A 112,835-nucleotide genomic window follows, 5' to 3' on the forward strand; every position below is an offset into this window, starting at 1 on the left:
ATGCCCTGCGCGACGTCAGGGCGATCGACTTGAAATTGGAAGCGCCGTCGGGAGGTTAACATGAGATTGATCGGGATCGCCATCGCTGCTGTCGCGGCGATGCTGGCAGCGCCCGCATCGGCCCAGCAATGGCCGGCGCGCAGCGTCAAGCTGATTGTGCCCTATCCCGCCGGCGGCAATGTCGACAGCGCCGCGCGCATCGTCGCCGACAAGCTGCAGGAAAAGCTCGGTCAGCCCTTCATCATCGAGAACAAGGCCGGCGCCGGCGGCATGATCGCGGGCGAGGCGTTCGCGAAATCCGCGCCTGACGGCTACACGCTGTTCGTCGGCGCCAACGGCCCCGTGCTGTTCGCGACCGAGATCAACAAGCGCGACGCCTATAATTGGAAGAAGGATTTCCTGCCGATCTCGACGATCTCGATGACGCCGCTGGTGCTCGAGGTCCACCCGTCGGTGCAGGCCACGACTTTCAAGGAGTTCATCGACCTTGCCAAGCGCGAGCCCGGCAAGCTGACAATGGCTTCGCCCGGCCCCGGCACCACCAACCATCTGCTCAGCGAGCTGATGCAGTCGAGCCTCGATCTGCAGTGGGTCACCGCGCATTACCGCGGCAACGCGCCGGCGATCAACGATCTGCTGGGCGGGCAGGTGCAGTTCGCATTCGACCAGCTCACGGTCAGCCTCCAGCACATCAAGGCCGGCCTGTTCCGTGCGCTCGCGGTCACCAGCCCGCATCGGCTGAAGTCGCTGCCTGACGTGCCGACCTTCACTGAGCTTGGCTACAAGGACTTCGACGGCCAGACTTTCACCGGCCTGTTCGCGCCGGCGGGCACGCCTGCTCCGATCGTGGACAAGCTGCACGAGACGCTGGTGGCGATCCTGAAGGATCCCGGCGTGGTCGACAAGTTCGACAAGCTCGGCGGTGAAGCCGTTGCGATGACGCCGGACGAATTCAAGGCCTATCTCGAGCGCGAGGACGCCAAATGGATCCCGATCGTGCGTAAGGCCAATATCAAGGCTGACTGAGCGATGCGGATCGACCCCAGCGAGCTCGGCGCGGAGCGCATCTACCGGCTCATGACCGGCATCGTGGTGCCGCGCCCGATCGCCTGGGTGACGAGCCTGTCGCGCGGTGGCGTGCTCAACCTCGCGCCGTTCAGCGCCTTCACCTTCGTCTCGCAGAAGCCACCGATGCTTGCCATCAGCGTCGGCCGCAAGGGCGCCGACTACAAGGACACCGCGCACAACATCCTCGACACCGCGGAATATGTCATCCACATCGCCGACACGCCGCTGATGTCGGCGGTGCACGACAGCTCCGTCGAGCATCCGCCTGAGATCAGCGAGGTCGAGCATCTCGGGCTGGAAACGTCGCCTTGCGAGCGCATCAAGGTGCGCAGGCTCGCCGCCGCGCCGGTCGCGATGGAATGTGTGTTCCGGCAATGCCTCGAGTTTGGCGAGGCGCGCAGCCGGTTGATCGTCGGCGAAGTCGTGATGTTCCACATCCGCGACGGTCTCGTCAGTGACGGCAAGGTCGAAACCAGAGCGCTCGACCCGATCGCCCGCATCGGCGGTCCGCGTTATGCCCGCCTGGGCGAGATTGTGACGCTGAACACCGTGTTCCAGACTCCCAAATCGAAGGATTGAGCGTGCGGACGCCTTGCGTCTGCCGCCTGAAGACCATTGGAGAACGACGATGCGACTGGTGAGCTATCTGGTGGACGGAGAGCCGCGCTATGGCGCGGCCGTTGATGGCGGTGTCGTCGATCTGACCAGGCGGATCGGCCGCGAGTTCGCCGACCTCAAAGCGCTGATCGCAGCCAATGCACTGGCGAATGCGCAGGAGGCGGTGACTGGCCAGACGCCCGACTACGCGCTCGAGAAGCTCACGCTGTTGCCGCCGGTGCTGGCGCCCGAAAAGCTCTGGTGCATCGGCGTCAACTACGCCGAGCGCAACGCCGAATACAAGGACAATTCGGACCTGCCCAAATATCCGAGCCTGTTCGTGCGCAGCATGTCGTCGATGACGGGCTCCGGCCAGCCGCTCGAGAAGCCCAAGGTGTCGGAGCAGCTCGACTATGAAGGCGAGCTCGTCATCGTGATCGGCCAGGGTGGCCGTCATATCAAGCGGGAAGAGGCCTGGTCGCACATTTTCGGCATGACGCTGTGCAACGAGGGCACCATCCGCGACTGGCTGCGCCACGGCAAGTTCAACGTCACGCAGGGCAAGAACTTTGACCGCTCCGGCAGCATCGGCCCGTGGATCGTCACGGCAGACGAGCTCGACCCGCGCGGGCCGCACGACATCGTCACGCGCGTCAACGGCGAGGTACGCCAGCAGGACACCACCGAGCGGTTGATGTTTCCGTTCGATTTTCTGATCTCCTATCTCTCGACCTTTGCGACGCTCAAGCCCGGCGACATGATCGTGACGGGCACGCCGACAGGGGCGGGCGCGCGCTTCGATCCGCCGCGCTGGCTGAAGGTCGGCGACGTCGTCGAGGTCGAGTCCAGCCGCATCGGCGTACTGCGCAACACCGTCGCGGCGGAGCAATAAATCATGCTCGACACCGCCACGATCGAGCGCCTTGCTGCGCGCCTGGATGAAGCCGAGCGCACCAAGGCGCTGATCCCGATGTTCTCGAAGGATTACCCGGATTTCAGCATCGCGGATGCCTATGCCGTCCAGCGCGCCTGGACCAAGCTCCAGCTTGGCCGCGGCCGGGTCATCAAGGGCCACAAGATCGGCCTGACCTCGAAGGCGATGCAGAACGCGGTCGGTATCTCCGAGCCCGATTACGGCGTGCTGTTCGCCGATATGTTCTATGCCGACGCGACGCCGATTCCGTTCGACCGCTTTCATGCGCCGCGGATCGAGGTCGAGCTCGCCTTCGTGCTGAAGGCGCCGTTGCGCGGGCCGGATTGCACCATCTTCGACGTGCTCAACGCCACCGACTACGTCACGCCCGCGCTGGAGATCTTGGAGACGCGGATGCATCGGGTCGATCCCGAGACCGGCAAGGCGCGGAAGGTCGTCGACACGATCTCGGACAACGCCGCCAATGCCGCACTGGTGCTCGGTGGCCGGCCGTTCCGCCCGCTGGATGCCGATTTGCGCTGGATCGGCGCGCTGCTGTTTCGCAATGGCGAGGTCGAGGAGACCGGGCTTGCCGCCGGCGTGCTCAACCATCCCGCCAACGGCATCGCCTGGCTCGCCAACCGGCTGGCGCCGCATGACGAGCATCTCGCCGCCGGCGAGGTCGTGCTGGCGGGCTCGTTCACGCGTCCGGTCGATATCCGCCGCGGCGACACGTTTCATGCCGACTATGGCGCCTTCGGCTCGGTGTCGTGTCAGTTCGTCTGAACCAACAATAAGAGGAAACGCATCATGACAGGCCCAATGCGGCGCAAGAGCATCCATATCGGCAGCTTCAAGCACGCCAATCCGATTCCGAACGCCTGCCGTATCGGCAATCTCGTGATGTCCGGCGTCATCCTCGGCCGCGACGCGGCCGGCGTGATGCCCGAGAGCCTCGACGCGCAATGCGCCAACATGTTCGCGCATATGAAGGCGACGGTGGAAGCTGCCGGCGGCACCACGGACGACATCATCAAGATGACGGTGTGGCTGAAGGACCGCTCGCAGCGCGCACCCGTCAATGTCGAATGGCTGAAAATGTTTCCGGATGAGCATTCGCGCCCGGCGCGTCACGCGCTGCCGATGGACAATATGGACGGAGGCGCGCTGGTGCAGTGCGACTTCTCCGCTGTGATCGACTGAGGGAGTCTTGCGCATGCCGACCTATCTGCCGTTCGATCCGAACCCGCGCCGCCCCGTCAAGGCGCCGCCGCCGAAGACCGTCGACAGCCAGTTTCACGTGCTCGGTCCCATCGACAAATATCCGGAGCGCCCGGGCGCCGCTTATCGGATGCCGACCGCGACCTGGGAAGCGGCGCTGCGCGTGCACAAGACGCTCGGCATCGAGCGCGGCATCATCGTGCAGACCACGACATACGGCGCGGACCATTCGGTCGTGCTCGACGGCCTTGCAGCCATGGGCCCGAACTATCGCGGCTGTGCCAACGCGCTGGTGTTCGCGGAGGCGAACGATGCCTATCTCTCGAAGCTGCATGATGCGGGCGTCCGCGGCGCGCGCTTCAGTTTCCGGCAGGAGCTCGGCGCGGTGCTGTCGGATGCCGATTTCGCCCGCGCGATTGCGCGCATCCGCGAGCTCGGCTGGTACGTCAAAATCCAGCCGGAGAAGGACGGCATCGTCTCCAGCGTGGCCAAATACGAAAATCTCGACGTGCCCGTGCTGATCGACCACATGGCGCGGCCGGTGCCCTCGAATGGCAAGGACGATCCGAACCTGCGCAAGATGCTGGAGCTGCTCGCGAAGGGCAATTTCTGGGTCATGCTCTCGCTCGGCGAGAAGACCTCGCAAGCCGGTCCTCCCTACGATGACGTGATCCCGATCGCGCGCACCTATATCGAAGCCGCCATCGACCGCTGCGTCTGGGCCAGCGATTGGCCGCATCCGGTCTCGGTGAAGCAACCGCCGAACGATGCCGATCTGCTCGAACTGATGTATCGCTACGCGCCGGACCAGGCCGAGCTGGAGAAGATCCTCGTGCACAATCCGGCGAAGCTGTTCGGGTTTCCGGATTAGTACCTCCGTCATTGCGAGGAGCGAAGCGACGAAGCAATCCAGACTGTCTCCACGGAGGCACTCTGGATTGCTTCGCTGCGCTCGCAATGACGGCTGTGGCCGCGTTAACGCTTCGGTAACACCCAAGACGCTCCGTGGCGCCTTCGTGGCGTAACTGAGTTCTTAACGAATTGCCTCTAATTTGCGCATTCCCACCTCGTGATGGCCTGCCGCCTGATTCTCGATGGCGCCGTGCCCAGCAACATCGAAGAGGCAGAATGCCGGCTCTCAAGGACCTGTTTTCGCTGCGCTCGATCGGCGCCAAGCTCGCCCTCATGACCGTGGTCGGTGCGATCTGCATGGCGCTTGTCGCCTCCACCGTGCTGTGGATCGCGCGCAACCAGCTCGTCACCGAGCGCATCGAAAAGGCGCATGCCGCCGTCGACATCGTCTGGAATTTGGCCGACGGCTATTACAAGGCCTACAAGGCCGGCCAGATGACCGAGGAGGAGGCCAAGAAGCGCTTCCTCGAAGCCAACAATTACGTCTGGTACGAAGACCACAGCAACTACGCCTACATCTACGACTACGAGACCGGGTTGTGCGTCTCCAACCCCGGCATCCCGCAATTCGTCGGCAAGGACATGCGTCCGAACAAGGACGCCAACGGCATGCTGTTCGCGGTCGCGCTGATGGACATCGCGAAGAAGGGCCAGGGCTCCTTGCGCTATTCGTTCCGCCGCAGCGGCAGCGATCCCACCCCGCTCGACAAGGTCGCTTTCACGCGCGGTTTCGCGCCGTGGAACCTGATGATCGGCTCGGCCGAATACATGTCGGAGGTCGACAATTCGTTCTGGTCGATGGTGCAGACGGCCTCGATGGTCATCGCCGTCCTGATGCTGATCTCGATCATGATCGCCTGGGCCGTTGGCCGCAGCGTGGTGAAGCCGTTGACCAGCCTGAAGGAACGCATGGCCTCGCTCAGTCAGGGCCAGCTCGACGCGCCGGTCGCGCATGCCGATCGCCGCGACGAGATCGGCGAGATGGCCCGCACCGTGCAGGTGTTCCGTGACGCCATGATCGAGACCAACCGCATGCGCGAAGAGCAGGTGGTGGCCGAGAAGCGCCAGGTCGAGACCCGCAAGGTCGACATGAACAAGCTCGCCGATCAGTTCGAGCGCGAGGTCGGCGAGATCATCGAGCTGGTCTCGGTCGCCGCCGGCCAGCTCGAGACGTCGTCGACGACGCTGTCCAAGACCGCCGACACCGTTTCGCAAGTCTCGAACCGCGCCTCCACGGCGTCGGGCGAGGCGTCGGCCAACGTGCATTCGGTCGCTGCCGCGAGCGAGGAGCTTGCCTCCTCCATCGGCGAAATCTCCCGCCAGGTCGAGACCTCGGCCAGGATTGCGGGCGAAGCCGTCAGCCAGGCGCAGAAGACCGATAGCCGCATCAGCGAGCTGTCGCAGGCTGCGAGCCGGATCGGCGACGTCGTCGATCTGATCCAGACCATCGCCGGCCAGACCAATCTGCTGGCGCTGAACGCGACCATCGAGGCCGCGCGTGCGGGCGAAGCCGGCCGCGGTTTTGCCGTGGTCGCCTCCGAGGTGAAATCGCTCGCCGAGCAGACCGCGAAGGCAACCGACGAGATCAGCCAGCAGATCAACGACATCCAATCGGCGACGCGGGATTCGGTCGCGGCGATCAAGGAGATTGGCGCGACCATCGGCAAGATCTCGGAGATTTCAGCCGCGATCACGACCTCGGTCGAACAGCAGGGGGCGGCGACGCAGGAGATTTCCCGCAACGTGCAGCGCGCCGCCGCGGGCACCTCGCAGGTCGAGACCAGCATCGCCGACGTCCAGCGCGGCGCCTCCGAGACCGGCGGTGCCTCCGCCCAGGTGCAGTCGGCTGCGCAATCGCTCGCCAATGAAAGCACCCGCCTCAAGCGCGGCGTCGCCAGCTTCATGAATTCGATCAGGGCGGCGTAAGCGGCGCTCTCTTGCGGCCATCCTTCGAGACGCCCGCTTGCGCGGGCTCCTCAGGATGAGGTCCTGTATTGCTGTTAGACCCTCATGGTGAGGAGCCCGCCAACGGCGGGCGTCTCGAGCCATGCAGGCCGAGCTGCGTCACACCGCCCTGCGCCCCGCCAGCCGATCCCGCACCTCGGCCGCGATCTCGAACGAGCGCAGCCGCGCGGTGTGATCGTAGATCTGGCCCGTGGTCATCAGCTCGTCGGCCGCGGTGTCGGCGATCAGCGCCTTCAGCTTCTCTTCGACCATCGCCGGCGTGCCGACCGCGGAGATCGCCAGCGACTGCGCGACGCCGGCCTTCTCGGCCGGCGACCACAGCGCGTCCATGTCGTCGACCGGCGGCGGCAGCTGGCCGGGCGTGCCGCGGCGCAGATTGATGAACTGCTGCTGCAGCGAGGTGAACATGCGTTGCGCCTCGCCGTCGCTGTCGGCGGCGAACACATTGACGCCGACCATTGCATAGGGTTTTTCCAACTGCGCCGAAGGCTCGAACCGCGCGCGGTACTCGCGCAGTGCCGGCATCATCATCTGTGGCGCGAAGTGCGAGGCGAAGGCGAAGGGCAGCCCGAGCATGGCCGCAAGCTGTGCGCCGAACATGCTGGAGCCGAGGATCCACAGCGGCACCTTCGTCCCCATGCCGGGCACGGCGCGGATCGCCTGGTTCGGCTGCACGTCGCCGAGCAGCGCCTGCAATTCCAGCACGTCATGCGGAAAATTCTCGGCCGCCGTCGCAAGATCGCGCCGCATCGCCCGCGCCGTGAACTGGTCGGTGCCAGGCGCGCGCCCGAGGCCGAGATCGATCCGTCCCGGATAGAGCGACTCCAGCGTGCCGAACTGCTCGGCGATCACCAGCGGCGAATGGTTCGGCAGCATCACGCCGCCCGATCCGACGCGGATCGTCCTGGTTCCGCCCGCGACATGCCCGATCACCACGGATGTTGCCGCACTCGCGATCCCCGTCATGTTGTGGTGCTCGGCCAGCCAGAACCGCTTGAAGCCCCATTTCTCCGCATGCTGGGCGAGATCGAGCGAATTGCGAAAGGCTTGCGTGGCGTCGGAACCCTGCTTGATGGGAGCGAGGTCGAGCACGGAGAAGGGAATCATGGGGAAGGTACCGGGGGTGGAAGGCTGCGATGACATGTAATGTCACCGCGTAGGATGGGTAGAGCGCAGCGAAACCATCATGTACCGTCGGGCAAGGTCTCGATGGGTTTCGCTTCGCTCTACCCATCCTACGAAGCTGGCCCGCACCCCGTTCACAACCCTGTTATTGCGACCCATGGCGCCCTTCGTCGCAACTGGGCGTTTCGCGCCTGTTGTTGTACCCTCCATGCAACGCCACCGTCGCCAGGAGGACCTGACATGACCATCGTCGTACTCAGCCGCCGCAACCTCCTCGCGGCCGGCGGTTCCGTCCTCGCAACCGGCGTTTTGACAGCCGGAGTTTCCGGCCTCCTGTTGCCTGCCCGTGCGGACGGCCTCGCACCCACCGAATCGATGACGGGCGGGGCGAACAATTACCGCAAGGGCGCGGCGATCGTGGATCGGATCGGCAAAGGCGGCTTCTGGATGAGCGGCACCGTGCGCCGTGCCGGCGACGGTGCGCCGCTGGCCGGTCAGCGCATCCAGATCTGGGCGCACACGGTCGAAGGCCAGGAGCACGAGCCGCAGAGTCACGGCGCCACGCTCACCGACAAGGATGGCGCGTTCCGGCTCGAGATGCCGCAGATCATTCCGATCTTCGGCCAGCCGCACGGCCACCTCGCCTATGACAGCGGTGAGTTCAAGACCGTCTTTCTGCGGCCGATCATGCGGAGCGCCAAGGACACCAGCCTCGAGGCGCATTTCGTGCTTCAGCCGGCCTGATCGCGTTGCAGATGAAGGGGTGGAGATCGGCCCGGGTGCCACTGATCTGGGCCGCCCTTGCCGTGGCCATCGGCGTGCCGATCGCGCTCGCAGCGACAAGCGAACAGCTCGCATGGCGCGGCCCGGTCTACATCCTCGCTGGATTCGCAGGCATCGTTGCCCTCGCTCTGGTGCTGGTTCAGCCGCTGCTGATCGGCGGATATCTGCCGGGCCTGTCGGCCTATCGCGGACGGCGTGCGCATCACTGGATCGGCGGCGCACTTGCTCTGGCGGTGGTGATCCATGTCGCCGGCCTCTGGATCACCAGCCCGCCCGACATGATCGACGCGCTCACCTTCTCGTCGCCGACGCCGTTCTCCCCCTTCGGCGTGGTCGCGATGTGGGCCATCTTCGCCGTCGCGTTGTTGGCATCATTGCGTCGGCGGTTGGGATTGCGGCTGCGCACCTGGCGCATCCTCCATCTGCCACTCGCGATCGTCATCGTGATCGCAGGCATCGTCCATTGCCTGCTGATCGAGGGGACGATGGAGACCATCTCGAAGGCGGCGTTGTGTGCACTTGTGCTCGCGGCAACCGTGAAAGTCATGGCTGATCTCTGGCGGAAGCGGACGCTGCGTGGCGAGAGCGCCGTGCGGCAGTGAAGGATCGCGCCGATTCCGGGCTGCGCCGCTGCCACGGATCGTCCGATCGGACGATGCGCAACCCGTCCGCTGCTCTGCTTGCCGCGAATTCCGGTGAGGCATATCTTCGCGCGATGACCGTCAGTGCTCCCGATCTGAAAGCATTCCTGCTCGCGACGCCGTTCTTCGGCGGTCTGTCGGACGCGAGCCTCGACCTCCTGATCTCGATGCTGGTCGAATGCCGCTTTGATGCCGGCGCAACCGTCGTGGCGGAAGGCGAGCCGGGACGCTCGATGTTCATCGTCAAATCCGGCCGCCTGGCGGTGACCAAGCGGACGAACTCAGGGCACGTCGTCCCGATTTCCGCTCTGGAGCCCGGCGACTTCTTCGGTGAAATGACGCTGATCGAAATGCAAAACCGCTCCGCCACGGTGGTCGCGGAGTCGCCGACGGTGCTCTACGAGCTGACGGCTCCAAAACTCTACGCCTGCTACAAGGCCGACATCCACGCCTACGTGATCGTCCTGCAGAACATCAATCGCGAGCTGTGCCGCCGGCTACGCCGCTCGGATGATCGGTTCGCGGGGCATCAAATGGGCGAAGACAATTGATCCCTGCGTAGGATCGGCACGCCGGTCCGGCTACAGCAGCGCCAATGAGTGCAGCGAGTTTCGATGAAAACCGAAGGCAATCAAGCCGGAGAGAAGCAGCGCAGTCCCAGTCACGATCAGGCAACACGCAATCACTATTGGAGCCTCTGGTTCGTCGTCGATGACCAAGACGATAATAGATAAAATTTTACCGACAATGGAAAGGAAGAATTAACCTTACCTGCGCGGCCCGGCAGGCAGTGCGTAGGATGGGTAGAGCGGCTCGTCCGCCGTAGCTCGAAGAGCGAAGGCGGAAGCGAAATCCATCATCTCTCATCACGGAGCGAGCCATCGATGGGCTTCCCTTCACCCTCTCCAAGGGCATTTATTGGTTCAGTTCGGTCGCAAGGAAGTCGTGCATGTCCTGGACTGAGCGCGACGCAGCGTTGGCATCGTATTTGAGCCAGTGGCCGAACAGCCGCATTCCCTCGTTGAGGTCGGGGGCATCGAAGGCGTGATAGGCTCCGGGATAGATCACCAGCTTGACGCGCGCTCCCTGGCCCGCGCGCCGTTCCATCCAGAGTTCACAATCCCTGGTCGGGCTCCAGTCGTCGAGGTCGCCGATCAGGATTGCTGCTGGAATCGTCAACCGGTCGGCGGCCAGGGCGCATAGGGGGTAGTAGGCCACGGCGGCCCTGAACTTCAGCCCATCCGGAACGGCAAAATAATCGACCGAGCGGGGCGAGGCCAATTGCAGCGCGACGATGCCGCCCTGCGATGATCCAACGACAACAATCCGCTTCGGATCGACGTAAGGAAGCTTCGCAAGATAGCTCAGTGCGCCCAGCGCGTCCCTTTGTCGGGCAAGCAACACGCCTTGCCGGACAACCGTCTGCGCATCACAAGCGTGTTCGATGCCGCGGGTCGTAAAGCTGTCAACGCTGAGCGAGACGTAGCTCCAGCCTGTGAAGAGCTCGGCCATCCGCGTGCGGGTCTTTTCCAGCAGTCCGGCGCAGCCGTGGAGATAGACGACCGCAGGGAAGGGGCCGGGTCCCTCAGGTCTGGAGAGGTAGCCTTCGATCGCATCGGAAGTGTTGGCCGGCGTTTCGCCGCGCTCGCGCGCCCGCTGCTGCTGGATTTGCCCCATGATGACGGGCGCATTGTCGAACTTCACCAGATCGCCGGCCGAAGCGACGGTTTGAATCTCGAACGTCGCGAGAATCGTCAGGATGAGACGTGTGATAATCCCACTACGCACGTTTTGGCTCCCGTGGCACGCCGGCGCGCTGAGCCCGCGTAGGATGGGTAGAGCGTAGCGAAACCTATCGCGGTCTTGAAGGGGCATCGATGCCTGTCGCGGCGCTCAACGAATCGTGCAGATGGCGACAGATATCCCGTCGGGCAAAACACCAGCCTCCCGCCAAACTCCCGTCAATCCCTTTCCCTAAAAATATTCCACTTTACCGAAATTCGGAATTGCGTCATTCTCTCTGCATCCCGGCCCGAGGAGAGGGGCGATCGTACGTCGTCACGAACGTGGGTTGGGGAAGCGGTGGACGCGGCAGCGCCGGCGCGGATGTGAGGGCAGGGCGGGCGGAGGATTGAGCCGACCCCCGTGAGCCCGTCGCAAGCCGTGTCGTACGAACGGCGCCTGTATCCGAAGACGCTCTGGGCCGAAGCCGGGCTTGTCCGGCGAAGCCCGCAGGGCGGAAACGGAATCGCTGCGTACGGCCAAACCGTGTGGTCTCGGCTGTCGTTGCTACAGCCAAGCTTTCGCGAGGATGCTTCGCCCCAACCGGGCGCGCTGCGTCACCTCTCGCGAAGTGACGGTGACAACTCAGAACTCGTCGCCGGGGAGAGCGCGGCATACGCCGTCAAACCACTGCGCAGGGAAGGCCGAGTGTTCGGCGTCACCTGTATGCTGCTGTGCGGTCTCCTTGCGCTACACTTTCGCGCAGCGGACCGCGGGTGCCCGTCGGCACCCGGTCTTCCCTGCGCCCTCTTCAGAAGAGGAGGGCAACGGAAACGAGCAAAACTCGGGCGCTGGATGCCGCGAGAATGTTGATTCATGCGCATTTCGAGAGATGGAATGGTGCTGCCAGACAGGATTGAACTGTCGACCTCTCCATTACCAATGGAGTGCTCTACCACTGAGCTACGGCAGCATGTGCTGGGATAAGAATCGGCCGCCCGAGGGGCCTACCAAGCGGGCCGATATCTGCCACAGGCCTCCCCGCTGTGCAAGCTTGCAAGGACGGCCAAAACGAGAAAATCGGGGCGATATCGGGGGTAATACGGCTGTTTTGGCCGGAAACGACCGACTTTCCGCCGATTTTGGTTCCATGTGCCCCGGCCAACTGGCCAGTTGGCCCGTGCGGCAGATTCGACCCATTTTGAGTTTCGCACGATCGGGACCGCGCGGGCCTCTTGAGCTGCCGCATTCTCTGGGCATGTTATCGCCAACCGCTGTATGGACCCGTGATGGCTGACGAGAACGACAGAAGCGCGAACCAGGCGAGGACCTCGCGGGACGACCGGCTGAAATCGGCGCTGCGGGAGAATCTCAAGCGGCGGAAGGTGCAGGCGCGCGAACGCGCCGCAAGTTCCGACCCCTCGCAAGTCGACGATGGTTCCCTAGATGAGGGGACCGCCGGGAAGACTTGAGATTCGAATCCCGCAGCTGGAATTTTTTGGAGTGCATGCAGTGACCATGGGGCACGACGATCTACATCAAGCCGATCGCGACGCGATGATGTCGCGGTTCACCCGCCCCGAGCAGACGTTTCCCGCGCTGTCGTCCGCCGAGATCGAGCGCATGCGGCATTTCGGCGAGGTCCGCACCTACCAGGACGGCGAGCTACTGTTCGAGACCGGCAAGCCCGGTCCGGGCATGTTCGTCGTGCTGAAGGGCCACGTCGCCATCACCCAGCGCGACGGGCTCGGTCATGTCGCGCCGCTGATCAACCAGGGGCCGGGGCAATTTCTGGCCGAGCTCAGCCAGCTCTCCGGCCGTCCGGCGCTGGTCGACGGCCGCGCCGAAGGCGATGTCGAGACACTGCTGCTGCCGCCGGAGCGCCTGCGCGCGCTGCTGGTGGCCGAAGCCGAGCTCGGCGAACGCATCATGCGTGCGCTGATCCTGCGCCGGGTCAATCTGCTCCAGGCCGGCGTCGGCGGCATCGTGCTGATCGGTCCGTCGCATTCGGTCGGCGTGGTCCGCCTGCAGGGCTTTCTCACCCGCAACGGCCAGCCGCATCATCTGCTCGATCCCGAGCGCGACCGCGACGCCGCGGAGGTGATCGCGCGCTATTCGCCAAAGCCCGAGGACTGGCCGCTGGTCGTCACGTCCGACGGCGCAGTGCTGCGCAATCCCGGTGAGACCGAGCTTGCGCGCGCGATCGGCATGATCGGCGGCCCGCGCAATGACCGCATCTACGACGTCGCGATCGTCGGCTGCGGACCGGCGGGGCTCGCGACCGCCGTGTATGCGGCCTCCGAAGGCTTGTCGGTCGCCGTGCTCGACACCCGCGCGTTTGGCGGCCAGGCCGGCGCCAGCGCGCGCATCGAAAACTACCTGGGCTTTCCGACCGGCATTTCCGGGCAGGCGCTGACCGCGCGCGCGTTCAACCAGGCGCAGAAGTTCGGCGCCGACATCATGATTCCCGTCACGGTGCAGTCGCTCGACTGTACGCGCAGGGATGGCGCGTTTGCGGTCGCGCTCGACGGCAGCGATCCCCTGCGCTCGCGCGCGGTGGTGGTCGCGAGCGGTGCGCGCTATCGCCGGCCTGATATCGCAAACCTCGACAAGTTCGAGGGCCGCGGCGTCTGGTACTGGGCCTCTCCGGTCGAGGCAAAGCTGTGTGCCGGCGAAGAGGTCGCCCTGGTCGGCGCCGGCAATTCGGCGGGGCAGGCAGCGGTGTTCCTGTCAGGACACGCCAAGAAGGTGCTTATGATTATTCGTGGCGGCGGCCTGGGCGCCAGCATGTCGCGCTATCTCATCGAGCGCATCGAGGCGACGCCGAACATCGAGCTGCTGTTCAACACCGAGATCACGGCGCTCGAAGGCGACGAGGCCTCGCTGCTGCGGCGCATCCGCTGGAAGAGCCGGCTGTCTGATGATGAGGAAACCGCCGACATCAAGAATCTCTTTCTGTTCGTCGGCGCCGATCCCGCCACCGGCTGGCTCGACGGCTGCGGCGTGACGCTCGATCGCGGCGGCTTCGTCGTCACGGGCGCGCAGTCCGAGCTGAACCAGGGCAAGCTGGTGGCGCCGCTGGAGACCTCCGTGCCCGGCGTCTACGCCGTCGGCGACGTCCGCTCCGGCTCGGTCAAGCGCGTCGGCGGCGCCATCGGCGAAGGCGCGCAGGTCGTAGCCTCCCTGCACGGCTATCTCGGCGACGCCGCAAAACCGGCGCTTTAGTCAAGCAGAAGACAAGCAGACGGTAAGTCGAATCCGGCTTGCCATCTTGCCGTGCGATGCCCGACTATCCCCTCGTCGCGAGGCCAATCGCGCGTGGAAACAAAGATTCAACGGGAGGACTAAATGGCCGAACTCGTCGTGCTCTACAAGACGCCCAAGGACGCTGCCGCCTTCGACAAGCATTATGCCGAGACCCACATTCCGCTCGCCAAGAAACTTCCCGGCCTGAAGAAATACGCCGTGAGCACGGGTGCGGTCGGCTCGCCCGCCGGACCGTCAGGCGTTCACCTCGTCGCCATTCTCAGCTTCGACAGCGTGGGCGATATCCAGAAGGCATTCGGCAGCGAAGCGGGCAAGGCGGCCGCAGGCGACGTGCCGAAATTCGCCAGTGGCGGTGCCGACCTCCTGATCTTCGACACCAAGGAAGTGTGATCGCGACGATCGATTCAACTTTCGTCGAAAGCTGCTGTCGTTTGTGACAGCCCTGCAAAAAATTCAGCCATGCGTTTGTCGATTCGCACGATGACGCATGGCTGCACGCACATGTGTGATCGTGCCGCATGTGGCAATCCAATGAGGACCGTAATACTAATCTTCTGACCTCAATGCTGAGCGTAGGAGAGAGATGCCATGGTTCTCGGGATGAGCCTGCAAGCCTTCACACTGGTCCATGTCATCATCAGCCTGATCGCCATCGCGGTCGGCCTGATCGTGATGTTCGGGCTGCTTGGCTCGAATCCGATGCCGGCCCTCACAGCGATCTTTCTTCTCTTCACCATCCTCACCAACGTCACCGGCCTGCTGTTTCCGTTCAAGGAGCTGCTGCCCTCGTACATCATCGCCGGCATCTCGCTGGTGCTGCTCGCGATCGCCTGCTTCGCGCTGTACGGCATGAAGCTCAGAGGCGCCTGGCGCCCGGTCTACATCGTGACCGCGATGATCTCGCTCTATTTCAACGTCTTCGTGCTGGTGATCCAGTCGTTTCTCAAGGTGCCGGCCCTGGCCGCGCTCGCACCGGCAGTGCCGCCGAATCCACCGGGTGGCCCGGTGTTCGCCGCGGTGCAGGGCATCGTGCTGGTGTTCTTCGTGATTGTCACCATCGGCGCTTGGCGTCGCTACAGGCCGGTGGCGTTCGCCTGATCGCATCTCGCTAAAGGAGTCCCGCAAATGCCCACCATCACCACCAAGGACGGCGTCGAGATCTTTTTCAAGGATTGGGGCTCGGGCCAGCCGATCGTGTTCAGCCATGGCTGGCCGCTGTCAGCCGACGACTGGGACGCGCAGATGATGTTCTTCGTCACCCGCGGCTATCGCGTCGTCGCCCATGACCGCCGCGGGCACGGCCGCTCGGCCCAGGTCGCCGACGGTCACGACATGGATCATTATGCCGACGATCTCGCGGCGGTGACCGCGCATCTCGACCTCAAGAACGCCATCCATGTCGGCCATTCCACCGGCGGCGGCGAGGTCGTGCACTACATCGCGCGCCACGGCGAGTCTCGCGTGGCGAAGGCCGCGATCCTCTCCGCAGTGCCACCGCTGATGGTGAAGACGGAAGCCAATCCCGGCGGTCTGCCCAAGGACGTGTTCGACGGCTTTCAGGCGGCACTCGCTGCCGGTCGCTCGGCGTTCTACCGCGACGTCGCTGCCGGACCCTTCTATGGCTACAACCGTCCCGGTGCAAAACCGTCGGAGGCGGTGATCCAGAACTGGTGGCGCCAGGGCATGATGGGCGGCGCGAAGGCGCATTACGACGGCATCGTCGCGTTCTCGCAGACCGATTTCACCGAGGATCTGAAGAAGATCAACGTGCCGGTGCTGGTGATGCACGGCGACGACGACCAGATCGTGCCTTACGCCGATTCCGCCCCGCTGTCGGCCAAGCTGCTCAAGAACGGCACGCTGAAAACCTACAAGGGCTTTCCGCACGGCATGCCGACCACGCACGCCGAAACCATCAACGCGGACCTGCTGGCGTTCTTCAAGGGCTGAGCGGGTCGCTCACGCCAGGATCGTTCTGATCGCATCGAAGGTCCGCTTGACGAAAGCCTCCGGCTTGTCGCGCGGGCCTTCGCTGAGCCAGCTCTCGCCGCCGACGCGCATCGCGCCGGTGGCGATCATGGCGACGAGACGGGCCTTCAACCGGTCCGACTTGCGGCCCGAGCGTTGCGCAAGCCCCTCCGCCAGCGCGCGCTCGAGTTTTTCGTATTTGAGCTGATCGCGGGCCTGCAGCGCGGGATTGTCGCGCTTGAGCCGCGACATCGCCGCCGCCTCGGTGGGATCGATCCGCTTCATCGCCGCAGCGATCGCATTCTCCGCCGCCGTCAGCATGGATTCGTCCGCCGGCCGCGCCAGGATTTCGGCGACAAGCGCCGCTGCCGCATCCTCCTGCCAGGCGGCGACCACGTCCTCCTTCGACGCGAAATAATGAAAAAAGCTCCGCCGCGACATGTCGGCCGCATCGGCGATGTCGTCGATCGTGGTGGCCTCGAAGCCGCGCTCCAGGAACAGGGCCATCGCCGCGCGCTTCAGCCGTTCGCGGGTTTCCTGCTGCTTGCGCTGGCGCAGGCCGGCGGCCGGCGGAGATTTCTCTCCGGCGTTCAGCGGCTTGGGGCGGTTCGCGGCGGGCTTCGAAGCCTTCAAATTATTTCACCTCTTGCAAACTTGCACTCAGTGCACATTTAGACCCGTCGCGGGCCTCGTTCCAGCCCTGAACGGAGATATGGCATGACCGACTGGACCACGGCAGACATCCCCTCGCTCAGCGGCAAGACCGTCGTCGTCACCGGGGCCACCGGCGGCCTCGGCTATGAGACGGCGCTGGCGCTGGCGGGCGCCGGAGCCATCGTCATACTGACAGGGCGCAACGACGCAAAGGGGCTGCGGGCGATCGAAGGCATTTGCGCGCAGTTTCCCAACGCCCTGATCGCCTATGAGCATCTCGACCTCGCCAGCCTGGCGTCGGTCGCCGATTTCGCCCGGCGTTTTGCCGCCAGCAACGACCAGCTCGACCTCCTCGTCAACAATGCCGGCGTGATGGCGCTGCCGAAACGGCTTGAGACCGAGGATGGTTTCGAGATGCAGCTCGGCACCAATTATCTCGGCCATTACGCCCTGACGGCCCGCCTGCTGCCGCAGCTCCGCCGCGCCAAGGGGCCGCGGATCGTCAACCTCTCCAGCCTCGCGCATCGCACCGGCGCGATCCATTTCGATGATCTGCAGAGCCAGCGGTCCTATCGTCCCTGGCGCGCCTACTGCCAGTCCAAGCTCGCAATGCTGATGTTCTCGCTCGAATTGCAGCGGCGCAGCGATGCGGCCGGCTGGGGCCTGCGGAGTGTTGCCGCGCATCCCGGCTACGCGCGCACCGATCTCATTCCGAACGGTCCGGGCACCAACAGCTTCCAGTCGCGCGTGAGCCGGTGGCTCCAGCCCTTCATCAGCCAGTCCGCGGCGGAAGGCGCGCTGCCGACCCTGTTCGCGGCGACCTCGCCGGCCGCGGAGCCCGGCGGCTATTACGGCCCCAACTGGTTCTACGAATTGAAGGGGCCGCCGGTCGAGGCGCGGATCATGCCGCGGGCGAAGGATTTCGCGTCGGCGGCCAAGCTGTGGGATGTCTCGGCGACGCTGACCGGTGTATCCTTCGACGCGATCGCGGCCGCCGCATGAGCCGTGATCCCGGCGGGGACGTTCCGATGCGTGTCATCATTTTCGGCGCGACCGGCATGGTCGGGCAGGGTGTGTTGCGTGAATGTCTGGTCGATGCCGGTGTCGCGCATGTGCTCGTGGTCGGACGCAGTCCAATCGGCGTGCGCAATTCCAAGCTGACCGAGATCATCCACGACGATTTCACCGACTATTCGAAGATCGAGGCGCAACTCGCAGGCTATGATGCCTGCTTCTTCTGCCTCGGCGTTTCCTCGATCGGCATGAGCGAGGACCACTACCGCCATCTCACCTACGACATCACGCTCGCGGCGGCGGCGACGCTGGCGCGGCTCAATCCGCAGATGACCTTCACCTATGTCACCGGCGCCGGCACCGATTCCACTGAGAAGGGTTCGCGGATGTGGGCGCGCGTCAAGGGCAAGACCGAGAACGATCTGCTCAAGCTGCCGTTCAAGGCCGCCTACATGTTCCGGCCCGGCGCGATCCAGCCCCTGCACGGAATCCGCTCGAAGACGGCCTGGGTGCAAGCGGTCTACGACGTGACCTGGCCGCTGTGGTCGGTGCTGCGCCGGATCTCGCCCGGGCTCGTCACCTCGACCGAGCAGATGGGGCGCGCCATGATCCATGTGGCCAGGGTTGGCTATCCCAGGAGAGTGCTAGAGATGAACGATATCAATAGCCTCTAGTCGGTCGTCCACGCGGCCGCTAGTTTGCGCGGAAATTTCGGCAGCCCCGCGCGTTGAGCCGTATCAGCCCTCGAGGAGAAGTGTCGGTGATGTCTCCCCAGCTCAAACTGATCGCGCTCGATGCGGACGATCTCGCGGTGATCTCCACCCATGTGCAGGATGCCCGGGTGCAGCCTTCCGACATCATCTGGCGGCAGGGCGAGAAGCGCCTGGTGGTCGGGATGAGCCGGCTGGACTGGGAGCAGACGCTGGCGGGCGAGGCCGAGCCGCGTCGGCTGGTGTCAGCGCTTCGCTTCGACCGCGTGCTCGCCTGCAAGTCGCGCAACATCGATCTCGCGACGCCTGAGGCGGTCCTGGACCTCGTTGGTATCGAGTTTCATCCCCAGGACGGTCGCGATGAGGAGCCTGGCGGCAGCGCGCTCTTGCTGTTCGCCCAGGGCGGCGCCATCCGCCTCGACGTCGAATGCCTGGAATGCGAGCTGACCGATTTGGGCGCGGACGAACTGGGAACGGGGCTGGCGATCGAGGGAGAGGGGTGAGGTTGCCTGTATACCAGCCGAGCCGGCGCGGGCCCTCGCCGGAACGGCAGCTTCCAAAGGGGCTGCCAAGGGTTGACGCAGCTTTCCCGCCGCGCCATTGAGCAGGGGGGCCGGTAAGCCGGACCGCGCCCCCTAAAACCAGCAGAAGCCAAGCCCAAAATGCCCGTTCGTCTCGACCGCAGCAGCGCCGATTTTGACCAGCGATTCGCGGCCTTCCTCGCCGCCAAGCGCGAGGTCTCGGCCGATGTCGAGGCGGCCGCGCGCGCCATCGTCGACGACGTCGCCAAGCGGGGCGATGCCGCGCTGCTCGAGGCGACCGCAAAGTTCGATCGGCTGAGGCTGGACGCCTCCGGCCTGCGCATCTCGGCGGCCGAGATCGAAGCTGCGACAAAGGCCTGCGATGCGGCGACGCTGGATGCGCTGAAACTCGCGCGTGACCGGATCGAGACTTACCATCGTCGCCAGCTCCCGAAGGACGAGCGCTTCACCGACCCGCTCGGGGTCGAGCTCGGCTGGCGTTACTCAGCAATCGAATCGGCCGGCCTCTACGTGCCCGGCGGCACTGCGGCCTATCCGTCGTCGGTGCTGATGAACGCGGTGCCTGCAAAAGTCGCCGGCGTCTCGCGCCTCGTGATGGTGGTGCCGTCGCCCGACGGCAAGCTCAATCCGCTGGTGCTGGCGGCAGCCCATCTCGGCGGCGTCAGCGAGATCTACCGCGTCGGCGGCGCGCAGGCCGTGGCCGCGCTCGCTTATGGGACCGCGACGATTGCGCCGGTCGCCAAGATCGTCGGTCCCGGCAATGCCTATGTCGCCGCCGCAAAGCGGTTGGTCTTCGGCAAGGTTGGCATCGACATGATCGCCGGCCCCTCCGAGGTGCTGGTGATTGCCGACGACACCGGCAATGCCGACTGGATCGCCGCCGATCTGCTGGCGCAAGCCGAGCATGACGCCAGCGCGCAATCGATCCTGATCACTGACTCGGCGCGCCTTGCCGCCGATGTCGAGAAGGCGGTCGAAGCGCAGCTCAAGACGCTGCCGCGCGCCGGGATTGCCGGCAAGTCCTGGGCCGATTTCGGCGCCATCATCATGGTGAAGTCTCTCGCTGACGCCATTCCGCTCGCCGATGCAATCGCCGCCGAGCATCTCGAGATCATGACCGGCGATCCCGATGCGCTTGCTGCAAAGATCCGTAACGCCGGTGCTGTCTTCCTCGGCGCGCATACGCCGGAGGCGATCGGCGATTATGTCGGCGGCTCCAACCACGTGCTGCCGACGGCGCGCTCGGCGCGATTCTCCTCAGGACTCGGGGTCGCCGATTTCATGAAGCGCACCTCGATCCTGAAATGCGGCCCGGACCAGCTGCGTGCGCTGGGACCTGCCGCAATGACGCTCGGACAAGCGGAGGGGTTGGATGCCCATTCGCGCTCGATTGGATTGCGCCTCAATCTGTCATGACCCAGCCGCCCGAACAGGACGACTCGACCAATCGCATCGTCGCGGTCACCCTCGACGAAGACTCGATCGGCCGTTCCGGGCCCGACATCGAGCATGAGCGCGCGATCGCGATCTACGATCTGATCGAGCAGAACCTGTTCGCGCCAGATGGTTCGGACGGCAAGGGGCCGTTCACGCTGCACATCGGCATCACCGGCAGCCGGCTGATGTTCGACATCCGCCGCGAGGACGGCACGCCCGTGGTCGCGCATCTGTTGTCGCTGACGCCGTTCCGACGGATCGTGAAGGATTATTTCATGATCTGCGACAGCTACTACCAGGCGATCCGCACCGCGACCCCGGACAAGATCGAGGCGATCGACATGGGCCGCCGCGGCATCCATGACGAGGGCTCGCGTACGCTGCAGGAGCGGCTGAAGGGCAAGGTACGGGTCGATTTCGAGACCTCGCGCCGGCTGTTCACGCTCATCACCGTTCTGCACTGGAAGGGCTAAGTGCGATGGCGGGTCCGCCACGCACACGCGATCCGCAATCGGTGCTGTTTGCCTGCGCCATGAACAGCGTGCGCTCTCCGATGGCCGAGAGCCTGTTGCGGCACATGTTCCCGCAGGGCCTCTACGTGAAATCGGCCGGCGCCAGAAAAGGCGAGCTCGATCCGTTCGCGGTGGCCGTGATGGCCGAGCTCGGCCAGGACATCTCCATCCACAAGCCGCAGACCTTCGAGGAGCTGGAGGACTGGGAGGGGTTGAATTTCGACCTCATCATCACGCTCTCGCCGGAAGCGCACCACAAGGCGCTGGAGCTGACCCGCACGCTCGCCGCCGACGTCGAATACTGGCCGACGCATGACCCCACCACCATGGAGGGCAGCCGCGACCAGAAGCTCGCGGCCTATCGCGAGGTCTGCGACCAGCTGCTGATGCGGATCCGCCGGCGTTTCGCCAAGGTCGGCGCGGCGAGCGGGTAGTATGGGGCCGACGTAACACCCGCGTCACAGACTAAGGGCACACGCATGTCGGACACCTCGAATCACCAAAGTCCGGGTTCCCGGGTTGTGAAATCAGCCCTCGTCCGATAGGTTCCGCGCGCAATTCACCTCCTGCCTCGACCCCCAAAATCACCTGATGCTCGGCCGCCCCAAATTCGTTCTTGCCTCCGGTTCGCCGCGACGCCTGTCGCTGCTCAACCAGGCCGGCATCGACCCGGACGCGCTCCGGCCGGCCGATGTCGACGAGACGCCGAAGCGGGGCGAGCTGCCGCGCGCCTGCGCCAACCGTCTGGCGCGGGCCAAGGCCGATGCGGCGCTGAAATCGGTGCAACTGGACGACGAGCTGCGCGGCGCCTTCATCCTGTCGGCCGATACGGTCGTGGCGGTCGGCCGCCGCATCCTGCCCAAGGCCAATCTGGTGGACGAGGCCGCGCAGTGCCTGCGGCTGCTGTCGGGCCGCAACCACCGCGTCTACACCGCGATCACCCTGGTGACGCCGCGCGAGGCGTTCCGCCAGCGCCTGGTCGAGACCCGCGTCCGCTTCAAGCGCCTGTCGGAAGACGACATCCAGGCCTATATCGGCTCCGGCGAATGGCGCGGCAAAGCCGGCGGCTACGCCGTGCAGGGCATCGCGGGCTCATTCGTGGTGAAGATGGTGGGCTCCTACACCAACGTCGTCGGCCTGCCGCTCTACGAGACCACGACGCTGCTCGGCGGCGAAGGCTTTCCGATCCGCTTCGGCTGGCTCAACGCCACCGCCGTCTGACAAAAAACGCGAAAACAACCCCATGCACAGTAGAAGCGGGTGGGGACGCGCTTGCGCCCCCGTCGCAGGAACCCGTTTGCCGAAGGGCACTTGAACCTCGTCACCGCGTGTACAGCTATCCCGACCATGGACGACCACGTCAAAAAGCCCGCCTCGCCCCTCAAAACCTGCCCGATCTGCGGCAAGCCGCAGGTGGAGGCCACCCGTCCGTTCTGCTCGTCGCGCTGCCGCGACGTCGACCTGAACCGCTGGCTGAAAGGTTCCTACGTCATCCCCGGCCGGGATGATGAGGTGGACGATATCGAATAACTCAGTAATATCAATCGGTTGAAGAGGAATTGAGTGCGGAGCCCGCCCGCCGCGACAAGCCCGCCCCACCTTGTGCACAGTTGGGCCGCGCCCCATCAAGCCGAGGGTGAAGCGTGGGTAGACAGGCCGCTGTGAGCCCACTATAAACCGCCCGCTCGATGGGCTTTGGCCCCTCTCGTGGAGCACGCCCAGGTAGCTCAGTTGGTAGAGCATGCGACTGAAAATCGCAGTGTCGGTGGTTCGATTCCGCCCCTGGGCACCATTCCCACGCTGAAGCGTGAACTTCTCAAATTTCTTCGACCTGGAGAAAGTCGCTTCGCGCGACAAGGTCTTTCCATGTCCAGCGCCCTCAAGCTCTGTCCAGAATGGCTTGAGGAGCTTAGGCTGCGCCGGCGGTGCGTATGCCGCCCAAATCTATTCGGGACATCTTACGAGAGGTGACGACCATGGATGCCGACAAGGCCATTGCATTGATCTCTGCGGCCGGCATGGAACTCACCGACCGGCGCCGCAACGGTGCGGATAATGGGTGGACGCTCAGTTTCTCCAACGGCGCCACCCTCGAAGTCGGGGACAAGGGGGAGGTGTCCGCTTCCGGCAAGGGAGCCGACGCGGTCGCAAACCTTCTCGGTCTCGGCAGCAAAACCTGAGCTGCGAGCTGAAGAACGGCGACGAACGGGCTCTTCTGAGCTTCTCACTTCGTTGGCTCATATCCGTCGGTCAGCGCACCAAGGAAGGCGACGACATCGTCGATGTCAGTCGCGTTCAAGGCCGGCGCATCGCCGGCCTTGCGGTCAAACGGCGGCTCCATGTTGACATTGGCCTTGGGCCTGTCGGGCAGGTCGTCATATTTGTCGATGCTGCCGTCGGCTTTGCGCGGATACCAAAGTTCGGGCCGGGTTTCCCGCTCGACGTAGAACCGCACCGCGTCCCGTAACGAATGTACGGCGCCGTTGTGAAAGAAGGTCCGGCGGAGCGCGACATTGCGGAGCGTCGACGTACGGAAGAGACCGCAATAATCCTCGCGCTTCAGGAAGTCGGTGCGCAGGGGGCCACACAAACCGAGATCGAAATAGCCCGGGTCCTTGTTGGCGGGAATGTCGCGATTGCGCGGGACGCCGAGTGCAATCAGTCCGTAGTCCGTGAACTGCGGCGGGGTGCCATCATTGCCTCGTTTGCTGATGTGGCAGGACGCGCAATTGCCCTTGTCCGGCGCATTGAACAATTCGAGCCCGCGCGCTTCCTGAGCGGTGAGCTCAGCCTTTCCAGCCAGCACCGCGTCATATTTGCTCGAATAGGGATAAAAGGTTCGGTGGTCCTGCTGGTAGACCTCGAGCGCCTTGAGGGCCGTCTTGTAAACCGCGGCTGGATTGGCAACGGCTTTGGCCCCGGCAATGGCAGCGATAGCCTTGCCGTGCCCCGCAGCGAGCACCCGGCGAGCCACCTCAGTTTCATCCCGATTGCCCATCTCGAAATCCGAGAGCAGGGGAATCCTGGCCTGATCGGCACCACGGTCGACCCGTCCATCCCAGGTGAGGCCTCCTGTCGGGCCATTGTCGATGCTTTCGTCGGCCTCGTCCTCGGAATCATGGAAATGCTCGGTGAAGGACGGCACCACCTGCAGGTATTTCAGGGAGGGAACCGCTCGCGCGCCAGGTTGCTGCATGTCGCCACCGCCCAACTGGACCGCGCGGTCGTTGGCAGGGCCGAAAGCGTGCGCGGGATCGTGGCAGGATGAACAGGAGAGTTTCCCCGATCCCGAGAGCGACGGATCGAAAAACAGGGCCTGACCCAAAGCCCCGAGTCGCTCGGCCTGCCGACGCGCCTGGCTACGTGACATCTCAGCACTGGTCCGGGCCGGACCAACGGTCGAAGCCGCGAGGACGATCACAGCTGCGAAAACCCAATGCTCAATCCGCATATTGCAAACCGGGTTGATCCTTGGACATCTTCATGGCGATCCGAACGTGCCTTCGGCGAGCGTCTGCGCTATGACGAACGGAACGATAGCAACAATCAGGCTGAAGCAGGGGGCTTGGATGCTGGCGAAATCAGCGGTTTTCCTTTGTGCGTCGAGTGTCGTCATCGGTGCGTTCGGTCCGGCGCTGGCAGCGGGTAACGGACCGGGCCCCCAGAAGAATGCCGCCGACGATCTGACATTGATCGACACGGTGGTGGTGATTTACGCCGAGAACCGCAGCTTCGACAATCTCTATGGCAGTTTCCCGGGCGCGAACGGCGTGGCGAAGGCGCCCGCCTGGACGCGGACGCAGCGCGATCGTGATGGCAAACCGTTCCGTGAATTGCCGCCGATCTGGGACGGCCTGACTGCAAAGGGCGTGACGCCACCGGTCACCCAGGCCCAGACCGAACATCTGCCCAATCGTCCCTACTATCTGGACGATCCGAAGGGCTTCAATCTCAGCTACGGCACCATTACGCACGACCTCTGGCATCGCTTCTATCAGAACCAGATGCAGATCAATGGCGGGCGTAACGACAGATTCGTCGCTCATGCCGACTCGGGCGCGCTCGTGATGAGCCTCTGGGACGGATCGAAGATGGCGATGTGGAAGGTTGCCCAGAAATACGTGCTGGCCGACAATTTCTTCATGGGCGCGTTCGGCGGCTCCTTCCTCAACCACCAATGGCTGGTCTGCGCCTGCATCCCGACCTATCCCAAGGCCGACACCAGTCCCGCCAAGCCGTCGATCTCCGTGGTCGAGGCTGATGGCGTGACCTTGAAGGAAGCCGCCAACTCGCCGAAGTCGGCGATGGACGGCATTCCGAAATATGTCAGCGACGGCAATCTCACGCCCGACTTCTACGCCGTGAACACCATGCAGCCACCCTATCAGCCGAGCGGCAACGAACCGGCGAAGGACGGCGACAAGGCTTATGCGGATCCCATGAAGCCGACGACGCTGCCGCCGCAGACCGAACCGACGATCGGGGACATGCTCAGCCTCAAGCGTGTCAGCTGGGCCTGGTATGGCGGCGCTTGGCAGGACGTGCTGGATCACGGCAACAAGTCGCCGGTCCCGTTCTTTCAGTATCACCATCAGGCTTTCAACTATTATGCCAGCTTCGCCCCCGGCACTGCGGCGCGTGCCGAGCATCTGCGCGACGGCGGCCTGGCGGGCACCGAATTCATCAAGGCGATCGACGACGGCAAGCTGCCGCAGGTCACTTTCTACAAGCCGCAGGGCGATCTCAATGAGCATTCGGGCTATGCCGATATCCAGGCCGGCGACGCCCATATCGCCGACGTGGTCGCGCATCTCGAAAAGAGCCCGCAATGGTCGCATATGCTGGTCATCGTGACCTATGACGAGAATGGCGGCCTGTGGGATCACGTACCGCCGCCGAAGGGCGACCGCTGGGGTCCGGGCTCCCGCATTCCCGCCATCATCATTTCTCCCTATGCGCGCCGCGGCTATGTCGACCACACGCCGATGGACACGACCTCGATCCTGCGCTTCATCACGCGCCGCTTCGAGTTGCCGACCCTGCACGGCATCACCGTGCGTGACACCGCAATCGCCGCTCGCAAGCAGACGCCGCTCGGCGACCTGACCAGCGCACTCGTGCTCAAGGAGAAGTGAGGCGAAGTGGCCTCCTGGCCGACCGCAACCGTTGCCCCGTGCCTTAGCCGGACGACGGACTAGGTGTGATCCGAAGAAATGCGAGCGGCTTTCCGAAGAGATTATGCGCAAGTAACAACCTGATGGTTGCGTGTGACTTCTTCCCGGGGCACGATGGCTCTTCTGAAAGCCCGATCTTCAAGAGCGGTCAGGCATCAAAAGCTGATCCGCTGCTCAGCCTTTTCCGTTGGTTCAAGTATCGTAGCGCGAGCTCGTGCGCGCAGAAACGAAACCGGCGGGCTCTTAATAAGAGCCCGCCGGTTTGTTTAGGTGCTAAAATCAGTCCTTGCGTTGAAGTCCTGTAATCTTCCAGCCAAGCGCGTCAATTGCAGCAAGGTGGTAGTCGAGCGTCTGCTTCTCGTCAGAAGCGGGCGAGTGCGTCGTTGAGCCATTCTGAGGCTGGGGCTTGTTCAGTCCCAGCTTCTTCGCGTGCTTCACTTCGGCTTCCTCGATCGCGCGGACAATGCGCTGAATATGCTTACTGTCCACACGCGCGGGGTTCTTCTCGTTGAGAAGCTGACTGACGAACGGTCCACTAAAGTCGAGCGTGTCGCCAATCTCGGCCAGCGTGAAGAGGCTGCGGAAGCGCCTGAGGCGATCACGAAGATCCTTTTTAAGAGGACCATTCTTCTCGTCCTGATACTTGGGGTCGAAGTCCATTCAATATCCTTTCGTTCTGAAATGCCCCGGCCAGTCCGGAGCGTGACGTACATATACGCTTACAAATTCAACAAATCAACCAAAATCGAATACTTTGTTGTAAATATTTTCAAGATGATCGTCGGGCCAATTGGCGGGTACGAATCTTTTCGCCCGAGGCAGCCTGAGCTCGTTCGGTTAGGAAGCTGGGTACGGCGCTATTCTGCGGTATCAAGAAGATCGACGGTGCAACGGATTACTGACACGGTACAGTCAAGCTTTTGGGCACCAAGGCTCGTTCGATACGTGATCTTCAGTCGCAAATTCGACGGCTCATTCGCTACCCCACCCTTTTCCTCTGGCTCAGATACCTCAGCGCGAGCTTGATGAAATTGTGCACCACCATCGAGGTCTCGTCCGCTCGGTACACCAGGAACACGTCGGCTGCAGGCGGTGAGGGCCTGATGGGGCGGAACGCGATATCGGCGGTCGTGAAGCGCGCGATCGACTGCGGCACCAGCGCGACGCCGAAGCCGGCTGCGATCAGGCTCGGGATCGACTGCGCGTCGACGACCTGCTGGGACACTTTCGGCAGGAAGCCGGCATCGACACAGCAGGTCTGAATATAGCGCGCGAAGTCGGAGCTGTTGGGATCGAGGACGACGTGATCCTCCGACGCCAGATCGCCGAGCGCGACGCGCTTGCGCTTCGCCAAGGGGTGGGTGCGAGGCACGGCGAGAACGACCTCTTCGCGCCACGCCAGCTTGCTGGTCAGGTCGCGCTCGGTGGGAACGCCGCGAATGAGCGAGATGTTGGTGGTCCGGTTGAGCAGGGCCGCGATCTGTCGCGCCGGCGCCTGCTCATGCACCGTCATCCTCACCAATGGCGCAACCTCACGGTAGGCCGCGAGCAGCTCGGCAAGTCGGCCGCGCAGGATGGAGCCGGTTGCGCCGAGATCCAGCGTTCCGACCAGGCCGGCGCCGATCGAGCGTACTTCGTCTTCCGCCGACTTGACCTGTTGCAGGATCGCGCGCCCGCGCGACAGCATTGCTTCACCGGCCTGCGTCAGCTCGACCTTGCGGCTCGTCCTGTAGAGCAAGGGGGTGCCGAGCTCGGCCTCGAGCGCCTGGATGTGCTGGCTCAGCGGCGGCTGCGAGAGGTTCAGCCGCCGGGCGGCGAGGGTGAAGCTGCGCTCTTCGGCCACCGCGATGAAGTACCTGACCTGGCGAAGATCCATAGTGAAAACCTATCAATCGTGTCGTTCTATATATTGGACTTGATGTCGCACCTGGTCAACGAATGACCGATGGCGCCTTCGTCCGCGTGCAAGGGGCGAATGGCTCCGTACGCAGCGGCGTGACGCCGCTGCCAAATGACAAGAATGGCGAAAGGCTCAAGCCGACCAAGCCAGACAGACAAAAGCCCAGCGAGCGAGGAAAGCCATGCCCAACATCTTCAAGTCACTCTTCTTCCAGGTTGTCGTCGCACTCGCGCTCGGCATTGCGCTCGGCATGGCCTATCCTGATACGGCCCTGCAGATGAAGCCGCTCGGCGACGGCTTCATCAAGCTGATCAAGATGCTGGTGCCCGTCATCGTGTTCTGCGTTGTGGTGCAGGGAATTTCCGCGGCCGGAGACCTTTCGAAGGTCGGCAGGGTCGGCATCCGCGCGCTGCTCTATTTCGAGATCGTCACCACAATCGCCTTGGTGTTCGGCATTGCGCTCGCCTATTACTTCCAGCCCGGCGCCGGAATGAACATCGATCCATCGACGCTGGATGCCAAAGCGCTCAGCGGATTCAGTCAGACCGCGGCTCAGGTTGCCGGCGGCGGCGTCTCCGAATTCCTGATGAAGCTGATCCCCTCCACGATCGTCGGCGCGTTCAGCTCCGGTGATGTCCTGCAAGTCCTGATCGTCTCGATCATGTTCGGTTGCGCAGTGTCATTGTGCGGCGAGCGCGCACGGCCGGTCGTCGATTTCATCGAGCGCGTGAACGAGATCATCTTCAAGATGATGAACTTCGTCGTCCGGCTTGCCCCGATCGGTGTGTTCGGAGCGATCGCCTTCACCGTCGGCAAGTACGGCATCGGTTCGCTCAAGCAGCTCGGTGGCCTCGTCGGCTTGTTCTATCTGGCCGTGGTCCTCTTCGTGGTGATCGTCCTCGGAACGATCATGCGGCTGTCCGGCTTCAGCCTGTTCAAGCTGCTCGGCTATTTGCGCGAGGAGCTGATGATCGTGCTCGGCACGGCCGCCGGCGACAGCGTGCTGCCGCAGACCATGCGCAAGCTCGAGCAGCTCGGAATCAAGCGGTCGACCGTCGGTCTCGTCATCCCGACCGGCTATTCGTTCAACCTGGATGCGTTCTCGATCTACCTGACCCTGGCGGCGGTCTTCATTGCGCAGGCGACCAACACGCCGCTCGCCCTGGGCGACCTTCTGGCGATCCTCGGCGTCGCATTGCTCACCTCCAAGGGTGCCCACGGCGTCCCGGGCTCGGCCATCGTCGTCCTCGCCGCGACGCTGTCGGCGATCCCGGCCATTCCGGCAATCGGACTGGTGCTGATCTTGTCGGTGGACTGGTTTATCGGTATCGCTCGCGCGCTCGGCAATTATGTCGGAAACTGCGTCGCGACGGTCGTTGTCGCCGCATGGGAAGGCGATCTCGATCGCGCCAAGGCGCATCGCATCCTGAATGGCGAGATCGTTCCCCAGGGCGAGACCTCGCAGGCCGAGCCCGATGGTGCGGATGCTCCCGTCGCGGGTCTGCAACCGCTTTGAGCGCGGAAACTTTTGAGGTTGACGATGGCTTCACTTTCGATTGAACCGCTGACGAAGCAGGCGTTCGCGCCGTTCGGCGAGGTGATCGAAACGGACGGGGCGGTCCCCCTGTCGATCAACCAGGGCTTTGCGAAGCGTTTCAACGACCTCGCAAGCATCGACGTCACCGCGGAAGGCGGACAGACCAACATCAGCTGGTTTGCCGCCTCGCTGCGTCCCGCGCCGATTGCGATCCGCCTGATGGAGCGTCATCCGCTCGGGAGCCAGCTGTTCATGCCGCTTAACGGCGCGGAGTGGCTGGTCGTCGTTTGCACCGACCCACGCAATGCCGCGAGCTATCGGGCGTTCACAGCGACCGGGCACCAGGGCGTGAACTATGCGCGCAACTGCTGGCACCACCCGCTCCTGGTGCTCAAGGAGGCAAGCCCTTTCCTTGTCGTCGACCGCAAGGGCGGTGGCAACAATCTCGAAGAATATTGGCTGGACGAGACCATGCAGCTCGATCTGATGCCCGAACGACACGAGGCCTGACGATGTCATCGCGAACCTATCATGTCCCGCAGGGCGGTCTGCCGCCGCAGACGGATCTTCTCAGCGGCCGCGCGGTCTTTACGACCGCCTACGCCGTCATTCCCAACAGCGTGCAGCGCGATATCGTCGTCAGTCATCTGCCGCACTGGGACAACACCCGTGTCTGGGTTTTGGCGCGGCCGCTCTCGGGCTTCGCCGAGACGTTCTCGCATTACCTGATGGACATCGCTCCGAATGGCGGTAGCGAAATCCCTGAGCCCGAGAAGGACGCCGAAGGTGCGCTGTTCGTCGCGGGCGGGCAAGTCACGCTCAAGTTGGCAGGCAAGGACAGAGAGCTGAAAGCCGGCGGCTTCGCCTATGTGCCGCCCGGGTGCGGATGGAGCCTGCGCAATCGCGGCCCAGGCCCGGCCAAGCTGCACTGGATCCGCAAGCTGTATCAACGCGTTCCGGGATTGGCCGAGCCCGAGGCGATCGTGACCAACGAAGACTCGATTGCGCCGGTGCCGATGCCTGATACGGAGGGACGATGGGCCACCACGCGCTTCATCGATCCTTCGGACATGCGCTATGACATGCACATCAACATCGTGACATTCGAGCCGGGGGCGACCATCCCCTTCACCGAGACGCACGTCATGGAGCACGGGCTGTACGTGCTCGAAGGCAAGGCGGTCTACCGCCTCAATCGCGATTGGGTGGAGGTCGAGGCCGGCGACTATATGTGGCTGCGCGCGTTCTGCCCGCAGGCCTGCTACGCAGGCGGCCCCGGCCGGTTCCGCTATCTGCTCTACAAGGACGTCAACCGCCACATGAATCTGCGGCAGGGTGCGCCGCTGATTTAGTCTTGCGTACATTGGCCGCCCGCTCGATGGGCCCTGGCCTTCTCTTTGGGGGGCTTCCCTCAGCACGCCCAGGTCGTTCAGTTGGGAGAGCATGCGACTAAAATTCGCAGTGTCGCTGCTTTTCTCAAACGTTGTCGCATCAATGAGGCCAAGGCAAACCGGCCTGACGCCGACTGAATTGTGCCGCGACGCACTCAGCCGGTCGGCCGCAACGGCATCGGACACCGACGAGAATTTCAGAATCGGCCGATCCGGCCAGGAATCGGCTAGCCGAATTCTGCATCGGGCGAGAACGAACCTGCCGCGCGCGATAGATCTTCTTTGCTCGAAGGGATGTCGGAGTTGAGCCGATGCAGTCAAACGCCGACTCACCGAAGCGAGACCACCTAATAGTTGCGGCAGAAGATTGCTCATGCCAAGGATGTGTTGCATAATATCGACTGTCCTACTCGGGGGCCTGTGGTCGGATGGATGACAGGACGCGATCGTTACGCTCGCTCGTCATCGAACGGTCCCCACCGGCCGGGCCTTCGTTGCGGCGGAAAAAAAGTTGGCTGCTGCCAGCCTTCGGGATTTTGGTCTCAGTGCTTGTGCTGGGAGGCGGCACGGTGCTTTGGCTCGGCGGTTTGTCGCCGTCCGCGCAGGCGCCGGCTGCCGAGGTCCCATCCACCCAGGTCGCACAACAGGAGCGTCCAGCCCAATCGGTCGCGACCGGTGCGGGCGGCCTGATCGCGTCGGGCTACGTGGTGGCACGCCGCAAGGCCACGGTCGCGGCCGAGGTCACGGGCAAGGTCGTCGAACTCCTGGTCGACGAGGGCATGGTGGTGGAGGCCGGCCAGGTTCTCGCCAGGCTCGACGATGTCCTGGCCGACAAGGACTACGCGCTGGCGCAGGCGCGCGCCGAGGCCTCCGAAGCGGCCATGGCCGCGATTGCCGCCGATCTGGCCGACGCCGAGCGAATCCTCAATCGAACCCAGACGCTGTCGGGAAAGAATTATGCCACCGAAGCCGACCTGACCAAGTCGCAGGCTCGAGCCGGCGTGCTGCGGGCCCAGCTCCGCCAGGCGGAGGCCCAGCTTGCGGCGGCCCGGCTCGAGGCCCAGCGCTTTGGCGAGGTGCTCGGCAAGCACCGGATCCGCGCTCCGTTCGCCGGTATCGTGGTCGACCGCAGCGCGCAACCCGGCGAGATGATCTCGCCGCTGTCGGCCGGCGGCGGCTTCACCCGCACCGGCATCTGCACCATCGTCGACATGGACTCGATCGAGATCGAGGTTGACGTCAACGAAGCCTCGATCGGCCGCTTGCATGCCGGCACCCGCGTCGAAGCCGTGCTCGATGCCTATCCGGACTGGCGCATCCCTGGCGCCGTCATCGCCATCGTGCCAACCGCCAATCGCGAGAAGGCGACCGTGAAGGTCCGTGTCGGCATGGATGTGAAGGACAGGCGCGTTCTGCCGGACATGGCGATCAAGGTGACATTCGTGGAAGACGGCGCGCCCGCCACGGCGCGCTCCGATCCTCCTTAAGCGCGCGGGAGCAAGACCCATGTTATCGCCAACCGATCCGATGATTGGCATCGTCGATTTGTCCAAGCGGTTCACCAAGGGGAAGGAGACGATCACCATCTTCGATGGTCTCAACCTTGCCATTCCGCGCGGAGATTTCGTCGCCGTGATGGGACCGTCGGGGTCCGGCAAGACCACCCTGCTCAATCTGCTCGGTGGCATTGATCGGTCCGACGCAGGCGGGATCGAAGTCGCCGGTGAACGCCTTGACCGCCTGTCCGAGAGCGAACTCTCGCGCTGGCGGGCATCGCATATCGGCTTCATCTTCCAGTTCTACAATCTGATGCCGATGCTGACCGCGGCGCAGAATGTCGAATTGCCGCTGCTGCTGACGCGGCTCGGCCGCAAGGAGCGGCGCCAGCGGGTCGAGACCGCGCTCGGCGTGGTCGGGCTCGCCGACCGGGTCAAGCACTATCCCAAGGAAATGTCGGGTGGGCAGCAGCAGCGCGTCGCCATTGCGCGCGCCATCGTCTCCGATCCGGCGCTGCTGTTGTGTGACGAGCCGACCGGAGATCTCGATCGCGCCACCGCCGACGAGGTCCTGTCGATCCTGCAAGTGCTCAACCGCGATCTCGGCAAGACCATCGTGATGGTGACCCACGACCCGGCGGCGGCGCAATACGCCAAGCGATCGCTGCATCTCGACAAGGGCCACTTCATCGAGAAGGAACTCGCGGCGTGAACGACCTGGTCCTGATCCGCAAGAATCTGTTCCGCCGGAAATTGCGGGCCATCCTGATGATGGTCTCGATCCTGATCGCCTTTGCGATCTTCGGTGTGCTGGCGAGCTTCGAGCGCGCCTTCAACGCCGGCCAGGACCGCGCCACGCCCGACCGCCTGGTGGTCCTCAACAAGATCAACTTCACCCAGCCCTTGCCGATTTCCTATTACAATCGCGTCGCCGCCATCGACGGCGTCGCCCAGATCACCCACTTCAGCTGGTTCGGGGGCTATTACCAGGAGCCAAGGAACTTTATCGCGGCCTTTGCGGTCGACCCGCAGAACTGGATGAAGCTTCGCGACAGCGACTTCGTGTTTTCTCCCGAGGCGCGCGCGGCCTTCATCCGCGAGCGCACCGGCGTTCTGGTCGGGGCGCGCATGATGGAGAAGTGGGGCTGGAAGGTCGGTGATCATATTCCGATCTCGAGCAGCGTCTGGTCCCAGAAGAACGGCTCGCACGCCTGGGACTTCATCATCGTTGGCAGCTTCACCGCCCGCATTCCGCAGGCTGACACCAACGTCATGCTGATGGGCTACGACTATTTCAACGAGACCCGCTCGTTCGGCAAGGACCTGATCAACTGGCTGGCGCTGCGCACCACGTCTGTGGCCGCGAACGAGCGCGTGACCAATGCCATCGACGCGATGTTTGCCAACTCTCCCTATGAGACGACGACCGACAGCGAAAAGGCCTTCAACAAGGCATTCGCCGCCCAACTCGGCAACATCGCGCTGATCGTCGAGCTGGTGGTCGGGGCGGCCTTCGTGACGATCCTGATGATCGTCGGCAACACCATGGTGATGACGGTGCGCGAGCGCACGCGCGAGATCGGCGTGCTGAAGACGCTAGGTTTTTCCGGTGGTCGCATCCTGCGCATGGTGCTCGGCGAATCGATCCTGCTGGCGCTGCTCGGCGGGCTGCCCGGATTAGGCGTTGCGCTTCTTCTGATCACGCGAGTGCGGGACAGCCTGATGAGCTTCGTTCCGACGTTGTCGCTATACCCCGATATCGCCGCGGCGGCAGTCGGGCTGATGGTCGTATTCGGTATCATCACAGGCCTGGTGCCGGCGCTCAACGCCATGCGCCTCAACATCGTCACCGCGCTGGGACGGAGCTGACCCGATGCGCTCGATCTTCCTGCAGATCCTGGCGGTCACCACCATCAATCTCAAGAGTCTGCCGCAGCGCCTGTGGCTGTCGCTGGCGACGGTGATCGCGGTCGGCCTCGTCGTCACGGTACTCTTGGCGTTTCTTTCCATGGCCAACGGATTCCGCCGCACCATCGCGGATTCCGGCGCGGAGGATGTCGCCGTTGTGTTGCGCAGCGGCGCGGTTTCGGAGATCAACAGTGTCGTCCTGCGCGACCAGGTCCGGCTGATCGAGGACGGTCCCGGCATTGCCAGGGGATCCGACGGCAAGCCGCAGACGTCCGCCGAGCTCTATCTGACGGTCAATGGGATCAAGCGCAGCACCGGGACCAAGGCGAGCCTGCCGCTGCGCGGCCTCGGCCCGCAGGGCCCCGCGCTGCGTCGTGGCGTCGTCATGACCGCCGGCCGGATGTTCAATCCGGGCAGCAACGAGATCATCGTCGGCAGGGCGCTGGGCAAGGAATTCGAGGGTTTCGAGCTCGACCAGACGGTGACCTTCAACAATACGCGGTGGACGGTGGTCGGAATCTTCGGCGCCGACGGCAGCGTGTTCGAATCGGAGATCTGGGCCGATCTGCCGGTGCTGCAGAGCCTGTTCAAGCGCGCCGGCTCGGTCCAGACCGTCCGCGCGCGGCTGACCAGCCCGGCCGCGACCGAGACGTTGCGCGCATACAGCGACAACGATCCGCGCCTCAAGCTCGACGTGATGTCGGAGGCCGCCTATTTCGCCCAGCAGGCGTCGAATACGTCGGACCTGATCCAGAAGCTCGGCTGGCCCCTGGCGATCGCGATGGCATTTGGCTCGCTCGCTGGCGCGCTCAACACCATGTATTCCTCGGTCGCGGCACGGGCGACCGAGATCGCGACCCTGCGCGCCATCGGGTTCGGCGGCTTCTCGACATTCATCGGCACGATGGTCGAGTCGCTGATCCTGGCCGCGGTCGGCGGCGTGATCGGGGCCGCAGCCACCTATCTCGTCTTTGACGGCTTCACGGCCTCGACGATGGGTGCAAGCTTCAGCCAGGTGGTGTTCAACTTCCAGCTCAGTCCGCGGCTGATCGGTCAGGGCCTGCTGCTCGCGCTCGTGGTCGGCCTGATCGGCGGACTGTTTCCCGCTCTCCGCGCCGCCCGCATGCCGATCGTCACCGGGCTCTATGGCTGATTGCTCTCCGCGCCTTTCGGCTTAAGCGTCAGATCTTGATCAAGCCGGTTCCGCCGACACGAGGGCATTGCGAAGCGCTTGGTTAATTCCGGAACCGGATTCCGCTCGCCCCTTGCTGGCACTCCGCTTGCTCAGTTGGCACCAAAGCCAGGCCTCAGCAGGGAGGCCGTGTCAGGTTGAGGCAAGTTATGCAGGAAGTGTCCCGTTCTGGTGCTGATGGAGAAATTCGGCTCGACGCGTTGATCGCCGATTTGTGGTGGCGCGTCCGGCTGCTTAACACCGACCTCCTCGAGGAGGAGGCAAGGGCCGGGGTGTTCGACGCGCAGCAGCCGTCCTATCCGGCGCTCGCGGCGAACCTTCGCGCACGACGCGACAATCTGGTCTCGACGATCGGCGTGCTCGAGCAGCGTGCAAGATCAGCGTCGGAAGCGGCCTGAGAACGTCTCCGCCTCACGCCGGATACCGACGGCACGCCGGGCGAACCCGAGGTGACGGCACTCCCAATGCATGCCCGAACCGCGGGCGGTCGAGCTCGCGTGCAAAATCACTGAGTTGAGAGCGCCGTCACCGCAGCTTGTTGGGTCTCGTTACATCGGGGGGACGATGCCGTTGGCGCCGACGATGACGAAGCCCGCGGTAAGCGTGCCGTCAGTGCCGCGTTCGGTGGGTACGAACACGGTGGTGCCTGGCTTCAGGTCCGCCGCAGTCGCGGGCGCCAGGGTGACGACGACCGTGCCGTCCGCAACGGAAATCTTCTTGTCCTTTCCGTTGACCTTCACCGTGACCTCATGCCCATCGACTTCCTTCACGGCATTCGAGACGGTGGCATTGGTCATCGTGCTCTGGGGCTTCAGATCCCAGGGATAGCTGCCCTCGCCGGTGCCTTTCATGGCCGCCGGGAAAATGAGAACTTCAACGGCGCCGTCGCCACCCTTTGATTTGGGCAATGAAGCGATGCCCACGAAATCGCCGGGCTTGATGTCTTCGACGGACGCCTTCGCGACGGCCATGACCTTGACGGCGGCGGCCAATGCGATCGCTGTCGATGCGCCCTCGCGGGTCTTGACGGTCATTTTCGATCCGTCCGTCGCCTCGATCACGCCGCGAACGCGCACGGCGTCTGCCGCGATGGCCGCACCATTGAAGCCATTGAGGATCACGATCCCGAAGCCCAGCGCTGCGGCAGTCAATTTCCAATTCATAATTCTTCCCTCTGATGATGGATCATCATGGGCAGCTACGTTCTGCTTGCCGGAATGTTACGGATCGGAATTTTCTATGCGGTCACGAAGGGTTGATGGATGTCGGGGCTTCCGCCGCTCACACCGGAAATGTCAGCGACTTCGCCAGCCTGACCAGATCGACCTGGCGGCGGCGTCCCGTCTTCTCGAACACATGAAGCAAATGGCTCTTCACGGTGGCGACGGAGACGCCGAGCAGTCCCGAGATCGCGTCGCGCGTGTGGCCCTCGCAAATCAGCTCGAAGATGCGGATCTCGGCCGGCGTCAGATCGTAGAGCTGGTTGAGGGCGACGTGGGACATCTGCGGCGGGCCGGAGGCTGTCGCCACGAACAGGGCGGCGGCCGCGCGCTGGATCAGCCCGGCGCGCATGTGGCCGCGCCGCAGCGGCAGCACGTGGATGACGAGCGGGTCGCCGCTGTCGCGAAGGATCGGGATGCCGATGCCTTTCTGGCCGAGCGCCGCCTCGTCCTTCGCCGCCTGTGCGATCGCCTGATGCAATGAGCTGGTCGCGGTCGCGGACGGAGCCGCAATCCGGCCCTGTCGGACCATGATCGGGTCTTCGGCCGCGAGCATTGCGGTGGCCGTGGCGTTGCTGTGGACGATCTTCGCATCCTGGTCGACAAGCACGACGCCGACCGTCAGCGCTTCCACCGTCGCGGAGAATGTCGCGGCCTCCACGCTCTTCATGTCGAACAGATTGCTGATGGTGACGGCACGGCGGATGTGCGGCGTCAGCAGCCGCAACCCTCCGAGCTGCGCATCCTCGATGGGACCGGCCGATTGATGCTGGCTGAAGATCGCGTTGCCGACCATCGCCCGGTCGCGAACGAGGCCGACAGCGACGGCGTCGAACAGGCCCTTGGGGAGGGCCCATTCGCGATAATAGCGATTGGCAGCGATGATGTCCTGCCGGACGGCCTGGGATTGAACGATCGGCTCTCCGAGCGGGTATTGCTGAATGCGCGCGGCGCCGCCCCAGAGCTCGATGATCTCAGGCCCATAGCCGATCGCATTTTGGGCCATCTCAGCCAGGTTGGATCCGGAGACTGCGTTGACCGCGGCCTTCATGTTGGTGAGGCTGGCGACCGAGAGTGCGCCGGTGGCGAAGCCGAGCTTGGCGCAAATCACCTCCAGAACGTCGGTCCAGTGTTCGGGGGCGATGACACAATCGTAGATATCGCCGATGATATCCGAGAATTCTTCGACCGAAACCTGCTGCATTCCCAACCACTCACTTCAAAAATCACCTCATCCGCCGATGGCGGACGTCTCATGGCCGAGCCGCGCTTCACACCGGGAATGTCAGCGACTTGGCGAGCCTGACCAGGTCGACCTGGCGGCGGCAGCCTGTCTTCTCGAACACATGAAGCAGATGGCTCTTCACGGTGGCGACGGACACGCCGAGCAAACCCGAGATCGCGTCGCGTGTGTGTCCTTCGCAGATCAGCTCGAAGATGCGGATCTCGGCCGGCGTCAGGTCATAGAGCTGGTTGAGCGCGACATGAGACATCTGCGGCGGTCCGGAGGCTGAGGCCACGAACACGGCGGCTGCGGCGCGCTGGGCGAGGCGGGCCCGCACGGGGCCGCGTCGCAGCGGCATGACGTGGATGACGAGAGGATCACCGCTTGGTCGAAGGATCGGGATGCCGATGCCCTTCTGGCCGAGGGCCGCCTCATCCTTCGCGGCCTGTGCGATGGCCGATTGCAATGAGGTGGTCGTCGCCGTGGACTGAACCGCGATCCGGCCATGTCGCGTCAAAATCGGATCGCCGGCCGCGAGCATCGCGGTGGCGACTGCGTTGCTGTGAACGATCTTCGAATCCTCGTCCACCAGGACGACACCTGCTGTCAGGGCCTCCACGGTCGCGGAGAATGTCGCGGCTTCCACGGTCTTCATGTCGAACAGATTGCTGATCGTCACGGCGCGGCGGATGTGAGGTGCGAGAACGCGCAATCCGTGGACCTGCGCATCCTCGATGGGGCCGGCCGATTGATGCTGAGCTAATGTCGCATTACCGATCATCGTTTTGTCGCGAACAAGGGCGACGCCGACGGCGTCGGACAAACCCTTGGGCTTGGCCCATTCCCGATGATAGCGATTGCCGAGAATCATTTCCTCCGGAACCGCCTGGGATCGAATGATCGGTTCTCCAAGCGGATATTGCCGAATGCGCTCGACGCCGCCCCAGAGTTCGACGATATCAGCCGCATACTCGATGCTGTACTGGGCTAACGTCTGGACAGGGGCGGTTCCAGCGGCCGCATTTACTCCGATCGTCCGGTTTGTCAGGCTGCATGCCGAGAGTATCGCGGTCGCGAACCCGAACTCCGTGCGAATCTCGTTCAGAACCCTCGTCCACTGTTCGGGGGCAATTACGCAATCGTAGATCGCGCCGATGAGGTCAGAGAATTTCTCGACCGAGGCCTGCTGCATTCCGAACCACTCACTTGAAAAATGTCGCTCAAAAGTCACTTCGGGAACCGCATCATCCCCCGGTGGCTGAAGTCGCGGTCCGTGAGGCAAGTCTCACGTGTCAAATTATTACCACTGCGACTCCGCGACGCAATGGGAGTGCCGAGCACAAACATTTGGATGGCTGCGAGGATTTTACGCGGATCGCATGCGCGTGCCCGTACGGCCGGAAGCCGGTGCTGTATCGGTGCGAGGTCTGACTAAAACTGCGGCACAAGCGATGCCGTGCATGCACGACCGCTCTTCGCCCTACCGCCCGGCCTTTGCGAGATTAGCCAGGCTCGCCGCCAGCTCGTCGCTCCGGAACGGTTTTGTCAGCCGCGACAGGTCCGGCGTGATGCCTTCGTTGTTGGCGTAGCCTGAAACGACGAGGACCTGGATCTCGGGATATTGGTTGCGCAGCGCGAGGCCGAGGTCCGTGCCGCTCATGCCGGGCATCAGATGATCGGTGACCAGCAGGTTCGGCCGCAGGCCGTCCCTGACGCGGCGAAGCGCGTCCTCGGCGGAGCTGGCTTCGACGACCCTGTAGCCGAGCTCGCTCAGCATCTCGGCGGTGCTCATGCGCACCAGCGGCTCGTCGTCCACCAGCAGTGCCGTGCCGGCGGGAAGTGGTCGCAGTCTGGGCTGCGTGACGGCGTCGATCGCGCCGGCGGCCGCGTGGCTGACCGGCAGCCACAGCTCGACCGTGGTGCCTGCCCCCACGGCGCTCTTGATCGTCAGCGCGCCGCCGAGCTGCGAAGCAAGACCGTGGACCATCGAGAGGCCAAGGCCTGTGCCTTGTCCGATGCCCTTGGTCGAGAAGAACGGCTCGACGGCATGGGCCAGCGTCTCGTCATCCATGCCGATGCCATTGTCTGCAACGGAGATGCAGACATAGGTGCCGGGCGCCAGGTCCGAGCCGTGTGCGCGCTCGATCGTCCGGGCCTTGGCGGAGATGCGCAAGCTTCCGCCGTCGGGCATGGCGTCACGCGCGTTCACGCTGAGGTTCAGGATCGCCATCTCGATCTGGTTGGGATCGGCCATGGCTTCGGGAAGTCCTTCCGGCGTATCCACCGTCACCTGGATCTGCGGCCCGGTGGTGCTGGAGATCAGCTCGCCCATGTCGGTGACGAGCCGGCTGATGTTGACTGGCACGGCCTGCAGCGGTTGCCGGCGGGCGAAGGCCAGCAGGCGCTGCACCAGCGTCTTGGCGCGGTCGGCGGCCTGGATGGCGCCGGCGATCAGGCGATGCTCGCGCTCGTCGCCAATGCCCCGGCGCTGAAACCGGTCGAGCAGACCGACAATCGGCGTCAGCAGATTATTGAAATCGTGCGCGACGCCGCCGGTGAGCTGGCCCATGGCCTCCATCTTCTGGGCCTGGCGCAGTGCTTCCTCGGCCTGAGCGAGCCGCGCCTGCTCCTCCAGACGATCGGTCACGTCGACGCCGGTCAGGAACGCGCCGATCCGCGTGCCGTCGGCGGCGCGGAGCGCCTCGAATTTCATTTCAAAGACGCGGCGGTCGAACTTGGGATCGCCGAACTCCTCGATGTTGGTAAAGGCTTCGCCGGCGAGCGCCCGGCCCCAGATCGCCGTCGCCGCCGCAAGATGCTCGGGCCGGTCGGCCAGGAATTCGTGCATGGAATCGCCGACCTTCGGCCGCTTGCCGTAGATGCGCTGATAGGCATCGGCGCAAGACGTGTTGATGGCGAGCCAGTGGTAGTCGAGATCGAGCGCCTGGATCTGCCCGTCGGTGGTTTCCACGATGGTGGCGAGCAGATGACGCTCGGCGGTGCGTTCGGCAACGCGTTGCTCCAGCGTGGCATTGAGCTCCCTGTAGCGTGCTTCGCTCGCCCGCAACTGCGCCTCGCCGAGCACGCGTTCGGTCGTCTCGGAGACGAGGCACAGTACGCCGCCGACCGAACCATCGTCATCGAGTACGGCCGAGTAGGAGACGTCCCAATAGCTGGTCTCGCCGTAGCCATGACGCTCGACGTAAAAGGGACGGTCCTTCGCCGCGAATGTCTTTCGCGTATTGCGGACGCCGGCCAGCAGCGGTTCGAGATCGTCCCACAGCTCGCCCCAGTTCTCGATCGCGGGCCGACCGAGGGCGCGGGGATGATTGGCGCCGATGCCCGGTGCGTAGGCGTCATTGTAGAGCGCGACGAAATCGGGGCCCCAGAACAGGACAATCTGGGCTTGCGCGGCCAGCATCATGCCGACTGTCGTCTTCAGGGCCTGGGACCATCGGCGGGGCGCGCCGAGCGGCGAGCCCGACCAATCGAGGGTGCGCATCATCGCACCCAGCTCGCCTCCGTCGGAGGGGAAGCCCACATCGATTGACTGCCGAGCAGCTTTCTCCGACAGCACCGGACCCCCTCGCGACGCGTGACATGGGCGTCCTTGCCCATTCGAGCCCGACGATCGAGGACTCGTACTCAAGGTCTCATAACGCGTATGCAGCCGCGGGGTTCCATTCCCCTCGATTCGCGCCGCCCTTGTGCTATTGCTGCCCTGCGCAACGATGCGAGGTCGCCATGCTCCCCATTCCCGCCGACATCTTCACCGAACAAGAGGACGTTTCGCCCGACAGTCTTGCCAATCTCGGGCCGCTCCGCCGGCTCGCCGGCACCTGGCAGGCGGACAAGGGCATCGACATCAATCCGAAAGCGGAAGGGCCGGAGCGGCGGACCTTCATCGAGCACATCCGGATGGACCCGATCGACCCGCAGGCCAACGGGCCGCAGCTGTTCTATGGCTTGCGCTATCACATCCACATCAACACGCCCGAGGAAGACATCACCTTCCACGACCAGGTCGGCTACTGGCTGTGGGAGGCGGCGACCGGGCTGGTCATGCAGACGCTGGCGATCCCGCGCGGGCAGGTGCTGCTGGCCTCCGGACAGGCCAAGCCGGACGACAAGACAATCTCCGTCACCGCAAAGCGCGGCGACACCGCTTACGGGATCTGTTCGACCGACTTCCTGGAACAAGCGTTCCGCACCGACAGTTACCGTTGCGACATCACCTTCAACGACGACGGCAGCTGGAGCTACGAGATCCAGACCGAGTTGTTCGTCCGCGGGGCGCCGTTCAATCATCATGACAGCAACACGCTCAAGCTGGTTGCGCCGCCGAAACTCAATCCGCTCGCGGTGATCGTGAACGATCGCGAGAAAGGCAATAAGCCGGCCTGAGAAGCCGGCGCGGAGAATTGGCATGAAGCCCTACATCATCTGCCTGATGCATTCGAGCCTCGATGGTCGCACGCATCCCAGCCGCTGGCGCCCGAAAGGCGCGCACAGCGACTGGTTCGAGAAGATCCATGACGAGCTCGGCGGCGATGCCTGGGTGATCGGCCGCGTCACCGGCTCGGAGTTCGCCAAGGGCAAGCCCTATCCCGAGACGAGTAGCGAAAAACTGCCGCGCGAAAACTGGTTCGCGCGGCGCGATGCGAAGACCTTTGGCGTGGTGCTCGATGCGCAGGGCAAGATCGGCTGGGGCCGCTCGGATATCGGCGGCGATCCGATCGTCGTGGTGCTCACCGAGAGCGTGCCGGATTCGCATCTCGCCGGCCTGCGCGGCGAGGGCGTGTCCTATATCTTCGCGGGCCAATCCGAGATCGACCTGGCATTGGCGGTCGAGATCCTCAATCGCGAGCTTGGCGTCAAGCGCCTGCTGGTGGAGGGTGGCGGTGTCGCCAATGGCGCGTTCCTGCGCGCCGGCCTGATCGACGAATTCAACCTGATCCTCAGCCCCGCGATCGACGGTGCCAAGGGCGCTCCCTTCGTGTTCGATTCGACGGACGCCGACAGCGACAAGCGCGCACCGCTCACCGCGATGACGCTGGAGAGCACGCGGCAGCTCGGCGGCGGCGTGCTGTTGCTGCGCTACCTGATCCAGAACGACGCCGCCGGCCGATAAGCAACGGCAATGTCGGACACGCCGGAGCATATCGTCATCGTCGGCGCAGGCGCGGCCGGCCTGATGGCGGCCCGCGAGCTTGCGCGTGCCGGCAAGCGGGTCACGATCCTGGAGGCGCGCGACCGCTGTGGCGGACGCATCCATCCGCTGCCGGCATCGGAGTTCGGCTATGCCGCCGACGGCGGCGCCGAGTTCGTTCATGGCGAGGCGCCGGTCACGCGCGGCCTCGTGCGCGAAGCCGGGTTGACGGTGCGGACGATCGGCGGCGCGCAATGGAGCTTTAACGGCAAGAATTTCTCGCGGGAGAGCCCGCGCGATCCCTATGACGAGAGGCTTCATGCCGCCGTGAAGGATCTGACGGACGACCTCACCGTCGCCGATTTCCTGCGCCGGCATTTCGCCGCACCTGAGTACGCAAGCCTGCGGCATGCCGTCGAACGCATGGTCGAGGGCTACGATGCCGCCGACCCCGAGCGCGCCTCGATACTGGCGCTGCGCGACGAATGGATGAATGACGGACACGCGACGCAGGCGCGTCTCGACGGCGGCTATGGCGGCCTGATCGACTTTCTGGAAGCCGGGTGCCGCAAGTCCGGCGTCGCCATTCAGCTCAGTGCCGTGGTCACTGCGATCGAGGAGAGCGATGGCAGGCTCGCTCTCCGCTGCGCGGGCGGCGCGGCGCAACTCTGCGATCGCGTGATCGTCACCGTGCCGCTGCCGTTGCTGCGCGAGATCGCGCTGCCACCAGCCGCACGCGCGAAGGCCGCAGCCGCCGACGACATCGGCTTCGGCAGCGTCATCAAGATCCTGCTGCGATTTGAGCGGCCATGGTGGCGCGAGCGGCGCGAAGAGCTCGCGGATATGCTGTTCCTGCTGTCGGACGAGACGATTCCGGTGTGGTGGACGCAGCGGCCAGATCAGCATCACGTGCTCACAGGATGGTTCGGCGGTCCGCGAACGGCGGAGCTGTCGCATCTCGATTCGCCGGGGCTGATCGATGCGGCGATCTCGTCGCTCGCCGCAATCTTCGGCATTCCGCGCGAGGACATTGCGCGAGAGGTCGTGGCGGCGTCGGCCACCAATTGGGCGCATGATCGCTTTGCTCGCGGCGCCTATTCCTGGGCGACGCCGCGGACGCGCGCGGCGCAGGAGAGTCTCGCGCGCGCCGATGGCCCCGTGCTGTTCTCCGGCGAGGCGCTCTATCGCGGCCGCGACATGGGCACGGTCGAGGCTGCGCTGGCGAGCGGGCTGGAGACGGCTGGCTTCATCCTGCAGCGCTGAGAAAGAAGGCCCGCATCTCTGCGGGCCCCTTGTCTCACCAGCGATTGGCGCCGAAGCCGAACGTCACGCTCGGGCCGCCGCCACCATAATAACCGTACGGTCCGCCGCCGTAATAGCCTTGGTGCCGTGGATAATAGCCGTAGCTGCGATAGTGCGGCCGATAGTAGCCGTGATGATGAGGGTGCCAGCGATGATGGCGATGGCCGTAATGGCGGTGCCTGTGCTGCGCGCTGATGTCGGTCGACTGGCCGATTTGCGCGTTCGCTCCGGCCTTGCCGCCGCCAGCCGCGTTGGCCGCGGATGCGGAGAGCGCAGCCGCACCGATGGCCATCGCGACAAAGAGATACTTCATGTCATCACTCCAGTTGAGATATCGAGTGACAACAGATGGGCGTTGGCAGCGTTCCGGCGAGGGCGGGCGTCGAAACGACGCAGATGATCAACGCGCATTCGCGCTGAGATTTATTGTCGCACGTCTGCGAGCGAGGAGACGACGTCGTTCGTGGTCACGATGCGGGCAAATTCGCCATTGAGATTCGACAGCGTCATCGCGTGAATGGATTCGGCCGAATGCGTGTCGCCATCGGGACCGACGCGGTCGAACGTCCAGGTCGCATCACGCACGAGGGCCGCGTCGAAGCCGAGATTGCCGGCCATCCGCGTCGTCGTCTCCACGCAATGATTGGTGGTGGCGCCGCAGATCACGACCGTGGCGATGTCGCTTGCGCGCAGGCGCGTCTCGAGATCGGTGCCGATGAAGGCGCTGTTGACGCGCTTCACGATCACGGGCTCGCCGGGCTGTTCGCGCGCTTCGTCCTTGACGGCGTAACCGCTGCGCGAGGGCAGGAACGTCGAGTTCGGCTTGGTGCCTTCGTGGCGGATGTGGAAGATCGGCGCGCCGCTCGCCCTGAACGCCGCGAGCAGGTCAACGATGCGCGCCACCGCATCCGGATTGTTGCGGCGCTTACCCGCCGCCTCCCATTCGTCGAATGCACGCTGGACGTCGACGACGATGAGGGCGGGAAGGGGATGGGGCATGGCGAGAGATTCCGGGGTTTTGTGCAGTATGTTGGGCGATTGCGCGACTGGGCAATGCCGATTTTCCCTCGTTTAGGGACGGCTCGTGTCCCGGACGGCACTGTCCCCTACGGATGCGGTTCAGGAAAGCCGTGGCGCTCGGACAGCGCGGCAAGGATGGCGTCCTTGTCGGCGATGAAGGCGCGCCCGTGATGGCTGCCGGTCTGATGCGGCGATGTGGTGCCGTCCGCGAGCACGAGCAACGGCAGCCACTGATTCTCCTCACCGACCAGCGCGATCACATCCTGTCGCGGCTTCGGCCAGGCGATGCGCTCGACGTCGAACCTGTCGGCCAGCGCCGGAAACGAGGTGAGCAGACCTTCGACCAGCGCGCAGTGCCAGCAGAAGAAGCGGCGGCCGGGATAGGCCGGGTCTTCGAAACCCTGGCGCAGCAGAAACAGCCGATCACGCGTCATGGACGTCTCCGAAACTGCCGCTTCTCACCGCAACAATGAGACGAAATGCTGGCGCACCATATGTAGCAGAGCCTGTGCGGTGCGCGACAGGGGTCTGTCGCGCCGGGTGATGACGCCGAGGCTGCGGTGAATGCTGGGGTTGCGCAGCGGCACGGCAGCGAGGCCGGCGACGCCCGGCAGGCTGCCGGCGATCTTGGGCACGATGGCGATGCCGACATGCGACAGCACCATCCCGACCGCGGTCTGGAGGTGCTGGACCTCGTAGCGCCAGTTCAGCTTCTCGCGGCGGTGCCCGAGCGCATCGTCGATCAGCACGCGGTTGCCCGCCTGCGGACTGATCCGGATCAGCGGCGCATTGCCGAGCTGCGACCAGTTGATGAAGCGGCGCTTGGCCAGCGGGTCGTCCTTGGCGCACAGCAGCACGAACGGCTCCTTGGCCAACACCTTGACCTCGACGTCGGCGACGTTCGGCGACACGATGGTCAGGCCGAACTCGGCGGTGCCGGATTGCACGAGCTGCGCGATCTCGCGCGCCGAATTGTCGTAGATCTTCACCGATACGTTCGGATAGGCCGCGCTGAAGTCGCGCAGCACCCGCGGCAGCTGGTAGGCCGCGATCGTCGGCAGGCACCCGATGGTGACGCGCTCGACCTTCTTGGTGCCTTGCCCGCGCACGCCTTCGAGCGTGTCGGACAATTCGTCGAGCAGCGCGCAGGCTTTCGGCAGCAATTCGAGACCGGCCGGGGTGAGCGAGACCTGCCGCGTCGTGCGCACGAACAGCGCGACGCCGAGGTCCTCCTCGAACTTCTTCATCCGGTGGCTCAGCGCCGTCTGCGACAGATTGAGATGGGCGGCGGCGCGCAGAAAGCTGCCGCGCTCGGCTACGCTGACGAAGGCCTGCAGGCCCAGAAAGTCGATCCGCATTCCCGTCCCCGGCACCGTCTGTCACCGGACTTGCTGGGCCGGCGTTTGCGTCGGCCACACTGCACGCCGCGGGCCCAACATTCAACTCGCGCGGGAGCACGGCGCGAAGGCCGGGCACGCTGCAACTAATGCGATCCGGCTTCGCCTTGCCGCAGGATCGAGGTCCAGTCGAACGCGGCGACGGGCGTGGGGGCAGGCATCCTCGGCCGCGCCATTGCCGGCTCCGCGGCGGGTTGAGGGGCCGGCGCGGGGAGAGCCGGGGCCGCGGGCGGCGTGCTGTCTCGTGGCGCCAGCGTCAGCGTCACGCGTGTCCCGCTTTTTTCCATCACCACGCGGCCGCGCTGCACCCGACGGAGCGCCCAGCCATCATGCTGCTCGCCGGTCTTGAGGCGCATCGCGCGTTTGGCGATATCGTCGATGAAGATGCCGATCCCTCCGGCTCCATCGGCGTCCGTCACCGTTCCGAGCAGCGAGAGAGCCGGCCTGTCCGGCGTCGCCTGTGCCTGCCGCGGCGTGGATGCTGCCGGCGCTTCGCTCGCCACGGGTCGGGAAGGGCGGCGCGCGGGCGTGAAGATCGGGCGTTCGCCGGTTGCGCTGAGCTCGGTGAGCGGTACCGTCGACAGAGGATTGCCGCCGCGTCGTGCCTGCACGGGCGCCTGCTCAAGGCCGGTCTCGCTGCCGGGCGATGCGCAGACCCGACTTGCCTCGCCAATCAGGAACAGGCCCGTCAGCACGAGCACCGGAAAACGCATCGTCACTGTCCGTGCCCTGTCAAAGTGCGAAAGACCCTGCGCGCCAGCCCCGCCCGGGCATGGCGCGCAGCTTGGTGGCGTCACCTCTGGGCTTCGTCGTGGCGCCCGTCGTCGCCATGCCCGTCATCGTGACGCTTGTCGTTGGTGCAGACGAGCGTGGTCCCCTCGGCATGACACTTCGCCTGCGGGTAGTCGGGCGAGAACAGATAGTTGCCGACGAACTCACTGACCGGCGGCTCCTTCTTCGGCGTGTAGGCGACGAAGTTGGCGGCGACCTTCGGGTCGAGACCGGGGGCTTTCAGCCGCGCCACCGCCGGATAGGGATAGACCGGGCGCGAGGTCGCGGTCGAAGTGTTGGTGGCGACGATCGCGTTCGGCGCCGAGTTGGTCTCGACCCAGGACATCAACGGCGTGACGATGTCGAAGGTGTTCGGGCCGAGCCCGCTGCCGCAATGCGCCATGCCGGGGAACAGGTAGAATTTGGCGAACCGGCCGACCTGATCGTCGCCCAGCAAATCGTTCACCGCATGCCAGTACTTGATGGTGCCGCGCGGCGGGATGTGCTGATCCGCCCAGCCGTGCCACAGCAGCAGCTTGCCGCCATGACGCGCGAACCGCCCGAGATCCGGATTGTTCGCGGCATAGACGGTCGAGCTTGCCACCGTGTTGTTGAAGCCAGGCACGGTGAGCTGGAGGTCGTTCAGCGTCCAGCTCGCATTGTAGGTGTTGAGGAAGGTCTTGTAGGCGGCCCACGAATTCACGAAGTTCTCGCTGCCGACGGAGGCACCTTGGGCTGCCGGCACGAACAGGCTCCAGTCGAGCTCGCCGCCCCATTCGGAATTGGCGGTGGGCTCGAGCCGCTGGCCGTCGGCCGTCACGGCGCCATCGTGGATGCGGCGGACGACGTCGGCTTCCGCCTGCGTCAGGCAGCCGGTCTCGTTGCCGTTGTTGCTGCACACCAGCGTCTTGGTGTCGAAATTGCACGCCCGGGGATCGTCGATCACGCCGTCGACGACGCCGTCGATCGCATCACAGGCGGCCACCGACTTGGCGTGGACATAGGCGAGCTTGGAAGCCAGCAGGATATAGGTGTTCCTGGCCGGAATCGGTATCGTGCCGGGCGTGGTCTGGTTGGTGAGAACGCGCCAGCCGTGGTGATAGGTGTTTTGCACGTCCATGTCGCTCGCCGGAGCGCCGGCGGCGATGCCGTCGAAATCGTGCGGATAACGCTGCGCCGCCATCAGCGCCTCGCGGCCACCGTCCGAGCAGCCGCTGAAATAGGAGTAGGCCGGCTTCTTGCCGTAGAACTTCGCGATGACGGCCTTGGCGACTTCCGAAGCGACGTGCACGCCGCGATAGGCGAAGTCGATCTGCGCCTGCGGATTGTTGACCGACCAGGTCGGCCCTTGCGCTCCGGTGTGGCCCATATTGGTCGTGGCGCTCGCGATCGTGCCGTTGGTGATCGGCACGCAGCCGGTCGATTGCGTGTAGCTGATATTGTCGTTGCCGCACTCGCCGCCGCAGCCGGTCTGGAGATAGCGCTGCGTCCAGGCGTTGGTGGGCAGGCGCATCACGATGGAGTTGGTCCCGGGCCCGATATTGCCGCGCACGCCGCAATAGTCGGCGGGATTCGTCGCCGAGGCCGGCACGATTGCGGCCGAGGTGATGGTGACGGTGCCGCCGACCTTCTTGCCGACGTCGCTCAGATCGACGCCGACCAGCGAACTGCACGTCATCACCGGGGCGATCGACGGCAGATCCTTCAGGCCCGCTGCGCTGGCGCGCGTACCGGGCGCAAGCAGCATCGCGGCCGCCGCAAGAGCGAGCGCGATCCCTGTGGTGGATCTCGATTGAATACTGGCACGCTTGACTGTCATGAACGGTCCCCTCTTCTGGTTCAGTACTTCGGACGACAGATGGTGCACGCGCACTCCGCCATGACGCGTCGATCCGGCAAATCGCATTGCCGGACTGTCAGTGTCGGACGTTTGATCGGAGAGCGAGATCGATGAAATGATGCGCGGGTGAGTTGGGCGCAGCATCCCCCCGGATTGTGTCGTGTTATTTCATACGAAAGTCGGATTTGGCGGCCGACAAAGCAAATGAATTGTTTGGCGGGATTTATGAGCGCCGTGCATCTTTCGCGACAGCGCGTGCGCGATCACGCCTGTCGCGTGACGACCAGTGGCAGGCTGATGTGAAACACGGCGCCGCCTGACGGCGCGTTCTCGGCCCAGATGCGGCCACCATGGGCCTCGACGATGGTGCGTGCGATCGAGAGGCCGATACCCATGCCCTGCGTCTTGGTCGTAAAGAACGGCTTGAAGATCTCGGTCACCTTTCCCGCAAGGATGCCGTCGCCCAGATCGGCGATGGAGACCAGCGCCAGATTGCCCTCGGTGAGACTGGTACGACCGACGACGCGGCGCCGATCGGCTGGAAGATGGGCCACCGCGTCCATGCCGTTGACGACGAGGTTCAGGATCACCTGCTGGAGCTGCACCCTGTCGGCCTTGACGCGAATGGTCGCAGGCGATGGCTCCGTCGAGAGTCCGACATCGTAGGTCAGGGCCTGCACGGAGAGGAAGCGAAACACCTCGTCGACGGTCGCATTGAGGTCGATGTCGCGCCGTTCGGTCGGGTCTCTCTTGAGGAACGAGCGCAGCCGGCCGATGACTTCGCTTGCGCGCTGATCGTCGCGGCGAATGTGCTCCAGCATGTCCCTGACTTCACCGAGGTCGGGCGCCGGGCTCTGCAGCACGTGCCCGGCGGTCTCGGCATTGAGCAGGATCGCGGCGAGCGGCTGGCTCAGCTCGTGAGCGATCGAGGCGGACATCTCTCCCGCGGTCGCGCGGCGATTCATGTGGGCGAGTTCCGACATGCGCTGGCGTGCCTCGACCTCGGCCAGGAAGCGCAGCCTGCGCTCGCGCAGCAAAATGGCGATCATCAGCGCCTGCGTCAGCACCACGGCGGCAACGAGCATGGTGTGCCAATAGTACTGCTCCCAGAAGCCCAGCTCGCGGAAGCGCACCTCGCTGCCCGGAGGCAGATTGGCTTCGTCGACGTTCCAGCGTTTCAGTTGCCGCCAGTCGAAGATCGGCTTGACGTTGTCGCCGTCGAAGGCTGCGATGCTCGACGGCGCTTCGCCGGCGAGAATCCGTGTCGCGACGCCGCCGGCCTCCCGTCCGATGACATCCGGCAGCAGCAGGAAGCCGCCCACGCCCGATCGCCCGAGGAACGTATCGGACGTGATGATGACGGGGCGGTTTGCGCTCTCGGCGACGCGTGCGAGCGCCGAGGCCGGCGAATAATAGGTGCCTTCGCCGTCGGAATACATCGCCGAGGTCAGGATCGCGGAGCCGGCGGGCAGGGTCGCGACTTGATTGCGGACCTCGCGCAGCGTGGCGTCGGAGAGATCGGTGACCTCGAGACCGGGCATCGCGGCCGCGAAGTCCTGCTTCCAGTGTCCATAGACCAGCGGATTCCTCCAGGCACCGCCGACGAGGACGACACGGGTCAGGTCGGGAACGATCGCGCGCGCGGCCGTCAGGAGATGTGTCGGCCTCACCCTTGCGAAGATGGCGGTCGTGTCCGGCAGAAACAGCGCACGCACCTCGGGCAGATCGGGCACGAAGGCGTACACGACAGGCGCGGCGGGCCAGATGTCCTGCTTGTGCTTCTGGAGGAATTTCGCCGCTGCGACGCCGATCGAAATGATGACGTCGATGGACCGGTCGGCAAATTTGGTCTTGAGGTGGCCGACGAGGCTGTCTTCGTAGTCCGGTCCGGGGAACCGCGCGAGATCGAGGCTCTCGCCGTAGATCACGGTGTGAGCATGGCCGTTCTGCTTCGCGGCGGCGCGGATGCCGTCAAAGATCTCCGAATAAAACGGCGAGCGAAAATCGGCTTCTTCCAGCACCAGGATGGAGCGCTGCCGCGGACCGTCGGCCGCACTGCATTCACGCGACAGGCAAGCGAACAGGAGGACGATCAGGATGCGCCCGAGCCCGGTGATGATACGCATTGCTGGACTCTCGGCCCCGCCTTCGGTTGCTATCGGGCTTCCTCATGAGGACGCGCGAAAGAGCATACCCGGCCAACCCGGAGTTTCAACGGAAGGATGCTGTGTCAGGCAGGGTGAGGCGACGGGCCGCTACTTGAACGGATCCTGGACTGAGGGCTGCGACTGCCTGATGCGGCGCACGCTCACCGGCGTACCGTCGGAGACGAACAGCAGTTCATACTTGCGGCCTTCGGTGTCGGTCGCAGAGCAGGTGACGTCGTTGACCTTCCTGGCCGAGAAATTACCGGTCTGGCGGCAGCTACCGGTGGAGGTCTGCGCAGCCGGGACCGGCAGGCCGTCGACCTTCGGCCGGGTCTTGGAGTTGAGCAGCATGCGGTCGACCGGCAACTCGTAGGAATTGTCGTCGGCCCGCTTGCCGTTCTCGCCGGAGAACGACACGACGTGGTTCTCGTCGTTGGGATCGTCGACGGCGACCGCGAAATTGACCCGGCCCTTGTCATCATGGGCAAAGGCCACGGTCTTGCAGGCGAAGGGGCGACCCGCGACCTTCAGCGTCTTGCAGTGGCCCGACATCAGCGCCAGCATGTCGACGAGGGAATTTTGTTGCGCCGGCGGATTGTTGACCGCAATCGCCGTGGAAGACTCGGCAAAACAAGGACTTGCGAGAGCAACGAAGGGGGCAACCAGGACCAGTCGGCGGAGGCGCATCGTCAGGCTCATGTGCCAGGGGGCCAAGGAGGGGGCCACGGAGCGGCAGAGGTTCCGCCCAATAACCATCGAATCGCAAATTGGTTGCGATACCGTTTGCTCCGCCAATCCCGACTGGAATACCACCGCGCCACCCATCGGCGATTCACCTCGATCGCTTCAGCCCGTCCCGGGAGGCACATGCCGCCAGACCGATGTTTTTTTCGTGGCAGACCGCCTCACGCCGCCTGTTTCATGGTCCGCGCAAAGGCCGGATAAGTCTCGGCCAGCTCCGTGAAAACCCGCCCGCGCAGCAGCGACAGCGTTGCGGCATCCGGCCGCGGCGTTTCGCGCACCACCTCCGGCTCCTGATAGGCGAAGCCGGTGCTCTCGCGGATGTCGGCCGGGGTGAAGGACGGATGCACGGAGCGAAGCGCGAAGCCGCCTGCCTCACGATCGAAGTCGAACAACGCCATGTTGGTCAGCAGCGCATGCGGCCCGCCGCGACGCGGCACCTCCGGCGTGATGGCGCGCGCGCTGACGAAATCGACCTTGGGCACGAACACGCGCGGCGAATGCTCCTCGCGAAACAGGATCACGCGAGGAATGAGATGATAGAGATAGGCCGAGCCGAACGAGCCCGGCCAGCGCACGTGGCTGGTGGGATAATCGCCGGTGCCGACCAGGTTGATGTTGCCCTGGCCGTCGATCTGGCCGCCGCCGAGAAAGAAGGCGTCGACCCTGCCTTGTGCAGCGCAGTCGAACAGCTCGATGCCGCCATTGGTGAAGAAATTGTGCGCCTGCGATCCCAGGATCGAGATGCGTACCGGCGGTTTGCCGTCGCGTTCGTTGCGGGCCCGCAGCAGCATGGCGCCGGCCGCGGGGATCGGCGACGACGCGCCGACCGCGACGTGACGGATGCCGTCGAGCAGATCGGCAATGGTGGCGATCAGGATCTCGCGCCGCTCGCGCTCGGTCGACATCAGGCCACCTCCTTGCGATGCGTCAGGAATGCCGACAGATAGGCGCGAAAGCCGTCCTCGCTGCGCGCCATCGCCGCGTAGCGCGCGATCTCGGCCTCGTCGGCCGGATATTCGTCCCACAGCGCCAGCGGCCAGGCGCCGCGTGCGGCGACCGCGACGGCATCGACATAGAGCGAGGGCAGCACGCCTGCGGCGGAATCCTCGCTGTCCAGCAAATTACGCTCGACGATGCGCTCCACGGTGACCAGCGTGCGCCTGGAGGCGTAAGCGAGATCGGCAAGCTCGCGATGCCGGCCGATGCGGACATTGCCGGCGCGGTCGGCCTCGGGCGCGTGAAACAGCGCGACGTCAGGCAAGATCGCGGGCACCACGACGACTTTGCGTGCCTCGCCCACGGGACTGTCGATCACCTGCCAGTCCGGCCGCACCTCGAGGAGATCGCTGCCGATGATGCCGGCGATCGGCATGAACGGCACGCCCTTTTGGCTCGCGAGCAGGCCGGCATAGATCGCGGGGCAGGTCGAATCGCGCATCGTGAAGGCGCCGCTCTTGATGCCAGCGGTGAAACGCGGTGCAGCGCCGGCTTCGCCGAGCGACACGGCGCTGGTTTCCAGCGAAGCGATCGCGCCGGCGCCGATCAGGAGATCGGCCTGCATGCCGGAGATCGGCACGCAGATCAGCCTGAGGTCACGGATGCCGGACTCCAGCAGCGCTGCGGTCGCCGCCATCGCCACGCCAGAACCGTCGACCGGGATCGCCAGCGACTGCCCGGATGTAACGCGCGCAGCCAGCGCCTCCAGCGCAACGATCTCGGTCATGGGCGTCCTCCGGCCGTGTTTTCTCCATCCTGCCTCAGGCCATCGCCGCCTGCCAGCGCGTATCGCGCAAGGACGGGCGGCGGTGGAGGCGGGCGTCGAGGAGCTTGCGGGCGCGCGGCAGCTCGCCGCTGCGTATCAGGGCAACGAGGTACGTATCCTCGATCAGCTCGCGCTGGGCGTGGCTGCCGCCGATGCGCACGACCTCGGTGAGGACAGGCGTGAGCTCGCGCACGCAAGCCGCATAATTTTCGTCCGCGAAGGCCGCAAGTGCGCGGCAGATCGCCGGCACCACGGGGCCGGCCGGCAGCTTGCCGTCGGCGAGCCGCTGGTCGATCACGGCAAGGCGCGTGGCCAATGCTTCCTGATTTTGTGTCGCGGCCGCGAACAGCGCCATGTGGACGTCGGCGAAGGCCAGGCCCGATTTGGGGAACAGTTTTTGCGCGGTAGCGTCGGCCTCGGCCCAGAGCGCTTGCGGCACGGCATGGCCGTAAGCCGACAAGCGCCACAGCAGCGAGGCGCTGTCGGTGATGACGTTGAGCGGCGGCGCCTGCGTGGCGCTGGGCTGCAGCACGTCGTCATAGATTGTGAGCGCACGGGCCGCATCGCCATGCTCGAGCGCGCCAAGTGCCTGGTGCCAGAGGATATGGCCGTGGAGAATTCCCGCGCGGTCATAGGTCGGGAGCCATTCCTCCACGAGACGATCGGCCGCCTCGATCGACCCGTCCTCGAACATCGCATGCAGCACGGCATGCGCGGCGTGCGCGTTGGCGCGACGGAGGTCAAAACCGCGCTCGGTGACGGCGCGACCGCGGGCGACATCGCCATTCTCGGTCATCGCCCAGCCGGACATGGTGAGAAACCACCAGTCCTCGCCGTAATGATGCGCGACGCGCTCGCACAGCTCGTGCCGGGCGCGGTCGTGATCGGCCATGCCGGAGAAGGCGAACAGGCCGAACGCGCCGAGCGGCAATGACAGCACCACGGCATCGCGCGGCCAGCGCTCGATATGCCCGGACATCGCCGCGATCGCGTCGGGCCCGCGTCCCTCGATCGCGAGCGCCAGCGTCTCGACATGCGAGCGCTCGCGCTCGCTGCCGCGCCTGGCCACAAGCTCGCGTGCCAGTGCCGCTTTCTGCCGCGCAAGATCGCCCTGCTGGTAGAATGCATGCACGCGGCCGCGGGCGATATGGGCGAGGGCAAAGTCTGGATCGGTCGCGATCGCACGCTCCAGCGCCTCCGCCGTGCCGGTCCAGCCGGCGAGCATGAGATCGACGCCGTCGCGATAGGCGGACGCGGCGGAATCGGAGGTGGTGGAGAGCGGCAGGCCGTAGCGGTCTTCAAGCGCCATCGTGATCCCCGACCTCAAGCCGTCCGCGCGCGCCGTCCCTCGATCGGATAGGCCGGGTCGTTGTAGCCCGGCGTCGACGGATGACCCGGCACGACCAGCCGGTCGATCAGCGCCTCATCCTCCGCAGTGAAGCGATAGTCGAGTGCGCTGATATAGCCATCCCACTGTTCTTCCGTGCGCGGGCCTGCGACGATCGACGAGACGAAAGCGGAGTTGAGCACCCAGGCCACCGCGAACTGGCCGGCGGTGATGCCGTTCTTCTCGGCGTGGCTCTTGATCTCCTGCGCGAGCTGCAGTGATTCCGGCCGCCATTCGGTCTGCATCATGCGGGTGTCGTTGCGGCCGGCGCGCGTCTCCTTGTCGGGGGTTGCGTCCGGCTTGTACTTGCCGGTGAGCACGCCACGCGCCAGCGGGCTGTAGGGCACGATGCCGAGGCCGTAATAGGAGCAGGCCGGAAAGTGCTCGACCTCGGGCATGCGGTTCATCGCGTTGTAGTAAGGCTGGCTCACCACGGGGCGGTCGATGCCGAGCCGGTCGCAGATGTTGCAGATCTCGGCGACGCGCCAGGCGCGGTAGTTGGAGACGCCGAAATAGCGGATCTTGCCGGCGCGGATCAGATCATCCATCGCGCGCACCGTCTCTTCGAGCGGCGTCGCATGATCTTCCTTGTGCAGATAGTAGATGTCGATGTGGTCGGTGCCGAGCCGCTTCAGGCTCTCCTCGGCCGCTTGCAACACCCAGCGGCGGGACAGCCCGACGCGATTGGGATCGTTGCGCGTGTCGTTGTTCATGGGGTTAGCAAGCTTCGTCGCAAGCACCCAGGCATGACGGTTGTTGCCGATGGCCCGGCCGACGACTTCTTCGGAGCCGCCCTTCGAATAGGCGTCCGCGGTGTCGATGAAATTGATGCCGGCTTCATGTGCCTTGGCGATGATCCGCGTTGATGCCGCCTCATCCGTCGGCCCGCCGAACATCATGGTACCCAGGCAGATCGGCGAGACTTTCAGGCCGCTGCGGCCAAGTTGGCGGTAGTGCATGGGGCTGTTTCCTCAACGCTTCTGTTGCGGGGGCACCATAACCAGCTCTGCCCGTCATTGCGAGCGCAGCGAAGCAATTCAGCAATGCTCTATCTCGTCGTCCCCGCGTTCGCGGGGACGACGACCGAGGGTGTGGTGCACAGCGGTGGTAGTCTCGCGGAGCGAGCCTACGCCGGCCCCTTCAAGATCTTGAACACACCGTTCGCCATCACCACGCAGCGGTCGTCGACCGTGATCTCGGTGCTCATGAAGATCAGGCTGCGGGTCGCGCGCACCACGCGGGGGCGGGAGATCAGGATGTCGCCGATCTGGCCGGCCTCGACGAAATGGGTGTCGAGCTGCACCGTCGCCATGTAGTCCTTGCCCGAGGTGTAGCGGGCGGTCATGCCACAGGTGCGATCGGCGAACGTCATCATCACGCCGCCCTGGACCATGCCGCGGCGATTGTGGTGCTTGTCTTCGGTGGCGAGTGCGAATTCATATCGGCCGTCGACCTTGCGCTCCCACAGCGGGCCGACCAGGTGCATGAAGCCCGTGGTCTCCAGGATGGTCCAGCCGTCTGATTTGAGCTTTGCGGCAGTCTTGCTGGTCATCGCTCCGTCCATCCTTGCAACGCTTGATCTCTCCTCGTTTCATCGAGCGCGGTCCTGGTGTAGTCAAGCATCATGAGAGCTTTCGGCGATGCCACCAGACGGAATATCGCAGAGGTCTGCGCGTCATTCGCGCGGCTACCCGAAGCGGCCGAGCCGTCGGCGCTGAAGCGCGCCGCGGTGGTGCTGGCGCTCACCGCATCCCATGACGGCGATGACACTGCGTTTCTGCTGACCAGGCGTGCATCGAGCTTGCGCTCTCATCGCGGTCAGTGGGCGCTGCCGGGCGGACGCTGCGACGCCGGCGAGACGCCGGTCGAGGCGGCGCTGCGCGAGCTCGACGAGGAGCTCGCGCTCAGGCTTCCCGCTGACGCGGTGCTCGGTCTGCTCGACGATTATCCGACGCGCTCCGGTTATCTGATCACGCCGGTCGTGGTCTGGGCTGCCGAGAGCAATGCCATCACGCCGAATCCGGACGAGGTCGCCTCGGTCCATCGCATCGCGCTCGACACGATCGAGCGCGACGATGCCTTCGATTTCACGGATATCCCCGAAAGCAGCCGTCGCGTGATCCGCTTCCATCACCGGATGAGCCTGATCCATGCGCCGACGGCGGCGCTGATCTACCAGTTCCGCGAGGTGCTGGCGGGCCGGCAGACCCGCGTCACCGACCTGGAACAGCCGGTTTTCGCCTGGAAATGATGGTAAACGGCGCGTTAACGTGACGGTTACCGGATGCCTGCTAAGAGGGCAGCATGCATCATTCGATTCGAACACATCTGGCGCTGGTTCCACTCGCGCTCGTCCTGCTCGTTCCCGCCGCGCGTGGCGGCGAGTCCGACGCACTGCCATCAAACGTCAGCAATGCCAACGCCCAGCTGTTGTCGCAGTTCTTTGCGCAAAGTGGCGGTGCATCGCCGGCGGTGCTCGAATATCGCCGCAAGCTGGCTGAGTACCAGCAGATCCGCGGCGCCTTCGACCAGGAGGCCGGTGCCTATTGGAGCCAGGTCTCCGAGAAGCGGAAAGGCCGCAACGCCAAGCGGCGCAGCGGGCAGCAGATCACGCTTGACGATTACATGCTCGACCAGCCGCCGGTCTATACCGGGCCGAAGCGGCCGGTGAATCCGGAGCCCGAGGAAACGCCGGAGCGCCCGGCGCGCAAACCGCTTCCGGTGGCCTCCGATCTGCTGCGCGCCGCGCAGGATCTCTATCAGTTCACGCCGCAGCGCCCCTCAAACGAAGTCGAGTTCAAGCGTGCCTATGCGCGCTACGCGCTCGCTTCCGGGCTGACGCGCGAGCAGGCGGTGCGGGTCTATTCGTTCGAGACCGGCGGCACCGGCAATTACGACGTGCAGGCCGGCATCGAGCATGGCGGCAAGCGCGCGATCTCGACCGCGATGGGCTACAACCAGCTGCTCACCACCAACAGCGTCGAGCTGCTGGCCGAGCAGGGCCATGAGTTCATTCGCGCACTCTCCGACAAGGTGGCGCGCACCTCGGGGCCGTCGCGGCAGTCGCTCGAGCACAAGCTCAGCGTTCTGAAGAAGATGGTGGCGCATGCGAAGTCGGTGCCCGACACCTGGTCGGAGCACGAGAAGATCGGCGACACCGCGCAGGGCTGGGCCATGCATGCGATGGTGCTCGACATCGACATCGGGCCGATGCTGCAGACCCACAAGCTCCTGACCTCGGTGCTGTTCGCGCGCGCCAAGGGTTACACCCGTCCGCTGACCGCGGCCGAGCTCGAGATGATGAACCTCACCGGCGACGGCACCGGCCTCGACATGGTGACGATGCCGCAGGCCATGCGCGAGCAGGTGCCGACCTCGAACTTCTTCCAGCGCGGCGGCTACGAGCGCAATCCGGTCGCGATCCGCCACAACACGGTCGCGAAGCTGCTCGCGGTCACGGATGCGCGGATGGATAGCAACAGCAACAATGCCGGCGCGCGGGAGCTGGCGGCGGCGTTTTAGTGCGCTGGGCGAGCTGCCCTTCACCTCGCCCCGCTTGCGGGGAGAGGTCGGATTGCATCGAAGATGCAATCCGGGTGAGGGGGTACAGGTCCGTCGATCATCTCATGCGCGGAGAGAAGCCCCTCACCCCAACCCTCTCCCCGTAAGAACGGGGCGAGGGAGCGCACCGTGATCGCGTCCCCTAGTGGTCCGACCCGAACTTGAACCTGCCATCGCCCTCGAGATATTGCCCGCTGCGCATGTAGAGCTGGCCGTTCTGGCCGATGAAGAACAGCGTGCCTTTGGGGACCTTCTTGGCGCCCTTCAGCAGCTCGCCGGCATTGTTGGTGCCCATCTTGTAGGAGAAGGTCTTGCCTTCCTTGTCATAGGCATAGCCGGTGTCAGCCTTGAGCTCCCAGGGCGTCGCCGCGTTTTGCGCGCATGCGGGAGCGGCGAGCGCGCCCAGCGCGGCTGCAATTGCAAATGTCCTGGTCGAAAATGCCATCATTGAAAACGCCATCGGTCCATCCTCCCCGTCGTTGGGGTGCCGGTTTGAACAAATCACGAACGACGTTTCCGGGTCAATCCGCGATGACGCCGCAGCGCATCACGTCCCGCCCAGCAGTTTGTGATTTTCCCTTCGTCCCCTCGCGACTATGTTCCGCTTTCAGTCTAGAACGCAACACGACAAAGATATTGGTGGGGATGATTCGAATGCGCCACGTCATGAAATTTTGCTGGATTGCCGGGTTGTCGCTGACGGCGCTCGCGCCGGACGCCTGGGCCGATGACTTCCAGCTCAGCCACAACCAGCGGATTTCGTGCAGCCGCGGCCTTGCCCCGGGCAAGCTCAACACCGCAACCTGCAAGTCCTACACCTATCTCTTCAACAGCAAGACCTCGGAATATTTCCGCTGCCAGGTCTCGCTGGCGCTGACCCGCGACAACAAGGAAGTCATCAACGTCCAGACCGACGGTGGCTGCACCAAGAAGCCGCGCATCTTCGAGACCGACGGGCACTATGATTTCGACGCGACCGAGACCGAGCCGCCGAACACCAACTCGTTCTTCGGTCCCGGCGGCTACTCGATCTGGGCCGCCGACATGGCCGCACAGAAGATCCGCGGCTGCATCACTATCTCCTCCGGCCTCGGCTCCGACATCTCCAAGTGCCTGGACATGACGTTTCAGTAACGGTTCGCCGGTGACGGCTTTCTAACGAGCGCGAGGCGCACGCCGGCGATCCGGCTGCGCCACGTCGCCGCACCCAGCGGGTTCCATCAAAACGCAGCTAAAACAGGGGCTTCCGCAGCCCTGTTGTGCCTTTTGGATGGGTTGACCCGCCCTCCTCATCCGGCCAATTTCGCCGCCGGTTTGGGGAGAATAACAACCATGAAACGTACGTTTATCGGCGCGGCCGCGGCTTTTGCTCTGGCGGCGTCGGCACCTTGCGCGCATGCGCAGTCCTTCATCAACGTGCTGACCGGGGGCACCTCCGGCGTCTACTACCCGCTCGGCGTCGCAATCGGGAAGATCTACGGCGACAAGATTCCGAACGTGAAGACGCAGGTGCAGGCCACCAAGGCGTCGGTCGAGAATCTCATCCTGCTGCAGCAGGGCCGTGGCGAAATCGCCTTCACGCTGGGCGACTCGCTGAAGGCCGCCTGGGAGGGCGAGGAGGAGGCCGGCTTCAAGACCAAGCTCGACAAGCTCAGGACCATCGGCGCGATCTATCCGAACTACATCCAGATCGTCGCGACCGCGGAGAGCGGCATCAAGACGCTGGCCGATCTCAAGGGCAAGAGCCTCTCGGTCGGCGCGCCGAAATCGGGCACCGAGCTGAACTCGCGCGCGATCCTGGCCGCCGCCGGCATGACCTACAAGGATCTCGGCAAGGTCGAATATCTGCCGTTCGCCGAATCCGTCGACCTCATGAAGAACCGCCAGCTTGGCGCGACCTTGCAGTCGGCCGGCCTCGGCGTCGCCTCGCTGAAGGACCTGTCGACCTCGGCCTCGATCAACGTCGTAGCCGTGCCGAAGGAGACCGTCGACAAGATCGGCCCGCCCTTCATCTCGGCGACGATCCCGGCCAACACCTATACCGGCCAGGACAAGGACGTGCCGACCGCGGCCGTGGTCAACTATCTCGTCACCAGCTCGGCCGTGTCCGACGACCTTGCCTATCAGATGACGAAGCTGGTCTACGAGTCGCTCCCCGAGCTCGCCAACGCACATGCGGCCGGCAAGGAGATCAAGCTCGAGACGGCCGCCACCGGCAGCCCGATCCCGCTGCATCCCGGCGCGATCCGCTATTACAAGGAAAAAGGGCTGATCAAGTAAGGTCGGCTCTCTCCACGTCGTCATGCCCGGGCTTGTCCCGCCTGCGCGGCCGAAGTCGCTTCGGCGAGGCGAAAGCCCGGGCATCCACGTTCTTGGAGGCGCCGTAAGGCGTGGATGGCCGGGACAAGTCCGGCCATGACGGTCCGATTGGATCGTGTTGCTGCTATAATTGAATGGGCTTGGACTGGGGCGATTTGAAAATGTTGGAAAAGGCAGACGGCGCAGAAGCTGCGCCCATCAAGGTTGAGTTCGACAATTTCGAGCATGGTTTTCCGGAAGGCTTTGGCCCGGGTTGGTGGGGGACGCTCGCCTACTGGATCGGCATCGCCTTTGCGACCTTCCAGCTCTATGTCGCCGCCTTCAACTATCTGCCGAGCCAGGTGGTGCGCGGCGTCCATGTCGGCTTCCTGGTCCTGCTCACGTTCGGCTTGATCGCCAATTTCACCGCGAAGAGCAACGCAGGCCGTGCGCTCGGCTGGGTGATCGGCGGCGCCGGATTCTTCTGCGGGCTCTATCAATGGATCTTCTACGCCGATTTGATCGCGCGCGATGGCGATCCGACCAGGCTTGATCTCGCGGTCGGCACGCTGCTCGCGGTCCTGATCTTCGAAGGCACGCGGCGCCTGATGGGCGCGGCGCTGCCGCTGATGTGCGGCGCCTGCCTCCTCTACTGGTTCTTCGGGCAGTATCTGCCGTCGCCGCTGAATCATCGCGGTTATGATTTCGACCAGATCGTCACGCATCTGTCCTACGGCACCGAAGGCTTCTACGGCGTGCCGATCTACGTCTCGGCGACCTACATCTTCCTGTTCATCCTGTTCGGCTCGTTCCTGGAGCGCGCCGGCATGATCCAGCTCTTCACCGACGTCTCGCTCGGTCTGTTCGGCCGCACCCGCGGGGGACCTGCGAAGGTCGCGGTGTTTGCCTCGGGCATGATGGGCACGATCTCCGGCTCCGGCGTCGCCAACGTCGTCACCGTCGGCCAGTTCACGATTCCCTTGATGATCAAGTTCGGCTACCGCCGCGCCTTCGCGGCCGGCGTCGAGGCGACGGCCTCGATGGGCGGGCAGATCATGCCGCCGGTGATGGGCGCCGTCGCCTTCATCATGGCGGAGACGCTCGGCGTCCAGTATTCGGAGATCGTCAAGGCCGCCGCAATTCCGGCGGTGCTCTACTTCGCCTCGGCGTTCTGGATGGTGCATCTCGAAGCCGGCAAGCACGGCCTCGTCGGCATGAAGCGCTCGGAAATCCCGAGCGCCTGGCGGGCGCTGGTGACGCGCTGGTACCTCGTGCTGCCGCTTGCAGCCCTGGTCTACATGCTGTTCGAGGGCTTTACCCCGCTCTATGCCGGCAGCATGGGCCTCGCGCTCACCGTGACGTTGATCCTGGGCGCCAGCATCACGGCCGGCGCGTCTTCCATGGTGATCCGCACCATCTTCTGGGTCGGGCTCGCGCTGGTCGTGGCGGCGCTGTCGCGCGACGGCCTGCAGATCGTGCCGGTCGCCAGCGTCGTCGTCGCGCTGATCGTGATCACCGCATTCATCCGCGGCGGTCTCAAGGCTCTGCGTGAGTGCCGCGATGCTCTGGCCGAGAGCGCAAAATCCGCCATCACCGTCGGCATGGCCTGCGCCATCGTCGGCGTCATCATCGGCATGATGTCGCAGACCGGTGTCGGCACCATCTTCGGCAGCTGGGTGATCGGGCTCGGCGAGAAGAGCCTGTTCCTGGCGCTGATCATGACCATGCTGCTGTCGATCCTGCTCGGCACCGGCATCCCGACCATCCCGACCTACATCATCACCGCAGCCCTCGCGGCACCCGCGCTGGCCAAACTCGGTGTGCCCCTGATCGCGAGCCACATGTTCGCATTCTACTACGGCATCATGGCCGACCTCTCGCCGCCGGTGGCGCTCGCGGCGCTGGCGGCAGCTCCGATCGCGAAGGAGAATCCGGACAAGATCGGCTGGGAGGCGATGCGCATCGCGCTCGCCGGCTACGTCATCCCCTTCATCTTCGTCTATTCGCCGGCGCTGATGCTGCAGGCCGGCGATCCCATGGCGGCGAAGCTCGGCTTCTATGGCGCGGTGGCGCTCGCGACCTTCAAGGCGCTGGTGGCGATCGCGCTGTTCGGCATGGTCGCGATCGGCTTCCTGTTCACACGGTTGTCGCTGCTCGAGCGCGTTGTCGCGCTCGGCGCCGCGTTGTGTCTGCTCGGAGACTTCCCGTTCAGCGACACCGCGGGTTTCGTGCTCTCGGCGGCGCTGGTGCTGTGGCAGTGGCGGCAGCGTCCGCCCGCCGTGGTCGAGGCGGTGTGAGCCTCTGCCTTGCAACAGCCGGGGCTGTGAAGGCGCTGGCGCTATCCGCGTTCACGCTCGCGTGGACGCATTCGATCGCGAAGGTCGAGTGGCAGGAAGACTGGCGCGTCACGCCTGCCGGCCTCGAACTGGTGCAGGCGCGCGTCAAGGGCACCGGTCCCGGCATGGAGCCGCCGCCCGAGGCGCGTCTCGTCGACGGCTGGTTTCAATGGAGGCCTGCGCGCGCGCCGATGCCGGAAGTCGTGCTCGGCAATTCCGGCGCGGCCGGCGAATGGCGGCTATGCCATGACGGGACGTGCCGGACATTGTCCGAGATTGTCGGCCACGCAATCGGTGCTAACGTCACCAAGATGAGCATCTGCGACGAACAGCAGAAATAAGGGAGACACGCGATGGACCGGCTCAAGGGCAAGGTTGCGATGGTTGTGGGCGCCGGCTCGATCGGACCCGGTTGGGGCAACGGCAAGGCGACCGCGGTGAGCTTTGCGCGCGAGGGCGCGCAGGTGTTCTGCGTCGACCGCAACGGCGCTGCCGCCGAGGAGACCGCCAAGATCATCGCCGGCGAAGGCGGCAAGGCGACGGCGTTCACGGCGGACGTTGCGCGACATGCCGAGATCGAGGGAATGGTGGCGGCCTGCCTGAAGGCCTATGGCCGCATCGACGTGCTCGACAACAATGTCGGCATCGCCGAGATCGGCAGCGTGGTCGACCTCGACGAAGAGAACTGGGACCGCGTCTTCACCGTCAACCTCAAGAGCGCCTATCTTGCCATGAAGCACGTCGTCCCTGTGATGGTGAAGCAGGGCGGCGGCTCCATCATCAACATCTCCTCGATCGCCTCGATCCGCCATGTCGGAATCTCCTATGTCAGCTACAACGCTAGCAAGGCAGCGATGAACCAGCTGACGCGCTCCACCGCGATCGAGTTCGCCAAGAGCCATGTGCGGGTGAATGCGATCCTGCCCGGCCTGATGAAGACGCCGATGGTGGAGCATTCCGCCGGCCTCGCCAACAGCTATGCCAAGGGCGACGTCGAGGCGATGTGGCGCGCCCGCGATGCGCAGGTGCCGATGGGCCACATGGGCGAGGCTTGGGACGTCGCCAACGCCGCACTGTTCCTGGCGTCGGACGAGTCGAAATATGTGACGGGGATCGAGCTCGTGGTCGATGGCGGGATCACATGCAAGGCGGGGGCGTAGCTCCAATCTCCGCTGTCGTCCCGGCGTTCGCCGGGACGACAGCGAGTTTGTGGGGCGACCGAAAACATTATCCCCCCGCACTCAACTCCGCCCGATCGAGCTCTTCCTCCAACCGGTGGAACGCATCATCGCCGATCACTTCGGTGGTGCGCAGGTTGAAGATCGATTTGCGCGCGGCCTCGATGGCGCGGCGGCGCAACGGATCGGCGGGCAGCTCGCCGTTGGCGATGCCGCCGTGCGGATCGTCGTCGGCCTGCATCAGGATGGCGCGATATTCGAGCCTGAGGATTTCGGCCTCCTCCGACGGATCGTCCTCGATCGCGTCAAGCGCGGCGCGATAGGCGACGGCGCGTGCGCGCGCGACTTCGATGCCGACGGGATCGTCGTCCTTGAGGCCGAAGGCGAGGATCAGCGGCCGCAGCGTCAGGCCCTGGATGATCAGCGAGCCCAGCACCACCGCGAAGGCGATGAAGACGATGAAGTCGCGATAGGGGAAATTCTCCGGCAGGGCGAAGGCGGTGGCGAGCGTGACCAGGCCGCGCATGCCGCACCAGGAGATGATGAGGCCGCCCTTCGGCGAGGCGACCTGCTTGGGGTCTTTCGGGTGATAGATGCCGCGCGCGATCAGCACGCGCAGCGTCGTGCGGTAGAACGTGATCCAGAGCAGCCGCACCAGGACAACCGTGAGCAGGATCCAGGCGGCGGCCACGCAATATTCCCAGCGCACGTCTGCGTCGAGCTTGGTCCAGATCGGCCGCATCTGCATGCCGATCAGCATGAAGGCGAGCACGTTGAGCACGAACACCGTGGTCTCCCACACCGCATAGGACGGCACCCGCAGCCGCGCCGGGATACGGGCCGGCGCCGTTTGTGCGACGGTGATGGCGTAGACGACGATGGTGAGGATGCCGGAGAGGCCGAGATGCTCGGCGGCGATCCAGACCATGAAGGTGGTGGCGAACTGCATGATGATCGCGCTTGGCACCTCCCTCACGCGTTCCATGAACAACGGGATGATGCGCCCGGCGAGAAGGCCGGCCAGCACGCTGCCGACCAGTCCCAGCGCGATCGTCGGCGCGACCTCGCTCCATTTGAGGTGTTCCATGACGACCGCGCCGACGGCGATGCGATAGATCAGGAGCGCAGTGGCGTCGTTGAGCAGGCTCTCGCCCTCGAGCACCTTGACCATGCGGTAAGGCAGCTTGACCTGGCTCAGGATCGCGACGGCGGCCGCGGCATCCGGCGGCGCCACGATGGCGCCGAGCGCCACCGCGGCGGCCCAGGGCATGTCCGGGAACAGCCGGTGCGCGACAAAGGCCACGCCGACCGTGGTCAGGCCGACGGCAGCGACCACCAGGGTCGCGACCGGGACCCAGTTGTTGCGGAGATCGCGCAAGGATGTGTCGAAGGCGGCGTCCAGCAGCACCGGTGCGACAAAAAGCGCCAGCGCCAGGTCCGGCTCCAGCGTCCAGGTCGGGCTGTTCGGCACGAAGGCGATGGCCGCGCCGCCGATGGCGAGAAAGGTCGGATAGGGGACCTTGATCCGCCGGGCCAGCGCCGATAATGCAACGGCGCCGAGCAGAAGCGCGATGATCCATTCGAATGTCGACACGACGATCCCCGAAACCGATGTGAGCAGCGCCACAAGCTAGCACCAATCCGGCCGTATGATGGATAGTACGGCCCCAAGGCAAGCCCCCAAGATAAGCTCCAGGACAAGACTTTCCGGCTGCAACGAGCATGCGTTTTCAAGAACTTCTTCGATTGTCCGGGGCCGTGGTGCTCGCAACGCTTTCGCTCGGTGCCGCTCGGGCCGCGACCGGGGGTGAGCCGGCGGCGGCTGCGCAGATCGACGTCGCGGCATGCCTGTCCGCAACTGCGGCCGATGACATGGACAAGGCGACATCGGCCTGCGCCGCAATCATCGACAACGAGAAGACCCCAAAGCCCGATCTGATCAAGGCGCTGGTCGCGCGCGGTGCGCTGCTGGCGCGGCACGACCAGATCGATCGCGCCATCGCCGACGACAGCCGCGCCTTGCTGCTCGATCCTACCTTGGCCGACGTCTTCAACGCGCGTGGCGAGCTCTGGCTGAAGAAGGGCGACAAGCCCAAGGCCGTGCAGGATTTCGGCGCGGCGCTGCGGATCGATCCGAACCACGAAAAGGCCAAGGCCAATCACAAGGCGATCGCGCGCGACCTCGAGCGGATCGGCGCACAGATGGCGGTCGCTGGCAAGCCCAGCTTCAATTGCGCGGGCGCGCGCCGCCCGGTCGAGAAGGCGATCTGCGGCAACCGCGAGCTCGCCGACCTCGACCGCGAGGTTTTTGCCGCCAATGCGCGCGTGCTGCGCGAGGCGCGCAACGAGGGCGAGGCCAGGAAAATCCAGCGCGAGCAGGATGATTTTGTTGCCCGTCGGAACGCCGGGTTCGGCCGGTCGGGATATGATTTGAAGAAGGCCATGCAGGATCGGCTGCAGCGGCTGAACGGGGTGGACGGGTATTGAAGTTCCTCGCCTCATGAGAGGACGTCATGCCGGGACAAGCCCGGCCATGGCGGCATGGACCGGCCCGATTTGAACCCTTCACGCGTCCCCCGCGACAATGGTGAAAACCTGATGTCACGGAGTGCTCCGGCATGCGTACGCGTTGTTCCGCGCAGATCTCCAAAGTCTCGCTCCGCACTTTCCTTCTTGGCGCAGCGGTCAGCCTTGTGCTTGCCGCCCCGGCATCCGCCGCCGATTGCGTGATGGGCAGCAAGGCGGCGCCGGCGGACATCGTCTCGGCGTGCAGCGCCATCATCGACCAGACCTCAAATCCGAATGCCGACCGCGTCGCGGCGCTGCTGGTTCGGGCCGATGCCAATGCGCGGACCTCCGGCGGTCTCACGCAGGCGCTGCGGGATATCGACCGCGCCATTGCGCTCGATGGCAAGAATGCGCGCGCCTGGCGCCTGCGCGGCGATCTGCTGCGTGAGGCGGGCGGCGATCTCAACCGCGCCACGGCCGATCTCAGCAAGGCGATCGAGCTCGATCCGCAGGATGCCGAAGCCTACGAACTGCGCGGCGTCGCCTACACCAACCAGCGCCGGCTCGACCGGGCGCTTGCCGATTACGACAAGGCGATCAAGCTGAAGCCGGATTATGCGCAGGCCTGGTCCGACCGCGGCGCGACCTTCTATCTCAATGGCGACAACGACAAGGCGGTCGCCGATCTCAGCCAGGCCTTGCTGCTCGATCCGAGCCGGGCGCGCAGCTACACCAATCGCGGCGCGGCCTACAAGAAGCTCGGCCAACTCGACAAGTCGATTGCCGACGACAGCGAGGCGATCAGGCTCGATCCGAAGGTGCCGGAATATTACGACAATCGCGGGCTCTCCTATGCCGCGATGAAGGACTACGACAAGGCGATCGCCGATTACGACCAGGCGCTGCGGCTGGTACCGCGGCCGAACTTCTTCACCAATCGCGGCGATTCCTACCAGTTCAAGGGCGAGTTCGGCGCCGCGCTCAGCGACTACAATGACGCGCTGAAGCTCGATCCGAATTTCGCGAAGACCTACAACAACCGCGCCGTGCTCTATACCAAGATGGGCGACCGCAGGAAGGCGCTGGCCGATTACGAGACGGCGCTGCGGCTTGACCCCGGCAACACCAACGCCGCGGACGGCCGCCGCACCATGATGGCGGAGATCGCGAAGTTCGGCGCCGAGCCACCGCAGCCCTTGGCTGCGAATTCCGGCAACGGCCCCTCATTCGATTGCGCCTCCGCGAAGCGCGAGGTGGAGAAGGTGATCTGCGCCGATCCGCAGCTTGGCATGCTCGACCGCCAGCTCGCCGAGGCCTATGAGCGCGTGCTGAAATCGATGAGCCGGCGCTCGGCCGCCGACTTACGAAAATCCCAGCATGATTTCCTCGCCACCCGCGACGCCAGCTTCCGCCGCCCCGGCTACGATCTGAAGAAGGTCATGCAGGACCGGTTGCAGCGGTTGAACGCGATGGAGGGGTAGGCGCTTCTCTCGTCGCCTCTCCCCGCGCGGGGCGGGGGAGCGCAGCCGCTGTCCCTCCTCCAAAAGGCCCATCCTTTTCAGCTTGAACCGCGGCCCGTTCCCGGGAAAATAGTCCTCAAACAAGGGCCGGCACTTGATCCCTGTCATGGCGGGACTGATGTCCAGCCGCCAGGTCAAGGCGAGGCCAATAAGGGAACGGGAGCGCGGGAATGAACGTCCGAGGGAACGGCGACGGAAAGAGTGCCTATCACGAGGTCCATGCGCGCTCGCTGGCCGATCCCGCGGGCTTCTGGGCCGAGGCGGCGAAGGAGATCGACTGGATCGAGCCGCCGAAGACAATCTTCGACCCCACCCAGGGCGTCTACGGCCGCTGGTTCGCCGGCGGCGTCGTCAACACCTGCTACAACGCGCTCGACCGCCATGTCGAACGCGGCCGCGCCGACCAGGTCGCGCTGATCCATGATTCGCCGCTGACCAATTCGGTCACGAAATTCACCTATGCCGAGCTGCTGGCCGAGGTGCAGGCGCTCGCTGCCGTCATGCAGGACTTTGGCGTCGCCAAGGGCGACCGCGTCATCCTCTATATGCCGATGGTGCCGGAGGCCGTGGTTGCGATGCTCGCCTGCGCGCGCATCGGTGCGGTGCATTCCGTGGTGTTCGGCGGCTTTGCCGCAAAGGAGCTTGCGACCCGCATCGACGACGCGCAGCCAAAGCTCATTCTCTCCGCGAGCTGCGGCATCGAACCCGGCCGCATCGTGCAGTACAAGCCGCTGCTCGACGAGGCGATCAAGCTGGCGTCCGCCAAGCCCAAGGCCTGCATCGTGCTGCAGCGTCCGCAGCTCACGTGCGACCTCATGCCGAAGCGCGACTATGACTGGGCGAGCCTGCGCCGCAAGGCGATGAACGACGGCAAGAAGGCGCCTTGCGTGCCCGTTGCCGCGACCGATCCGCTCTACATCCTCTACACGTCGGGCACCACAGGTATTCCCAAGGGCGTCGTGCGCGACAATGGCGGGCACCTGGTTGCGGTGAAATGGTCGATGTTCAACCTCTATGGCGTCAAGCCGGGCGAGGTCTGGTGGTGCGGCTCCGACATCGGCTGGGTGGTCGGCCACAGCTACATCATCTACGGCCCGCTGCTGCACGGCGCGACCTCGATCATGTATGAGGGCAAGCCGGTCGGAACGCCCGACGCCGGCGCGTTCTGGCGGGTGATCAGCCAGCACAAGGCGGTCGCCTTCTTCACCGCGCCGACCGCGTTCCGCGCCATCCGCAAGGAGGACCCGGAAGGCAAGTTCATCCGGCAATACGATCTGTCGACATTCCGCACACTGTTCCTCGCCGGCGAGCGTGCCGATCCGCCGACGGTGGAATGGGCGGAACAGCAGTTGAAGGTGCCTGTCATCGATCATTGGTGGCAGACCGAGACCGGCTGGTGCATTGCCGGCAACCCGATCGGCCTCGGCCCGCTGCCGGTGAAGCACGGCTCGCCGACGGTGCCGATGCCGGGCTACCAGGTCGACGTGGTGGATGAGGCAGCGAAGCCCGTGCCGGCGAACACCATGGGCTCGATCGTGATAAAACTGCCGATGCCGCCGGGTTGCCTGCCGACGCTGTGGAATCAGGACGAACGCTTCAAGGAGGCGTACCTCACCGAATTCCCCGGCTACTACAAGACCTCGGATGCCGGCTACAAGGACGAGGACGGCTATGTCTTCGTGATGGGCCGCACCGACGACATCATCAACGTGGCCGGCCATCGTCTCTCCACCGGCGGCATGGAGGAGATTCTGGCGTCGCATCCGGATGTCGCCGAATGTGCCGTGCTCGGCGTCAAGGACGCGATCAAGGGCGAGGTGCCTTGCGGCTTCCTGGTGCTGAAAGCCGGCGTGAAGCGGCAGCCCGCCGAGATCGAGAAGGAGATCGTCGCACTTGTGCGCGACCGGCTCGGCCCCGTCGCCGCCTTCAAGCTCGCGATCACCGTCGGCCGCCTGCCGAAGACGCGCTCGGGCAAGATCCTGCGCGGCACCATCAAGAAGATCGCCGACGGCGAGGCCTGGACCATGCCCGCCACGATCGAGGACCCCAGGGTGCTGGACGAGATCGGCGAGGCGCTGAAGGGGCGGGTGTGAGGCCTTCGACAAAAACCTGAGAGCCACGTCACTTCCGTCTCCGTGTGCGTTCTCTCAGACAGCTGCGAGCCGCAGCTGTGCGGCGCTTTTGACGCTTGATGTACAATTTTGAGTTGTGATATCGTGCTTCGGTAATTTCCGACGGCAAGTCGTTCGATTTTTTGAAAACTCATTTCAGCAGGAGGCAGGAATGCCCAAATACGTTCTGGTCAATCGTCGTGCCGGAAGGTTTACCGAGCAAGCCAAGCTGGCCTCGCGAGCATCGATCGCGAGTGCTTTGTCGCTGGTCCCAAACAACGCCATTCTCGATGACCGCGTTCCCTCGGACAAGCTCGCGCGCCGGGTCGCCGTGCTTGATCTCGACGAGGCCGAAGCGACCAGGCTCGCAAGCCAGGTGACCTCCGACGTTGTCCTCGAACCGCTTATCATTCGCAAGCTTCATCACAGAAAGCCTGCGGAGTTGCGCAATGCAACGCTCGTGACCACCGCCGCCGCAGTAGCGGCAGGCGCAGGCCGCTATCAAGTCACGATCATGGGCGGCGGCAAGCCGCTTGGCGACATCGACGTGATGTTTTATGTCGCCGACCCGTTCGGTACCATCACAACGATTACGGCGCGAGCGTCCGCCAACGGTCAGGCTTCGGTTGCTCTCCGTCCGGGAGACCGCATCAGCTTCGTTGAGCCCATTCCCTATTCCGGCTTCTGGATCATGCTGGCAGAAGCGCCGCCCTCAGGATCGACTATCGATTGTACACCGGTGGCGCCGGCGCCGCCGGGCGGTAAGGCCTGGTGGCACACGGTCACAAAAACTGGCGCCGCGACCGACGGCAAGGGGATCAACGTGGGCGTTATCGATACAGGTTGCGGCCCTCACCCGAATCTCCAGCATGTCACGCTGGTGGGGGCATTCGTCGACGGCGGCGCACTTCCCGCCGCGCAAGCGGTTGATGTCGCGGAACATGGGACCCACACCAGCGGTATCGTCGGTGCGCGGCCACAACAAGCTGGCGACTACATTGGCATGGCACCCGGGAGCAATCTGTTCCATGCCCGCGTATTCAAAGGGGAAGGGCCGGACGATGGTCCGAGCCAGGCGGACCTCATCAACGCCATTGACGCACTATCGCGCGATCACCAGTGCGATCTCATCAACATGAGCCTTGGCGGCGGCCCGCAATCGGGTGCGGAGGAGGATTGCATTCGCGACGCTCTGGAGCGCGGCACGCTGTGCATCTGTTCCGCCGGAAATGACGGCGGTTCGGTGAATTTCCCTGGTGCCTACCCCGAATGCGTTTCTGTTTCTGCGATCGGGCAAGTTGGTTGGGCGCCGGCGGGGACTTTTTCGGCAGGCAATCGTCCGCGCGAGCCGGGAAAGATGGGGCGGGACAACCTGTTCCTTGCTTCGTTCTCGAGCAATGGTACCGGTCTCGATGCGACCGGGCCGGGTGTGGGGATCGTTTCGACCGTACCCAATCGCGCCGGTGCCACCGGCCTCTATATGGAGATGGACGGAACGTCGATGGCGAGCCCGGCCGTCTGCGCAACCCTCGCCGCAATTCTATCCAGAGACAGCGCCTACGCCGCTCTTCCGCGCGATGCGTCGCGATCCAAGGCAGCCCGGCATCTGCTCGAAGCGAATTGCGTCAGCGTAGGTTTGGCGACTACTCTGCAGGGGTTCGGCCTTCCTGTTGTGGATGATAGCCATGCCCAAGTTTCTAGTAACGTTACGGCGGGATCGACGCCAAAGCCAAAGCGCAAAGCCCGCAGTTGAGGCGGTCAAGCCGTTTCCGGACGTATCGGTCGAACAGGTTCATTCGACCGACATGGTCACTGTGGAGGCGTCGGATGCGGCGGCACAGAAGCTGAAGGACGCGATCGGAGACGATTTTTTCGTCGAACCCGAGATTCGGCGTTCCCTTCACTGAGGGGGCGATTGGACGCGGCCGTCCGCTTTTGGCCGACGGTCGCGGTGTCCCGTCAACAGTCTTAGAAATCCCGCATTTGGATTCTTGAACAGGGCGCGCTAATCATCCGCGATGATTGAAGGATGCGTTATGTTCAAGACCAGCGGGCCGCGCCTGCTTGCAGCCGTTGTGCTCGCCATCGCTCTCTCCGCCTGCTCGGCGCGCTACCAGACGCCGACGGCGATGGGCAATGACGACGACGATGCGGTGTGCCAGAGCCGCGGTTACGCTCAGGGCTCGCCGGAATATGTGGCCTGCCGCAAGGACCGCGACGTGCAGCGCAGCGCCGCCATCTCACGCGCCGATCGTCGCCAGCGCGATCTCGGCGAATACATGCTGAACCACCCGTAACTCACCTGTCGTCCCGGCCTAGCGCGCGCGCTAGGCCGGGACGACAGCGGAGAATGTGGTCGCAGCACAAACAAAAACGCGGCAGGTTTCCCCACCGCGTTTGCATCTGACAACGAAAGAAAGAGCGAGGACTACTCCTCCTCTTCCTCGTGCTTCTTGCCGCCGAGGGTCTTGAGCTTGGCGAACACGGCGTCGACGTTGAGGTCGTCGCTCGACTTCTCGGACGGTTCGTACTCGTCCTTCTTGGTGGTCTCGGACGCCGGCAGCAGGGTGGCGCCGCCATAGGCCGCGTCGATCGGCTTCTCCTTCGCCGCGCGCGCCACTTCGAAATCGAGCTCGATCTGCGAGCAGAGGCCGAGGGTGACCGGGTCGATCGGGGTCAGCTGCGAGGTGTTCCAGTGGGTGCGGTCGCGGACGCTGGCGATCGTGCTCTTGGTGGTGCCGACCAGGCGCATGACCTGGGCGTCCTTGAGCTCCGGATGGCTGCGCAGCAGCCAGAGGATGGCGCTGGGGCGCTCGTGGCGGCGCGACACCGGGGTGTAGCGCGGGCCCTTGCGCTTGGGCTGGGGCGGCAGCACCACCTTGCTCTCCTGGAGGCGGAGCCGGTAGTCCTGGTTCCTCTCGCCCTTCTCGATCTCCTCGCGGGTCAGCTGGCCGTTCGAAATCGGGTCCATGCCCTTGATGCCCTGCGCGGCGTCACCGTCGGCGATCGCGCGTACCTCGAGGGGGTGCATCTTGGTGAAATCGGCGACCTGGTCGAAGGTCAGCGCGGTGTTGTCGAGCAGCCAGACGGCGGTCGCCTTGGGCATCAGAGGTGCGTTGCTCATGGCAAATCTCCTTTGTGCTTCGCCCACCCCTCTGGAGGCGAAACCGGTGGTCATCAGCGATGACAGGGAATTCGCGCTATATAAGCCCGGAGGGGGTAGCCACGCAATGGTTCTGCTATAGATAGTGCCTTGACAGCGCCCGAAAGGGGGCCCAATTCCCTCTCAAGTCGCTATAACGTCCAAGCCGACCGTTTTAGGCCCTTTTCCATCCATCGACCGTCCCCCGCCAGAAGGCGAATGGGTGATTCGGTCCCGAGATCGCTCAATGTCAGCCAAACCAGACCTCAAGATCGTGCTTTGTTCTCCCCGCGGCTTCTGCGCCGGGGTGGTCCGGGCGATCGACACCGTGGAACGGGCGCTCGATAAATACGGCGCCCCCGTCTATGTTCGCCATGAGATTGTGCACAACAAATACGTCGTCGACGGGTTGAAAAAGAAGGGCGCCATCTTCGTCGAGGAGCTGGCGGAGATCCCGGAAAATACCACCGCGCCGGTGGTGTTCTCGGCCCATGGCGTGCCGAAGTCGGTTCCGGCCGATGCCACGTCCCGCAATCTGTTTTCGCTCGACGCGACCTGTCCGCTGGTGACCAAGGTGCACCGCGAGGCCGCGATCCACTTCAAGCGCGGCCGCGAGATCTTCCTGATCGGCCATTCGCATCATCCCGAAGTGGTCGGCACGCTCGGCCAGTTGCCGGTCGGCGCCGTCACCCTGATCGAGACCGCCGAGGACGCCAAGACCATCTCGCCGAAGGATCCGAACAACCTCGCCTTCGTGACCCAGACCACGCTGTCGATCGACGACACCGCGGAGATCGTGGCGCTGCTCAAGGAGCGCTTCCCGAACATCAACGGGCCGCACAAGGAAGACATTTGCTACGCCACCACCAACCGCCAGCTCGCGGTGAAGAAGGTGGCGCCGGTGGTCGACGCGCTCATCGTGGTCGGCGCCCCCAATTCGTCGAACTCGCAGCGCCTGCGTGAGGTCGCCGAACGCGAAGGCTGCAGGATCGCGGTGCTGGCGCAGCGCGCCGCCGACATCGACTGGGACAAGTTCGGCAACATCGCGAGCCTCGGTATCACCGCGGGTGCGTCGGCGCCGGAAGTGATCGTCGAGGAGATCATGGACGCATTCGCCGAGCGCTACACGCTGCATGTGGAGACGGTCTCGGCCGCGGAAGAGAACGAGTTCTTCCCGTTGCCGCGCCAGGTGCGCCCCGAAGCCGCCGCCGAGTAGACCTTTATGGCGGTCTACACCGACGTTGCCGCCGACGAGCTTGCGGATTTCCTGAGGCAATACGATCTCGGCGAGTTGCTCTCCTACAAGGGCATCGCCGAGGGCGTCGAGAACACCAACTTCCTGCTGCACACCAGCAAGGGCTCGTTCATCCTCACGCTCTATGAGAAGCGCGTGGCGAAGAACGACCTGCCGTTCTTCCTCGCACTGATGACGCATCTCGCCGAGCACGGCGTCAGCTGCCCGCTGCCGGTGAAGGCGAAAGACGGCGAGGCGCTGCACGAGCTGCAGGGACGGCCGGCTGCGATCATCACCTTTCTCGAAGGCATCTGGCCGCGCAAACCGAACGCGACCCATTGCGCCGGCGTCGGCGAGGGGCTGGCGAAGATGCATCTGGCCGGCGCCAATTTTGCGATCAAGCGTGCCAACGCGCTGTCCGTCGCGGGCTGGCGGCCGCTGTTCGATGCCGCCGCGCACCGTGCCGACGAGGTGCAGCCGGGCCTGCATGCGTTCCTCGCGACCGAGCTCGATTATCTCTCGGGTGGCGTCTGGCCGACCAATCTGCCCGAGGGCGTGATCCACGCCGACCTCTTCAACGACAACGTCTTCTTCCTCGGCGACAAGCTCTCGGGCATCATCGACTTCACCTTCGCCTGCAACGACATGCTGGCCTATGACGTCGCGATCTGCCTGAACGCCTGGTGTTTCGAGCCGGATCATTCCTTCAACGTCACCAAGGCGCGCGCCTTCCTCAACGCCTATGGCCGTGTGCGAAAGCTGTCCGAGGCGGAAGAGGCTGCGCTGCCGCTGCTGGCGCGTGGCGCTGCGATCCGCTTCCTGCTGACGCGGCTGGTCGACTGGCTCAACGTGCCGCCGGGCGCGCTGGTGAAGCCGAAGGATCCGCTGGAGTATTTTCGCAAGCTGCGCTTCCACCAGAGCGTCTCCAGTGCGCGCGACTATGGGCTGATGCCGTCAGGATTGGTCGCGTGAGCGAGCGTCCCGTTGTCACGATCTATACCGACGGCGCCTGCTCGGGAAATCCCGGGCCCGGCGGCTGGGGCGCGATCCTGAAGTTCGGCGACAAGGAAAAAGAGCTGAACGGCGGCGAGCGCCACACCACCAACAACCAGATGGAATTGATGGCGGCGATCTCCGCGCTCGAGGCGCTGAAGAAGCCGTGCAGCGTCGATCTCTACACCGACAGCCAATATGTCCGGCAAGGCATCACCGGCTGGATCCATGGCTGGAAGCGCAACGGCTGGCGCACCGCCGACAAGAAGCCGGTCAAGAACGTCGAGCTATGGCAGCGCCTCGATGCCGCGCTGAAGGCGCATGAGGTGCGCTGGCACTGGGTGAAAGGCCACGCCGGGCATCCGGAGAACGAGCGGGCGGACCAGCTCGCGCGCGACGGGATCGTGAAGGCGAGGACGTAAGCGCGGGTGGCGGAGTAGGGCGCGCTGTTGGCGCTGTGGCCCAACTGTCATCGCCCGGCTTGACCGGGCGATCCAGTATTCCAGAGACAATTGTGATTGAGCCGAGACGCCTCGGCGTACTGGATGCCCCGCCTTCGCGGGGCATGACAGTGTCTCTTGCCGCTAAGAGATGCTCAGAGCTGCCCCAGCAGCGTATCGCCGCCGGAGACCTCGACCTTGCCGGGCATGGCTTCGAGGTTCAGCTTCTTGACCACGCCGTCCTCGACCAGCATCGAGTAGCGCTTGGAGCGGATGCCGAGGCCGTTGCCGGAGGCATCGAGCTCCATGCCGATCGCCTTGGCGAAGTCGGCATTGCCGTCGGCGAGGAAGATCGCCTCGTCGCGCTGGTCGGTGTCGCGCTTCCAGGCGTTCATGACGAAGGCGTCGTTGACGGAGACGATCGCGATGGTGTCGACGCCCTTGTCCTTCATGGCATAGGCGTTGAGGAAGATGCTCGGCAGATGCATCTTGTGGCAGGTGCCGGTGTAGGCGCCGGGCACCGCGAACAGCGCCACCTTCTTGCCCTTGAAGATATCGTCGGTGGTCTTCACCTGCGGGCCTTCCGCCGTCATCACGCGGAATTTCGCCTCGGGCAGCTTGTCGCCAGTCTGGATCGCCATCGTCAGTCTCCCTGAAAATCGGTCCCGCTTTGTAGACCGTGCGGCCGGGAGGCACAATATTGCCAGCGCGGGAAGCAGTAAGGGCCTCAGCCCTTCACCGTTATGTCATCAGCCGGCAAAACCGCCGCCGTCGAGGAAAGCCTGTTCGTCAGCCGTGGTTTCGCGGCCGAGGACATTGTTGCGGTGAGGGAAGCGACCGAACCGGCGGATGATCTCGGTGTGCTCTGCGGCCGATTTCTGGCTCTCTTTGTTGTCGGTCCCGCGAAACAGCGAGACGCAATGCTCCTGGTCGCCGAGATGCTCGGAATGCATCAGCGGCATATAGAGGAATTCGAGCAGGGCAGGATCGACCCTGCCTCCGGCGCCCCTTTCGATGGCGCGCCGGGCAATGTCGAGCGCCAGCGCGTCGCTGGAAAAGGCCGCTTGCGTACCGCGAAACATATTGCGGGGAAACTGGTCGAGCACGATGAGGAGCGCCAGCGTGCCCTCATCGCTGGCCTCCCAGGACGCCAGCCGGCCGGCAGCGGCCTGTTCCCACACACTGAGATAGCGACGCCTGACCTCGGCGTCGAAAGCGTCGTTGCGCTTGTACCAGGCGTCGCGACCGGCCTCGCGCCAGAAGGCGAGAATGCCGGCTGGCGCCACGTGAGAGATCTCTGACATCAGCAAAAGACGGCTTACGCCGCCTGGGCCTTCTTCTCGTCGCGCAGCTCGCGGCGCAGGATCTTGCCGACATTGGTCTTGGGCAGGTCGGCACGGAATTCGATCTGCTTCGGTACCTTGTAGCCGGTGAGCTGCTCGCGGCAGAACTTGATGACGTCCTCCGCCGTGAGGTTCGGGTCCTTCTTCACCACGAAGGCCTTCACCGCTTCGCCGGACCCGCTGTCGGGAACGCCGATCACGGCGCATTCCAGCACGCCCGGATGGCTCGCGATCACTTCCTCGATCTCGTTCGGATAGACGTTGAAGCCGGAGACCAGGATCATGTCCTTCTTGCGGTCGACGATCTTGGTAAAACCCTTCTCGTCCATCACGCCGATGTCGCCGGTGCGGAAATAGCCGTCCGCAGTCATGACCTTCGCGGTCTCCTCCGGCCTGTTCCAGTAGCCCGACATCACCTGCGGGCCCTTGGCGCAGATCTCGCCGGGCTGGCCGAGCGGGACTTCGTTGCCGTCGTCGTCGCGGATCGAGATCCAGGTCGAGGGCACGGGAATGCCGATCGATCCGGAGAATTCGGTCGTGGTCGCGGGATTGCATGTCAGCGTCGGCGAAGTCTCGGACAGGCCGTAGCCCTCGGCGATGAAGCAGCCGGTCACGTTTTTCCACTGCTCGGCCACCGGGCGCTGCACCGCCATGCCGCCGCCGTTCGATATTTTCAGCTTGGAGAAGTCGAGCTTCTTGAAATCAGGATGATGCATCAGGCCGTTGTAGAGCGTGTTGACGGCCGGGAAGCTGTTGACCTGGTATTTTGCGAGCTCCTTGACGAAGCCCGCGATGTCGCGCGGGTTGGGGATCAGGAGATTGCAGCCGCCGGCGCGCACCGCGAGCAGGTAGCAGGCCGTCAGTGCGAAGATGTGATAGAGCGGCAGCGCGCAGACGATCATCAGCTGCTCGACATGCGGCGGCGCATTGAGTGCCGGCTGCAGCCAGGCGTCGTTCTGCAGCACGTTGGCGACGATGTTGCGGTGAAGCAGCGTGGCGCCCTTGGAAACGCCGGTGGTGCCGCCGGTATATTGCAGGAAGGCGACGTCGCCGGGCGACAGCTTCGGCTTGTTGAAGGTCTGGCCACGTCCGGCCGACAGCGCGTCGTTGAACGAGACCGCGCCCGGCAGCGACCAGGCCGGCACCATCTTCTTGACGCGGCGGACGACGACATTGACGATCACGCCCTTGAAGCCGAGCAGATCGCCCATGCTGGCGACGATGACGTGCTTGACCGGCGTCTTCGCGACCACCTGCTCGACGGTGTGCGCAAAGTTCTCCAGCACGATGATCGCTTCGGCGCCGGAATCCTTGAGCTGATGCTCGAGCTCGCGCGGGGTGTAGAGCGGATTGACGTTGACGACGGCAAAACCGGCGCGCAGCACCGCGGCGGTGGCGACCGGATATTGCAGCACGTTCGGCATCATGATCGCGACGCGCGCGCCGCGCTGCAGACCGCGACCCTGCAGATAAGCGGCGAGCGCCAGCGACATCTGGTCGAGGTCGCGATAGCTGATCGCCTTGTCCATGCAGATGAACGCCTTGCGGTCGGCGAACTTGGTGAAGCTCTCCTCCAAGAGGTCGACCAGCGATGCGTATTGCGTCGGCTCGATATCAGCGGGCACGCCGGGCGGATATTGCTTGAGCCAGATGCGCTCCATGGAAACTCCCCTCTCTTATACCAGAGCCCGTTGTGTCTCGGGCTTGCCTCATTGCCGGCAGTATCGAGCCTGCCGGAACGGCTGGCAAGCGGTCGAGGCTTAGGGCAAAGGCCGGAGAGTGGCTACTGGAATCGTCGCAAGTCGCTGCCGCATGTGCGAAGTGCGGCTCGCGCGTCAACGGGACTGCAGTGTTAACCTAGCTGTTGTTGGGCGCGGGCTTCGGCTTGGTGGCCGCCTTGGGCTTGGCGGGCTTTGGGGCCTGATCGCCGCTCGCCGCCGGCTTATCCGCAGGCTTGGCCGCGGCGTGCTTGCTTGCCGTCGGCTTTGCCGCGGTCTTGGCATCCGTCTTGGCAGCCGCGTCAGGCTTGGCGGCCGCCGGTTTCGCCGCGGCCGTTTTGGCATCGCTGCCGGTGTCGGGCTTCTTGGCGATACGCGACTTCTTGCCACGCGCCTTCGGCGGGGTCTGCTGATCGCTGTCGGCCGCGACCGCCGCGACCAGGGCCGCGCCGGTGCGGGTCGGGCCGGTGTAGACCACCACGGGCTCTGCAGCTTCCGGGGCCGAGGCCATCAGCTCGGACGCCTTCATCAGCGGCGGCTGGAGGCCGGCGGTGAAGAACGTCACCGGGGCGGCGCCGCCGGTTAAGGAGCCGCTGCCGGTGCCGTTGGTCGCGATCAGCGCATCGTCGTCGTCACTGGCCGGCCGCTTGCGGTGACCGCCGCACATCTCCTCGCGCAGGTTCGGCGGCGAGGCGTCGACAGGCACGAGGTTCTCGACGGTGCCGAGCGAGGGTCGCAGCCACGACAGATTGTCCTGGCTGAAGCCGCGCTCCAGCAACTGCGCCGCCTTCACCGCGCGCGCGGTGCCGGAATTGGCGCCGAGCACCACCGCGATCAGGCGGCGGCCGTTGCGCGTCGCGGAGGCCACGAGGTTGTAGCCGGAGGCGCAGATGAAGCCGGTCTTGAAACCGTCGGCACCGGGATAGCGGCCGATCAGCTTGTTGAAATTGCCGGTGACGCGCTTGCCGAAGCGGATCGCCGGAATGTGCACGAAGTACTCGTATTCCGGCAGGTCGCGCAGGAACGAGCGGGCGAGAATGCCGAGGTCGCGGGCCGAGGTGACGTGTCCGTCCGCAGGCAGGCCGTTCGGATTGACGTAGTTCGTCTGCGTCATACCGAGCTTCTTCGCGGTGTCGTTCATCATCACGGAGAAGCCGTCGATCGAGCCGCCGAGGCCTTCGGCGAGCACCACGGCCATGTCGTTCGCCGACTTGACCATCATCATCTTCAGCGCGTTGTCGACGGTGAGCTGTGTTCCCGGACGGAGGCCCATCTTCGAGGGCGACTGCGAGGCGGCCGTCGGCGACACCGTCAGCAGCGTGTCCAGCGTGATCTTGCCGTCCTTCACCGCCTTCAACGTCACATAGGCGGTCATGATCTTGGTGACGGAGGCCGGATACCAGGGGATCGTGGCGTTGTCCGCCTGCAGCACCTTGCCGGTGTCGGCTTCGATCAGAAGCAGCGCCTCTGCGTTTGCGATGCGCGGTGCGAGCAGCGCGCCGACTGCGAGAGCCGCGGCGAACAGGTTGAACAGGGGCTTGCGAAGCAGCGGGCGAAAGGCGTGCACTATCCGATTCCGGTCCTTGGAGATCCGCCGGTTCCGGTCTGGATCTCGTGATCTCTGTTCGGTTCTGAAATCCAGCGCCGCCGCTCGCGGCAGCGCAAACCTATACCGGCTCTTGCGTCGAGAATAGGGGCTTCGGCCGGGTATTCCGCAACGAAATAGGCCGAATTTCGACGGTGCTGCGGGGACTAGCTAAGGGGATTTGGCGGCAGAGGCCGCGGCCTCGGCGGCAACGCCAGCCTTTGCATGTTCCTGCACCATGAACTGGGCCTTGGCGAGCTCGGCAAAATGGCCGCCTTTGGCCACGAGTTCATCGAAAGTTCCGCTTTCGATCACCCGGCCGTTCTGGAACACCAGGATCCGCGTGGCATTGCGGATGGTGGAGAGACGGTGGGCGATCACGAAGGTGGTGCGGCCCTTCATCACTTCATCGAGAGCAGCGTTCACCTTGGCCTCGGTGACCGCATCGAGCGCGCTGGTCGCCTCGTCCAGGATCAGGATCGGCGGGTCCTTCAGCAGCGCCCGGGCGATCGACAGCCGTTGCCGCTCGCCGCCGGACAGCATGCGGCCACGCTCGCCGGCGTTGGTCTCGAAGCCGCCGCTGCGTTCGATGAATTCGATCGCCTGCGCGCGCTCGGCGGCCTTGCGCATCTCGGCCTCGGTGGCGTCAGGCTTGCCGACGCGCAGATTCTCGGCGATCGAGCGGTTGAACAGCAGCGCTTCCTGGAACACGACTCCGATGTTCCGCCGCAGCGATGTCAGCGTGACGCCGCGCACGTCCATGCCGTCGATCCTGATGATTCCGGATTGCGGATCGAAGGCGCGATGCAAGAGCGCAATCGCGGTCGATTTGCCGGCGCCGGTCGGGCCGACCAGCGCGATGGTCTGGCCGGGCAGCGCGGTGAAGGAGAGATCCTCGATCGCCGGCCGCTTGCCGTCATAGGAGAAGGTGACGTCGTTGAACTCGACGAGGCCGGAGAGGCGCCCCGCATCGATCGCGTCGGGCCGGTCGTGCACCGCGGGCACGGCATCGAGCACGTTGAAGAACTCGCGCAGGCGCGGCGCTTCCATGAACACGTTGTTGATGAAGCTCACGACCTGCTCGAGCTTCTGGATCAGCAGCGTCGCGAAGCTCACGAACATCACGATCTCGCCGACCGAGGTGAGGCCCTGGTCGTGCAGGGCGATGCCGAGCGTGAAGATCGCGAGCACGGTGATGGTGGTGGAGGCGCGCGTGATCACGGTGACGAGCGCCCACCATGACAGCACCGGCATCTGCGCCGCGAGCAGCTGGTCGGCGACCGAGCGCAACCCCTGCACCTCGGACTCGACGCGCACAAAGCTCTGCACCAGCGCGACGTTGCCGAGCGCGTCGGAGGCGCGCGCGGACAGCTCGCTATACTGCTCCTCGACCGCCATCTGCATGCCGAAGGTCTTGCGCACCACGAAGGTGGTCAGCGCGGTGAAGACGACGCAGAGCACGAACAGCAGGATCGCCAGCCGCCAGTTCAGGTACAGCGACAGCGGCAGCAGCACCACCACCGACAGGATGGCGGCAAAGTGCTCGCGGAAGAAGCCGAGCCAGAGCCGCCACAGCGCGTCCGTGCCGTTGAGCATCACCTTCATCAGCCGGCCCGAATGCGTGCCGGAATGGAACGTCAGCGGCAGTTGCAGGATGTGCTCGAAATAGCTGGTCAGCACCGCCTGGCGCTGGCGGTGGGAGAGACGGTCGGCCTGCAAGGCCACCAGCGCGCTGCAGGCGATGGTGAACAATCCGAACGCGACCCATGCCATCAGGAATGGCCAGGCCGAGTTCGAGCCCGCCACCGTCTTGCCGGAGAGCACATCGACGATCCGGCCGAACAGCACCGGCTCGGCGAATTGTGAACCCGCCAGCAGGAGGTTGGCGAACGCCAGCAGCCAGCCAAGGCGCGCCTCCTTGCCGAGCAGCTCGAGAACGCGGGTGTAGAGACGGAGGATGGGCATGCGGGCGAAGAACTCGGGCGGGTCAGGGAGCCGATATTCTAAGCAGGGATTGCCCGCGAGATACAGCAGAAGCTGCCGGTTTTGCTCAATTGATGAGCCGGCTTTCGACCGGCGGCAGGAACCGGTCGTCGAAGATGTCGCCCGCCGCCGGACGCTTGCGGAATCTGAAATCTTCCGCGATCTGGTCGATCGCGCGTTCCAGGCGTGCCGGGTCGACGCCGCCGAGGCCGTTACGCCGGACCTCGTCGGTCAGGATGTTGTCGGCGAGCACCGTGCGCAGGCGCGCGAGCTCGAGGTCGCGGTCGCCGTCGTCGATGCGGCCGGCCGCCTCGTCCGCCGCGCGCGCCGGCTCCTTCGCAGTTGCGTTGATGCCCGCGATCAGCGCGCGGACAAAACCTTTCACCGCATCCGGCTTCGCCGCAGCGAAGGCGGGATTGGCGACGACCGCAAAACCGTAGGCCTCGCAGCCATAGTCGGCATAACGCAGCACGGCGAGGTCGTCGGCCGGCACGCCGCGGTCGCGCAAATTCACCGCCGAGAGATAGGAGAAGCCGGCGACGGCGTCGACCTGTCCCGCCGAAAGCACCGGCTCGCGCACCGCTGCGCTCATCTTGAAGAATTTCACGCGCGAGACGTCGATGCCGTTCTGCCGGGCCAGCGCCGGCCACAGCCGGATCGACAGATCACTGTCGGCGACGCCGATGGTCTTGCCGTCGAGATCGGAGAGCAGATGGATGCCGCGGCTCTTGCGGGCGACGATCGCGTAAGGCGCGCGGTTGAACAGCACGAACACCGCCTTGACCGTCGGCGCGTCGGCCTTGTCGCGAAAGCGAATGAGCTCGTTGATGTCGACGAGCGCGAGCTCGCTATCGCCTTTCGCAACGCGCGCAAGTGCCTCCGGCGAGCCGGCCGCGCTGTTGAAGGAGACGTTGAGGTGCTCGGCGCCGAACTGGCCGTCCTTCGCGGCCATGAAGAACGGCGCCATGCTCGCATCGACCGGTCGGTCGAAGGTGAGGTGGATTGCCACAGACGGCGCGGCGCTCTCGGTCGCATGGACGTCGCGTGCGGCAAGCACGAGCGAGAGGACCAACAGGACGTGAGAGACGATCGTCTTGATTCCAACCATCGGTCGCGCCGGTTCCGCATTGTTGTGGTTTCGTGACGCTCGCAGCGCCGGCCGCGGACAACTCTGATCGCCTCAACCTGAACGGTAGATGAGCGGTGGTTGCGTCATGATCACGCAGCCCCATTCATCTCCCGTTCGGGTTGGGGAACCCAACATGGGCTGCGGGTGTTTGGAAGACATGAGCCTGTCTCGAGGCACCAATGACGGTCCCAAGGAGGGTCCCAGCGATGTTTGACCGATTTTCGAAACTTGCCGGCCGCAAGGCCGTTCTCGCCACCGCCGCGGTGCTGGCGCTGACCACCGTCGCCCCCACCGCATCGTTCGCAGGCGGTCGCCACTGGCATGGTGGTGGCGGTGCGGCCTTCGCCGGTGCAGCCATTGCCGGCGCCATCGGCACCGGGCTTGCGATCGCCGCGACCCGTGACGCCTACGCCTACGACGCTCCGGCTTATTACGGCCCCGGTCCGGTCTATTACGATGAGGGCCCCGTCTACTACCATGGCCCGTACACCGGCCCGGGCAGCCGCGAATACCCTGGCAATGGCAGCGTCGGCCGCGACCCCTTCGCCAGCTGCAGCCGAAGCGGCGCCGGTTGTTGGTAAGTCATTGACCACGAAAGGCCGGCGCGCTTGCCGCGCCGGCCTTTTTTGTCCTTTATTGTCAACCGTTAACGCGTCGACCGTTTGTTTAGAGTAGTTTTGCGTACATGAGTGATTCGCTTGAGCGGCTATATCTGGCTGTGCTCGCGGCCAGGGACCTTGATCCGGCAACATCGCGCACTGCCCGGCTGTTTCAGCGTGGGCCCTCCAAAATGGCGAAGAAACTGGCCGAAGAGGCGATCGAGGTCGTGATCGATGCGGTCAACGGCGACACTGAGGCCGTGGTCCGGGAAAGTGCCGATCTGCTCTACAATCTCACCGTGCTCTGGGCTTCCGCCGGCGTGCGCCCCGAAGACGTCTGGCGTGAAATGTCGCGGCGTGAGGACATGTTGGGCATTGCCGAAAAGCTGCCGAAGTCCCCGGCGAAGCTGCCCAAAGTCGCGTCAGCGGGTATCTCGGCCCGGCGGCCAATTGTCGCCCTCGAAGGCCGCGCGGCGCGCAAGCGGCACTAAATCGTCACAAAACTGGCGATGGACAAATCCGTCCCATGGTGCTTCATCGCGGCGCCATGCTGAAACGTATCTACGACTGGTGCATCGACGCCGCCCACAAGCCTTACGCGCTCTGGATCATGGGGGCCGTGGCTTTCGCCGAAAGCTCCTTCTTTCCCGTTCCTCCGGACGTGATGCTGATCCCGATGTCGCTGGCGCGCCCACAGCGCGCCTGGCTCTATGCCGCGATCTGCACGGCCACCTCGGTGATCGGCGGCCTGCTCGGCTACGCCATCGGCGCGCTGCTGTTTGATTCGGTCGGTCATTGGCTGATCCAGGTCTACGGTCTCGGCGACAAGGTCGATGCCTTCCGTGCCTCCTACGCGGAGTGGGGCGCGGTGATCATCCTGCTCAAGGGCCTGACGCCGATCCCCTACAAGCTCGTCACCATCACTTCGGGCTTTGCCGGCTACAATCTCGTGCTCTTCGTCCTGTGCTCGATCGTCGCGCGCGGCGGCCGCTTCTTCATCGTGGCGATCCTGCTCAACCGCTACGGCGACTGGATCCGTCACAAGCTCGAGGAGCATCTCGGATTGTGGGTGGCGCTCGGCGCCGCGGTGCTGGTGCTCGGCTTCGTGGTGGCGATCAAGCTGATCTAGGCAAGCTGATCTAGGACAGAGATCCGCAACGCTTTCACGCCGCGCCGGCTTCGGTTACGGTTGTCCCTATGATGGTTCGATCCGGAAATCCGGCAGTGCGGCTCGGGACGCTGATCTCAGCGGTGCTGCTGCTCCTGCCCGGTGCCGTCGGGATCGGGTGGGCGCAATCGGCGCCGCCGTCGCTCGGGCTGCAGGAGCAGGGGCCGCAGGCCGCGCCGCCGCCGTCGACGCCCGCGCCTTCTGAAAACCCCGGGCTGATCAATGAAATGGGCAAGCTGTTCGACAAGCTGCCCTCGATCCTGCCGCCGATCAAAAGCCCGAGTGAGACCATGAACGATCTGTCGCGCCTGGCGCGGCCGTCCACCATGGTGTCGGGGCGCGTGGCCTGTCCGGTCTCGTCGAACGGCGGGGCCGACTGCAAGCTCGCAGCCAACCAGCTCTGCCAGAGCAAGGGCTACCAGGAAGGCAAGAGCCTCAACACCGATTCAGCCGAGAAGTGCTCGGCCAAGGTTCTCATTCCGGGCAGGCAACGCAAACCGGATGATTGCCGCACCGATACCGTCGTCACCAGCGCGCTATGCCAGAACTGACGCCGCGCGCGAGCAGCAAGGAGTGCCCATGAGCCGCACGGAGCAGGACTTCCTCGGACAGCGTGAGATCGCCGACGACATCTACTACGGTGTCCAGACCATCCGGGGTAAGGAGAACTTCCACATCACCGGCATTCCCATGAACCAGGAGCCTTACTTCGTGAAGGCGCTGGGTTACGTGAAGAAAGCCGCAGCGATGGCCAACCGCGATCTCGGCGCGATCGACACGAAGGTCGCGGATGCGATCATCCTCGGCTGCGACCGTGTCATCGCCGGCGACATGATGGACCAGTTCGTCACCGACTTCATCCAGGGCGGCGCCGGCACCTCGACCAACATGAACGCCAACGAGGTGATCGCCAACCTCGCGCTGGAATCGCTCGGCTTCCACAAGGGCGAATACCAGCACGTCAGTCCGAACGACCACGTCAATTACGGCCAGTCCACCAACGACACCTATCCGACCGCCTTCCGGCTCGCGCTGATCCTGCGGCTCGAGAGCTACATGACGGCGCTGCGCCAGCTCCAGGAGGCCTTCTTCGCCAAGGGCCGCGAGTTCGAACGCGTGCTTAAGATGGGCCGCACGCATCTTCAGGATGCCGTGCCGATGTCGCTTGGCGCCGAATTCCGGGGATGGGGCACCACGATCGGCGAAGAGGTCGACCGCATCTCGGAGGCGCGCGCGCTGCTGCGCGAGATCAATCTCGGCGCCACCGCGATCGGTACCTCCGTCACCGCGGCGATTGGTTATCCCAAGCTCGCGGTCCGGCATCTGAGTGCGCTGACCGGCGTCGACTTCATTCTCGCCGGCGATCTCGTCGAGGCGACCTCGGACACCGGCGCCTATGTTCAGCTCTCCGGCGTGCTGAAGCGCACCGCGAGCAAGCTGACGAAAATCTGCAACGACATCCGGCTGCTCGCCTCGGGCCCGCGCGCCGGCTTCAACGAGATCAACCTGCCGCAATTGCAGCCGGGCTCCTCGATCATGCCGGGCAAGGTCAACCCCGTGATCCCCGAGGTCGTCAACCAGACCAGCTTCCTCGTCATCGGGCTCGACACCACCGTGACGCTTGCCGCCAGCGCCGGTCAGCTCCAGCTCAACGTGATGGAGCCGGTGATCTCGTTTGCGCTGTTCTTCTCGATCCGCACCATGGAGCGCGCGGTCAACAGCCTGCGCGAGAATTGCGTCGTCGGCATCACCGCCAACGAGGAGCACACCCGCAACATGGTGCTGAACTCGCTCGGCATCGTCACGGTGCTGAAGCCGCTGCTCGGCTACAAGCAATGCGCCGAGATCGCGCGCGAGGGCTACAAGAGCGGCAAGTCGCTGCACCAGATCGTGGTGACCGAACGCAAGCTGCTGACGCAGGAAAAATGGGACGAGATGTTCTCGTTTGAGCGGTTGATCAATCCGGATTTGGTTGGGTGATTCCGTTGCGGCGTTGATGGTGCCACACCTCTCCCATAGGGAGAGGTCGGCGCGCAGCGCCGGGTGAGGGGTTTCGCTTGCTCGTGGACTTGATCCCCTCACCCGAATTGCTGCGCAATTCGACCTCTCCCCATGGGAGAGGTGAAGCAGGAATTCCGCGCGTTGGAATTGCGGTAGCGGCGTCCGCCACGGCGCCAAAACGCAATACTTGACAGTGGAAAGATTGCCTTGTTGGTATGGCCCCCAACCTTCAATGCGTTGTCAGCAAAGGATCGCTCCGCAATGTCCATGCCTGCTCTGTTCAAGGGACGCCTGTCGATCCCCGTGATCGGTTCGCCGCTCTTCATCATCTCGGTGCCCGACCTCGTGATCGCGCAGTGCAAGGCCGGTGTGGTCGGCTCTTTCCCGTCGCTGAACGCGCGGCCGCCGGAATTGCTCGACGAATGGCTGGCGCGGATCACCGAGGAACTCGCCGCCTACGACCGCGCCCATCCCGACAAGCCGTCGGCGCCGTTTGCGGTCAACCAGATCGTGCACAAGTCGAACAACCGGCTCGACCACGACATGCAGCTCTGCGCCAAGTACAAGGTGCCGATGATCATCTCCTCGCTCGGCGCGCGCGAGGAGCTCAATCAAGCCGTTCACGGCTGGGGCGGCATCGTCTTCCACGACGTGATCAATCAGAAGTTCGCCCACAAGGCGATCGAGAAGGGCGCCGACGGCCTGATCCTGGTTGCGGCCGGCGCCGGCGGCCATGCCGGCACCATCTCGCCGCTCGCCTTCGTTGCCGAAACCCGCAAGTGGTTTGACGGTCCGATCGCGCTGTCGGGCGCCATCGGCAACGGCAAGGCGATCCGTGCCGCGCGCATCCTCGGTGCCGACTTCGCCTATATCGGCTCGGCCTTCATCGCCACCAAGGAAGCCAACGCGGTCGAGAAGTACAAGGAGATGATCGCGGGCTCGACGGCCGACGACATCGTCTATTCCAACCTCTTCACCGGCGTGCACGGCAATTACCTGAAGCCGTCGATCCTCGCCGCCGGCATGGATCCGGAAAACCTGCCGACATCCGATCCCTCCAAGATGAACTTCGGCACCGACGCCTCCGGCGAGCGCGCCAAGCCGAAGGCCTGGAAGGAAATCTGGGGCTCCGGCCAGGGCATCGGCAGCGTCGAGGGCATCTTGCCCGCCGCCGATCTGATCGCGCGCTTGAAGAAGGAATACGACGAGGCGGTCGATCCGCCGTTGTGATGGCTGTCGCAATGCCCGCCATCTACCGTGTCGACGGCAGCAGCGTCGTCACCAGCCCCGATGCCGCCGGTCCGTGGGACCGGCGCATGCAGCACGGCTCGGCGCCATCGGCGTTGGTGACGTGGGCGGCGGAGCGGATCCCGACGCCCGTGCCGATGCATATCGCGCGCGTCACCATCGATCTGATGCGCCCGGTGCCGGTGGCGCCGCTCGCGATCGAGAGCAAAGTGTTGCGCGAGGGCCGCAAGATCCAGCTCTGCGAGATCAAGCTGCTTGCCGACGGCGTGCAGGTCGTCGGCGCCACCGTGCTCAAGATCAAGCAGCAGTCACAGCCGCTGCCCGACGACGTCAGGGAGTTGCCGGTCACGCTGCCGTCGCCGGAGGACTCGCTGGTCGAGGACGGCCACGGTGCGACCAGTCCGTTCGCGGGAATGATGTCGATGCGCGCCGCGCGCGGCCGCTTCGGCCAGGCCGGTGCCGGCGCGATCTGGTTTCGCCTCGACCATCCGCTGGTCGAAGGCGAGGCGGTTTCGCAGGCGATGCGCGCCGTGGTCGCCGCCGATTTCTCCAACGGCACCGCTTCGACGCTCGACTTCCGCACCTGGACCTACATCAACGCCGACCTCTCGGTGAGCCTGGCGCGTCAGCCGGTCGGCGACTGGATCCTGCTCGACGGCGAATCCTGGATCGGCCCTGACGGCGCCGGCCTTGCGATGTCGCGGCTCGCTGACCGCCAAGGCTATTTTGGCCGCGCGGTGCAGAGTTTGGTGATCGAGAAGCGTTGAGCGTTGCGGCATGCGCCGCGGTTGCTGCGTGGGCCGATTGAACGGCAGGCTTCCGCCGCCGCGGAAGGGATGCATGGCCGTGCTGGACCAGGGCATCCTGCCAGTTCACACTCCGTAGAAGATCTTGATCTCCCACAGCACCACGACGATAGCCGTGATCAACGTGATCGCGGCGACTGCACTTTCCAGGGAAGCGACTCTCATTGCTTACTCCGCTTCCCAGCCCCATTAGCGGTCTATTTGATTCCCTGATTCGCCTGCAATCGGGCGGTCGCCACGGGCACGTACTCCGTCACGCATTGTGGTGCCGCGGCCACAACGGCTCCGTAGAATCCCGGATGGGAGCGCTGATCATTCCCGCCATTTCGCGGGATACGTGTATTCCGAACCCGTCGCTGCAATCAGGAAGATTACCCGACCATCCGGTCGCGCCCGCTCCAGAAGCCGGCGCGCAGCACCTTCTTGTCGACCTTGCCGACTCCGGTCATCGGCAGCTGCTTGACGAACTGGATCTGTTTCGGCGCATGCGCGGAACCCTTTCGCGTCCGCACCAGATTGATCAGCTCGTCCGGATCGGGCTTGGCGCCCTCGCGCGGCACGACGATGGCCGTGACCGCTTCGCCCCATTTTTCGTCCGGCACGCCGACCACGGCGACCATCGCGACATCGGCGTGTTGCGACAGCACGTCCTCCACCTCGCGCGGAAAGATGTTGAAGCCGCCGGTGACGATCATGTCCTTCTTGCGATCGAGAATGAACATGTAGCCGCGCTCGTCCTGGCGCGCGATGTCGCCGGTGTGGACCCAGCCGTTCTTCAACGTCTCCGCGGTGATGTCAGGCCGCTTCCAGTACTCAGCCATCACATGCGGCGCGCGCACGCAGATCTCGCCGGCTTCACCCGTCTGCACCTCCTGATCGTCGTCGAGGATTTTGACCTCGCACGCTGCAATCGGGAAACCGCAGGACAGGAATAATTCCGGCGTCCTGGGATCGTGATCCTTCTTCCGCAATACCGAGACCGGATAGCATTCGGTCTGGCCGTAGAGCTGCGAGAACACCGGCCCGATACGCTCGATGCCTTCGACCAGCCGGCTCGGCGACATCGCCGACGCGCCGTAGAGCACGAGCTCGAGCGAGGAGAGATCGGTCTTGTCAAGCGCGGGATGATCGAGCAGCACATAGATCATGGTCGGCACGAACAGCGTGAAGTTGATGCGCTCGCGCGCGATCGTTGCCAGCACGGCCTCGGGATCGAAGCCTTTCAGCATGTGCACGGTGCCGCCGCGCATCAGCGTCGGCAGCACCTTTGTGCCGGCGACGTGGCTGATCGGGGCGACGGTGAGATAGCGCGCGGCGTCGGGGATCTCGAAATCGGCGAGGATGGCGCCGGCTGCACCGGCGTTCTCGCGATGATAACGCAGCGCGCCCTTGGATTTTCCTGTCGTGCCGCCGGTGTAGTTGAGCGTGGAGAGATCATCGAGATTTGCGAGGCACCGCGCGCCGGCCTGTCCCGCGCCCTCGATCGCGTGCAAGAGGTCGACGCCGTAGTCGGCCGGCCCCATCGTGAAGACCGCCTTGAGGCGGGTTGCCTTCGTAGCGAGCTCGCCGCCGCGATCACGGAAGGCGGCCACATCGACCACCAGCACGTCCGCTTCGGAATCTTCGAGCTGAAACAACTGGTCGCTCTCCGATCCCAGCGGATGCAGCCAGGTCGTGCAGCATCGCGACAATTGCGCGGCGACGCCGGCGCACCAGGTGTCGGCGCGGTTCGCGGTGAGGAAGGCGACGCGGGCGCCGGGCTGCAAGCCGAGCCGCATGAATAAGCCCTGGATGCGTCCGATCAGATCGAGCGTGCCTTGATAGCTCAGCGATCCGCCGGGCCATGCGAACGCCGTGCGGCCGGGATAGCGCGCCAACGCCCGTAGCGTCTGCGCACAAGTCGGTGACGATGCGTGGAGCGGATCGGACATATGTTTCCTCGTTGCTTTGTCATCGGCTTGTGTCGTGCCAATGTTTGCGCGCAAGGCTAGCACAGCGAATGCGGGATGGAACGACAAAGCCCGCGCGGGAGATTTGCGTGACATCCGATCGACTTCAACGTTTTCGCGATCGTCTCGGCCTCCCCTTGATCGCGGCGCCGATGTTTCTGGTGTCGGGCGTCGAACTGATGGTCGCGGCCTGCCGCAACGGCGTGATCGGTAGCTTCCCCACCGTGAATTGCCGCAGCACGGAACAGCTCGACGACTGGCTCACCGAGATCGCGACGCGGTTGCGTGCACACGAGGACCAGACTGGCCGCAAGGCTGCGCCGCTCTGTCCGAACTTGATCGTGCATCGCTCCAACGCGCGGCTGGAGCAGGATCTTGCCGTGCTGCTCGAGCACCGGCCCGAGATCGTCATCACATCGGTCGGCTCGCCGGCGCCGGTGTTGAAGCCGTTGCATGATGCGGGTGCATTGGTACTGGCGGACGTTGCCTCGATCCGCCACGCCGAACGCGCGGCGGCTGAAGGCGCCGATGGATTGGTGCTGCTCACCGCGGGCGCGGGCGGGCAGACCGGCTGGCTCAACCCGTTCGCCTTCGTCCGCGCGGTGCGCGCGTTCTACGACGGCATCATCGTGCTCGCCGGCGGCATCGGCGACGGCCACGCGCTGCACGCGGCCGAGGTGCTCGGCTGCGATCTCGGCTACATGGGCACGAAGTTCATCGCGACGCGCGAGAGCATGGCGGACGAACGCCACAAGCAGATGCTGGTCGAGAGCAGCGCCGACGACATTCTGCTGACCACCGCCTTCACGGGCCTGCAGACCAGCATGCTGAAGCCGTCGATCGTCGCGGCCGGGCTCGATCCTGATGATCTCCCGGCGCGCGGCGCCATCGACATCGGCAAGGACATCGACGTCAGCGCGCGCGAGAACCGCCCCAAACGCTGGCGCGACATCTGGAGCGGCGGGCACTCGACGTCCGGTGTCACCGAGGTGGTGGCTGTCGACGATCTCGTTGCCCGGACGGCCGCCGAATACCGTGAGGCGACGGGGCGATAGCGTTCCGCGCCGCCCAGCACGGTTAATCCCGCATGGCTCCGCAAGCCCGCACTTAACGGCAGATTAACCATCGCCCGCCAAGAATCCCCCTCACGGCCGCCAATCAGGACGAGAGGGACAGGCGATGGATTTCGATTTTCTCAACAGCAAGACAGCCGCAACGCTGGACGAGATCCGCGTCCGCGTCGCGCATGCTCTGGCTCGCCACCCGCTCTGCCGCAATGTCCGCTTCGACATCGTCAGCGTTCCCCGCACCCGCCGGGGCGGCAATTGGACGGTGACGCTGCAATCGGTCGAGCCCCGCGCCGTCTGGGAGGCCTCGGAGATCGTCGCCGACATCCAGGATGCCTACGATCTGGCTGCAGCTGCCTGATTTCATTCGGCTTTTTGGCCTCGTCGCCGCAGGCTTGGTGATTGTCGCCGCAAAGGCACACTCAAGCCTTATTTCGTGCCCTTTTGCCGGGCACCGTTGACAACATCGTGAAGCGGTTCTTCCGGAGAGACGTTTGTCCAGAGCCATCACCCTCATTGTGCTGACCTGTTTCCTCGTCCTCGGCGCCGCCACCACTGCCATCCTCGGGCGCGACAGCGTGCCCAGCGTCAGTGCCGAGATGATCACCCAGGCCCCGCCGAAGCCGCTCGCCGCCAATCGCGCCGCCAAGGCCGACCGGCTGGTTCCGACGCTGGCGTTGGCCTCGGCCGCGATTGATCCGGTGCAGGTTCCCGCCGACCGGCTGTCCCAGGCCCCCGTGCTGACCGAGCCGCTGCGCCAGGCCTTTGCCGCGGCAACCCCGTCCGATTTCCCGATGCCCAAATCGGGTTCATCCGCGAGCGTGAACGAGGCGCCCGCTCCTGCGGAAACCACCGCCGCCATCGAGGCTGCGCCGAAGCCGAAGCCCGTTGCGAAGCCGCAGCCGCAAAAGACCTATTCGCTGCTCTCCGAGGTGCAGATCGCCGGCATCAGGGATCGGCTGAAGCTGTCGTCGTCGCAGGAATATTACTGGCCCTCGGTCGAGTCGGCGCTGCGCAACGTCGTCCGCAAGATCTCGGCGAACAAGCTCTCCAATCCGAACGGCCCGAACGTGCAGATCGATCCGAACTGCGACGAGGTTCAGCAGTTGAAGTCGGCCGCAATGCCGCTGCTGTTCCAGCTGCGCGACGACCAGAAGGAAGAAGTGCGCAAGCTCGCCCGCATCATCGGGCTCGAGAAGGTCGCGCAGCAGATCTGAAGCTCGGGTTCCTCAGAGGAACCGCGCGCTCATCAGGAACATCCGGTAATCGACAGGCGTTGCCCGCTCCAAACAGGGAGTGGGCCAAATGCGCGCCTCGACAGCCTATTTCGTCGGTGCCGGATCGATCGTCGCCGCTATCGCCATTGGTCTCGGCGGCGGCATCGTCGCCGGCAATATCATGCATCCGATCGCGCCCAAGCAGGGCCCGGACACGAGCAAGATGGAACGGCGCGCGGAAGCCGCCAAGCCGGCCACGACGAGCGCGCGGTCGGAGCGCGTGCAATATCTCACGGGATCGCAATCCTTCGGCGCGATGATCGCGGCGCCCGCACAGGCGCAGGGTGAAGCCAGGCCTGAAGTTAAGCCTGAAACCAAGCCCGATGTGACAACCACCCAGGCAAGCGCTGAACCCGCGGCAGCGCCGCCTCCGCAGACAGCGGCCGCGGTCGAGCCGCCCAAACCGGCTCCGCCGCTTTCGCAAGCGACAAAACCCGTCGAGCAACAGGCTTCGACCGAGCCGGCATCCTCGCCTGACAACGCGTTTGCCAAGGCCAGGGAGTCTGACGTGAAGCGTGCTGCGTCCGAGCGGCGGCGTGCGGAGCGGCACGAACGCTGGGCCGAGCGTCGCCGTTACGACACGCGCGATGCACGCGGCGGACGAGATCAGACCGATTGGGATGATGTCGCGCGCAACGTTCGCGCGGATTCCGATAGCCGTGATGTCGTCGTCCGCCGTCCGCGCGGTGGCTTCGCGTTGTTCGGTCCGGATGACGACGACTAGCATCCGACCGGCATGTCGCCGCGCACGCGAACGTGAGCGGCGGTTCGTTCGAGGGCAGCGCTTGCCTTAATTTTCAACTTCCGGATGATCCCTGCGCAAGGCATGATCGACGCAGCCAGCCAGAGGCCGCGTCATGGGAGTAGCGCTGCTAGCTTGGGGACGCTTCTTCGGGCCGCACGGCGAGCGCGTGACCGTGCCGGCGCCGGTCGACGGGCGCGGCGCACCCTGGCTGCTCGATTTCCTCGCCACGCATGTCCGCGCGCTGCGCGATGTCGGCTTCACCGCGATCCAGTTGCCGCCGACGTCGAAGGCGCAAGGCGGAGCGGGGCCCGGCTGTGACGGCTATGGCGTGTTCGATCCCCGCGATATCGGCAGCAAGAGCCAGCAAGGCTCGGTCGCCACGCGCTACGGCCCCAAAGCTTCGCTGACGCGTCTGGTCGCCGTCGCGCATGCCTGCGATATCGACGTCTATCTCGATCTCGTTCTGCATCAACGCAGCGGCGAGAATGGCGGTCCCGGCGTATTCCGCTATCTCGGCGCGGACGGGCAGACGCTGAACGGACGGCACACCACTTCGCCCTCATGGTTTCGCGGCGTGCCGCCGGACGATCTGCCCGATGATGACGTGCCGAGCCCGCCCAACGATTTTCCGTTCGGTCGCGAGCTGTCCTACCAGCGCTGCCGCCCGCCGCGCGTCACGATCGAGGATGCGCTCGACTTCGGCGAATGGGTGTTCCGCACCACCGGCGCGGACGGCGCGCGCTTCGACGACGTCAAGGGCACCTGGGCGCCGTTCGTGCGCGAGTTCATGACGCACGGCGTGATGGCGTCGAAGTTTTTCTATTCGGAGTATTTTGACGGCAATCGCGCCATCCTCAACGGCTGGGCGACGCAGCCGCCGCTCAATGGCCGATCTCTCGTCGCCGACTTCCCGATGCATTGGGCGTTGCAATCCGCCTGCGATGGCGGCAATGCGCGCGTGCTTGATGGCGCCGGCTATACCAGCTGGCGTCCCGATCTCTCCTGCACCTTCGTCGACAATCCCGATACCGACACCTCGCCGGGCCAGCAGGTCATCAGCAACAAGCTGCTCGCCTATGCCTTCCTGCTGTCGATCGAGGGCTACCCGTTCGTCTACGGCAAGGACTACTTCCCGCCCGGCGTCTGGCCCGGCGCCTACGGGCTGAAGCCATGGATCGATAATCTGGTCTGGATCCACGAGCATCTCGCCAATGGGCCGACCAGCGGCCGCTTTCTGGATGACAAGGTGATCGTGCTCAATCGTACCGGTGCACCCGGCCTGCTGACCGCGCTGAATTTCGACACCATGAATGCGCGTACGATCAGCTGCCAGACCGCGTTCGGAGCCAATGTCCAACTGCATGACTATAGCGGCCATCATGACGATATCCGCACTGACGGAAACGGCGTCGCGACTTTCACGATCCCGAGCAACGCTTTCAGCAAGGGACAGAGCTATCTGTGCTTCTCGCGTGCCGGCCTGAATGTCGCGTCGATCAGGCATCCCCGTCACACCACGCAAACGATCTTCGGCGCCGCCGATCTCGACACGCTGCCGGCCACCAATGCCGAGACCGAGACCGCACGGATCTGGGTGGAGCAGGGTAGCAAGATCGCCCTCAGGGTCAGCCTCGATCGCCACGGCGTGCCGCCAGATGGCTCGCTCAAGGTCACCGTCAGCGATGCGCACGGGCACGGCGTGGTCGAGGCTGTGTGCAGCGGCGATCATGTCCGCGCGGAGGGAACGGCCGACGCGACCGGCGAGCATCATATTCGCGTCGCGGGCCGGCAATTGCCGGAGCACGGCGCGGCGTTTTCGATCGACGTCACCTACCTTGCTCCACAAATCGTTTGAGAGGATTGCCATGTCATTGCATTTGTTGTGGACGTCCGCCGACAGCCTGATTGCCGCCTTCGCGCTGTCCTTCGTTGTGCCGGGGCGGCATGCGCTGCCGCTCGCATTGATGTTCGGCCTGTGCGACGGGCTCGGCTCGGCGCTCGGCGTCGGCATGCCGCTTGCGGGTGGGCTTGCCGCGATGCTGCTGATGGCGTGGGGCGCGGCGCTTCTCGTTGGCCTGCCCATCGCGCAACGCCTGTCGAACGCGCCGGGCTGGCTCTACGTCCTGCCGCCGCTGCTGGCGATCGACAATGTCGTGTCGCGTGCGGGCGACGCGCCGGTCCTTGCAGCGCTGTCGAGCGCGATCATGGCCGGGCTCGGCTTTGCCTGCGGAGCCGTCGTGCTGAACGGGTGCCGCGCAGGCTTGCGCAATGCGCGGCCGCTGGCTGCGGCCTGCCTGATTGCGGCCGGAAGCCTGCTTGCGTGGGGAGCCTGACCATGGCCGGCTCCGTTACGACCCGCGGCTATGACCTCGCCAGAACCGGCGCGAATAATGCAGAGACCGTGCTGACGGCGACCGCCGTCCGCACCAAAGGCATCGTCAAGCTCTTCAGCATTCCCATTCCCGACGATCCCCGGCTCGAGGCGCAGCCGCTGGCCGTCGGTGGCGTGCACACGGTCGATGGCAAGACCCGCGACCTGATCTTCCAGGCCACCATGGGCAACTGGGTCTACGCTTTCGATGCGGCGACCGGTGAAAAAATCTGGGCGACGAATCTCGGCCGTCCCATCGTCGGAACGCCTGCCATCGACGGCCACATGACCAATGTCGATTGGGGAATCCTCTCGACCCCCGTGATCGACGAAGCGGCCGGCATTCTCTACGCCTGCGCCTGGATCAGCGACGATGGCAGCGTGGCCAGGGCCCAGCATTTTCTTGCAGCGCTTCGGATCCGCGACGGCTCGAAGGTGCATGACAAGCTGTTGAACCTGGAAGGCGCGGTCTACACCCCGCCGGGTGGCCTGCCCGTGCAGAAATTCGTCTCGATCCAGCGCAAACAACGCAGCGCACTGACGCTGACGCAGAACCACGTGCTGATCCCTTTCGGCACGGTCAGGGAGACCTCGGCCGCGGCGCGGGGCTGGCTGATCGCGGTCGACGTCCATGCCTGGCATATTGCGGCTGCATGGTGCTCCACCGTGACCGGCTCCGGCGGCGGGCTGTGGCAGAGCGGGGCCGGCCCCGCCATTGCCCCCGACGGTTCGATCTATGTCATCACCGGCAACGGCGCGTTCTCGCCGCAGCAGGGCGATTTCGGCGAGAGCGTGGTGCGGCTGGCCTTGCACACCGGACCTCTCGCGCATTTCGAGGTGCTGTCGTGGTGGACGCCGTGGACGGATGCCAACCGTGTCGGCGCCGCGGCTGCGGCGCTGCTCGACGACGACGATGACGATGCGCACGCGCTGCCGTCGAACGTCTCGCTGACCGCGGTGATCGGCCACGCCAAGCGGATGGGAATGGCGCTCACGCCGCTTCATGCGCGCGAGTTGGCGCATGTCGCGGTGACGTCCGGGCCCGACCCGATGGATGCGCAGATCGCGCCGGCCGTGGCGCATCACTTGGCGGCGATGAAGGAATCGGCGTGGAGCGACCAGGATTTCGGTTCGGGAGGACCGGTCTATGTCGGATCGGCCCACGCCGTGCTCGCGGCTGGCAAGGACGGCATTCTCTATACCGGTAACGCCGCGGCGCTCGGCGACACCCAGCCGGGCGATCTTCAGGCTGGTCACTTCGCCGCCAACTATGCCAAGCTCAAGATGCCGCCGATCCTCTATACATTCTTCGATCCCGCCGTGCCGCCGGCGCCGGCCTCGCCGATGCAATTGAATCTGTATCCGGGCGGCGCGACGCGGCATCTGCATGGCACGCCGCTGCTGTTCTCGTCCACGACGCATGGCGTGATGCATATCGTCGGCGGCGAGAACAGCGCGCTGCGGGCCTGGTCGATCGCGGCCGACGGGACCTCGACCTATCTCGCCGGATCGAACGAGATCGCGTCGCCGCAATCGCCGCGTCCATCGGGCGGCATGCCCGGCTGGAGCATCACGCTCGCCGCCAACAACGGGGCTGACGCCATCGTCGTGGCGATGGTCCCCTACAAGGACAGCAACATGATGCTCAGCCCCGGTCGCTTCCTGGTCTATGACGCGCAGAATTTCGCGACCAATCCGGACGGCTCGCAACGGCTCCAGGTGATCTGGGACAGCGAGAACTGGGGCCCAGAGCACGCCTTCATGCATCCCAAGTTCAATCGTCCGATCGTCTGGAAGGGCCGCATCTATCGCCCGACCTATAATGGACAGCTCGACGTTTATGGACTGACGAACTAGGGCGGCTCGATCCGCGCGTCCGAAATCGTAGGGTGGGCAAAGGCGCAAGGCGCCGTGCCCACCAATGGAAGGGGCGGGCACGCTGTCGCTTTGCCCACCCTACGATTTCGCTCATGTGGAAAGATCGCGCTTCAGCCGCCGTGCGACTCCACCACCTTGCGGCAGCTGTCCGAAAGCTTGGCCTTGTTCTCGCGCAGGCAGGCGTTCATCTGCGGCGGCTTGCCGATATGCTCGGCGCAGAATTTGCCCGCGTCGCTGCGGCAGGCCATCTGCTCCTGCGGCGTGGGGCCGGATTGCGCCGTGGCGGGAACGATGGCTGCGGCGAGCAGCAAGGCTGCGAGTACCGAAATCTTCATGAGGCATCTCCTCGGGAATGTCGTTGTCGGCTTGGGATCAAGCGGCCGGACCATCTCGCGGAGATCCATGGCCGGTCCATGCCATGTTCATGGCATCGGCGCGGCGGCTTGCGCATCGCACCCCCATCTTCATGGCATGTCTTGGCGCATCGTCTTTTGCCATTGAGGCTGCACGTCGGCTGCAAGACCCGGTGATTGCATCGGGCGCCGAACGGGAAGCAGGAGAGCAAGATGTCGAAAATGGGAGCGCTGAGCGCCGGGCTGACGATGATGATGCTGGCGGGTGCGGCGATGGTGTCGCTGGGCACGAGCCCGGCGCAGGCGGTGGTTTACTGCAAGACGGTCGGCGTGCCCAAGGGGTGCGTGGTGCGGCCGGTCGGAGCGGTGGTGATTGCGCCAGGCGCACCGGTTGCAGCCGCGGCCGTGGCCACGCCCGGCGTCGGTGCGCCCGGTGTCGGCGTCCGCGCCGGCACGCCCATGAATCGTGGCGGTCCGGTCAATCGTGTCGGCGTGCGCTGAGCCTCCTTCCTCACCTCGCCCCGCAAGCGGGGCGAGGGAGAAGAATGACTTCAGCCCGTGGCCGCGTCGCTGTCGGGAAAGACCTGCGGCAATTGCAGCTGCACCCGCGTGCCCGAGGCATCCGTGCTCAGATCGAGCACTGCGCCGCAGCGCGTGGCGCGGTTTCGCATGTTGCGCAGGCCGCGTGCGCTCTGGCTCGCGCCCGCGGCTTCGCAATCGTCACCAAGCACAAAGCCGCGACCGTCGTCGGCGACGCTGATCACGCCGTACGGTCCCTGGCCGTCGTCGCGCGTCTCGATGGCAACGGCGATGTGGCGCGCAGCCGCGTGCTTGACCGCATTGGTCACGGCCTCGTCCAGGATGCGCACGATCTGGATGACGTGCCAGGGCCGCAGTTCGGGATGCAGCGGCAGGCCCTGCGGCGTCGCCACGCGCCAGTCGAGCGCGATGTCGTGCGGCCGCAACTGCATCGCCGCGCGCTCGCGCCAGGAGCCGAGTGCGAGCATGAGGTCGCCGCCGATGTCGTCCATGGAATCGATGACGAGGCGGAGATCCTTCAGCGCGGCGCGCGCCGCATCGGTGATGGTCGCACCCTCCTGCCCGCGTTCGGAGAGCGCGACGATGCTGATCAACTGGCCGCCGAGGCCGTCATGCAAATCGCGCATCAGCCGCGTGCGCTCGTTGGCGAGGGCTGCGGCCCGCGCGCGGGCCTCCTCGCGGGCAAAACTTGCCTTCAGCCGCTCCTCGGCCTCGCGCACGCGCGCGACCAGCTGGCCGGCAAAGCTGTCGACCTGGTTGAGCGCCCGGGCGAAGCGCCAGGTCAGCCCGGCGCCGATCGCAATCAGCAGCGCCGAATAGGACAGCCGCGAGACAAAGGTGCGCTCGTTGGGCATGATCTCGAACACCGAGAGCATATCGTGGACCCAGCAGGTCAGCACGATGGTGGCCGCGCAGCCGAGCGCGAAGCTGGCCACGTCCTTGCGCTTGAGCACGGCGTAGGCCGCGATGCCGGCCATCAGGACCAGGCAGAACCCGACCGTCGGGATGCCCAAAAGCAGGAAAAGAATGCGCGGCAGCGGCGGACCCGCGATGAGGCCGCCGGCGATCACGATGGCGCCCGGCACGAACAGCAGCGCGCCGTAGCGCGGCCAGCGCCAGCCGAGGAAGAGCACGGCCGACACCACGATCAGCGCGCTCTCGATCGGTGCGGACGAGAGCAGCACGCCGGCGAGCCGGGACGAGGTGGCCGGCGGCACCGGCGGCGTCAGGAAGGCCTGCACCACGCCGAGCACCATCGCCACCGCCAGCACGCCATAGACCGGCTCGTGGCGCCGCATCAGCCACATGATGGCGAGGATGACGGCCAGGATCGACTGCCAGGCCGAGAACACCACGGGCAGCGTGACGAACAGCAGCGTGCGCGTCTCGTAGGCCGGGCGCAAGGCGGCATCCGGGCCGACATAGACGGTGTCGAGAAACCCGCGCAGCGGTCCCCATACGAACAGCCGGATAGTGATGTCGTTGCTGCCGTCGTGCAGCAGCGATGGCGGGATCACCGCAATCTCGGGTGTGTTGCGGTCAGGCCGGTTGGCGGTGGGATCGCGCCGAGAGTCCAGGATCGCGACGCCGTTGACGGCGATCTCCGCGCCGTTGCTGAAGCGCGGCAGGAACACCGACCAGGTCGTACCGGCGGCATCGGGCTTGAAGATGAATTTGCCCGAATAGAGCGGCGGATCGGCGAGCGAATAACGCGACGCCGTGAAATGCGGCAGCGTCACGGGCCGCGTCGTGCCGGCCTCGTGCAATGAGAATTCGCCCACCGCAAAATCGTCGGGATCGTGCGGCTCCAGCAGCCGCAGCCCGAGCATGGTGGCAAGCACGATCAGCGCCTGGAGCAGCAGATACGGCACAATGCGCGCGAGCCGCAGCCTATGCCGCGAGACCACGGCCTTCGCGGCAATCTCGCTCACAGCTTGATCAGGCCCTGCTGGACCGCTTCGAACACGGCTTCGCTGCGCGTGTGCACCTCGAGCTTGCGGTAGATGTTCTTGATGTGGCCGGGCACGGTCTGCCGGGACAGGCCGAGATGGCTCGCGATCTCGGCATAGCTGAAGCCCTTGGCAATGCCCCAGAGGATGTCGATCTCGCGCGGCGTGAGTTTTGCGGTGTTGAGCACGGGCCCCGGCGGGGGCTCGGCGGAGTTTTGCGTTCGCCGCACGATGAAGCGCGCGATCGAGGCCGAGATCGGCGAATGCCCGGCGACCAGATCGCGCACGGTGGTGGCGATGTCGGTCGGGAAGGCGTCCTTGAGCAGATAGCCGGTGGCGCCGACGGTGATGGCGGAGATCACGCTTTCCTCGTCGCCCAGCGCCGAGATCACCATGATCTCGGTGTCCGGAAAGCGCCGCCTGGTCTCGCGGATCAGCTCGACACCATGGCCGTCGGGCAACCGCAGATCGGTCAGCAGAACGCGCGGTGCGCCGCCAGCAAGCGCGCCGCGGGCCTCGCCGAGCGAGCCGGCGGTGCGCACCTCGTATCCGGCCTTCACCAGCGCGTCCTGAAGACGCCAGCAGGTCGGTGCGTCGTCTTCGACGAGGAGGATGGTGATGGCCTCACCGGTCTCGCCCTGGTCCGTCATGATCATGGTCCCGGCCGCGTGTCCCCCGCAGCGCGCGAGCCAAGCTTAGCCGCGGCGCCACCTGCGCGACACCCATAATCATGGGGGCGGGGGCGCTGGCAACCGCTGGAGCCGGATCGTCGCCGTTCCGCTGTTGTTTTTGTAGAACTGGACGCGCCGGCCCTGGACCGGCAGGAGCCAGCGCGGCGCGTGCCGCGTGGAGATGAATCGCGGGAAGAGCTGGACGGCGTCGTTGACGTAGAAGAACAATTCGCCGGCCTCGGGCGCCTCGAATTCCGCGACGAACAGCTCGGACAAGCCCTGCTTGCGCCAGAGCGCACGTGCCGCCGGCAGCGCCGCTTCCGGGATCGGCTCGAAATCCCCGAACGGCTTCCAGACACGATTCAATTCGCTGCCCGCTGTCTTGAACTCAGCGGAGTCCTCGACATGGATCGGGTAGTTGTTCTTGCTGTCGTCGTCATAGGCCGGCACCGTCGCGTTGACGCGCCGCGGCAGATCGCTCGCCGGCACTCCGTTGATGGCCTGCAGCGGCAGATCGTATGATCCGCGCGCGCCGATCCGCACGACCGGCTGGAACCAGTTCGCGCCCTGAAGCCGCAGGATCGGAACGGCCATGCGATGGGTCAGATCCGGCGGGGTCGTGAATCCGTTCACGCCGGTCATGATGGTGCGGTCGAACCACGGATCGGCCATCTCTATCCAGACGCGGTATTTGCGGCCCTTCTCGACCGCGAGGCGGCTTGGCCAGCAGAAATGGCTGACGTCGAACAATTCGCCGTCGCGCGCCGTCACCGGCGTGTCGCCTATGGCACGCGTCGAGGCGCTGCTCTTGCAGAAGTCGCCGACGCCCGCGCGCCAGTCGAGATAGCCGCGCGACAGCAACAGCACAGCGGAGCCGAAAATGGCGATCAGGAAAATGCCCGGCATCAGCACGTTGGTGAAAGCCATGCGCACCGGCCAGGCGTGCAGTCGCATCCAGCGGCCGATCGCGAGCAGCCAGCCGGATTTGCTGACCCGCTTTCGCGAGGCCATCCGGTCGGGCCGGTACCAGGCCAGGCGCGCGCGTTCCTGGATGCTGTCGCGCAGCGCCGCATTCCTGTTCCACGCGATCAGGATGATGATGACGAGGACCGTGGTGACGAAGGGATAATACAGCGCGATCGCAAGCCATGGTGCCGCGTAGGACGGCAGCACGCTCGCGAGCAGATCGGCGAACGGCTTGACGACCGTGCTCGTGCCGTTGTCGATCGCCGTGATCACTTTGAGCAGGGTGGTATCCTCAAGCCCGTGCTCCTTGGTCGACCCTACGACGGAGCGCGCGATCCACGGCCATGCGACCAGGACGCCGAGCGCGATCAGCAGCGAGAAATAGGCGAAGCGGCGCCACCACACGGTGTCGAGAACCTGACGCGCCATCTCGGGATTCGGCGGGCTCATTGCCATGAAGGCGTCGGCTTCGGCCGCCCTGTGGCCATCGCCTTCTCGTTTCGCGTAGGCGGACCTCATGGCCTTGCGCGTTTCGTCCCGCGTCAGCGGCAGCACCTGTCCATCCGGCAGCAGCACCCTCGCATTGGCCGGAAGCATCAGCGGCGCATAATTGTCGCAGCCGTGCAGCATGCGCTCGACCACGCCGAAGTGCACCACCGGCGGTCCGCCATCTTCCACGCGGTCGTGGATCGGCCGCGGACCGTAGCGGTACAGCACGCCGGCGCCGCTGCGCGAATCGTGGATCGGCCCGATCGCCGACTGATATTGGCGGAAGTGCTCGATCGTGCCGTCCTGGAAGCGGAGCTGGTCGCCGAGTTGCTCGGCCATCCACACCAGGGGCACGAAGGACAGCGTGGATTCCGGATAGCCGCCGCCGATGTCGGAATGGACGCCGGCGAACCACACCTCCTTGACGATCTGTCCCTCGGCAAGGCCGGCCTGGTCGATGCGCAGCGGATGGAAGGTGGTACGTTCGTCGTCGAGCGCGAGCGCATGACAGGCGTGCTTCACCTTGCCGGAGAGCCGGTAGTTTCGGAACGAGATCGGCCAGATCGCCCAATCGATCGCGACACGGAGCTCCTCGATCGGCACCCCGAACGCCTCGACCGTGTCGAACAGTCCGAGGAATTCGATTTGGACCTCCTTGCGGCCGTCCATGGCCTCGCGAACCTCCGCATAGGAGCGCTGCCGAAAGACGAGTTGATAGAGATAGATCAGCACGTCGCGGATCCAGCGCACGATCCAGATCGTCGGCAGGCTGTAATAGCCGACCGATTGCTTGCGATACGCCCGCCACGCGGCCATCGTGTTGCGCTGCATCTCCGCATGCGACACGGCGACCTTGTCGATGACGGCCGGCACCAGCCCCTGGCTCGCGATCAGCGCCGCCAGCGTGCGCGCGGTGAAGGCGCCGCGGCTGAAGCCGAAGATGTAGATCTCGTCGCCCTCGCGCCAGTTCCAGCACAGGAAGCGATAGAGCTTGCGGACGTTGGCGGGCACGCCGATGCCGGTGGCACCGTCGAGGGCGGCGAGCGGCGCCCAGCCGGCGGTGCCGACACCCTTGATGTAGTAGGCGATCTGGTCGGGCTTGGTATGGTCGAGCGCCTCGTAGAGGCGCCAGACGCTGGATTCCTGGGTGGTGAAGGCGTTGCCGGTGCCATCGGCGAACAGCACCAGCTTGCGGGGCGCACGCGCATCGGCCGCATTCGCCGTGGCATTGGAATCTTCGTGCGTTTGGTCCGGCCTTGCGGGACCGCCATGCAGCGCCCTGTCGTGGTGCGTCATGGGCTCCTCCGAAAATCCAGTTGGGATGCTTAAACCTGCCCGGGCGGCATCCTTCAAAATTCAATCAGTGGTTTTGTCGTGAATGAATGGATGTATTTCGCCCATAATCGCGCTGAGGTAGCAAGGACGATTGCGCCGTTTCGCTGCGGCTGTCTATGATCTCCGCCACAATCGGCAAAAGAAATGCCCGGGCAAGCCCGGGCATGACTCTCATCCGCGAAGCGGTGGTGTGGTCGGCTCTTACCTGCCGTTGCCGCGGCAGGCACCGCCGGGTCCGATATGGTAGCCGCGCGGGCAGGCATGCGCGGCGGGGTTGGCGAAATTGCGCAGGCAGCCGCCATAGGGGCCACGGTGCCAGCCGGCGCCGCAGCCGCCGGCGACCGCGATGACATCGCCATTGCCTTGTGCGCCGAACGGCGCCAGCGGCATGGCCTGGGCCGAGCTGACGATTGCGCCGAGCGCGAGCGCCGCGGCAAACACGGTTCGTATCATGCGTCTTGCTCCCTGATGTCTGCGGTCAGTGGGTGGCTGCGAAAGCGATGCCGGCGCGTACTTCGGTGATCGCCTGGTCGATCAGCCCCAGCGCCCGTTCGCGATGACCGCCCTTGTTGGGCTCGGCCTTGACCAGCTCGGCGCGGGCCGATTGCAGGATCGCCACCGCCTCGTCCATGTGCGGTTGCGCGCCGAGCGCGTAGCCGATGCAGAGGCTGGTTGCGATGGCGCCGCCGAGCACGAGGCTGCGGGGTAGAGAGGTTCGCATGTCGTTGTCTCCTCCAGCGGGCGTCAGGCTGGGGCCGCCCGGTTGCCCGGACGCGATTCGCGTGTGGCGGGATGTCGTATCCGCTGCCTGAATAGGATGGTGGCGTGCGGCCCGTCTTGGACTGTCCGGCGCCCGAGGCCTTGCCGCTTGGACTGACCGGCGCAGCTTGAATCGGGTGACGGTACTGGTAGCCTATGACCGTCGGCCTTCAGCGCGGGTTCATCCGCGGCTTGCAAGGCTCAATCGTTTTCTGCGCGATTTTTTCCGAAAAAGCTTTTCCCGGAAGTCCTTGTCGATGTCCGTCATCAGGAAGTCGCTCTCGACCGCGATGCTGCCGCAGGATCTGTCCGACCGGCAGCGCTTCATCCGTTTCGCCGAGCTGTTCGAGCATTTTTCCAACACCGGCGAGCTCGATCCGGCCTCCGACGTGCCGTTTCGCGCCGCCATGAACTCGATCCATATCGGCACCACCATGCTCGGCCGCTGCGACGGCAGCTTCGTCACGGTGCGCCGGGAAAAGCGCCAGGTGATCGAGACCGGCGATGACCGCTTCTGCCTCGCGCGCAACACCGGCGATCTCTCCTCGCAGGTGATCCATCGCGGCCGCGAATTCACCATGCGGCCGGGATCGATGGTGTTGTTGAAGCTCGACGAGCCGTTCTTCGCCGCAGACGGCGCGAGCCAGAAGCGTTTCACCAACGTGCATCTGCCGGTCGATTCACTGCGCGCGATGGTCGCCGACGTCGACGACCTCGTTGGCTGCGAGCTTGAGCCCGGCGGCGCGCTGTCGCTGGTGATGGACTACAGCGATCTGCTGCTTCGTCATCCCTCGGCCGCCGACGAGGCCGGCATGGCGATCGCGTCGCATTTGCTCGATCTCGCCGCGATCGGCCTGGGCGCCCGCAGCGACGTTGCGGCTGCGGCACGGCGCCGGGGCCTGCGCGCGGTACGGCTGAAGGCCGTGCAGTCGATTCTCGAGGCGCGCTTCCACGAGCCGGATTTCTCCGCTCAAAAGCTCGCCACGGCCGCCGGTCTCTCCGAGCGCTATGTCAACGAGCTCTTGTTCGAAGCGGGCGCGAGCTTCACCACCCGGCTGACCGAGTTGCGCCTGCGCAAGGCGGCCGACCTGCTCGCCCATCGCGAGGGGCGCATCAGCGACATCGCGTTCGCCTGCGGCTTCAATGATCTGTCGTATTTCAATCGCTGTTTTCGCCGCAGGTTCGGCCTGACCCCGACCGCGGCGCGGGGCAAGTGAGGCGCGCCTAAGGCGTCTCCACCCTCGGCGGCGGATATCGGCGCGCCAGCATCGACAGCGGCAGGCGCCGCTCGTCCAGCGGCAGCTCCAGCCAGGCCAGCACCAGCGGCCGCTTCCAGTCGCCGACACCGAACTCCATGTCGACCCATTTCTGCGGCTCGGGCCCATCGAGGCCGCGGACCCAGACGAAATAGCGGGGCGGATCGTCGGCGCCGGTGTCCGTCGTCGGTCTCCTGGCCATCACTTGCTCACCGTCTCGACACGCATTATCGCAAGGATATAGGTAGCGGCGCGGCAAAGTCGAACGCGGGCCCCGCGGATTTTGCGAAACCACGAAGCGGCCGGACGCCTGGGTCCAGAGCACATGAACGAAACCGTGATCGATGCTTGGGATGATGCGTCGCAGGTGATGACGCGGCTGGCGGGCCGCTGGTCGTTCGACCGGGTCATCGCAGGTCAAGGGAGCATGCAGGGTCTCGCGACCTTCACGCCATTGGACGCGGAGCGCCTCGCCTATCGCGAGCAGGGACGCTTGAGGCTCCAGAACGGCACCGAGCTTGAAGCGGAGCGGGAGTACGTCTTCCGCAAGTGCGACCGCGGATTCGAAGTCTTCTTCAAGGAGACGCCGCCACGGCTATTCCACGCGATTGAGCTTGCTGCATCCGATGGTGGCGCTCTGAACGGAAGCGCCGGCCATCTGTGCAATCTCGACAATTATCAGTCGACCTACACCTTCCTGGCCGATGGTGGCTTTGTCATTCGTCACGTCGTGTCGGGTCCGCGCAAGGACTACACGATGATCACGACCTACACGCGGGCCGCGTGAGGCTCGGGGATCGCGACAATGACGCTTTCGTCGAAGCGACTGCGGATTGCCGGAGCGTCGTGCGCCACGGACGGCTAGCGCTTCGGCTTGCGAAGCACCATCCTGCCTTTTGAAGTCATGCCATCCCAGCTGGCGGACCAGCTGACTTCCGGGGCAGAGGACTTTTGATCCCAGGCCCCCTGCAGCGCAAACAGGCCGCCTTGGGGATCGACGCATCGCAGGATCCAGCAATCATCCGGCAACTCGATCGGCCCCTGGAGAATCCGGCCTCCGCCGGCATGGACCCGCCTGGCCGCCGCGCCGACGTCGTCGACATTGAAGTAGTGCAGCCAGCACGCGTGCGGCACGCTCGGAAGTTTGGTGAGCATGCCGCCGACCGTCCGTCCAGCCGCCGAGAACAATTCATACACGCTCGCCGGATCGTTTTCGGGAGAGGCCTGTTGCCAGCCAAGCAGCTCTCCGTAAAACGCAAAGATCGTGCTCCGATCCGCGGCAAGCAGCTCGTGCCAGCCCACTCGTCCGGGTTCATCCGATCCGCCCGGTTGCGATCGGCCATATGTCAATCCTGTGACCAGCGCAAACGTCGCTCCTTGCGGATCGGCGACTACCGCAATGCGGCCGATGTTGCTGTCTGTCGGTGAGACCAGGATCGCGCCTCCAAGCAGGCGGATGTGAGCGGCCTTCGCATCAACGTCATCGACGGCAACGTAGCCGAGCCATCTCGGCGTTGCCCCCATGCGCACTCCCTCTTCCGGAAGCGCCATAAGTCCGGCGACCGGAGCGTCACCCGCGTTCAGCAGCGTGTAGGCCAGTTCCGCGGTGGACGCATCCTTCGTGGTCCAGCCAACGATCTCGGCGTAAAAAGCAGCGGCCGACCGCCTGTCTGTCGTCAGCAGCTCATACCAGACGAAACCTCCGACCCGATCGATCAAATTGTCTGCTCCGTTCGGGCGGGCAGGCGATTGCGCACTGCATCATGCGCCATGGTCCGGCATGCTCGACGCAAAATTGCCGCGATGTCGTTCATGAAGATTACAAAGCAGCCTCTCGACATCTTGTCGATGCGCAATTCTTGCTCGCTTTGGTTGCTCGGCGTAGGATGCCCTGAGGAAATCATTCTCATTCTTCCCGGATTTGGAGGATGCGGCCATGCGGCGAACGAAGCAAGCTTCGAAAAAAGTTCGGATGACCAAAGCTGCAGTGCCGGCCCTCGGAGTAGCCGGGCTGACTTTTTCGCTGGCAGGCAGCGCATATGCGACAGCCGCAGTTCCGGCAGGCGACGCGCCGCAAAGGCTGAACGTCATGCCTGGCCAGTTTACCCAGCTCAGCGAGGAAGAACTCGCCGATGTCAGCCTTGCCACTTTCCATCTCGCCAGCGATGAGAAAACCTTGAGCGGCATCCTGCTCGCGCGGGGATGCGGTGGCTGTCGTGGCTGCGGCGGTTGTCGCGGCTGCGGTGGTTGCAGAGGCTGCGCGGGCTGCAGAGCCTGCCGCTGCGGCGTCGGTTGTGGCGTTGGCATTGGCTGTGCCGTTGTTGCGCCGATCGCATGCACCGGGTGCTGCGCATCGTGGGGCCGCTGCCGCTGGTGCTAGGCGTTGGCGCTCCCTGACGGGACATCGACAGGTCGCGATTTCATTGGCCGGGCTCGCAAGGACCCGGCCACTTTGCTGCGTGCGTCAGGGCGTTCGCGTCATGCGGTCCGTCCGCTTGCCGATGGCGAGCGAGTATGTTCCAACTCATGCAGAGAAGGTCGGTGCCCGCGCGAAGCGTTCGTCGCGTGACGGCAATCGGAAATGACGGGAACAGGATCAGCGTGCTGCCCCGATGACAGTCGAGCGAAAGAGCCGCACCGCGAAGCAAACCCGCAAGGACATTTTGCGATTCGCGCCAAACTTCACCGCCTATCTGCTTCCTCCCAACGCGGTCTGTCTCTATTCCGAGGCCCGCAAGTTCTTTTTGCACGGCGACCTCTATTGTGAGTTGGCGCGTGCGATCGGAAAGAACGGCAAGGCTGCGTCCGAGCTCATCCGTGAGCTATCGAAGCGTTTTCCCGTTGCCGAGATCGAAGAGGCGATCAGGCGATTGCTGGAGCGCCGATACGTCGTCAGCGGAGCATCGCATGGCGGCGTCGTTGACGGATATTGGGCAAGCCTCGGCCTGCCCCCCGACATCGCGGAAGAGAATCTCCGCAACTGGCCGGTGCGGGTGGAATCGATCGATGTCAAAGGCGCGGGCGAGCTAAGCGCGGCTTTGAGCAAGCTTGGGGTTCAGATCGCCAAGCGATCGCCCCGGCTCGTCGTCACACTCGTGAACGACTATCTCGATCGGCAACTCTCCGAGGTGAACGAGAAGCGCGTGGCTGACGGGGCGCCCTGGCTGCTGGTGCAGCCATCAGGCGTGTTTCCGCTGGTGGGGCCCGTGTTCAAGCCGGGCGAGAGCGCCTGCTGGACTTGCCTGCACGATCGCATGATCCGCAATCGCGAGATCAAGGGATTCCTCGACCGCGGAGCCGCGCAGGCCGTCGCCGTGTCGCCGCTCGTCAGCGGCACCGTCGGACAGACCGCGATCCACTTTGCCGCGGTTGAAATCGCCAAGGCGATCGCCTCCGGATTTCGCACCGATCTCAGCGATCACATCGCAAGCTTCGACCTGACCGGGGCTGTCATCGCCAAGCACTACGTCGCGAAGCGTCCGCAATGTTCGGCCTGCGGCAGCAAGAAGCTCCGGAATCCACGACGAGCGGCGGTGCCGATCGAGATCGCCGAAGGCAGAAAGCTCGTCATGACCAGCGGTGGGTACCGCACCGTGACGTCGCGCGCCACGGTGGCGAGATTTCGCAAACACGTCAGTCCGCTGACCGGCGTGGTGTCGCGGCTCGAGCGGATCGAAGCCGATCTGCCGATGAACACCAATTTCTTCGCGCACCACAATTTCTCCGCGCCGGCCTGGAACGTCGACCAGCTCAGGTCCGGCCTGAGCGGGGGCAGCTTTGGCAAGGGGTCCACGGCCGAGCAGGGCGAGGCCAGCGCGCTGATGGAGGCGATCGAGCGCTACTCGGGCATTTTCCAGGGTGACGAGATCAGGGCGACGCGCCGCTTTGCCGATTTCGCGCCCGGTGATGCGCTTCTTCCCAACGACGTCCAGTTCTTCAGCGATGCGCAGTTTCAAAACAGGCATGTCCCGCTGCCTGACGATTCGCATCCGGTTCCCGAGCCGTTCGATCCCGCGAGCAGGACCGAATGGTCGCCGGTTTGGTCGCTGCGCGACAAGCGCTTCAAATATCTCCCGACCGGCCTGCTGTATTTCTTCTATGGCGGCTTCCACACCGATTCCAACGGATGCGCGGCCGGCAACACCCGCGAAGAGGCCATTGTCCAAGGCTTCCTCGAACTGGTCGAACGCGATGCCTATGCGATCTGGTGGTACAACCGCGTGCAGCGCGCCGAGCTTGATTTGACGCAGTTCGAGGATTCCTACGTGCGGGATCTTCAGCGTCAGTTTGCCGATGCGGGGCGGCGGCTCTGGGTGCTCGACATCACCAGCGATCTCGGCATTCCTTCTTACGTCGCGATCATGCACTGGATGCAGAATGGGCACGAGAATATCGAGTTCGGATCCGGTTCGCATTTCGATCGCCGCATCGCGCTGTTGCGTTCCCTCACCGAGCTGACCCAGTTCATGTCGATAGGCATGATGAGCGGTGGAAGCGGCGAGAAGCCGTCCCTCGACGGTGTTACGCCGCTGCGGCTGGACGATTATCCGTTCCTGATCCCCAGCGACAATCCCGTTCTGCCGCCTGCCCCCGGCCTCGAGGTCCATGACAATACCCGCCACCAGGTCAACGCCTGCGTCGAGATCGCAACGCGTGCAGGTTACGACTTCCTCGTGCTCGACCAGACGCGGCCCGATGTCGAGGTCCCCGTCGTCA

General features: G+C 64.8%; 111 protein-coding genes and 2 tRNA genes (1 of these 113 cut by a window edge). 70 read left to right on the top strand and 43 right to left on the bottom strand.

What is annotated here, in order from left to right:
* The first annotated feature begins 60 nt into the window (after positions 1-60).
* From NLM31_RS04530 to NLM31_RS04560, 7 genes are all read left to right on the top strand, one after another.
* Entirely contained in the window at positions 61-1,026 is a 966-nt protein-coding gene (locus NLM31_RS04530) for a tripartite tricarboxylate transporter substrate binding protein (RefSeq protein WP_254128110.1), read from the top strand.
* A 3-nt stretch (positions 1,027-1,029) separates the two neighbouring features.
* Complete coding sequence (locus NLM31_RS04535) at positions 1,030-1,647, top strand: flavin reductase family protein (protein ID WP_254191607.1); 618 nt, start codon at positions 1,030-1,032, stop codon at positions 1,645-1,647.
* Between the two features lie 49 nt (positions 1,648-1,696).
* Positions 1,697-2,557 carry a fumarylacetoacetate hydrolase family protein gene (locus NLM31_RS04540; RefSeq protein WP_254191608.1) on the top strand — a complete coding sequence of 287 codons (861 nt, stop codon included), beginning with the start codon at positions 1,697-1,699 and terminating at the stop codon, positions 2,555-2,557.
* Between the two features lie 3 nt (positions 2,558-2,560).
* Positions 2,561-3,364 carry a 2-oxo-hept-4-ene-1,7-dioate hydratase gene (gene hpaH, locus NLM31_RS04545; RefSeq protein ID WP_254128113.1) on the top strand — a complete coding sequence of 268 codons (804 nt, stop codon included), beginning with the start codon at positions 2,561-2,563 and terminating at the stop codon, positions 3,362-3,364.
* 24 nt (positions 3,365-3,388) lie between these two features.
* Positions 3,389-3,781, top strand: coding sequence for a RidA family protein (locus NLM31_RS04550; RefSeq protein ID WP_254191609.1), 393 nt, complete (start codon positions 3,389-3,391; stop codon positions 3,779-3,781).
* 13 nt (positions 3,782-3,794) lie between these two features.
* Positions 3,795-4,670, top strand: a complete 876-nt coding sequence (locus NLM31_RS04555; protein WP_254191610.1) for an amidohydrolase — start codon at positions 3,795-3,797, stop codon at positions 4,668-4,670.
* A 257-nt stretch (positions 4,671-4,927) separates the two neighbouring features.
* Entirely contained in the window at positions 4,928-6,637 is a 1,710-nt protein-coding gene (locus tag NLM31_RS04560) for a methyl-accepting chemotaxis protein (protein ID WP_254128116.1), read from the top strand.
* Between the two features lie 138 nt (positions 6,638-6,775).
* Here NLM31_RS04560 and NLM31_RS04565 read toward each other — a convergent pair whose 3' ends face one another.
* Positions 6,776-7,783, bottom strand: coding sequence for a luciferase-like monooxygenase (locus NLM31_RS04565; protein WP_254196134.1), 1,008 nt, complete (start codon positions 7,781-7,783; stop codon positions 6,776-6,778).
* Between the two features lie 258 nt (positions 7,784-8,041).
* Here NLM31_RS04565 and NLM31_RS04570 point away from each other — a divergent pair, with 258 nt between their 5' ends.
* The 3 genes from NLM31_RS04570 to NLM31_RS04580 all read left to right on the top strand — a co-directional run bounded on the left by NLM31_RS04570 (position 8,042) and on the right by NLM31_RS04580 (position 9,776).
* Positions 8,042-8,545: a Twin-arginine translocation pathway signal gene (locus tag NLM31_RS04570; protein WP_254191611.1), complete on the top strand. Its 504-nt coding sequence runs from the start codon at positions 8,042-8,044 to the stop codon at positions 8,543-8,545.
* Between the two features lie 11 nt (positions 8,546-8,556).
* Positions 8,557-9,186 (top strand): ferric reductase-like transmembrane domain-containing protein, encoded by a 630-nt coding sequence (locus NLM31_RS04575; protein ID WP_254191612.1) that lies wholly within the window; start codon positions 8,557-8,559, stop codon positions 9,184-9,186.
* A gap of 113 nt (positions 9,187-9,299) precedes the next feature.
* On the top strand, positions 9,300-9,776 hold the full coding sequence (locus tag NLM31_RS04580; RefSeq protein WP_254191613.1) for a Crp/Fnr family transcriptional regulator: 477 nt from the start codon (positions 9,300-9,302) through the stop codon (positions 9,774-9,776).
* Between the two features lie 364 nt (positions 9,777-10,140).
* On the opposite strand, the gene NLM31_RS04585 is transcribed toward NLM31_RS04580, so the two are convergent.
* A complete protein-coding gene (locus tag NLM31_RS04585) occupies positions 10,141-11,100 on the bottom strand; it encodes a dienelactone hydrolase family protein (RefSeq protein ID WP_254191614.1) in 960 nt (319 codons plus the stop codon).
* Between the two features lie 745 nt (positions 11,101-11,845).
* A tRNA-Thr gene (locus NLM31_RS04590) sits at positions 11,846-11,920 on the bottom strand.
* Positions 11,921-12,236: 316 nt separating this feature from the next.
* On the opposite strand from NLM31_RS04590, the gene NLM31_RS04595 reads away from it, so the two are divergent.
* The 5 genes from NLM31_RS04595 (at position 12,237) to NLM31_RS04615 (ending at position 16,164) form a co-directional block, all read left to right on the top strand.
* Positions 12,237-12,419 carry a hypothetical protein gene (locus NLM31_RS04595; protein ID WP_254191615.1) on the top strand — a complete coding sequence of 61 codons (183 nt, stop codon included), beginning with the start codon at positions 12,237-12,239 and terminating at the stop codon, positions 12,417-12,419.
* 46 nt (positions 12,420-12,465) lie between these two features.
* Positions 12,466-14,172 carry an FAD-dependent oxidoreductase gene (locus NLM31_RS04600; protein WP_254196135.1) on the top strand — a complete coding sequence of 569 codons (1,707 nt, stop codon included), beginning with the start codon at positions 12,466-12,468 and terminating at the stop codon, positions 14,170-14,172.
* A gap of 123 nt (positions 14,173-14,295) precedes the next feature.
* A complete protein-coding gene (locus NLM31_RS04605) occupies positions 14,296-14,604 on the top strand; it encodes an EthD family reductase (RefSeq protein ID WP_063985878.1) in 309 nt (102 codons plus the stop codon).
* A 198-nt stretch (positions 14,605-14,802) separates the two neighbouring features.
* Positions 14,803-15,312, top strand: coding sequence for a hypothetical protein (locus NLM31_RS04610; RefSeq protein ID WP_254128124.1), 510 nt, complete (start codon positions 14,803-14,805; stop codon positions 15,310-15,312).
* Between the two features lie 27 nt (positions 15,313-15,339).
* Positions 15,340-16,164 (top strand): alpha/beta fold hydrolase, encoded by an 825-nt coding sequence (locus NLM31_RS04615; RefSeq protein ID WP_254191616.1) that lies wholly within the window; start codon positions 15,340-15,342, stop codon positions 16,162-16,164.
* Positions 16,165-16,173: 9 nt separating this feature from the next.
* Here NLM31_RS04615 and NLM31_RS04620 read toward each other — a convergent pair whose 3' ends face one another.
* Positions 16,174-16,815, bottom strand: coding sequence for a TetR/AcrR family transcriptional regulator (locus NLM31_RS04620; RefSeq protein ID WP_254191617.1), 642 nt, complete (start codon positions 16,813-16,815; stop codon positions 16,174-16,176).
* Between the two features lie 84 nt (positions 16,816-16,899).
* On the opposite strand from NLM31_RS04620, the gene NLM31_RS04625 reads away from it, so the two are divergent.
* The 10 genes from NLM31_RS04625 to NLM31_RS04670 all read left to right on the top strand — a co-directional run bounded on the left by NLM31_RS04625 (position 16,900) and on the right by NLM31_RS04670 (position 23,231).
* Positions 16,900-17,838: an SDR family oxidoreductase gene (locus NLM31_RS04625; RefSeq protein ID WP_254191618.1), complete on the top strand. Its 939-nt coding sequence runs from the start codon at positions 16,900-16,902 to the stop codon at positions 17,836-17,838.
* Between the two features lie 26 nt (positions 17,839-17,864).
* Positions 17,865-18,524 (top strand): NAD(P)H-binding protein, encoded by a 660-nt coding sequence (locus NLM31_RS04630; RefSeq protein ID WP_254191619.1) that lies wholly within the window; start codon positions 17,865-17,867, stop codon positions 18,522-18,524.
* 89 nt (positions 18,525-18,613) lie between these two features.
* Entirely contained in the window at positions 18,614-19,063 is a 450-nt protein-coding gene (locus NLM31_RS04635; protein WP_254128129.1) for a DUF2948 family protein, read from the top strand.
* 159 nt (positions 19,064-19,222) lie between these two features.
* Positions 19,223-20,518 carry a histidinol dehydrogenase gene (gene hisD / locus NLM31_RS04640; RefSeq protein ID WP_254128130.1) on the top strand — a complete coding sequence of 432 codons (1,296 nt, stop codon included), beginning with the start codon at positions 19,223-19,225 and terminating at the stop codon, positions 20,516-20,518.
* A complete protein-coding gene (locus tag NLM31_RS04645; protein WP_254128131.1) occupies positions 20,515-21,012 on the top strand; it encodes a UPF0262 family protein in 498 nt (165 codons plus the stop codon). The genes hisD and NLM31_RS04645 overlap by 4 nt, the downstream gene beginning before the upstream one ends.
* A gap of 5 nt (positions 21,013-21,017) precedes the next feature.
* Entirely contained in the window at positions 21,018-21,485 is a 468-nt protein-coding gene (locus tag NLM31_RS04650; protein ID WP_254128132.1) for a low molecular weight phosphatase family protein, read from the top strand.
* Between the two features lie 157 nt (positions 21,486-21,642).
* Entirely contained in the window at positions 21,643-22,272 is a 630-nt protein-coding gene (locus tag NLM31_RS04655) for a Maf-like protein (RefSeq protein WP_148774643.1), read from the top strand.
* A 126-nt stretch (positions 22,273-22,398) separates the two neighbouring features.
* Positions 22,399-22,581 carry a DNA gyrase inhibitor YacG gene (yacG, locus tag NLM31_RS04660; protein WP_254135214.1) on the top strand — a complete coding sequence of 61 codons (183 nt, stop codon included), beginning with the start codon at positions 22,399-22,401 and terminating at the stop codon, positions 22,579-22,581.
* Positions 22,582-22,767: 186 nt separating this feature from the next.
* Positions 22,768-22,843, top strand: a tRNA-Phe gene (locus NLM31_RS04665).
* 184 nt (positions 22,844-23,027) lie between these two features.
* On the top strand, positions 23,028-23,231 hold the full coding sequence (locus tag NLM31_RS04670) for a hypothetical protein (RefSeq protein ID WP_254128133.1): 204 nt from the start codon (positions 23,028-23,030) through the stop codon (positions 23,229-23,231).
* A 44-nt stretch (positions 23,232-23,275) separates the two neighbouring features.
* Here NLM31_RS04670 and NLM31_RS04675 read toward each other — a convergent pair whose 3' ends face one another.
* Complete coding sequence (locus tag NLM31_RS04675) at positions 23,276-24,502, bottom strand: cytochrome-c peroxidase (protein WP_254191620.1); 1,227 nt, start codon at positions 24,500-24,502, stop codon at positions 23,276-23,278.
* Between the two features lie 118 nt (positions 24,503-24,620).
* Between NLM31_RS04675 and NLM31_RS04680 the strand changes: the two genes are divergently transcribed.
* On the top strand, positions 24,621-26,186 hold the full coding sequence (locus NLM31_RS04680) for an acid phosphatase (protein ID WP_254191621.1): 1,566 nt from the start codon (positions 24,621-24,623) through the stop codon (positions 26,184-26,186).
* 318 nt (positions 26,187-26,504) lie between these two features.
* Here the strand turns inward: NLM31_RS04680 and NLM31_RS04685 are convergent, their stop codons facing one another.
* Together NLM31_RS04685 and NLM31_RS04690 are read right to left on the bottom strand one after the other, a co-directional pair.
* Positions 26,505-26,885: a hypothetical protein gene (locus tag NLM31_RS04685; protein ID WP_254128135.1), complete on the bottom strand. Its 381-nt coding sequence runs from the start codon at positions 26,883-26,885 to the stop codon at positions 26,505-26,507.
* Positions 26,886-27,204: 319 nt separating this feature from the next.
* A complete protein-coding gene (locus NLM31_RS04690; RefSeq protein WP_254128136.1) occupies positions 27,205-28,101 on the bottom strand; it encodes a LysR substrate-binding domain-containing protein in 897 nt (298 codons plus the stop codon).
* Positions 28,102-28,306: 205 nt separating this feature from the next.
* Here NLM31_RS04690 and NLM31_RS04695 point away from each other — a divergent pair, with 205 nt between their 5' ends.
* From NLM31_RS04695 to NLM31_RS04730, 8 genes are all read left to right on the top strand, one after another.
* Complete coding sequence (locus NLM31_RS04695) at positions 28,307-29,641, top strand: C4-dicarboxylate transporter DctA (RefSeq protein ID WP_254128137.1); 1,335 nt, start codon at positions 28,307-28,309, stop codon at positions 29,639-29,641.
* A gap of 24 nt (positions 29,642-29,665) precedes the next feature.
* The gene (locus NLM31_RS04700) at positions 29,666-30,172 is read left to right on the top strand and encodes an ureidoglycolate lyase (RefSeq protein ID WP_254128138.1); all 507 of its coding nucleotides are present in this window, start codon (positions 29,666-29,668) and stop codon (positions 30,170-30,172) included.
* 2 nt (positions 30,173-30,174) lie between these two features.
* A complete protein-coding gene (locus NLM31_RS04705) occupies positions 30,175-31,014 on the top strand; it encodes a bifunctional allantoicase/(S)-ureidoglycine aminohydrolase (RefSeq protein ID WP_254128139.1) in 840 nt (279 codons plus the stop codon).
* 584 nt (positions 31,015-31,598) lie between these two features.
* Positions 31,599-32,540 carry an efflux RND transporter periplasmic adaptor subunit gene (locus NLM31_RS04710; protein WP_254128140.1) on the top strand — a complete coding sequence of 314 codons (942 nt, stop codon included), beginning with the start codon at positions 31,599-31,601 and terminating at the stop codon, positions 32,538-32,540.
* A 19-nt stretch (positions 32,541-32,559) separates the two neighbouring features.
* Positions 32,560-33,261, top strand: a complete 702-nt coding sequence (locus NLM31_RS04715) for an ABC transporter ATP-binding protein (protein ID WP_254128141.1) — start codon at positions 32,560-32,562, stop codon at positions 33,259-33,261.
* Entirely contained in the window at positions 33,258-34,418 is a 1,161-nt protein-coding gene (locus tag NLM31_RS04720) for an FtsX-like permease family protein (RefSeq protein ID WP_254128142.1), read from the top strand. Before NLM31_RS04715 ends, NLM31_RS04720 begins: the two co-directional genes overlap by 4 nt.
* A 4-nt stretch (positions 34,419-34,422) precedes the next feature.
* Entirely contained in the window at positions 34,423-35,610 is a 1,188-nt protein-coding gene (locus NLM31_RS04725) for an ABC transporter permease (RefSeq protein WP_254128143.1), read from the top strand.
* 188 nt (positions 35,611-35,798) lie between these two features.
* Complete coding sequence (locus NLM31_RS04730; RefSeq protein ID WP_254128144.1) at positions 35,799-36,047, top strand: hypothetical protein; 249 nt, start codon at positions 35,799-35,801, stop codon at positions 36,045-36,047.
* A 150-nt stretch (positions 36,048-36,197) separates the two neighbouring features.
* Here NLM31_RS04730 and NLM31_RS04735 read toward each other — a convergent pair whose 3' ends face one another.
* From NLM31_RS04735 to NLM31_RS04750, 4 genes are all read right to left on the bottom strand, one after another.
* A complete protein-coding gene (locus NLM31_RS04735; RefSeq protein WP_254128145.1) occupies positions 36,198-36,812 on the bottom strand; it encodes a hypothetical protein in 615 nt (204 codons plus the stop codon).
* Between the two features lie 118 nt (positions 36,813-36,930).
* The gene (locus NLM31_RS04740) at positions 36,931-38,073 is read right to left on the bottom strand and encodes a helix-turn-helix transcriptional regulator (RefSeq protein ID WP_254128146.1); all 1,143 of its coding nucleotides are present in this window, start codon (positions 38,071-38,073) and stop codon (positions 36,931-36,933) included.
* 67 nt (positions 38,074-38,140) lie between these two features.
* Complete coding sequence (locus tag NLM31_RS04745; RefSeq protein WP_254128147.1) at positions 38,141-39,286, bottom strand: helix-turn-helix transcriptional regulator; 1,146 nt, start codon at positions 39,284-39,286, stop codon at positions 38,141-38,143.
* A gap of 288 nt (positions 39,287-39,574) precedes the next feature.
* On the bottom strand, positions 39,575-41,599 hold the full coding sequence (locus NLM31_RS04750) for a PAS domain-containing sensor histidine kinase (RefSeq protein ID WP_254128148.1): 2,025 nt from the start codon (positions 41,597-41,599) through the stop codon (positions 39,575-39,577).
* A gap of 239 nt (positions 41,600-41,838) precedes the next feature.
* Here NLM31_RS04750 and NLM31_RS04755 point away from each other — a divergent pair, with 239 nt between their 5' ends.
* Genes NLM31_RS04755 through NLM31_RS04765 form a run of 3 tightly spaced genes read left to right on the top strand, consistent with a single transcriptional unit; the run spans position 41,839 to position 44,506 of the window.
* Positions 41,839-42,498, top strand: a complete 660-nt coding sequence (locus NLM31_RS04755) for an FABP family protein (RefSeq protein WP_254191622.1) — start codon at positions 41,839-41,841, stop codon at positions 42,496-42,498.
* 22 nt (positions 42,499-42,520) lie between these two features.
* The gene (locus tag NLM31_RS04760; RefSeq protein WP_254128150.1) at positions 42,521-43,225 is read left to right on the top strand and encodes a RibD family protein; all 705 of its coding nucleotides are present in this window, start codon (positions 42,521-42,523) and stop codon (positions 43,223-43,225) included.
* Between the two features lie 9 nt (positions 43,226-43,234).
* Positions 43,235-44,506 carry an NAD(P)/FAD-dependent oxidoreductase gene (locus NLM31_RS04765; protein ID WP_254191623.1) on the top strand — a complete coding sequence of 424 codons (1,272 nt, stop codon included), beginning with the start codon at positions 43,235-43,237 and terminating at the stop codon, positions 44,504-44,506.
* A gap of 34 nt (positions 44,507-44,540) precedes the next feature.
* Here the strand turns inward: NLM31_RS04765 and NLM31_RS04770 are convergent, their stop codons facing one another.
* From NLM31_RS04770 to NLM31_RS04830, 13 genes are all read right to left on the bottom strand, one after another.
* Entirely contained in the window at positions 44,541-44,858 is a 318-nt protein-coding gene (locus NLM31_RS04770) for a hypothetical protein (RefSeq protein WP_254128152.1), read from the bottom strand.
* A 110-nt stretch (positions 44,859-44,968) separates the two neighbouring features.
* Entirely contained in the window at positions 44,969-45,544 is a 576-nt protein-coding gene (locus tag NLM31_RS04775) for a cysteine hydrolase family protein (protein WP_254128153.1), read from the bottom strand.
* 107 nt (positions 45,545-45,651) lie between these two features.
* The gene (locus NLM31_RS04780) at positions 45,652-45,999 is read right to left on the bottom strand and encodes a DUF3088 domain-containing protein (RefSeq protein ID WP_254128154.1); all 348 of its coding nucleotides are present in this window, start codon (positions 45,997-45,999) and stop codon (positions 45,652-45,654) included.
* A gap of 24 nt (positions 46,000-46,023) precedes the next feature.
* A complete protein-coding gene (locus tag NLM31_RS04785; protein WP_254128155.1) occupies positions 46,024-46,923 on the bottom strand; it encodes a LysR family transcriptional regulator in 900 nt (299 codons plus the stop codon).
* Positions 46,924-47,048: 125 nt separating this feature from the next.
* Positions 47,049-47,675 carry a hypothetical protein gene (locus NLM31_RS04790; protein WP_254128156.1) on the bottom strand — a complete coding sequence of 209 codons (627 nt, stop codon included), beginning with the start codon at positions 47,673-47,675 and terminating at the stop codon, positions 47,049-47,051.
* Between the two features lie 80 nt (positions 47,676-47,755).
* The gene (locus NLM31_RS04795; RefSeq protein WP_254191624.1) at positions 47,756-49,552 is read right to left on the bottom strand and encodes a tannase/feruloyl esterase family alpha/beta hydrolase; all 1,797 of its coding nucleotides are present in this window, start codon (positions 49,550-49,552) and stop codon (positions 47,756-47,758) included.
* 284 nt (positions 49,553-49,836) lie between these two features.
* Positions 49,837-51,699 carry a sensor histidine kinase gene (locus NLM31_RS04800; protein WP_254191625.1) on the bottom strand — a complete coding sequence of 621 codons (1,863 nt, stop codon included), beginning with the start codon at positions 51,697-51,699 and terminating at the stop codon, positions 49,837-49,839.
* 129 nt (positions 51,700-51,828) lie between these two features.
* Positions 51,829-52,407 carry a hypothetical protein gene (locus NLM31_RS04805; RefSeq protein WP_254128159.1) on the bottom strand — a complete coding sequence of 193 codons (579 nt, stop codon included), beginning with the start codon at positions 52,405-52,407 and terminating at the stop codon, positions 51,829-51,831.
* A 218-nt stretch (positions 52,408-52,625) separates the two neighbouring features.
* Positions 52,626-53,369 (bottom strand): CoA transferase, encoded by a 744-nt coding sequence (locus tag NLM31_RS04810; RefSeq protein WP_254191626.1) that lies wholly within the window; start codon positions 53,367-53,369, stop codon positions 52,626-52,628.
* On the bottom strand, positions 53,369-54,187 hold the full coding sequence (locus NLM31_RS04815; protein WP_254191627.1) for a CoA transferase subunit A: 819 nt from the start codon (positions 54,185-54,187) through the stop codon (positions 53,369-53,371). Before NLM31_RS04815 ends, NLM31_RS04810 begins: the two co-directional genes overlap by 1 nt.
* Before the next feature lie 34 nt (positions 54,188-54,221).
* Positions 54,222-55,535, bottom strand: coding sequence for a tetratricopeptide repeat protein (locus NLM31_RS04820; RefSeq protein WP_254191628.1), 1,314 nt, complete (start codon positions 55,533-55,535; stop codon positions 54,222-54,224).
* Between the two features lie 14 nt (positions 55,536-55,549).
* The gene (locus NLM31_RS04825; RefSeq protein WP_254191629.1) at positions 55,550-56,572 is read right to left on the bottom strand and encodes an aldo/keto reductase; all 1,023 of its coding nucleotides are present in this window, start codon (positions 56,570-56,572) and stop codon (positions 55,550-55,552) included.
* A gap of 167 nt (positions 56,573-56,739) precedes the next feature.
* On the bottom strand, positions 56,740-57,165 hold the full coding sequence (locus NLM31_RS04830) for a PaaI family thioesterase (RefSeq protein WP_254128164.1): 426 nt from the start codon (positions 57,163-57,165) through the stop codon (positions 56,740-56,742).
* A gap of 72 nt (positions 57,166-57,237) precedes the next feature.
* Between NLM31_RS04830 and NLM31_RS04835 the strand changes: the two genes are divergently transcribed.
* Positions 57,238-57,864, top strand: coding sequence for a CoA pyrophosphatase (locus NLM31_RS04835; protein ID WP_254191630.1), 627 nt, complete (start codon positions 57,238-57,240; stop codon positions 57,862-57,864).
* 53 nt (positions 57,865-57,917) lie between these two features.
* The gene (locus NLM31_RS04840) at positions 57,918-59,135 is read left to right on the top strand and encodes a hypothetical protein (RefSeq protein ID WP_254191631.1); all 1,218 of its coding nucleotides are present in this window, start codon (positions 57,918-57,920) and stop codon (positions 59,133-59,135) included.
* Positions 59,136-59,316: 181 nt separating this feature from the next.
* Here the strand turns inward: NLM31_RS04840 and NLM31_RS04845 are convergent, their stop codons facing one another.
* Entirely contained in the window at positions 59,317-59,619 is a 303-nt protein-coding gene (locus NLM31_RS04845; RefSeq protein ID WP_254135216.1) for a hypothetical protein, read from the bottom strand.
* Between the two features lie 209 nt (positions 59,620-59,828).
* Between NLM31_RS04845 and NLM31_RS04850 the strand changes: the two genes are divergently transcribed.
* From NLM31_RS04850 to NLM31_RS04870, 5 genes are all read left to right on the top strand, one after another.
* Entirely contained in the window at positions 59,829-60,308 is a 480-nt protein-coding gene (locus NLM31_RS04850) for a hypothetical protein (protein ID WP_254191632.1), read from the top strand.
* Positions 60,309-60,506: 198 nt separating this feature from the next.
* Positions 60,507-61,454 (top strand): TAXI family TRAP transporter solute-binding subunit, encoded by a 948-nt coding sequence (locus tag NLM31_RS04855; protein ID WP_254191633.1) that lies wholly within the window; start codon positions 60,507-60,509, stop codon positions 61,452-61,454.
* A gap of 200 nt (positions 61,455-61,654) precedes the next feature.
* On the top strand, positions 61,655-63,769 hold the full coding sequence (locus NLM31_RS04860) for a TRAP transporter permease (protein WP_254191634.1): 2,115 nt from the start codon (positions 61,655-61,657) through the stop codon (positions 63,767-63,769).
* Positions 63,766-64,149 (top strand): DUF1850 domain-containing protein, encoded by a 384-nt coding sequence (locus tag NLM31_RS04865; protein WP_254191635.1) that lies wholly within the window; start codon positions 63,766-63,768, stop codon positions 64,147-64,149. The genes NLM31_RS04860 and NLM31_RS04865 overlap by 4 nt, the downstream gene beginning before the upstream one ends.
* A 12-nt stretch (positions 64,150-64,161) precedes the next feature.
* On the top strand, positions 64,162-64,968 hold the full coding sequence (locus tag NLM31_RS04870; RefSeq protein WP_254128171.1) for an SDR family NAD(P)-dependent oxidoreductase: 807 nt from the start codon (positions 64,162-64,164) through the stop codon (positions 64,966-64,968).
* 67 nt (positions 64,969-65,035) lie between these two features.
* Here the strand turns inward: NLM31_RS04870 and NLM31_RS04875 are convergent, their stop codons facing one another.
* On the bottom strand, positions 65,036-66,613 hold the full coding sequence (locus tag NLM31_RS04875) for a sodium:proton antiporter (protein WP_254191636.1): 1,578 nt from the start codon (positions 66,611-66,613) through the stop codon (positions 65,036-65,038).
* A gap of 95 nt (positions 66,614-66,708) precedes the next feature.
* On the opposite strand from NLM31_RS04875, the gene NLM31_RS04880 reads away from it, so the two are divergent.
* The 5 genes from NLM31_RS04880 (at position 66,709) to NLM31_RS04900 (ending at position 73,422) form a co-directional block, all read left to right on the top strand.
* Positions 66,709-67,473: a tetratricopeptide repeat protein gene (locus NLM31_RS04880; RefSeq protein WP_254191637.1), complete on the top strand. Its 765-nt coding sequence runs from the start codon at positions 66,709-66,711 to the stop codon at positions 67,471-67,473.
* Positions 67,474-67,604: 131 nt separating this feature from the next.
* On the top strand, positions 67,605-68,975 hold the full coding sequence (locus tag NLM31_RS04885; protein ID WP_254191638.1) for a tetratricopeptide repeat protein: 1,371 nt from the start codon (positions 67,605-67,607) through the stop codon (positions 68,973-68,975).
* Between the two features lie 209 nt (positions 68,976-69,184).
* Positions 69,185-71,107, top strand: a complete 1,923-nt coding sequence (locus NLM31_RS04890) for a propionyl-CoA synthetase (protein ID WP_254191639.1) — start codon at positions 69,185-69,187, stop codon at positions 71,105-71,107.
* Positions 71,108-71,297: 190 nt separating this feature from the next.
* A complete protein-coding gene (locus NLM31_RS04895; protein ID WP_254191640.1) occupies positions 71,298-72,878 on the top strand; it encodes a S8 family serine peptidase in 1,581 nt (526 codons plus the stop codon).
* 283 nt (positions 72,879-73,161) lie between these two features.
* Positions 73,162-73,422 carry a hypothetical protein gene (locus NLM31_RS04900; RefSeq protein WP_254191641.1) on the top strand — a complete coding sequence of 87 codons (261 nt, stop codon included), beginning with the start codon at positions 73,162-73,164 and terminating at the stop codon, positions 73,420-73,422.
* 131 nt (positions 73,423-73,553) lie between these two features.
* On the opposite strand, the gene NLM31_RS04905 is transcribed toward NLM31_RS04900, so the two are convergent.
* The gene (locus NLM31_RS04905) at positions 73,554-74,249 is read right to left on the bottom strand and encodes a DUF1013 domain-containing protein (RefSeq protein WP_254128178.1); all 696 of its coding nucleotides are present in this window, start codon (positions 74,247-74,249) and stop codon (positions 73,554-73,556) included.
* A gap of 265 nt (positions 74,250-74,514) precedes the next feature.
* Between NLM31_RS04905 and ispH the strand changes: the two genes are divergently transcribed.
* The 3 genes from ispH to rnhA are packed head-to-tail and all read left to right on the top strand — an operon-like array spanning position 74,515 to position 76,916.
* The gene (gene ispH / locus NLM31_RS04910) at positions 74,515-75,483 is read left to right on the top strand and encodes a 4-hydroxy-3-methylbut-2-enyl diphosphate reductase (protein WP_254128179.1); all 969 of its coding nucleotides are present in this window, start codon (positions 74,515-74,517) and stop codon (positions 75,481-75,483) included.
* A gap of 6 nt (positions 75,484-75,489) precedes the next feature.
* Positions 75,490-76,473, top strand: coding sequence for a homoserine kinase (locus tag NLM31_RS04915; RefSeq protein WP_254191642.1), 984 nt, complete (start codon positions 75,490-75,492; stop codon positions 76,471-76,473).
* Positions 76,470-76,916 (top strand): ribonuclease HI, encoded by a 447-nt coding sequence (gene rnhA / locus NLM31_RS04920; RefSeq protein ID WP_254191643.1) that lies wholly within the window; start codon positions 76,470-76,472, stop codon positions 76,914-76,916. The genes NLM31_RS04915 and rnhA overlap by 4 nt, the downstream gene beginning before the upstream one ends.
* 173 nt (positions 76,917-77,089) lie before the next feature.
* Here the strand turns inward: rnhA and NLM31_RS04925 are convergent, their stop codons facing one another.
* The 6 genes from NLM31_RS04925 to NLM31_RS04950 form a co-directional block, all read right to left on the bottom strand.
* Positions 77,090-77,575 carry a peroxiredoxin gene (locus tag NLM31_RS04925; RefSeq protein ID WP_007597501.1) on the bottom strand — a complete coding sequence of 162 codons (486 nt, stop codon included), beginning with the start codon at positions 77,573-77,575 and terminating at the stop codon, positions 77,090-77,092.
* A gap of 108 nt (positions 77,576-77,683) precedes the next feature.
* Positions 77,684-78,238, bottom strand: coding sequence for a DUF924 family protein (locus NLM31_RS04930; RefSeq protein ID WP_254191644.1), 555 nt, complete (start codon positions 78,236-78,238; stop codon positions 77,684-77,686).
* A gap of 14 nt (positions 78,239-78,252) precedes the next feature.
* A complete protein-coding gene (locus NLM31_RS04935) occupies positions 78,253-79,938 on the bottom strand; it encodes a long-chain fatty acid--CoA ligase (RefSeq protein WP_254128183.1) in 1,686 nt (561 codons plus the stop codon).
* 196 nt (positions 79,939-80,134) lie between these two features.
* Positions 80,135-81,562: a D-alanyl-D-alanine carboxypeptidase family protein gene (locus NLM31_RS04940; RefSeq protein WP_254191645.1), complete on the bottom strand. Its 1,428-nt coding sequence runs from the start codon at positions 81,560-81,562 to the stop codon at positions 80,135-80,137.
* A gap of 189 nt (positions 81,563-81,751) precedes the next feature.
* Positions 81,752-83,545, bottom strand: coding sequence for a glucan ABC transporter ATP-binding protein/ permease (locus tag NLM31_RS04945; protein WP_254191646.1), 1,794 nt, complete (start codon positions 83,543-83,545; stop codon positions 81,752-81,754).
* Positions 83,546-83,630: 85 nt separating this feature from the next.
* Positions 83,631-84,671, bottom strand: a complete 1,041-nt coding sequence (locus tag NLM31_RS04950; protein WP_254191647.1) for an ABC transporter substrate-binding protein — start codon at positions 84,669-84,671, stop codon at positions 83,631-83,633.
* A gap of 227 nt (positions 84,672-84,898) precedes the next feature.
* Here NLM31_RS04950 and NLM31_RS04955 point away from each other — a divergent pair, with 227 nt between their 5' ends.
* The 7 genes from NLM31_RS04955 to NLM31_RS04985 all read left to right on the top strand — a co-directional run bounded on the left by NLM31_RS04955 (position 84,899) and on the right by NLM31_RS04985 (position 90,475).
* Positions 84,899-85,273: a hypothetical protein gene (locus tag NLM31_RS04955; RefSeq protein WP_254128187.1), complete on the top strand. Its 375-nt coding sequence runs from the start codon at positions 84,899-84,901 to the stop codon at positions 85,271-85,273.
* Positions 85,274-85,377: 104 nt separating this feature from the next.
* Positions 85,378-85,782, top strand: a complete 405-nt coding sequence (hisE, locus tag NLM31_RS04960; RefSeq protein ID WP_254128188.1) for a phosphoribosyl-ATP diphosphatase — start codon at positions 85,378-85,380, stop codon at positions 85,780-85,782.
* 35 nt (positions 85,783-85,817) lie between these two features.
* A complete protein-coding gene (locus tag NLM31_RS04965) occupies positions 85,818-86,420 on the top strand; it encodes a YqaA family protein (protein WP_254128189.1) in 603 nt (200 codons plus the stop codon).
* A gap of 68 nt (positions 86,421-86,488) precedes the next feature.
* Positions 86,489-87,010 carry a hypothetical protein gene (locus NLM31_RS04970; protein WP_254191648.1) on the top strand — a complete coding sequence of 174 codons (522 nt, stop codon included), beginning with the start codon at positions 86,489-86,491 and terminating at the stop codon, positions 87,008-87,010.
* Positions 87,011-87,038: 28 nt separating this feature from the next.
* Positions 87,039-88,439, top strand: coding sequence for an aspartate ammonia-lyase (locus NLM31_RS04975; RefSeq protein WP_254128191.1), 1,401 nt, complete (start codon positions 87,039-87,041; stop codon positions 88,437-88,439).
* A 282-nt stretch (positions 88,440-88,721) separates the two neighbouring features.
* A complete protein-coding gene (locus NLM31_RS04980; protein ID WP_254191649.1) occupies positions 88,722-89,690 on the top strand; it encodes a nitronate monooxygenase family protein in 969 nt (322 codons plus the stop codon).
* 11 nt (positions 89,691-89,701) lie between these two features.
* Entirely contained in the window at positions 89,702-90,475 is a 774-nt protein-coding gene (locus NLM31_RS04985) for a thioesterase family protein (RefSeq protein ID WP_254191650.1), read from the top strand.
* A gap of 410 nt (positions 90,476-90,885) precedes the next feature.
* On the opposite strand, the gene NLM31_RS04990 is transcribed toward NLM31_RS04985, so the two are convergent.
* Positions 90,886-92,445 (bottom strand): AMP-binding protein, encoded by a 1,560-nt coding sequence (locus tag NLM31_RS04990; protein WP_254191651.1) that lies wholly within the window; start codon positions 92,443-92,445, stop codon positions 90,886-90,888.
* Between the two features lie 107 nt (positions 92,446-92,552).
* Between NLM31_RS04990 and NLM31_RS04995 the strand changes: the two genes are divergently transcribed.
* The 7 genes from NLM31_RS04995 to NLM31_RS05025 all read left to right on the top strand — a co-directional run bounded on the left by NLM31_RS04995 (position 92,553) and on the right by NLM31_RS05025 (position 99,780).
* Positions 92,553-93,518 carry a nitronate monooxygenase family protein gene (locus NLM31_RS04995; protein WP_254128195.1) on the top strand — a complete coding sequence of 322 codons (966 nt, stop codon included), beginning with the start codon at positions 92,553-92,555 and terminating at the stop codon, positions 93,516-93,518.
* A 124-nt stretch (positions 93,519-93,642) separates the two neighbouring features.
* Entirely contained in the window at positions 93,643-93,891 is a 249-nt protein-coding gene (locus tag NLM31_RS05000; RefSeq protein ID WP_194479426.1) for a hypothetical protein, read from the top strand.
* Positions 93,892-94,024: 133 nt separating this feature from the next.
* Entirely contained in the window at positions 94,025-94,747 is a 723-nt protein-coding gene (locus tag NLM31_RS05005) for a hypothetical protein (protein ID WP_254191652.1), read from the top strand.
* Between the two features lie 88 nt (positions 94,748-94,835).
* Positions 94,836-95,531 (top strand): hypothetical protein, encoded by a 696-nt coding sequence (locus NLM31_RS05010; RefSeq protein WP_254191653.1) that lies wholly within the window; start codon positions 94,836-94,838, stop codon positions 95,529-95,531.
* Between the two features lie 133 nt (positions 95,532-95,664).
* Positions 95,665-97,407, top strand: a complete 1,743-nt coding sequence (locus NLM31_RS05015) for a hypothetical protein (protein WP_254191654.1) — start codon at positions 95,665-95,667, stop codon at positions 97,405-97,407.
* A gap of 10 nt (positions 97,408-97,417) precedes the next feature.
* On the top strand, positions 97,418-97,885 hold the full coding sequence (locus tag NLM31_RS05020) for a hypothetical protein (protein ID WP_254191655.1): 468 nt from the start codon (positions 97,418-97,420) through the stop codon (positions 97,883-97,885).
* A gap of 2 nt (positions 97,886-97,887) precedes the next feature.
* Entirely contained in the window at positions 97,888-99,780 is a 1,893-nt protein-coding gene (locus NLM31_RS05025) for a PQQ-binding-like beta-propeller repeat protein (RefSeq protein WP_254191656.1), read from the top strand.
* A gap of 131 nt (positions 99,781-99,911) precedes the next feature.
* On the opposite strand, the gene NLM31_RS05030 is transcribed toward NLM31_RS05025, so the two are convergent.
* The gene (locus tag NLM31_RS05030) at positions 99,912-100,136 is read right to left on the bottom strand and encodes a cysteine rich repeat-containing protein (protein WP_254128201.1); all 225 of its coding nucleotides are present in this window, start codon (positions 100,134-100,136) and stop codon (positions 99,912-99,914) included.
* A gap of 231 nt (positions 100,137-100,367) precedes the next feature.
* Between NLM31_RS05030 and NLM31_RS05035 the strand changes: the two genes are divergently transcribed.
* On the top strand, positions 100,368-100,655 hold the full coding sequence (locus NLM31_RS05035) for a hypothetical protein (protein ID WP_254191657.1): 288 nt from the start codon (positions 100,368-100,370) through the stop codon (positions 100,653-100,655).
* A gap of 50 nt (positions 100,656-100,705) precedes the next feature.
* Here the strand turns inward: NLM31_RS05035 and NLM31_RS05040 are convergent, their stop codons facing one another.
* From NLM31_RS05040 to NLM31_RS05060, 5 genes are all read right to left on the bottom strand, one after another.
* Positions 100,706-102,625, bottom strand: coding sequence for an ATP-binding protein (locus tag NLM31_RS05040; RefSeq protein ID WP_254191658.1), 1,920 nt, complete (start codon positions 102,623-102,625; stop codon positions 100,706-100,708).
* Complete coding sequence (locus NLM31_RS05045) at positions 102,622-103,293, bottom strand: response regulator transcription factor (RefSeq protein WP_254128204.1); 672 nt, start codon at positions 103,291-103,293, stop codon at positions 102,622-102,624. Before NLM31_RS05045 ends, NLM31_RS05040 begins: the two co-directional genes overlap by 4 nt.
* Before the next feature lie 78 nt (positions 103,294-103,371).
* Positions 103,372-106,065 (bottom strand): DUF2235 domain-containing protein, encoded by a 2,694-nt coding sequence (locus tag NLM31_RS05050; protein WP_254191659.1) that lies wholly within the window; start codon positions 106,063-106,065, stop codon positions 103,372-103,374.
* 240 nt (positions 106,066-106,305) lie between these two features.
* Complete coding sequence (locus NLM31_RS05055) at positions 106,306-106,557, bottom strand: GCG_CRPN prefix-to-repeats domain-containing protein (protein ID WP_254128206.1); 252 nt, start codon at positions 106,555-106,557, stop codon at positions 106,306-106,308.
* A gap of 25 nt (positions 106,558-106,582) precedes the next feature.
* A complete protein-coding gene (locus tag NLM31_RS05060) occupies positions 106,583-106,825 on the bottom strand; it encodes a hypothetical protein (RefSeq protein WP_148755338.1) in 243 nt (80 codons plus the stop codon).
* Between the two features lie 295 nt (positions 106,826-107,120).
* On the opposite strand from NLM31_RS05060, the gene NLM31_RS05065 reads away from it, so the two are divergent.
* A complete protein-coding gene (locus NLM31_RS05065) occupies positions 107,121-108,080 on the top strand; it encodes an AraC family transcriptional regulator (protein WP_254191660.1) in 960 nt (319 codons plus the stop codon).
* Between the two features lie 7 nt (positions 108,081-108,087).
* On the opposite strand, the gene NLM31_RS05070 is transcribed toward NLM31_RS05065, so the two are convergent.
* Positions 108,088-108,321 carry a hypothetical protein gene (locus NLM31_RS05070; protein WP_254128208.1) on the bottom strand — a complete coding sequence of 78 codons (234 nt, stop codon included), beginning with the start codon at positions 108,319-108,321 and terminating at the stop codon, positions 108,088-108,090.
* A 123-nt stretch (positions 108,322-108,444) separates the two neighbouring features.
* On the opposite strand from NLM31_RS05070, the gene NLM31_RS05075 reads away from it, so the two are divergent.
* Complete coding sequence (locus tag NLM31_RS05075) at positions 108,445-108,906, top strand: DUF6314 family protein (RefSeq protein WP_254128209.1); 462 nt, start codon at positions 108,445-108,447, stop codon at positions 108,904-108,906.
* A gap of 74 nt (positions 108,907-108,980) precedes the next feature.
* On the opposite strand, the gene NLM31_RS05080 is transcribed toward NLM31_RS05075, so the two are convergent.
* Together NLM31_RS05080 and NLM31_RS05085 are read right to left on the bottom strand one after the other, a co-directional pair.
* Complete coding sequence (locus NLM31_RS05080; protein WP_254128210.1) at positions 108,981-109,838, bottom strand: VOC family protein; 858 nt, start codon at positions 109,836-109,838, stop codon at positions 108,981-108,983.
* A gap of 42 nt (positions 109,839-109,880) precedes the next feature.
* Entirely contained in the window at positions 109,881-110,306 is a 426-nt protein-coding gene (locus NLM31_RS05085; RefSeq protein WP_254128211.1) for a hypothetical protein, read from the bottom strand.
* A 425-nt stretch (positions 110,307-110,731) separates the two neighbouring features.
* On the opposite strand from NLM31_RS05085, the gene NLM31_RS05090 reads away from it, so the two are divergent.
* A protein-coding gene (locus tag NLM31_RS05090) for a TOMM precursor leader peptide-binding protein (protein ID WP_254128212.1) crosses the window boundary here: on the top strand, positions 110,732-112,835 show its 5' portion. Its footprint extends 137 nt past the window's final position; the window shows 2,104 of its 2,241 coding nt (coding positions 1-2,104); it begins with the start codon at positions 110,732-110,734; its stop codon lies off the right edge, out of view.

Source organism: Bradyrhizobium sp. CCGUVB4N (assembly GCF_024199945.1).
Classification (GTDB): domain Bacteria; phylum Pseudomonadota; class Alphaproteobacteria; order Rhizobiales; family Xanthobacteraceae; genus Bradyrhizobium.

Bases quoted from the DNA above. Each gene is read 5' to 3' on its own strand.
- NLM31_RS04530 (WP_254128110.1), top strand. From the start codon at position 61: ATGAGATTGATCGGGATCGCCATCGCTGCTGTCGCGGCGATGCTGGCA.
- NLM31_RS04535 (WP_254191607.1), top strand. From the start codon at position 1,030: ATGCGGATCGACCCCAGCGAGCTCGGCGCGGAGCGCATCTACCGGCTC.
- NLM31_RS04540 (WP_254191608.1), top strand. From the start codon at position 1,697: ATGCGACTGGTGAGCTATCTGGTGGACGGAGAGCCGCGCTATGGCGCG.
- hpaH (WP_254128113.1), top strand. From the start codon at position 2,561: ATGCTCGACACCGCCACGATCGAGCGCCTTGCTGCGCGCCTGGATGAA.
- NLM31_RS04550 (WP_254191609.1), top strand. From the start codon at position 3,389: ATGACAGGCCCAATGCGGCGCAAGAGCATCCATATCGGCAGCTTCAAG.
- NLM31_RS04555 (WP_254191610.1), top strand. From the start codon at position 3,795: ATGCCGACCTATCTGCCGTTCGATCCGAACCCGCGCCGCCCCGTCAAG.
- NLM31_RS04560 (WP_254128116.1), top strand. From the start codon at position 4,928: ATGCCGGCTCTCAAGGACCTGTTTTCGCTGCGCTCGATCGGCGCCAAG.
- NLM31_RS04565 (WP_254196134.1), bottom strand. From the start codon at position 7,783: ATGATTCCCTTCTCCGTGCTCGACCTCGCTCCCATCAAGCAGGGTTCC.
- NLM31_RS04570 (WP_254191611.1), top strand. From the start codon at position 8,042: ATGACCATCGTCGTACTCAGCCGCCGCAACCTCCTCGCGGCCGGCGGT.
- NLM31_RS04575 (WP_254191612.1), top strand. From the start codon at position 8,557: ATGAAGGGGTGGAGATCGGCCCGGGTGCCACTGATCTGGGCCGCCCTT.
- NLM31_RS04580 (WP_254191613.1), top strand. From the start codon at position 9,300: ATGACCGTCAGTGCTCCCGATCTGAAAGCATTCCTGCTCGCGACGCCG.
- NLM31_RS04585 (WP_254191614.1), bottom strand. From the start codon at position 11,100: ATGCCCCTTCAAGACCGCGATAGGTTTCGCTACGCTCTACCCATCCTA.
- NLM31_RS04595 (WP_254191615.1), top strand. From the start codon at position 12,237: ATGGCTGACGAGAACGACAGAAGCGCGAACCAGGCGAGGACCTCGCGG.
- NLM31_RS04600 (WP_254196135.1), top strand. From the start codon at position 12,466: ATGGGGCACGACGATCTACATCAAGCCGATCGCGACGCGATGATGTCG.
- NLM31_RS04605 (WP_063985878.1), top strand. From the start codon at position 14,296: ATGGCCGAACTCGTCGTGCTCTACAAGACGCCCAAGGACGCTGCCGCC.
- NLM31_RS04610 (WP_254128124.1), top strand. From the start codon at position 14,803: ATGGTTCTCGGGATGAGCCTGCAAGCCTTCACACTGGTCCATGTCATC.
- NLM31_RS04615 (WP_254191616.1), top strand. From the start codon at position 15,340: ATGCCCACCATCACCACCAAGGACGGCGTCGAGATCTTTTTCAAGGAT.
- NLM31_RS04625 (WP_254191618.1), top strand. From the start codon at position 16,900: ATGACCGACTGGACCACGGCAGACATCCCCTCGCTCAGCGGCAAGACC.
- NLM31_RS04630 (WP_254191619.1), top strand. From the start codon at position 17,865: ATGCGTGTCATCATTTTCGGCGCGACCGGCATGGTCGGGCAGGGTGTG.
- NLM31_RS04635 (WP_254128129.1), top strand. From the start codon at position 18,614: ATGTCTCCCCAGCTCAAACTGATCGCGCTCGATGCGGACGATCTCGCG.
- hisD (WP_254128130.1), top strand. From the start codon at position 19,223: ATGCCCGTTCGTCTCGACCGCAGCAGCGCCGATTTTGACCAGCGATTC.
- NLM31_RS04645 (WP_254128131.1), top strand. From the start codon at position 20,515: ATGACCCAGCCGCCCGAACAGGACGACTCGACCAATCGCATCGTCGCG.
- NLM31_RS04650 (WP_254128132.1), top strand. From the start codon at position 21,018: ATGGCGGGTCCGCCACGCACACGCGATCCGCAATCGGTGCTGTTTGCC.
- NLM31_RS04655 (WP_148774643.1), top strand. From the start codon at position 21,643: ATGCTCGGCCGCCCCAAATTCGTTCTTGCCTCCGGTTCGCCGCGACGC.
- yacG (WP_254135214.1), top strand. From the start codon at position 22,399: ATGGACGACCACGTCAAAAAGCCCGCCTCGCCCCTCAAAACCTGCCCG.
- NLM31_RS04670 (WP_254128133.1), top strand. From the start codon at position 23,028: ATGGATGCCGACAAGGCCATTGCATTGATCTCTGCGGCCGGCATGGAA.
- NLM31_RS04675 (WP_254191620.1), bottom strand. From the start codon at position 24,502: ATGCGGATTGAGCATTGGGTTTTCGCAGCTGTGATCGTCCTCGCGGCT.
- NLM31_RS04680 (WP_254191621.1), top strand. From the start codon at position 24,621: ATGCTGGCGAAATCAGCGGTTTTCCTTTGTGCGTCGAGTGTCGTCATC.
- NLM31_RS04685 (WP_254128135.1), bottom strand. From the start codon at position 26,885: ATGGACTTCGACCCCAAGTATCAGGACGAGAAGAATGGTCCTCTTAAA.
- NLM31_RS04690 (WP_254128136.1), bottom strand. From the start codon at position 28,101: ATGGATCTTCGCCAGGTCAGGTACTTCATCGCGGTGGCCGAAGAGCGC.
- NLM31_RS04695 (WP_254128137.1), top strand. From the start codon at position 28,307: ATGCCCAACATCTTCAAGTCACTCTTCTTCCAGGTTGTCGTCGCACTC.
- NLM31_RS04700 (WP_254128138.1), top strand. From the start codon at position 29,666: ATGGCTTCACTTTCGATTGAACCGCTGACGAAGCAGGCGTTCGCGCCG.
- NLM31_RS04705 (WP_254128139.1), top strand. From the start codon at position 30,175: ATGTCATCGCGAACCTATCATGTCCCGCAGGGCGGTCTGCCGCCGCAG.
- NLM31_RS04715 (WP_254128141.1), top strand. From the start codon at position 32,560: ATGTTATCGCCAACCGATCCGATGATTGGCATCGTCGATTTGTCCAAG.
- NLM31_RS04725 (WP_254128143.1), top strand. From the start codon at position 34,423: ATGCGCTCGATCTTCCTGCAGATCCTGGCGGTCACCACCATCAATCTC.
- NLM31_RS04730 (WP_254128144.1), top strand. From the start codon at position 35,799: ATGCAGGAAGTGTCCCGTTCTGGTGCTGATGGAGAAATTCGGCTCGAC.
- NLM31_RS04735 (WP_254128145.1), bottom strand. From the start codon at position 36,812: ATGAATTGGAAATTGACTGCCGCAGCGCTGGGCTTCGGGATCGTGATC.
- NLM31_RS04740 (WP_254128146.1), bottom strand. From the start codon at position 38,073: ATGCAGCAGGTTTCGGTCGAAGAATTCTCGGATATCATCGGCGATATC.
- NLM31_RS04745 (WP_254128147.1), bottom strand. From the start codon at position 39,286: ATGCAGCAGGCCTCGGTCGAGAAATTCTCTGACCTCATCGGCGCGATC.
- NLM31_RS04750 (WP_254128148.1), bottom strand. From the start codon at position 41,599: ATGATGCGCACCCTCGATTGGTCGGGCTCGCCGCTCGGCGCGCCCCGC.
- NLM31_RS04755 (WP_254191622.1), top strand. From the start codon at position 41,839: ATGCTCCCCATTCCCGCCGACATCTTCACCGAACAAGAGGACGTTTCG.
- NLM31_RS04760 (WP_254128150.1), top strand. From the start codon at position 42,521: ATGAAGCCCTACATCATCTGCCTGATGCATTCGAGCCTCGATGGTCGC.
- NLM31_RS04765 (WP_254191623.1), top strand. From the start codon at position 43,235: ATGTCGGACACGCCGGAGCATATCGTCATCGTCGGCGCAGGCGCGGCC.
- NLM31_RS04770 (WP_254128152.1), bottom strand. From the start codon at position 44,858: ATGAAGTATCTCTTTGTCGCGATGGCCATCGGTGCGGCTGCGCTCTCC.
- NLM31_RS04775 (WP_254128153.1), bottom strand. From the start codon at position 45,544: ATGCCCCATCCCCTTCCCGCCCTCATCGTCGTCGACGTCCAGCGTGCA.
- NLM31_RS04780 (WP_254128154.1), bottom strand. From the start codon at position 45,999: ATGACGCGTGATCGGCTGTTTCTGCTGCGCCAGGGTTTCGAAGACCCG.
- NLM31_RS04785 (WP_254128155.1), bottom strand. From the start codon at position 46,923: ATGCGGATCGACTTTCTGGGCCTGCAGGCCTTCGTCAGCGTAGCCGAG.
- NLM31_RS04790 (WP_254128156.1), bottom strand. From the start codon at position 47,675: ATGCGTTTTCCGGTGCTCGTGCTGACGGGCCTGTTCCTGATTGGCGAG.
- NLM31_RS04795 (WP_254191624.1), bottom strand. From the start codon at position 49,552: ATGACAGTCAAGCGTGCCAGTATTCAATCGAGATCCACCACAGGGATC.
- NLM31_RS04800 (WP_254191625.1), bottom strand. From the start codon at position 51,699: ATGCGTATCATCACCGGGCTCGGGCGCATCCTGATCGTCCTCCTGTTC.
- NLM31_RS04805 (WP_254128159.1), bottom strand. From the start codon at position 52,407: ATGCGCCTCCGCCGACTGGTCCTGGTTGCCCCCTTCGTTGCTCTCGCA.
- NLM31_RS04810 (WP_254191626.1), bottom strand. From the start codon at position 53,369: ATGTCGACCGAGCGCGAGCGGCGCGAGATCCTGATCGCCACCATTGCC.
- NLM31_RS04815 (WP_254191627.1), bottom strand. From the start codon at position 54,187: ATGACCGAGATCGTTGCGCTGGAGGCGCTGGCTGCGCGCGTTACATCC.
- NLM31_RS04820 (WP_254191628.1), bottom strand. From the start codon at position 55,535: ATGGCGCTTGAAGACCGCTACGGCCTGCCGCTCTCCACCACCTCCGAT.
- NLM31_RS04825 (WP_254191629.1), bottom strand. From the start codon at position 56,572: ATGCACTACCGCCAACTTGGCCGCAGCGGCCTGAAAGTCTCGCCGATC.
- NLM31_RS04830 (WP_254128164.1), bottom strand. From the start codon at position 57,165: ATGACCAGCAAGACTGCCGCAAAGCTCAAATCAGACGGCTGGACCATC.
- NLM31_RS04835 (WP_254191630.1), top strand. From the start codon at position 57,238: ATGAGAGCTTTCGGCGATGCCACCAGACGGAATATCGCAGAGGTCTGC.
- NLM31_RS04840 (WP_254191631.1), top strand. From the start codon at position 57,918: ATGCATCATTCGATTCGAACACATCTGGCGCTGGTTCCACTCGCGCTC.
- NLM31_RS04845 (WP_254135216.1), bottom strand. From the start codon at position 59,619: ATGGCATTTTCGACCAGGACATTTGCAATTGCAGCCGCGCTGGGCGCG.
- NLM31_RS04850 (WP_254191632.1), top strand. From the start codon at position 59,829: ATGCGCCACGTCATGAAATTTTGCTGGATTGCCGGGTTGTCGCTGACG.
- NLM31_RS04855 (WP_254191633.1), top strand. From the start codon at position 60,507: ATGAAACGTACGTTTATCGGCGCGGCCGCGGCTTTTGCTCTGGCGGCG.
- NLM31_RS04860 (WP_254191634.1), top strand. From the start codon at position 61,655: ATGTTGGAAAAGGCAGACGGCGCAGAAGCTGCGCCCATCAAGGTTGAG.
- NLM31_RS04870 (WP_254128171.1), top strand. From the start codon at position 64,162: ATGGACCGGCTCAAGGGCAAGGTTGCGATGGTTGTGGGCGCCGGCTCG.
- NLM31_RS04880 (WP_254191637.1), top strand. From the start codon at position 66,709: ATGCGTTTTCAAGAACTTCTTCGATTGTCCGGGGCCGTGGTGCTCGCA.
- NLM31_RS04885 (WP_254191638.1), top strand. From the start codon at position 67,605: ATGCGTACGCGTTGTTCCGCGCAGATCTCCAAAGTCTCGCTCCGCACT.
- NLM31_RS04890 (WP_254191639.1), top strand. From the start codon at position 69,185: ATGAACGTCCGAGGGAACGGCGACGGAAAGAGTGCCTATCACGAGGTC.
- NLM31_RS04895 (WP_254191640.1), top strand. From the start codon at position 71,298: ATGCCCAAATACGTTCTGGTCAATCGTCGTGCCGGAAGGTTTACCGAG.
- NLM31_RS04900 (WP_254191641.1), top strand. From the start codon at position 73,162: ATGTTCAAGACCAGCGGGCCGCGCCTGCTTGCAGCCGTTGTGCTCGCC.
- NLM31_RS04905 (WP_254128178.1), bottom strand. From the start codon at position 74,249: ATGAGCAACGCACCTCTGATGCCCAAGGCGACCGCCGTCTGGCTGCTC.
- ispH (WP_254128179.1), top strand. From the start codon at position 74,515: ATGTCAGCCAAACCAGACCTCAAGATCGTGCTTTGTTCTCCCCGCGGC.
- NLM31_RS04915 (WP_254191642.1), top strand. From the start codon at position 75,490: ATGGCGGTCTACACCGACGTTGCCGCCGACGAGCTTGCGGATTTCCTG.
- NLM31_RS04925 (WP_007597501.1), bottom strand. From the start codon at position 77,575: ATGGCGATCCAGACTGGCGACAAGCTGCCCGAGGCGAAATTCCGCGTG.
- NLM31_RS04930 (WP_254191644.1), bottom strand. From the start codon at position 78,238: ATGTCAGAGATCTCTCACGTGGCGCCAGCCGGCATTCTCGCCTTCTGG.
- NLM31_RS04935 (WP_254128183.1), bottom strand. From the start codon at position 79,938: ATGGAGCGCATCTGGCTCAAGCAATATCCGCCCGGCGTGCCCGCTGAT.
- NLM31_RS04945 (WP_254191646.1), bottom strand. From the start codon at position 83,545: ATGCCCATCCTCCGTCTCTACACCCGCGTTCTCGAGCTGCTCGGCAAG.
- NLM31_RS04950 (WP_254191647.1), bottom strand. From the start codon at position 84,671: ATGGTTGGAATCAAGACGATCGTCTCTCACGTCCTGTTGGTCCTCTCG.
- NLM31_RS04955 (WP_254128187.1), top strand. From the start codon at position 84,899: ATGTTTGACCGATTTTCGAAACTTGCCGGCCGCAAGGCCGTTCTCGCC.
- hisE (WP_254128188.1), top strand. From the start codon at position 85,378: ATGAGTGATTCGCTTGAGCGGCTATATCTGGCTGTGCTCGCGGCCAGG.
- NLM31_RS04965 (WP_254128189.1), top strand. From the start codon at position 85,818: ATGGTGCTTCATCGCGGCGCCATGCTGAAACGTATCTACGACTGGTGC.
- NLM31_RS04970 (WP_254191648.1), top strand. From the start codon at position 86,489: ATGATGGTTCGATCCGGAAATCCGGCAGTGCGGCTCGGGACGCTGATC.
- NLM31_RS04975 (WP_254128191.1), top strand. From the start codon at position 87,039: ATGAGCCGCACGGAGCAGGACTTCCTCGGACAGCGTGAGATCGCCGAC.
- NLM31_RS04980 (WP_254191649.1), top strand. From the start codon at position 88,722: ATGTCCATGCCTGCTCTGTTCAAGGGACGCCTGTCGATCCCCGTGATC.
- NLM31_RS04985 (WP_254191650.1), top strand. From the start codon at position 89,702: ATGCCCGCCATCTACCGTGTCGACGGCAGCAGCGTCGTCACCAGCCCC.
- NLM31_RS04990 (WP_254191651.1), bottom strand. From the start codon at position 92,445: ATGTCCGATCCGCTCCACGCATCGTCACCGACTTGTGCGCAGACGCTA.
- NLM31_RS05000 (WP_194479426.1), top strand. From the start codon at position 93,643: ATGGATTTCGATTTTCTCAACAGCAAGACAGCCGCAACGCTGGACGAG.
- NLM31_RS05010 (WP_254191653.1), top strand. From the start codon at position 94,836: ATGCGCGCCTCGACAGCCTATTTCGTCGGTGCCGGATCGATCGTCGCC.
- NLM31_RS05015 (WP_254191654.1), top strand. From the start codon at position 95,665: ATGGGAGTAGCGCTGCTAGCTTGGGGACGCTTCTTCGGGCCGCACGGC.
- NLM31_RS05020 (WP_254191655.1), top strand. From the start codon at position 97,418: ATGTCATTGCATTTGTTGTGGACGTCCGCCGACAGCCTGATTGCCGCC.
- NLM31_RS05025 (WP_254191656.1), top strand. From the start codon at position 97,888: ATGGCCGGCTCCGTTACGACCCGCGGCTATGACCTCGCCAGAACCGGC.
- NLM31_RS05030 (WP_254128201.1), bottom strand. From the start codon at position 100,136: ATGAAGATTTCGGTACTCGCAGCCTTGCTGCTCGCCGCAGCCATCGTT.
- NLM31_RS05035 (WP_254191657.1), top strand. From the start codon at position 100,368: ATGTCGAAAATGGGAGCGCTGAGCGCCGGGCTGACGATGATGATGCTG.
- NLM31_RS05045 (WP_254128204.1), bottom strand. From the start codon at position 103,293: ATGACGGACCAGGGCGAGACCGGTGAGGCCATCACCATCCTCCTCGTC.
- NLM31_RS05050 (WP_254191659.1), bottom strand. From the start codon at position 106,065: ATGACGCACCACGACAGGGCGCTGCATGGCGGTCCCGCAAGGCCGGAC.
- NLM31_RS05055 (WP_254128206.1), bottom strand. From the start codon at position 106,557: ATGATACGAACCGTGTTTGCCGCGGCGCTCGCGCTCGGCGCAATCGTC.
- NLM31_RS05060 (WP_148755338.1), bottom strand. From the start codon at position 106,825: ATGCGAACCTCTCTACCCCGCAGCCTCGTGCTCGGCGGCGCCATCGCA.
- NLM31_RS05065 (WP_254191660.1), top strand. From the start codon at position 107,121: ATGTCCGTCATCAGGAAGTCGCTCTCGACCGCGATGCTGCCGCAGGAT.
- NLM31_RS05070 (WP_254128208.1), bottom strand. From the start codon at position 108,321: ATGGCCAGGAGACCGACGACGGACACCGGCGCCGACGATCCGCCCCGC.
- NLM31_RS05075 (WP_254128209.1), top strand. From the start codon at position 108,445: ATGAACGAAACCGTGATCGATGCTTGGGATGATGCGTCGCAGGTGATG.
- NLM31_RS05085 (WP_254128211.1), bottom strand. From the start codon at position 110,306: ATGCCGCTCAAGGTTTTCTCATCGCTGGCGAGATGGAAAGTGGCAAGG.